Origin of the sequence: Ornithinibacillus xuwenensis (assembly GCF_039614845.1) — a bacterium.
GTDB lineage: Bacteria > Bacillota > Bacilli > Bacillales > Amphibacillaceae > Ornithinibacillus > Ornithinibacillus xuwenensis.
This window is the reverse complement of record NZ_JBDIML010000002.1, coordinates 402,116-517,458: the sequence shown is the minus strand read 5'-3', so window position 1 is coordinate 517,458 and position 115,343 is coordinate 402,116. Positions and strand designations below refer to the sequence as shown.

The window sequence follows — 115,343 nt, the reverse complement described above, 5'->3', positions numbered from 1 at the left end:
TCTGGTCTTTTCTATTTATGGTTTTTATCGTCCTTTCACTTCGTAAATGGCCTGGCTTTATTCAAGAGCTTAAGCGTATTCTGAAGAATAAAAAGAAATTAATCAGTATTACACTTGCTTCGATTGTTATAAGCTTAAATTGGTTAACCTACATTTGGGCAGTAAATAGTGACCATGTCATTCAAGCAAGTCTTGGCTACTACATCAACCCTTTGGTCAGTATTTTATTAGCGATTATTGTATTAAAGGAAAAGCTCACGAAAAGCCAAACCATTTCCGTCGTCTTAGCAGGTATTGCAGTTTTTTACCTGACGATTAGCTATGGCGTATTTCCCTGGGTATCATTACTGTTAGCAGTCTCATTTGCACTATATGGTTTGTTTAAAAAAGTAGTAGATATCCCCGCCATGTACGGTTTAACAATCGAAACCATGATTATCACGCCCGTAGCACTAGTTTATGTATTGCTGTTACCAGAGGGGACTTTTTCGTTCCAACAGATTACTTCTTTTGAAAGCCTTATGTTAATTGGTGCGGGAATTGTTACTGCAGTCCCATTATTAATGTTTGCCAGTGGAGCGAAAAGAATTCCATTGGCGATGGTTGGGTTCCTACAATATATTGCGCCAACATTAATGCTTATTATTGGTGTATTTCTGTATCACGAGACCTTCTCGACTGAACATATGGTATCGTTTGGATTGATATGGTTAGCACTTCTTATTTATTTGGGATCTGTATATCGGTTCCCCGTTCGAAAAATGAAAACACATGAAAAATAATTTTTAAAAATATATTGACATGTAATTTGAACATAGCTAATATAATACTCAATAAATGAATAGTTAGTCTCTTATCAAGAGCGGTGGAGGGAATAGGCCCTATGAAGCCCGGCAACCTTAGGTGAAAGTTTTACTTTCCTTAAAAGGTGCTAAATCCTACAGGTCACAAGATCTGGAAGATAAGAGGAGGAACGGTTACATATACGCACCCTCTTCTTAGGAAGAGGGTTTTTTATTTCCCCCTCTCCCTCCAGTCTAAAACTAGTTAAGGAGGAATTTTTGATGACCAATTTTTATGTTGATCAACCCGAAACAATTTTACTTCACGGCGGACAGGTGCCTGATCCAACTACTGGTTCAAGAGCTGTACCTATCTACCAAACCACGTCCTATGTTTTCCGAGACACCGAGCATGCACAGAATTTATTTGGACTAAAAGAACCCGGTAATATTTATTCGCGGATTATGAATCCAACTGTTGATGCCTTTGAGCAGCGGGTTACACTTCTTGAGGATGGTGTAGCAGCAGTTGCAACTTCATCTGGTATGGCCGCAATTACGCTAGCGATTTTAAATATTGCTGGTGTTGGCGACGAAATTATTGCTGATAGTAATCTGTATGGTGGCACGTATAATCTTTTTGCCAAAACCTTACCAAAATACGGTATTAATGTCCTATTCGTAGATGGTACCAAGCCAGAGGAGATTAAAGATGCCATTTCCGATAAAACAAAAGCAGTATTTGGGGAAATTATTACAAATCCCAGCTTAAATGTATTTGATGTCGAGCAAGTCGCTTCCATCTGTCATGAGGCACATGTTCCGCTTATTATTGATAATACCTTTGGTACACCATTACTGTCGAAGCCGCTAACATGGGGAGCAGATGTTGTTGTACATTCTGCAACGAAATGGATTGGCGGCCATGGTACATCTATTGGTGGGATTGTCGTAGATGGTGGACGATTTGATTGGAATCATGAACGCTTCCCAGAATTTACAGAACCGGATGAAAGCTATCATGGGTTACGCTATGCTGATGTCGGTCCTGCAGCATACGCTACCAAGCTCCGCGTTCAGCTTTTACGTGATATCGGTGCTTGCTTAAGTCCACAAAATGCTTTCTTATTACTACAAGGCTTAGAAACATTACATTTACGAATCGAACGCCATACTGAAAATGCGAAGCTTGTTGCAGATTATCTACAGGACCACCCTGCCGTAGAATGGGTTAATTACCCGGGTCTTGAGAGTCACCCTTCTCATGAGCTTGCAAAAAAATACTTAAATGGTGGTTTTGGCTCCATGATAACGTTTGGGATTACTGGTGGAAGGGAAGCTGGTAGAAAAGTTATTGACTCAATTAAGCTGTGGTCACATGTAGCAAATGTTGGCGATGCGAAATCTCTGATTATACATCCTGCATCTACCACACATCAACAACTAGGTTCAGAGGACCTGAAAAAAAGCGGTGTGACAGAAGAACTGATACGGCTTTCTGTTGGAATTGAAGCTGCAGCGGATATCATCCAAGATTTAGAACAAGCGATTGTTAGTGCTACGAATATAGCCAGTCTTACAAACGAATCCAATAATTCCATCATCAAATGGGTTTTACATTCTCCTTTTGACAGAAGTAATGGATCTATCCGTCAGAAAGTAATCGCCGTTCTGGATGACACTAACAAGCAAGCGTTCAAAGAAACAATCAGTCATTTAAGACTAGTAGGCTACCACGTTATCGAAGCTAGTAAATCAAACCTTATCGCTATTCAGGATGAAGTTGATGTCGTTCTTGTTCATGAGCAAGCATTACCGCCTTCTGCAATTGAGGATTTTATTAATAAACAAGTTAAAATTCTGTGGGTCGAAAATCCCAGTCCATCTGATTCTGTATTACAAAATGCCGAAGCTGCTGGTATCACTGCAATCTCAAATAAATCTATTATCCAGGAACTTTTGAAACTTCGTGGAATTAATGAGCAGCCTGTCCATATTTCGTAAATGAATGAAGGAGTGGTACGATTGGTCAACACCTCGAACATCCTAACAAAAATCGGTGAAGTAAGTATTGGTCCACTCCAATTAGAATCTGGTCATTTTTTGCCTGAGGTATCCTTAACATATGAACGAGTAGGGCCACAGGACGCACCAATTATCCTAGTTTGCCACGCACTAACTGGGAACCATTTAACGGTCGGTTACCCGAAAAAACCAGGCTGGTGGAATGGACTTATTGGACCTAATCAATACATTGATACTGCAAAATATCAGGTTATTACCTTTAATGTTCTTGGTGGATGCAATGGATCTACAGGACCTCTATCAATTAATCCAATTACAGAGGAGCCTTATTGCGCTTCCTTCCCTACCATTACAATTCGGGATATGGTTCATGCACAATTTGCAGCATTGCAGCAATTAGATATAAAAGAAATCTATGCTGTTGTTGGTGGATCATTAGGTGGCATGCAGGCATTAGAATGGGGCCTGCTCTATCCAGATCTTTTAAACAAGCTAATTATACTTGCCGCTACTCCAACCCTATCCGACTATGGAATTGCGTATAACCATATAGCGAAACAAGCAATTACAAACGATCCCTTATGGCTGGATGGCTATTATCAATCTTCTAGTGAAATTCGTGGACTAGAGATTGCTAGAATGATTGGAATGGTAACCTATCGAAGCTCGGATTTATTTTCAGAGCGATTTAATCGCAAGGAAACAGAGAGTGGCTATTCCGTTACATCATACCTTGACTATCAAGGTGAAAAACTATCCAATCGTTTTGATGCGAATAGCTATCTTTGCTTATTAGAAGCGATGAACACCCATGATATAGGTAGGGAGCGTGGAGGATGGGAGGAGGCTTGTAAGCAATATACGTGCAGCATTTTGACACTAAGCTTTGAGCATGATTTAATTTATGAGCCAAAAATCATCAAGGACTTTTCCAGTCATCTATCCAACTGCTCATACCAGCATATGAAGACCCTGTTTGGGCATGATGGTTTTTTGACCGAATATCACAAATGGGGCTCCATCATAGAAGACTTTCTAATTAGTGAGAGAACTAAAACTGTACAGGGGTGATGAAGTGAATAAAATCCAAGTTGCCTTACTTGGACTAGGGACTGTGGGAAAAGGAGTGTATCATCATCTCCACACACATCAGCGTATTATTGAAAGGGAGTTAGGTGTATCCATAGAAATTGCCGTTATTGTTGTAAAGCATCCTGAAAAACATCATGATTTTGCTGGTGAGGCAATCCTTACATCGAATTTTCAAGTCGTGCTTGATAATCCAAAGATTGCTATTGTCTTTGAAGCAATCATTGGCAAGGAACCAGCATTCACCTACTTAACCAAAAGTATTCAAGCTGGTAAACATGTGATTACTGCCAATAAAGAGATGTTTGCCTATCATGGAAATGAGTTAGTCAAATTAGCAAATGCTAACCATGTTCGCGTTGGATATGAAGCAACAACTGCTGGTGGCATTCCGATTATCCAAACCTTAAAACAGCTCTTTCAGGTTAATCAGATTAGGAAAATAACGGGCATACTCAATGGAACATCTAATTATATTTTAACGGAAATGCGTGAGAATCGTCTTTCCCTTGACGAGGCCTTACAGCAAGCGCAATACCTAGGCTACGCAGAAGAAGACCCTACAAATGATATAGAAGGGTATGATGCATTTTATAAGCTCATGATTTTATGCCAATTACTTTACGATAGACAACCAGAATGGACTTCTGTGAAGCGAAGAGGCATATCTGCAATTACATTAGAAGATATTCTAGCACAGTACTCGCAAGGAAAACGGATTAAACATCTGGCATCCGTAGAGATTATTGATAATCAAATTGAAGCCAGCGTTGAGCCTGTCGCACTTGCAAGCAATCACCCACTATTTGCTATCGAGGGAGTCGATAATGCGATTGTATTGGAAGGAGATATCGTTGGAAAAGTTACCCTATCCGGACCAGGTGCAGGGTCATTTCCTACCGCTAGTGCCATGATAGAAGACTTAGCCATTATCATCCGCTCCTTGAAGGGCTCGAATGAAGCCTCTAGGTTAATTGAATCAGCTTCCAATTAAAAACGCCTTCTTAGGCGTTTTTAGTTTCCCTCCTATTCGCTCCTTATAAAAGATTAACAGAATTCTGCTCACTTACTTTTAAAATTCTTTAAAGTTGGGTATATATAATAAAATGAGTAGATATATGCATTCGATATTCATACACTAAAGTAACCGTTATATTCGCTTAAATTGCATTCTTTTTCGACATAAACAGAAATTATTTAGGTGTGATCTTATGAAAAAAACGACAACGATGATTATTATCATACTTTCATTTGTACTTTTAGGGATAGGCATCACGATGTCCAACCCACAACAAACAGCACCCTTATCACCTAAACAAACAGAAAATAGAATAGCAGATGAAAATGAAGAAGATACAAGTAGTGATGCTCCAGTAGAAGAATCGACTAATTCTGAAATAAAAACACCTGCAGATGAAATATCAAAGGAAATTGAAGAGGTAATTCAAAGCACCATCGAATTTTTTTCGGATAAGGAAACGAAAGTTGTCGCAATTGGTGATTCACTAACGCAAGGAGTTGGTGATCAATCTGAACAAGGTGGTTATGTTGGAATACTCGATGCGTATTTAAATCGTGAAAAACAGGTAGCTGTTTTTGAAAATTATGGAAAACGCGGAAATCGAACGGATCAACTAATTAGCCGATTGCAAGAGCCTGAAATAGAGCAATCAATTGAAAATGCTGACATTGTTTTAATAACGATAGGTGCCAATGATATTATGCAGGTCGCTAAAGAAAACTTTTTGGATATAAACTATGAAGTATTTGCTAAAGAGCGAGTACATTATGAAGAACGGATACGAAAAATATTCAGCTCACTAAAAGAAACGAATCCAGATGCAGCTATCTATCTTATTGGGTTCTATAATCCTTTCAAACAATACTTTGAGCATATTCAGGAGCTTGATATGATTGTAAACGATTGGAACTACATTGGTAAGAAGGTAGCAGAATCATACGGGGAAACTTTCATTCCAACAAAGGACTTATTTATGAGTGAGGAAGTAAACTTATTTGCGGAGGATCATTTCCATCCGAACGAAACCGGTTATCAACGTATTGCGGAAAGAATACTAAACTACTTGGTTGTAGAATAATTTTTAATTTGGAACTTATTTCATTTGTTAGTAGGTGTACAGGGTGAATCAGGAAACGAATAAAAACAAGAAGTGGAGAAAATATTTCATATCTTTACTCATTGTTAATATTGCTGTTGTAGCTGTCATTATTCTGCTAATCTTCTGGCCCGTTGAACGCAACGAAAGCCCATTAAAAGAAGAAGAAATGACACAGAGCAGCTCAGAATTTATTATTCGAACGACGAAGAACAATCTTAATGAATTAATTAATGCATACATGAATGAGTACTTGAAGGATTCCAAGCATAAGTATCGGATTTCATTAGAGGATGATGTCCATTTAGCTGGTGAGCTGCCTGTTTTCTCTACTACTGTTCCAATATCCATTCGTTTAGAGCCGCTCGTTCAAGATAATGGTGATGTCATATTAAAACAAAAATCAATTACGTTAGGGTTATTGGAGCTACCGAATAAAAAAATTATGGAATACATGGAAAAATATTTACCAATGCCAGATTGGGTAACCATTAATCCTGCTGAAGAAGAAATTTACGTCGCGGTAACCGAAATGGACATTAAAAGTAATTTTCAGGTTCGTGTCGAGCATATCGACTTAGAGACTAATAATCTAGCCTTTAAATTAAAAATACCATATGAATCGTTAGGAATAGATTCTGCCATGTTACAACAGCAATAACAAAAGCTTGAGGAAGTATATCCTCAAGCTTTCTCTAGTAAAAATATATAATAGCTCTTCCAATTATCGTAAAACAAATTGCTTCACTTTTTGAGAAACGGTATTAAATAATGATTGTTTCGGTCGATCAAGAAGCGCTTCTTCTGCTAGCTCATGCTTCGGATAATCTCCTAATCTACCTTGATATATTAACTGTAGTTCAGATTGTTCTCGGATGTCTGCTGCTGTAATAAAGTTGGTAGGTTTTGATAGTTTAATTGATTCAGCGTCCTGTAATACAGTTGCCACGAATTGGGAACAGAAGAATGCATTTTTTCTACGGATATTAATTTTCAATAGAATTCCAATTAATCCAATAAAATTATATTTATAATCGGCAGCACGTTTTTCTATCTCTTTGATATGATGACGAATGTTTATATATTCTTCTTCCGTTATATTAAGTGTATAGACTCCACAACTAGAGTTTTTCAAAAAGTCTCCTCTTATATCTTCACGAACAAATCCACCACTAAATGGATTCTTAGGATTAATTCTACCAAAACTATAAACCTCTTTTAATTCATGATCAAAACCGATTGATACATGATTTAATGGTTTATTTGTATAGAGATTTATTAGTCTTGAAAGGTATGTCCCTGTATCTGTAAAGACAAAGTAGATAGTCCTTTCTCTCATGTTTTCCCCTCCACTCAAACTTACACAACCCGAGTATTTCTCTTTCTACACTCAGAAAAATAAACTGATATACCAAAACTTTACCTAAAAAACAAGAAATATACAAGACTATTTTTAAATTATTTTTGTTAAATTGTCCAAAATACCGTTAAAATCAAGGTTTTACATTGACGAAAACCTTTAAATCCCTTAAGCTAACCTTGAAGTACTTATTTTGGAGGAAAACCATTACATGATTACAGTAACGAATGTAAGTTTACGATATGGCGATAAGAAATTATTTGAAGATGTTAATTTGAAATTCACCCCAGGAAATTGCTACGGAGTTATTGGTGCAAACGGTGCTGGGAAATCGACTTTCTTAAAAATCCTATCAGGTGAAATTGATCCACAAACTGGTAATGTATCCATGTCTCCTGGTGAGAGACTAGCTGTTTTAAAACAGGATCACTTTGCCTATGAAGAATACTCTGTCATTGAAACGGTATTAATGGGACATGAAAGACTATATGCTGTTAAACAAGAAAAAGACCAAATTTATATGAAGGCAGAATTCACAGAAGAAGATGGAATGCGTGCTGCTGAGCTTGAAGGTGAATTTGCTGAAATGAATGGTTGGGAAGCAGAATCAGATGCTGCTATCCTTTTAAAAGGTCTCGGTATTGAAGAAGATCTTCATTCCAAATTAATGTCCGAGCTGACTGCTGACCAAAAAGTGAAGGTACTACTAGCACAAGCATTATTTGGTAATCCTGATATTCTGTTACTAGATGAGCCTACAAACGGACTCGACATTCAAGCAATTCAATGGTTAGAAGAATTTTTAATCAACTTTGAGAACACCGTTATTGTTGTATCCCACGACCGTCACTTTTTAAATAAAGTATGTACTCACATAGCAGATGTTGACTATGGAAAGATACAAATTTATATCGGTAACTATGATTTCTGGTATGAGTCTAGTCAATTAGCTACCAAACTGGCTCAGGAAGCGAACAAGAAAAAGGAAGAAAAAGTTAAAGAATTGCAAGCGTTCATCGCACGATTCAGTGCAAATGCTTCAAAATCAAGGCAAGCTACATCACGTAAGAAATTATTAGAGAACATTACTCTTGATGATATTAAACCATCATCTAGAAAGTACCCATATATCGCGTTCACACCAGAACGTGAAATTGGTAATGATTTACTTCGTGTAGAAGGCCTGACGAAAACCATCGGTGGCGAAAAAGTTCTCGACAATGTTAGTTTCATTATGAATAAGGATGACAAAATTGCGTTTGTCGGAAAGAACGACATCGCCAAAACAACCTTATTTAAAATCCTTACGGGAGAAATGGAGCCTGATTCCGGTACGTATAAATGGGGTGTTACAACCTCTCAATCCTATTTTCCAAAGGATAATGGGAAGTACTTTGAAAATGGCGATTTAACACTGGTTGACTGGCTACGTCAATTCTCACCAGAGGATCAAACCGAGACCTTCTTACGTGGATTCCTAGGAAGAATGCTGTTTTCCGGGGAGGAAGCTCTCAAGAAAGCCAATGTATTATCTGGTGGTGAAAAAGTACGCTGCATGCTTTCTAAAATGATGTTAAGCAATGCGAATGTGCTATTATTAGATGAACCAACCAACCATCTTGACTTAGAATCTATTCAAGCATTAAACAATGGCTTAATTAAATTTAAAGGCTCTATGCTATTTACGTCACATGACCATCAATTTATCGAAAGTATTGCAAATCGCCTTATCGAAATAACACCTAAAGGTATCATTGATAAGGAAATGAGCTATGATGAATATGTTCGAGATAAAGCATTACAAAGCAAAATTAAAGAGATGTATGCCGTTTAATTTGTGATTAGCTCCCTTCTTAATTGTAAGGGAGCTTTTTTATCGTTGAAATGATAGCATCTATGTAACCAAGTAGATGCCCATTAATTCTTGGTTTTCCTATTTTTATCAGCGGCTGTTAACCAAATAAATAGCACCCTTCTTGGCTTTAAGCCTCTGTCTTGAAGACAAGTTAGCGAAGAAGGGTGCCATGGCATTATCTATTCTTTTCTTTAATCTTTTCTAGCATTTCCTTGGTCATACTATCAATATCAAAGTTAGCCTTGAAGCCCCATTCCGCTTCAGCAGCGGAACAATCAATGCAATTTGGCCAGCTGTCCGCTATTTTCTGACGGACTGGGTCTACATTAAATGACAATGTAAATTCTGGTATATGCTTTTGAATAGCCCTTGCAAAATCCATCGGTTCTGCTGAGATGGCTGCGATGTTAAAAGCATTTCGATGTATTAATTTGGAAGGATCTGCTTCCATTACCGATACGATTGCATCTAGGGCATCTGGCATGTACATCATATCCATGTATGTACCCGCTGCAATGTAAGAGGTGTAAGCTTTATTTTTCACGGCTTCATAATAAATTTCCACCGCATAATCGGTTGTACCGCCTCCTGGAGGTGTAATATATGATATTAGACCAGGAAAACGAACCCCACGTGTATCAACTCCGAAGCGATGATAGTAATAGTCACAAAGTAATTCCCCCGCTACTTTATTCACACCATACATGGTTGTTGGACGTTGTAAGGTGTCTTGTGGCGTCAAATCCTTCGGCGTGGATGGTCCAAATGCGCCAATAGAGCTTGGAGTAAAGAATTGTAGGTCTAGCTCACGTGCTACCTCGAGCGTATTCATGAGACCACCCATATTAATATCCCAAGCTTTCTTAGGCATTTTTTCAGCTGTAGCAGATAATAGAGCAGCTAAATGCATAATGGTATCAACCTGATAGTCCTTTGCCACTTGGTATATACGTTGTTCATCTGTAACATCAACTAGCTCAAATGGACCTTGTGCTGCCATCACTTCAGAATTTCGAATATCTGTTGCAATAATATTTTCGGCACCATAGGTATTTCTTAATTTTGTAACAAGCTCTGAGCCAATCTGCCCTAAAGCTCCAGTAACTAGTATTTTTTTCATTGTTATCCCCTCTATTTTGATGCTTCTATTTAGATTAAGCCCATTTCTTTTCCGACTTTCTCATAGGCAGCAATCGCTTCATCAAGCATTTCCTTGCTGTGTGCTGCTGTCGGCATATTTCTTACACGACCAGTCCCTTTTGGAACAGTTGGGAAAACAATTGACTTGGCATAGACCCCAGCATCAAACAAACGCTTGCTAAATTCTTGTGCGGCTTTCTCTTCTCCAATTACACACGGTGTAATTGGTGTTTCACTATCACCGATATCAAAGCCTAGCTTCTTCAAACCAGCTTTTAGATAGTTTCCATTTTCCCATAGTTTATCATGTAATTCCGTACTCTCCATTAGAATTTCAATCGCTCTTTTACTTGCCGCTGCATCTGCTGGAGATACAGCAGTAGAAAATAGGAATGGACGCGAGCGTACTTTTAACCAATCAATTAGGTTTGCTTTACCTGCAACATAGCCTCCAATAACACCGATTGCTTTAGATAGAGTACCCATTTGAAAATCAACTTTATCCTGTAATCCAAAGTGCTTAACAGTTCCTGCACCTTTCCCCAATACGCCTGAACCATGCGCATCGTCAACATAGGTGATTAAGTCAAATTCTTCTGCTATTTCAACGATTTCAGGAAGCTTTGCAACATCTCCATCCATTGAGAAAACGCCATCTGTAATCACCATAATTTTATTATAGAGTCCAGATTCTACTGCTTCCTTTGCTTTCAGACGTAAATCATCCATATCGGAGTGACCAAATCGAATGATTTTTGCCTTTGATAGGCGGCAACCATCAATAATAGATGCGTGGTTTAATTCATCTGATAGTATCGCATCGTTTTTATCCATAACAGCGGATATTGCAGCCATATTACAGTTAAATCCTGATTGATACGATATTACGGCTTCCGTGCCCTTAAATTCAGCTAGCTTTTTCTCTAGCTCAATATGTAAATTTAATGTTCCATTAATCGTACGAACAGCTCCTGCTCCAACACCATGCGAGTCGACAGCTTCTTTTGCTACTTTTTTTAATCGTTCATCCGTTGCAAGTCCTAAGTAATTATTGGATGAAAGGTTAATTAGAGATTTTCCGTTAATATTTATTTTAGGTCCGTTTGCACCTTGAACGGGATCGATTTCATTATATAATCCATGTGCTTTTAATTCTTCAAGGTTGTCATTTAAAAAGTTATCCAATGCTTTACTAGTCATATGATGACCTCCTATGTATATTTTTCCACAATTGTGAAAGCGTTGCCAAATAGCTAATCATATATAGTTTATCATAATCTAATCTAAATGTTTACTACCAGCTGGATACATTCGATCTATTAGCTTTCCTAGTTTAGAGTCATCGTCTATACTTGCTTCCTATTCATTCATCTATTTGTAAGATTTCCCTTATTTTTTTTCGGAAATCTTGTTGTCTAATCGCATGTACATCATTATACTATCAATTATGGGAAATTTTTTGGGGAGGAAGTTCTGATGCGAAAATTATTAATAGCTCTATTTCTCATGTTAGTGTTAGCGTTTGGTGCGATTGGCGTTTCAAAAGCTAACAATGGCTCTGGTGAAGTTATTACACCTACAGAACCTGATCAAGACTCCATTAACATTCAATTTTAATTCATATAAAATATGTATATAAAAAATGGAAGCATTCTTTTGAATGCCTCCATTTCCTTTACTCAATAACGGTAACTTTTACGTTTCTTACGCCCCAGTTAAGTGCTTCTTGTCTCGTTGGTACATGGATATCAATTCGATTTCCTTTTATGGCACCACCTATATCACCAGCTATAGCATATCCATAGCCTTCCACGTAAACCTTTGAACCAAGTGGAATGATGGATGGGTCAACTGCAATTACTTTGGCGTTTCGATCATTATTTAGATTGATTCCTGTATAAGTAATCCCAGAGCACCCTTCACAATCTGCTGTATATGCTGTTGCCACAACACTTATCGTTTCACCATCTGGTTGACTATCTTCTTTCTTACTAGCTGTACTAGATTTTACTTCAGTTGGTTTTGACGTACTTGCAGCAGCTACTGCTTTTTCTTTTGCTTCTTTGATGATGAGTTCTTGTCCAACGATAATCAAATCAGTTGTTAATTTATTCCATTCCTTTAATTCGTCTACTGTGACATCATGGTCTTTTGAGATACCATATAATGTATCTCCCTTTTCTACTAAATATTTTTTATAGACTGCAAGTTTCTGTTTTGGATATAGCATATCAGAGTTTAGGTCATTTATTTCAAGTAATGAATCTACAGTTGTATCAAACTCTTGTGCAATGTCCCAAAGAGTATCTCCTTTTTTAACTTCATACTCCTCTGCGGAAGCACTTAATACTGGGCTAGCAAGCATGATTCCCGTAGCAACTATTGCTACTAACTTCTTCATAGTAGTCCCTCCTTCATTAGTGGACAAAGCCTATCGTAACATAGGTTACTAGACTATGCCGTTACAAGACTTTTAAAAGTCTGTTACAAGGATTGCCAAAACTACTATGATTTATTACAAATTTCATAGATTTAGGAAAAAAGTAGGATATATGACAGCTATATTAGAGGATGATTACATTTATCTTGGATGATAACCAAAAAAAGAGGCCACATATCGTGACCTCTTGCTTGTATACTATTACTCAGCAACAACTGGCTCTTCTTCTGTAACACCAACTTGATATAATCGTAATGGATTATCTGCATCAAGTGTATAGTTTGTTACACGTTCGTTAACAGGTACAACGTTAAGAGCGTATAAAGTTGGGAATACAGGTACTTCGTCAATCATAAATTGTTGCCATTCTTTATATACTTCTTTACGGTGATCTACATCAAATGACTCTTGAGAGATACCTTCAGCAAGTAATTCAGAGTTCTTTTCACTTTCATAACGTGGGAAGTTGAATAATTGGTCTGGACCATATAAACCATAAGGGTTTACGTCAGATCCTACACCCCAAGCACCAGCGTATACGTCTACTGCTGGATCATCTTCACCCGCTTGACCTACACGATCATAGAATGTGTTGAACTCATGTAAACGTCCATCAAGTAATTGAACATTTAAGCCAACATTTTGCCAAGATTGGATGTAGTATTGTGCCATTGGTTCAGCAACATCACTACCACTCATCGCAGCATAGTTGATTACTAATTCTTCACCTTCTGGTGTTTCTACAAATCCATCACCATCTTTATCCACATATCCAGCATCTGCTAGAATTTGTTTTGATAATTCAGGATCGAATTCAAATCCAGGGTTCTCAGCATCATGATATTCAGGATGTGATGGTGGAATCAAAGTAGTCGCTTTCCAGCGAAGACCATGATAGAAGTTCTCACCAACTGCATTCGTATCAACCGCATGTGCCATTGCTTTACGAAGGTTTACATCAGCCATTTTTGCATTAGGATCCATTTTAACTTTTTCGTTTTCTGCATCCCAAGTACCAAGCTTAAATCCTACATATGCATAGTACATATCAATTTCACCTAAGAATTGAACGTTTGACATATCAGCATTGTCTACAAATTGATCTGTAGGGAAGCTGTCAACCATATCAACTCCGCCAGTTTCAAGCTCTTGAACAACAGTTTGTGGGCTAACTACTTTTAGAACAACCTCGTCTAAAGCAGGCTCTCCACGCCAGTAATCTTCGTTTTTCTTGTAAACTACAGACTCACCAGGTACGATACTATCCACTTTGTATGGTCCCATACCGATAGGGTTTTCACGTACTGCTGGAGATTCTGCCATTTCTGCAATCGGAATATCTTTGAAGATATGCTTTGGCATTGCATACGGCCAAATACCACCAGTTAGTAGAGATGGGTTAGATTCTTTATAGGTAACTCTTAATGTTTTCTCATCAACAACTTCAATACCTGAAATTGTATCTGCTTCACCTGCATGGTATTCATCCATACCAACAATATTTGAGAAGTCTACTCCGTAACGTACGCCAGTGTAATCTTTGTGGCCAATTACTTCATAAGACATTGCCCAGTCTTCTGCTTTTACAGGCTCTCCATCATGCCAATTTACATTGTCACGAATTTTGAACTCAATTGTAATACCATTCGGAAATTCATCTGTTTCATATGGTTCTGTTTCAAAGGTAGCTGCACCATCTTGTGTATACGTATAGTTAGCATCCATGTCTAATAATGATTCATCAAACCAGCTTAGTACGATTGAATCTGGGTTACCAGAATAGAAGTTCCAGTTCAATGTACCTTCAAATACAGTGTCAGACACTAAACCATAGTTAAGTGTTCCGCCTTCAATTGCATCACTAGTGTTCGTTGTATCTGTGGAGAAATCTTCAACTGAGTATAATCCATCATCCTCAGCTTCTTTCTCTCCATCACCTTCAGCTTTGTCTTCAGTCTTATCGCCTTCTTTTGGATCTTCACTTCCAGTGTCTTCACTACATGCAGCTACTACTAGTAATAGAGCTAGCATAAGTGCAAATAGCCATTTTGTTAGACTTGTCTTTCTCATGCTTAATACCCTCCCTTTTTTTATAAACCATTTGGTCTTGCTGTCGATAAGTCGACTTTTTATACTCAACATCACTTCTTTTGAAAATGATGCGGGTAACAATTTACAAATTTCTGACTTTTTTAGTTTCACATCACCTCCCTAAAAGAATGTTCATCGCTAGTCTTACGATTAGTAGATTGATATCGTTATTCCTTTAGAAAGATACTTTGCTCTAACCTCTACGTTGTCTAGCATCAGTTGCACGTTTTAATGCCTGACCTACATTATTAATGCATAGCATCATGAGTAGGATTAATATGGAAGCCGGTACCCAAATCCACCATCTATACTCAAGCGTTTGTGGATTTGTAGCATAGCTTAATAATGTACCAAGACTTGGCGTGTTTTCTGGAAAACCAAAGCCTAAGAATGATAGACCAGACTCTAACCCGATATTTGCAGCAAGATTTAATGTCATGGTTACAATAATGAGTGAGCTACAATTTGGTAAGAGATGTTTAAAAATAATTTTTATATTTGACGTTCCAAGTGTTTTAGATGCTTGAATGTAATCCAACTCTTTCTCCTGTAATGCCTTTGAGCGTATAAGCCGGGCTATCCCCATCCACAAAAATGCAGTCATAATCAGGGAAAAAGTTGTAATACTATATTTGGGAACGATCGCAACAAATGCGATAACAATCATTGTGAACGGTAATATTAGGAAGAAATCTAATATACGCATTAAAATATTATCGACATGGCCTCCAAAATATCCTGCTACTAAGCCAAATGATACCCCAATAATACCTGTCAGGATTGTTACAATTAATGCAATTGAAAGCGAATTTCTAGTTCCAATAATTAATTGTCCAAAAATATCACGGCCACCATAGTCCGTACCTAATATGAATTCCTCTGATGGTGGTTCATGTATGGAAAATAAGTCTACCTTTACAATTTCATCTTGATCTAACACAATTGAGACTCCATATACAAACACGGTAAGTAATACTAAGAAAATTAATGAGATTAACGCTAACTTATCTCGAACTAATTCACGCCAGATAATATTAAATCCGGATGGACTCTTTACGATATCCCTTGGTTGCGTTTCAACATTTGCTGTTTCCATTTTATTCACCTCACTGTTTACCTAATTTTATTTAATACGAATTCTCGGATCGATTAGACTTAAAATAATATCTGAGATTAGGGCTCCCATTACGGAAGCAACACCGAATAATAGAGTCGTTGCAGTAACAACGCTATAATCACGTAGTGTTATCGATTCTATTAATAATTGACCCATACCTGGATATCCAAAGATATTTTCAATAAAGATAGAGCCACCTATCAACGTCGTAATCTCAAATCCGAAAAAGGCTGCAATTGGTAATAGTGAGTTTCTTAAAATATGTCGATTGTAAACTCTTCTTTCTGATGCTCCTTTTGCCCGAGCAGTTAAGATAAAGTCGCTTTGTTTTGTATCAACAATTTCATTTCGCAAATACTGAATTGTACTATAGGTTGTAATAAGTGCCATTGAAATAGCCGGTAATAATAAATGATAAAACTTACTCATGACAAATTCGAATGTTCCTGGTGTCAATCCTGGTGTCACACTTCCACTTGTCGGGAACCACCCAAGCTTAAACCCGAATAGCCATAGCATGACAAGTGCAAAAATAAATAATGGGGTTGCAAATCCAACGTATGAATACCCTGTTATTAACTGATCTCTCAGCGTATCATTATAACGGCCACTCGTTATTCCTAATGGAATGGCTATTACGTATACTAGAATTAATGTTACAAGTGATAACCAGAATGAGTTTACAATTCGTTGTCCCATTATCTCTGTTACTGGCATTTTAAATCGAAATGAATCACCAAAGTCCCCTTGCATAACATTCCCTACCCATCTTGCATATTGTTCATGCCATGGGTCATACCAGCCTAATTTAATTCGTTGTTCCTCAATTACTGCTGGGTCAATATTCGGATCAATCTGCCCGGATAATGCATCTCCCGGCATCATTTTTGCAAGTACAAATATGAGAACACTTAATAGTATTAACTGAGGTATCATGATTAAAATACGACGTAAAGAAAATTTCCACATATTATCAACCTTTCTCTGGTAAAGCAACGAGATGGGTTTCTGTTACTCGTTTTAATTGGTATGCTAAACCATCATTATCAAAGTAATCATTGTAGGCTTGTTCATATTCTGCATTTACTTCTTCACGGAATCTCTTTAATTCATCACGTTTCGTAGGATCAATTTCTGGGATTGCTGCTACTAATCGCTTTGTATAGATGTGTTGTGGATTTTCAAAAATCTCATCTGAAGTTCCCTCTTCCACAAATCGACCTTTATACATAATGCCGATATTGTCACACATATGTTTAATAACACCAAGATCGTGACCAATAAATAAATACGTTAAATCCAATTCCTTTTGGATTTCTTTCATGAAGTTTAGCACCTGTGCCTGTACGGAAACATCTAGAGCCGATACCGGTTCATCCGCAATAATTAGCTTTGGTTTTAATGCTACAGCTCTAGCAATGCCAATACGCTGTCGTTGACCACCAGAGAATTCATGTGGATATTTCAAAATACTTTCGGGACTTAGTCCCACAAGTTCTAACAAATCCTGAACTCTTCTTTTTTCTTCTTTCCTCGATAGCCCTTCAAAATTCCTTAGAGGCTCAGCAACGATATCAAGCACCCGCTTCTTCGGGTTTAGTGATGAATATGGGTCTTGAAAAATCATTTGAATATCTTTTCGAACTTCTGATTTCGTACGGCGGATATTCGATATTTCTTTATCCTCAAATGTTATCTTTCCTGTAGTTATTTGATTTAGTCCAATAATCGCTCTACCCGTTGTTGACTTACCAGATCCTGATTCACCAACAAGACCGTATGTTTTCCCTTTTTCAAGTGAGAAGTTAACACCATCAACTGCCTTAACATATCCTACAGTTCTTCCAAAAAGGCCACCCTTAATGGGAAAATGTACTTTTAAATCCTCTACATTAAGAAACGCCATGTTGTTGTGCCTCCTTACTCTCTTCAGGGAAGTTGAAATGTTTATAGCAAGTACAACGAACGAAATGTCCTGGTTTAATCTCATGTAATTCTGGATGTTGTTCATGTGCAGATGCATCTACCCAAGGTATTCTTGAGGCAAATCGACAACCTTCGCGAGGAAGATTTTGTAGGGATGGAACAATCCCTTGAATTACATGTAATTTATCCTGCGCTTCTTTCGAATTTGGAACAGAATTAAATAATGATCTCGTATATGGATGTAACGGGCTATCGAACAATGTCGTTACATCAGCTACTTCAACAAGTTGCCCTGCATACATGACTGCTACTCTATCAGCCATTTCTGCTACGACTCCTAAATCATGTGTGATTAGCACAATACCGGAATCCATATCTCGTTTTAAATCTTTAATAAGGTCTAATATTTGCGACTGAATCGTAACGTCCAGTGCAGTGGTTGGTTCATCTGCAATTAATAGTTCTGGTTCGTTAGCAATTGCAGTAGCAATGACAACCCTCTGTCTCATACCACCTGACAGTTCATGTGGAAACTGTTCATATACGTGCTCCGGACGTGGTATACCAACTTTATCTAAAAGGTTAATTACTTTTTCTTTTCGCTTTGTTTTAGAAAGATCTTTATTGTGCAGTAATAATGCTTCACCAATTTGATCTCCAATGATCATAAGTGGATTAAGTGCAGTTAAAGGGTCTTGGAAAATCATCCCCATATTATTACCACGTAACTTATTCAGTTTTGATGGCGTAACGTTGGCAATATCCTCTCCTTTGAAGAAAATATTCCCTTCAATCTTTGCACGATTATGAAGTCCCATAATCGAAAATGCTAGTGCACTCTTCCCGCAACCTGATTCTCCTACGATTGCAAGTACTTCATTCTTGTTCACGGTAAGCGTCACATCATCAACTGCCGCGTAATAATCATCTCGAATACGAAATGATGTTTTTAGGTTTTTGATTTCCAATAACTTCTCTGCCAAAATAATCCCCCTAACTAAAAATTATGAAAATTCAATACATAATAGACTAGTCTCTCTTCAATCTATTTAGGAAAATAGTTTGAAACATATGAAAGAGCAGAATTTGTCGTGATGTCGTTTAGTTATGTGTCTGCCCCTACTATCCGCCTATTAGTTTGTAATTTTCAAATAATTAAAGTTTGAATATATTACATTTCTGAAGCTATTTTATATGTTCGTAACAATTTTGTAATATAGAATCAATTTTTTTAAAGTATATATTATTTTCAGACTTTTAACAAGGTTTTTTTTAATTTTTTATTAAAACTTTTTAGACTATTTAATAAATTATTTGAAGTAAATACTGGTTTAACACTTGCATTAGTAGGGAATTGATAGGTTTGTGAGGTTATATTTAATGAGGTTTGAAAAGACTAGTTATTTTTTCTTTTTGGTTAGAATTTGCCTAAGACTAAATATCCAAAAAAAAGAAGCTCCTAATAATAGGAGCTTCTTTCAGGTTTCATTATTCAACAACTGGTTCAGCTTGTGTTACACCAATTTGGTAACGACGAAGTTCTGAAGCAGGGTCAAGTGTGTAGTTAACTACACGATCGTTAACAGGAACGATAACAGAACGATATAATGTTGGGAACATTGGAATGTTATCCACCATTAATTGTTGCCATTGATCGTAAACTTCTTTACGATATTCAGTATCCATCGCTTTCATAGAAGCACCGTCAGCTAGTAACTGATCGTTTTCTTCATTTGTCCAACGTGGGTAGTTAGCAGGAGAATTACCAGCAAAAATACCAGCTGGGTTTACATCCGTACCAGTTCCCCAAGCACCTTGGAAGATGTCATATGCAGGATCATCTGCTTCAAGACGCTCATAGAAGCTGTTGAACTCTAATAGACGACCATCAACTAGTTGTACATTTAGACCAACATTACCCCATGCTTGAATGTAGTACTGTGCAATTGGTTCAGCAGTGTCTCCACCTGACATAGAAGCGAAGTTAATTACTAACTCTTCTCCTTCAGGGTTCTCACGGTAGCCATCACCATCAAGATCTTTATATCCAGCTTCATCAAGAATGCTTTTCGCTTCTTCTGGATCAAATGTTGGTGTTTCAATATCAGCATTATGATATTCTGGGAAGAATGGAATGATCAATGTAGAAGCACTCCAACGTAATCCATTGTAGAAATTATCTCCAACAGCATCGTTATCAACTGCATACCACATAGCTCTACGTAGATTTACATCCGCCATTTTAGCATTCGGATCTACAACTACTTCACTAGCTTCTGCATCCCATTTACCTAATTTAAATCCAATATAAGTGTACGCATTATCAACTTGTCCTAAGAATTCAACATTTTCCATATCTGCATTATCAACGAATTGGTCAGTTGGGAAGCTATCAACCATATCTACCCCACCAGTTTTTAATTCTTGAACAACTGTAGAAGGAGATACAACTTTTACAGTTACTTGGTCTAATGCAGGCTCACCACGCCAGTAGTCTTCATTCTTAGTAAGAACTACAGACTCACCAGGTACGATGCTTTCAACTTTATAAGGACCGAATCCGATTGGGTTTTTACGTACCGCATCAGATTCCATCATATTTGCAACTTCCATTTCACCAAAGATATGCTTCGGTAAAGCGTATGGCCAAATTCCTCCAGTAGTTAGAGAAGGGCCACCTTCTTTAAACGTGATTTGTAGTGTTTTTTCGTCAACAACTTCAATACCAGAAATTGTATCTGCTTCACCATCATGGTATTCTACCATACCTTCAATGTTTTCGAAGTCAGAACCATAACGGATTCCTACATAGTCAGGATGACCAATTACTTCATGAGCGAATAACCAGTCTTCTGCAGTTACAGGCTCTCCATCATGCCAGTTGACACCGTCTTTAATTTTTAGTGTATACACTTTACCAGACTCATCAACTTCCCAAGTAGCTGCACCATCTTGTGTGTATGCATAGTTAGCATCAGAATCGAAAAGTGGCTCATCGAACCAAGCAATTACTTCATAGTCAGGAGCACCTGAATAGAAGTTGAAGTTAAATGTTCCTTCGAATACAGTATCCGATACGATACCATATGTTAGAGTACCATCTTCAATTGGCTCTCCATCATTTGTAGCTGTCATACTGAAATCTTCAATATTGAACAGTCCATCTTCGCTTTGTGCTTTTTCGCCAGATTTATCGTCTGAATCCTTTTTATCATCAGATGAATCATCGCCGCCACAAGCAGCTAGCGCAAGCATTAATACTAGCATTAAAGCTAATAGCCATTTACTTAAGCTTGTCTTTCCCATCTTTGTTGCCTCCCTTTTTAATAAATATCTTTTTTGTTGGCCATCCAAATTTGCGTGGCCAAGTATATACTGAACATCTTCTTGATGTTAGTAACAATTTTTGTAATAGGACGGGTTTTTATCCCTAATTATTACCCTCTTCTTTGTCTTGCATCAGTCGCACGTTTTAATGCTTGACCAACGTTATTAATGGATAACATTAGAAGCAGGATTAAGATAGATGCAGGAACCCAAATCCACCATCTGAATTCTAAGGTTTGTGGGTTAGTTGCATAACTTAAAAGTGTACCTAGACTTGGTGTACTTTCCGGAAAACCGAATCCTAAGAAAGATAAACCAGACTCAAGACCAATGTTTGCAGCTAAATTTAATGTCATCGTTACGATAATTAGTGAGCTACAGTTTGGTAAAAGCTGCGTAAAAATAATCTTGAAGTTCGAACTACCAAGTGTTTTAGATGCTTGAATATAATCAAGCTCTTTCTCTTGTAATGCCTTTGATCTAATTAGACGGGCGATACCCATCCACAAGAAGGCAGTCATAATGAGCGAGAATGTCAAGACACTATATTTTGGAACGATTGCTACAAACGCAATTACAATCATTGTAAAAGGTAAAATTAAGAAGAAATCTAAAATACGCATCATTATGTTATCGATATGGCCACCAAAGTAACCTGCGATTAGACCGTATGCAATACCGATTAGTCCAGTCATTATTGTTACCAAAATTCCAATAGATAGTGAATTTCTTGTACCAATAATCAATTGACCAAAAATATCACGTCCACCATAATCCGTACCTAACAAGAACTCATCAGAAGGTGGTTCATGAATGGAGAACAGGTCTACCTTCACAATTTCCTCTTGGTCAAGGATGAGTGAAACTCCATATACAAATACAACGATTAGCACTAGGAATATTAACGATAATAGTGCTACTTTATCTCGAACAAGCTCACGCCAGATAATACTAATCCCAGAAGGACTTTTCATCGGAGCTTTCGGTTTTACTTCATCAGTCTTTGTTTGATTGTTTTCCATTTTTATCACCTCACTGTTTACCTATTTTTATTTAATTCGAATTCTCGGATCAACAAGACTTAAGATAATATCTGAGATTAGGGCACCTAGTATTGATGCAACACCAAATAATAATGTGGTAGCAGTTAACACTGTGTAATCACGTAATGTGATTGATTCTACCAATAGTTGTCCCATTCCAGGATAACCAAAGATGTTCTCTACGAAGATGGAACCACCAATCAATCCAGTAATCTCAAATCCAAAAAATGCTGCAATTGGTAAAAGTGAGTTACGTAAAATATGACGATTATAAACTCTAGACTCAGAAGCACCTTTTGCTCTTGCTGTTAAAATAAAGTCCTTTTGTTTTGTATCTACAATTTCATTTCGCAAGTATTGAATTGTACTAAAGGTTGTAATTAACGCCATTGATAAGGCCGGTAATAATAAATGATAGAGCTTACTCATAAAGTATTCAAATGTACCTGGTGATACTCCTGGTGTGACACTTCCACTCGTTGGGAACCAACCAAGCTTATAACCAAATAACCAAAGCATTACAAGGGCAAATATGAATAAAGGCGTTGCAAATCCGACATAGGTATATCCAGTAATTAGCTGGTCTTTCCAAGTATCGTTATAGCGTCCACTTGTTATCCCTAACGGAATGGCAATTATATACGTTAAAATTAATGTTACTACTGATAACCAGAACGTATTTGCAATACGTTCCTCAATTAATTCTGTAACAGGCATTTTAAAACGGAACGACTCTCCGAAGTCTCCCTTTAATACTCCACCCATCCATCTTGCATATTGTTCATGCCAAGGATCATTCCAACCCATTTCTTCACGAATTTCTTCTAATCTCTCTGGGTCTACATCAGGACCTACTTGTCCAGATAAAGCGTCCCCCGGCATTAATTGTGCAAGTACAAATATAAGGATACTTAGTACAATTAGCTGAGGAATCATGATTAATGAACGACGTACGGTAAATTTCCACATATTATCAACCTTTCTCCGGTAAAGCCACTAGATGAGTTTCAGAAACTGGCTGTAATTTATAGGCTAAACCTTCTTCATCAAAATAATCATTGAAGGACTGTTCATATTCCGTTTTAACTTCTTCACGGAAATTGCGTTTTTCTTCACGTTTGTTTGGATCAATATCTGGAATAGCAGCCACAAGACGTTTCGTATAAATATGTTGTGGGTCTGTAAAGATATCTTTCGCAGTTCCTTCTTCCACATAACGACCTTTGTACATAATCCCAATATGGTCACACATGTGTTTGATTACTCCTAAGTCATGACTGATAAATAGATATGTTAAGTCAAGTTCCTTCTGGATATCCTTCATGAAGTTAAGAACTTGAGCCTGTACAGATACATCCAATGCAGATACAGGCTCATCCGCAATAATCAACTTTGGCTTCAAAGCAATTGCTCTGGCAATGCCAATACGTTGTCTTTGTCCACCTGAAAATTCGTGAGGGTATTTCAGAATACTTTCTGGACTAAGTCCTACTAGCTCCATAAGCTCCTGAACTCTTTTGCGCTCTTCTTTTCTTGATAGTTTTTCAAAGTTTCTTAGCGGCTCTGCAACAATATCTGCCACACGTTTTTTAGGATTTAGAGAAGAATAAGGGTCCTGGAAAATCATTTGAATATCTTTGCGAACATCAGACTTTGATTTTCTTATATCGGTAATATCGTTACCATCAAATAGCACTTTTCCGGTCGTGATATCATTTAGACCAATAATTGCTCTTCCTGTTGTTGTCTTCCCAGATCCAGATTCTCCAACTAATCCGTATGTTTTACCTTTTTCAAGTGAGAACGTAACACCATCAACTGCCTTGACGTGTGATACTGTTCTTCCAAAGATACCGCCTTTGATCGGAAAGTGAACCTTTAAATCATTAACCTCAAGATAAGACATGTTGCTCCTCCTTGCTTTCATCAGGGAAACTAAAGTGCTTATAGCATGTACAACGCACGTGGTGCCCTGGCGCTACTTCATTTAATTCAGGATGCTCCGCATGTGCCGATTCATCTACCCAAGGGATTCTTGGGCTAAAACGGCAACCTTCTCTTGGTAGGTTTTGTAATGATGGAACAATACCTTGAATTACGTGTAATTTATCCTGCTCAACATTCGAATTCGGTACCGAATTCAATAATGATTTTGTATAAGGGTGTAAAGGATTTTCAAATAATGTTTTCACATCTGCAATTTCTACAATTTGTCCAGCATACATGACAGCCACACGGTCAGCCATCTCTGCCACAACACCCAGGTCATGTGTTATAAGAACAATTCCAGAGTCCATTTCATTTTTAAGCTTGTTAATGAGCTCAAGAATTTGAGATTGAATGGTAACATCAAGTGCTGTTGTTGGTTCGTCAGCAATAAGAATTTCAGGTTCGTTGGCGATCGCCATCGCAATCATGACACGCTGTCTCATACCACCAGAAAGCTCATGTGGGAATTGACCAATTACGTGATCAGCACGCGGAATTCCTACCTTGTTTAATAGGTCTAGAACCTTTTCATAGCGCTGTGATTTCGAAAGATTTTTATTGTGCAATAGTAGGGTCTCACCTATCTGTTCGCCTACTTCCATCAATGGATTTAAAGAAGTAAGTGGATCTTGGAAAATCATACCTAAGTCATTACCACGTACCTTGTTTAACTCAGAGGGTGACATTTTAGCAATGTTCTTATCTTTATACAGAATGTCTCCTTCTATTTTTGCACGGGTATGAAGACCCATAATGGAAAATGCAAGCGCACTCTTTCCACATCCAGATTCACCAACAATTGCTAATACTTCATTCTTATTAACTGTTAATGAAACATCATCAACTGCTGCGTAATAATCATCTCTTATACGAAATGATGTTTTTAGATTTTTGATTTCTAATAACTTCTCAGCCATTCTTAATCCCCCTATTTCTATATTGTCTTCCCAAGACATTATGTCTTCTTAGGGTCTGCTTATATATAGTATTTATGATACACGCTAACATTATTATTGTTTAAATTATTCTGACAATTTAGTGTTATTGAATTTACGTGGTGCAACCTATTATACTATTAAACTTTTAGGAATGCACCCTTATTTTAAAAAAATGTTAATTTTTTTAATCTAATCTGACAATTCCAATACCATTAAAATGCCCATAAACCGTTGATACATTAATGTTTTTTCATGATGTCGATTTTTGCAGATTTTTATTAAGTAATTTTATGTAAAAGGGTTTATATTTATACAGAGTTATACTATTCATAATTTTCTGTGTCGTTAAATAACTGTTTTTTATGACTTTTCTTATGATTTGTTCGTTTTTGAAAATTTACGAACAGAAAAAAAAGACCCATTCTATTGAATGAGTCTTTTCTATATCATCTGTTTTAGTTATTGATTTGGTTGGTCGAATAGGTGGCACGCTACCCAATGATCCGGTTTGTGCTCTATAAATTTCGGTTCGACCTTTGAACAAATTTCCATTGCCATTGGACATCTCGTACGGAAGCGACAACCACTAGGAGGGTTAATTGGGCTTGGAACATCTCCTTCGACAATTATCCTCTCTCTAGAACGCTCAACTTGCGGATCAGCAACTGGTATTGCACTTAATAATGCCTGTGTGTATGGATGGAGCGGATCTTCATATAGCTCATCACTTGTAGCAATTTCTACCATATTACCCAAGTACATAACACCAACACGGTCACTAATGTGTTTAACCATGGAAAGATCGTGCGCGATAAATAGATAGGTAAGTCCTCTTTCTTTCTGAAGCTTCTTTAATAAATTTACCACTTGCGCTTGAATCGATACGTCCAGTGCAGAGATTGGTTCATCTGCAACGATAAAATCTGGATCTACTGCAAGTGCACGCGCAATACCAATCCTTTGTCGTTGCCCACCACTAAATTCATGAGGATAACGGTTTCCGTGATCTGCATTTAAACCAACTGTTTCAAGTAATTCATTTACTCTGTCGGTGCGCTCTTTCTTCGTCTTCGCCAATCCGTGTATGTCAATTCCTTCAGCAATTATATCCTTTACTGTCATCCTAGGATTTAAGGAAGCATATGGATCCTGAAAAATCATTTGCATTCTTCGGGTTAAATCTTTTAGCTCCTTCTTAGACTTCTTAGCGTGTACACTAGCACCTTTGAAGCTCACTTCACCATCAGAGGCCTGATACAGTCCCATAATTGTACGACCAGCTGTCGACTTACCACAACCTGATTCACCAACAAGTCCAAAAGTTTCACCACTATATATACTAAAATCTAATCCGTCCACTGCTTTTAATACATTTTTGCGGTCCACTTTAAAATGTCTTTTCAAATTTTTTACTTCTATTAATTTCTCTTTTGTATTATCCATTTACCTTCGAACCTCCTACGTTAACAAATTCTGGCGGTTCTACTTTTGGCGCTCGCTCATCAAGTAGCCAGCAAGCAGTTTTTTGCGTACTAGATAGCTCATAATATTCTGGCATATGCGTTCCACATGCTTTCATCGCATAAGGACAACGAGCTGCAAAAGGGCATCCTTTTGGTGGATCTGCTAGATCTGGAGGTGAACCTGGTATGGCTTGTAAATCCTCATCGCTATTATCTAACTTAGGCATGGAGCCAAGTAATCCCCATGTATACGGGTGTTTTGGATTGTAGAATATTTCATCCACTGAGCCAGTTTCTACTACTTTGCCTCCATACATGACAGCTACTCGATGTGCTGAGTTGGCAACTACGCCAAGGTCATGTGTGATAAGAATGATAGCTGTTCCTGTCTCTTTTTGAAGTTCCTTCATCAAGTCTAGGATTTGTGCTTGAATTGTAACGTCTAATGCTGTTGTTGGTTCGTCAGCAATTAAGATCTTCGGATTACAAGCTAAAGCAATTGCAATCATCGCACGTTGTCGCATACCACCTGAATACTCATGTGGATATTGATTAATTCGCTTCTCAGGATTAGGAATTCCTACTAATTTTAATAATTCCACTCCGCGATTATGTGCTTCCTTCTTTGACATTTTTTGGTGCTTAATAAGTCCTTCTGAGATTTGTTTTCCAACTGTCATCGTAGGGTTTAAGGAAGTCATTGGATCCTGAAAGATCATACTAATATCTTTTCCTCGAATATTCTCCATTTGTTTTTCAGACTTCTGCGTCAGATCCTCGCCATTAAATTCAATGGATCCACCTACAAATTTTCCTGGGGGCATAGGAATTAGTCGCATAACCGATTGAGCAGTTACACTTTTCCCTGATCCGGATTCCCCAACAATTGCTAGTGTTTCCTGTTCATGTAAATCAAAAGAAACATCACGAACAGCTTTTACTTCTGCTTTATACGTGTCAAATGATACTGCAAGGTTTTTTACACTTAGTATTTTTTTCATTTCACATCTCCTCCTCCCTACTTGCGCTCTTTCGGATCGAGTGCGTCTCGCATACCATCACCAATTACGTTAAATGCTAGCATAGTCAAACAGATAAAAAACGCTGGGAAGAAAAGCTGGTATGGATAATATTGTAGTGCTCCTAGTGCTTCATCAGTCATGGTACCCCAGCTCGCAAGTGGCGCTGGTACCCCAAGTCCTAGGAAGCTTAAGAATGCTTCCGTAAAAATAGCAGTTGGCACTGTAAGTGTTAACGTAACAAGTATAGGACCTAGTGTATTCGGGACAAGATGTTTAAAGAGTAGTCTTGTTTTTCCTGCCCCAAGCGATCTTGAAGCTAGTACATACTCTTCAGAACGTAGCTGCATAACCTGTCCACGAACAATTCTGGCCATGTTTATCCAGCCTGTGATGACCATCGCAATTATCATCGTCCATAAACCTTGTCCCATTACAACCATTAGTAATATAACAACTAAGAGATATGGAACACCAGATAAAATGTCGGCGATACGCATCATATATTCATCTACCTTACCGCCAGAGAATCCAGCTATCGCTCCCCAAATTACACCAATTATTAAATCGAGAAAGGCAGCCATTAACCCGATGAACAAGGAAATCTTTGCACCTTCCCATGTTCTTGCAAAGATATCACGGCCAAGATTATCCGTTCCAAACCAATGGTCAGCTGAAGGTGATTGGTTAACACTCATTAAGTCCGTATCTTTATAATTCTCACCAGAGATTGGCGATCCGATAAAGGACATGATTCCCAATATGACAATGATTAGAATTCCAGCTAATGCTAGTTTATTTTTTCGAAAGCGTCGCCAAGCGTCCCTCCAATAAGAGGTGCTCTTTCCAACTATTTTCTCAGATTCAGAATGGTCAACCTGCAATGGTTCAAAATCCAGATTGGACAACTGTGATTGTGCCATTATCTCTCACCACCCTTTGTTGCTACCTTGATTCTTGGATCAACTAGTCCATAAATTAAATCAACAATTAATATCGTAACCAATAAGAGAATACTGTAGAATACGGTTGTACCCATAATTACGGTATAATCACGGTTTGTTATACTAACAACGAACTCACTTCCTAAACCTGGAATACCAAATATCTTCTCTATTACAAAACTTCCTGTTAAGATACCTGCCACTAATGGTCCCAAATACGAAATAACTGGTAACAAAGCATTTCGAAGGCCATGCTTATATGTAACAATACGCTGGCTCATTCCTTTTGACTTTGCAGTTTTGATATAGTCAGAATTTAAGACATCTAACATGCTCGACCGCATTAACCGTGCAATAAATGCGAGTGGAGTTGTCGCCAAAGCAACAGCAGGTAAAATCGTATCGGCAAACGATTCCATTCTCGCAACCGAGAACATTTCAAGTTTAATTGCAAATATATATTGTAGGATGGTTGCCATGATAAAGCTTGGCACCGAAATCCCAAGTACTGCAATTACCATAGCCGTATAATCACCGAATTTATTATGCTTTAACGCCGCAAAGACCCCTAATAATACGCCTACACCCAGCGCTATTAAAATGGCCTCTAGACCTAAAACTAGTGAGTATGGAAAGCTTCTTAAAATAATATCCATTACTTCTTGTCCTTCAAATTTAAAGGAAGGACCAAAGTCAAGTGTTAAAGCACTAACAAGGTAATCAACATATTGTACATAAATTGGGTCGTCCAACCCATATGCCTCATTCATTTGTGCTTCAAGTGCAGCTGGTAGTTTTCGTTCAGATGCGAATGGCCCACCCGGTGCTGCTTTCATTAAGAAGAATGTGATGGTGATAATTAAGAAAAGAGATAGAAGAATGTAAGCAATTCTTTTCAACAGATACTTTGCCAATACATACACCTCCAATTTACGTCAAATTAAAAAATAGGAGTGAAACGAGCCACCCCTATTTTATTCTCTTGCCCATTAAAACAAGAGAATAATAGCTGTTGAATATGCAAAGAAATACTTCTGTACTGTATTTCTAAAAAGGAGTTATAGTTTCTTTTTGCATGTTTCCTACTTATTAAATTGTTTGTTCTATAATTCCCATGAAAACAATATGACTTTTAAAGGAATCAACCAAGATAGGAAACACGATAATCACGCATCCCCTATCTTGGTTTTACCTCAAGTCTTTATTTAATAAACATCAGGATTATTCTGTAATGTAACCCCACTTGTACTGAACTCCACCAAGTGGTGAAACCTCAATACCTTTAACATAATCTTTGTTTATCCATACATTTGTATAGAAGTAAATTGGTGCAATTGGTAAATCTTCCATGAAGATTGCTTCCGCTTCACGTAAAATTTCTTTACGAGCAGCAGGATCTGTTTCTGTTCTAGACTGTGCTAACAACTCTTGGTACTCTGAATCTTCCCAATTTGTATAGTTGTTACCACCAATAGTGTTGAAGATTTCTAAGAAGTTGATTGCATCGTTAAAGTCTGCTAACCAACCCATACGTCCAACTTGGAAGTTCCCTGAACCCATTGTATCTAGGTATACATTCCACTCTTCATTAGCAAGTTCTACGTCAACACCTAGGTTTTGGCTCCACATATCCTGTACTGCTTGTGCAATAACAGCATGAGCTTCACTTGTGTTATAAGAAAGCTTAATTGGAGGCAGCTCTTCTAAGCCAAGCTCATCTAAACCAGCTTGTAAGTACTCTTTCGCTTTTTCTATATCATTATCTTTAAAGTAACCTTCTTTATTTTCTTCCCAAATTGATGGTGGTACTAATGCCATTGCAGGTTGTTGTTCAGCTTTTGTAATGTTATCCACAATACCTTGGCGGTTAATCGCTAATGCAAATGCTTTACGAATATTTACATTGTTAAATGGCTCTGCATCAATATTAAATGCATAATAGTAAACACCTGCAAGTGGAGAGATGTTTAATGTACCCTCTTCTTTTAATTGAGGAATAGCAGCTAAAGGAACTGAATCCGTCGGTGAACCAACCCAATCTAGTTCTCCAGCATTGTACATTTCAAGTGCCGTATTTTCATCATCAATCATAAACATATTAATCGTTTCAAGTTTAACAGTTTCTGCATCCCAGTAATCAGCGTTCTTCTTAAGTACGATTTCGTCCTTATGAGACCAACTATCAAGCGTAAACGGACCATTTGTCACATAATTCTCGCCAGCTTCAAGTGCCCATTCACTGTTACCTTCTGCAACATTTTTGTTAACTGGGTAATAAGTATAAAATGCCGTTAAATCTAAGAAATAAGGAGTTGGTTGTGCAAGTGTAACTTCTAATGTCTTTTCATCTAATGCTTTTACTCCTACTTCATCAAGTGACGCACCATCTTCTTTTGCAGCTTGCGCCCCTTTAATTACATATAATTGATACGCGTAATCTGTGTCAGCATTAGCTGGGTCTAATACCCACTTCCATGCGTATTCAAAATCTTGTGCTGTAACTGGATCACCATTGGACCAAACAGCATCATCACGAATTGTAAATGTATACGTTAACAAATCCTCAGAAATGTCAGGTTGATCAGCTGCCATTGCAGGCTCTATTTCACCCTCTTGGTTAATTCGCATTAACCCTTCAAATACTTGATCAAGTACTGCACCAGATGTTGTGTCAGAAGCAAGACCAGGATGTAATGAAGGCGGTTCTGATTTAATATTAATATTTAGTACTTGTTCTGCTGCCAGGGTTTCTTCTCCTGAATCACCAGATTCTCCATTTTCTCCATTTTCAGATGTTCCCGAATCGTTGCTTTTTCCACCAGTCTCATCGTCACCGCCACAAGCAGCTAGAATTAGACCCATCGCTAGAATGAGAACAAATAGTAATGACCATTTTTTCCACTTCATGTAAGTAGACCCTCCTATTTTTTAATGATTCAAACAATTCAAGACAGTCTAAATCTTGAACCTTGTTGTCAATTATACAACCTATTGATAATTTTTTCATCTATTTTTTTATAAAATTTAATATATTACTATTATTTTATGTTTTCTTATATGACTAAATAATCATTTTAAGCAAATTATCAGATAGTTAGTAATAGGACTAAAGTATGATTTTTTCTGCATGAAAAAAGCCTTGAGATTCTAGATAAAGTCTAGAATTTCAAGGCTCATTGATTCTATTATCCGAATAAGTTAGCGAAAAATTTCCCAATTGCTTCAAAAAGCTTCTGGAAAAAGTTACCGATACTATCCCAAAATCCTTCGTCTGCTATTAAATCCTCAATTTGTTCTTGTACTTTGGATGCAATGTCATTTAGTTGGTCTTTTACTTGGCTAAAATCGATATTCAAGTTTCGCATTTTATCAAATAAATTAATTAATAATTGACGATCCTCTTCACTTAATGAGATTTCTAATTTATCTAGTTGCTCCTGTACTATCCGCTCAATATCGTCAATTGATGCGGGGTTTTGTTCGGCAATATCTTGTTTTATCTGTGTAAGTAATTCACTGACCTGCTCCTGCGTAAGACCTGAATCCTTTACTAGATCAGTAGCCAAAGCTAGCTCTTCATTAGCAAGCTCCATTCTCTCTTTATCTAGCTCGACACCCTCAACATCATATGCCTTATAAATACCTGTTAGTGCCGAATGACCAGTAACTGCTACAGGAGAAGCAACTAAAACCGTAGCATTCTCTACTCCAGCGGTCAGTAAAGCATTCGCATACATTTCATTCGTTACTTCGGTTATATTATCAGGCGTTACAATGGATACATTTAGTCCAGTACCCTCTTCTTCCATGGTGATTTTTGCTGAAGAGAACATTCTGGCGTCTGGGTTTCCACCAATATATTTTGCTAAATCATCGCCTGTAACTGTATATTCATCGGCAACTTGTGTATCCGTTACATCCAACAATTCTTGTGTTTCGGTTTTTTGTTCATCTGATAAGTTACCACCATAAACAAGAATCGGCACTCCTAGTTTTTCATCAATTGCCTCTTCTGCCGAAACAGAAGTTACCATCAATGCTAGTAAACTCATTATTACTGTAAATAGAGCAATTATTTTCCTATAATTCTTCATCTTTTACAGCTCCTTTTCCTTTGTTACATATTGTTCTACTTAACTTTATGCATGTCCTACTAAAATAGTAGTAATCCTTATGATTATATCCGATATTACTATAATTGCACCAAATTATATGGCTAAAACACTTTTAAATTATTTCGGTTTCCGGTATATTTAGATTACCGAAATAATATACAGAAGGAAGGCATAATCAAATTAATACTGAAAACTTCAATGTTAAACGTAATTTAGTAATCATGTGGTTTGCTAACTTTTTTATTGCCGGAAGTGCCACAATGGTCATCCCATTCATGTCCTTATATATCGATTCATTCGGGGATTTTTCAGACGTATATGTCCAAAATTGGTCTGGTTGGGTATTCCTGGTTACTTTTATAGCGGCTTTTATTTTTGCTCCAATTTGGGGGAGAATCGGCGATAAATATGGTCGAAAAAAACTATTAATCTTCTTTGCTAGCGGCATTGGAGTATCTGTGTTTTTAATGGGATTTGCTACAAATGTTTGGCAGCTGTTTCTGCTTCGATTATTAATGGGTGTGTTTACAGGATTTATCCCAATGTCTCAAGCACTGATTGCAACTCAAACACCTAAACATGTAGCAGGCCGTGTTCTAGGAACCTTACAAACCGGAAGTATTACCGGATCATTAATGGGGCCATTATTAGGTGGCGTGTTAGCAGACCTCTTTGGGTACTCGACTACCTTTAAGTGGACATCTGTTGCGATTCTACTCTCTGCAGTAATTGTTTACTTTGGTGTAAAAGAACTTCGTTTGGAGGCTTCTGAAGATAAAGATTATAAATCGTACTCACGAAAGGAAGTAATTTTACACATTGTAAAGCACCCTGTGTTACTTGTTGTAATGATTATTTCAGCACTTGTGCAGATAGCTCACTTTAGTGTGCAACCAATACTTTCATTATATGTTGAGGATATACATGGTCCAAGTAGCATTGCTCTTTTTGCAGGAATAGCATTTTCTGCTGCTGGGGTTGGTAACTTATTGATGACACGTAATTGGGGAAAACTAGGAGACCGTATAGGGTATGTAAAAATACTAATTATCCTCTTATTTATGGCGGGAATTGTTTATATACCTGGTGCATTTGTTACCTCCATTTGGCAATTGGTTATCGTTCGATTTTTACTAGGTGTATCAATTGGTGGAATAATTCCTCTAAGAATTGCATACATTCGTCAGGAAGCACCATTATCAATGCAAGGAGAAGTCTTAGGATACAATACAAGCCTACGGTTTTTAGGAAATATCATTGGTCCTGCCTTAGGGGGCTTTATAGCTGGTTTTCATGGAATTTCATTTGTATTCTTTTTTACAAGTGCCCTGCTCCTATTAAGTGGCGTTTTTCTACTCATTGCATGGTATAAACATGAATATGCAGATCATAAAAGACATTCATTATCTTCGCATTAACAGTGCTATCAAAAGCTACGATACTAGTCATATAGTTTCGTAGTTTTTTCATGAATATGTAATTTAACACTTTTTATTTCTGCTAAATCATTGTAAACTATTGCTATTGTTTAATAGAAGGAAGGTTACATTTTGCGGAATCACAATACAAAGAATCTTACCTTATTTGCCATTACATGGCCGATATTTATTGAAATAATGCTCCATATGTTAATGGGGAATGCTGATACACTAATGCTGAGTCAGTACTCAGATAACGCCGTAGCAGCTGTTGGCGTGTCTAATCAAATTCTATCAGTCGTAATCGTCATGTTCGGCTTTGTTGCCCAAGGGGCGGCTGTCCTTATCGCCCAAAATATTGGCGCTGAAAAAAATTTAACGGCTGGAAAAGTTGCGCTTAATTCACTAAGTATGAACTTAGTATTTTCCTTATTCTTAAGCTTAATTTTATATATATGGGCAAAGCCTATATTAAATATGATGGATCTACCGCAGGAACTGATGGATGAAGGGCTCTCCTACATGCAAATTGTTGGAGGACTCATCTTTGTTCAAGCTTTAATTATGACAACCGGGGCTATTCTTAGAAGCTACGGTCATACGAAGGACACAATGGTTGTCACGATTGGCATGAATATTCTCAACGTAATCGGTAATTACTTTGTTATATTTGGACCTTTTGGATTTCCAGTTCTCGGTGTTGCAGGAGTTGCTTATTCAACTGCCATCAGTAGATTTATCGGCTTCATTGCATTAGTTCTTCTATTAATAAAGCGTACAAATGGCGAGCTTCAACTGAAGAACCTTTTCCGCTATGAGAAAAAACATGTTCAAAGCCTCCTTAAAATTGGAATTCCATCGGCAGGAGAACAATTATCGTATAATGCTAGTCAAATGGTTATTACGTATTTCGTTGCTCAGCTTGGTACTATTGCGATTACTACAAAAGTTTATACGCAGAATATTATGATGTTTATTTTCCTTTTCTCCATTGCAATTGGTCAAGGGACACAAATCCTAATCGGACACATGATAGGCGCAGGAAAAATCGAAGATGCGTATACGAGGGCACTGAAGAGTTTGCGTATTTCTATTTTCATCTCTCTAGCAGTTGCAGGAATTATTTATCTGGTTGCAGATCCTTTCTTAGGTATCTTCACCGATAATGCAACCATCATTGAGTCTGGCTCCATATTGTTACTGATGACAATCGCATTAGAGCCTGGTCGTGCCTTTAACCTAGTTATGATTAGCTCGTTACGAGCAGCTGGTGATGTTAAGTTTCCAGTATATATTGGGATTATTGTCATGTGGGGAGTCAGTGTAACATTTGCTTGGTTCTTCGGAATTTTTCTAGGACTTGGCTTAATCGGAATATGGATTGGCTTTATAGCGGATGAGTGGTTAAGAGGTGTTCTAATGCTCAGACGGTGGAAACAGCGTGAATGGGTTAATATGAGTTTTGTCGATAAGCAGGAAGCTAACCAGGAGGCATGAATATTGAATTGCTGAAACGGTAATGATATCATTATCATTCAAGTGATACCACTTTATAACGGTATATTTTTCTTGAAAGAAAGTGATCCAAGATGGGTATTGTCGTAGTTGAATTATGTGACAGTAATGCGATTACTACGTTAGATATAGAAGGAATTATCGAAAGCGAATTTCCAGAGGTGGCAGTTCTAACTAGTGATTGTTTATCATTTTGTGGATTATGCCGCGTAAAACCATTTGCAATTGTGAACAATCGCCGTATCTTTGGAAAGACACCAGAAGATTGTCTGGAGAAAATCAGAACAGCTATAAAAGAAGAACTAGCCATCTATCAATAAAGGCTAGTTCTTCTTTTTTTTCAAGCTATGTTTCGGTTGGATACGTTTTATTTTCTAATGTTATCAACTTACCGATTACTTTATTCTTCGTTATCGACATATTTTTATTTCCAGGGAAATATTTGTCGGAAAATAAGCTATTATAGACTTGCTCTAAAAATTGCAATTGAATCTTCTTTTGTTAATGACTTAAATGTACCATACTCTGGTCTTGCTACGACTGTTTTTTCTGCCATGATTTCTACAGAACTATCATCAATATTGTAATCAGCAAGTTTAGAAGGCGCACCAATACTGTTCCAGAAATCACGTAATTTCTTTATCCCCTCAACTGCCACTTCATTATCAGATTTCCCTTGCGAATCTACATGAAATACGTTTATCGCAAATTGTTTAAAGCGTGAAACGTTATTTTCATCTAATACATGCTTCATCCAATTTGGGAACAAGATCGCTAGGCCTCCACCATGTGGAATATCATGTACTGCGCTTACAGCATGTTCTAAATTATGAGTTGCCCAATCTCCTCGGAAGCCCATATTTAGCATATTGTTTAATGCTAATGTACCAGAAAGCATAATCGTTTCACGTAGTTCATAATTTTCTAGGTCTTCTAATAGCTTAGGAGCAGTTTCCATAACGGTTACAAGTATAGCTTCACAAAAACGATCCTGAACAGGTGTGTTGGTTTCCTGATGGAAATAATGTTCTAGCACATGAGACATCATATCAACAATACCATAGATAGTTTGATCTTTAGGGACCGAAAAAGTATGCGTAGGGTCTAAAATAGAGAATTTGGGATAGGTATACGGTGCAAGTCCCCAACCATGCTTCTCATTTGTCTCCCAGTTTGTAATAACGGAACCACTGTTCATTTCAGAACCTGTAGCAGAGAGTGTCAATACTGTACCAAATGGTAATGCTTCTGTTGCCCCAGCCTTTTTGGTGACGATTTCCCACATATCAACATCAGTTTTCGCACCGACTGCTATCGCTTTCGTACAATCAATCGTACTGCCTCCACCAACTGCAAGTAGAAAATCAATTCCTTCTCGCTTACAAATTTCAACACCTTTTCGTACCGTAGATATTCTTGGATTTGGTTCTACTCCAGGTAGTTCAAATACTTCTGCATTCATTTCAGCCAACTTCACCATGACTTCATCATAAATACCATTTCGCTTAATACTCCCTCCACCATATACAACAAGGACTCTTCTACCATATTGTTTCACTTGCTCTGGTAAAGCATTCAACTGATTCTGACCAAAGATTAACTTTGTTGGATTATAATATGTAAAATTATCCATACTAATTCTCCTCCTTAATTTTCCTTATGAACAATTGCGTCAATTTCAACGAGAACATCTTTTGGTAGTCTGCTTACTTCGACAGTGGCACGAGCAGGATATGGTTTCTCTAGATAACTACCATAAATCTCATTAACAATTGCAAAGCTTTCCATGGAAGCTAAATATATCGTAAATTTTGCGACTTGCGAAAAGCTAGCGCCAGCCTCTTCTAAAATAGCCGATAGGTTTTGCATGACCTGCTTCGTTTGCGCTTCAATACCAGGAGCAATTTCTCCATTTTCTGGATTTATCCCAATTTGACCGGAAACAAAAATCATATTTCCTGCTTCAATCGCTTGTGAATAAGGACCAATAGCAGCTGGAGCTTTGTCTGTGAAAATTTCCTTAACCATAATCAACCTCCGTTATTATTACTACATTTGTCTAAATAATAGCGTTTTTAATTCGTGATATCCACTATTACGATTACTGCTTCTCTGTGAGGCTATCCACATAATTCATGACAGAACGTACATAGTAGATGTCTCCATAGCATGCATTATATTGTTTCGCCTCTTCTCGAAGGCAACTATAGATAGACTGGTCAGGTGCATTTTCATACATTTCCTTTGAAAACGCAATGGCAATATCCTGTGTATAGTATCCACTTGTTTCCATCACATAATGAATAAAGCCTTTTCCGAAATTATACGACTGAATGGCTAGCTCAAGATCATAATTTGCCGCAGCTAATGTTTCTGAAAAATAATAAACGCCTTGTTTAATAGATAGCTCCGGATCATCGATACAACCGACTTCACCACAATAGCTTTCAGATGATTGCATCGGGTCATCCCCTCTACCACCTGATTCTTGCATCATCATTGCTAGTAATACATCTACATAATTTGCAACCTGATAATCCTCTGCGTATTTTTCAATAAGCGGCTTATATTGAAGAACTGCATCACTTACCATCGGTTCTCTTAACTGTTCTAACCTGTTATTCGCAACAAAGGATACGACAACGATAATCGCAATAAGAACAGTTGCTACTACAATCGTTTGTTTAATTGCCACTTTTGTTTTCTTCTTCATTCCCCATCAATCCATTAAACAAATTTTTTATCCACAGCATTTTTATCTCATAGAACAATATTTTGTATTCTCCTCTTCTTTCTCATACAAAATATTGGGCTTATCCTCAACTTATCCACATATTGTGCATAAGTTATCAGTTTGATTCTCGAAATAATACTTTTTGACGCCATTTTCCATATCGGAAGTATAGAAATGCAAATATACTACTGATAATAAAGCTTAGTCCCATTCCAATTGCTATTCCAATATTTCCATACATTTGTGAAAACAAGAATGTTAATGGATAGCGCAGCACCCAAAATGAGATGACGTTTAATGCTAGCACCTGATACATAGCTCCAGAAGCACGGACTACACCATTTAAAATAAAATTTATTCCTAAAAACGGATAACAAAGTGCAATAATCTGTAAGTACTTGGTTCCGAACTGAACTGCTTCTTCCTCTTGTATAAACATACGAACTGCATATTCTGCAAAAAGCACTACTAATAAACCGACGAATGCCATTACCAGGAAGTTATACAGCACACCATACTTTGCAATCTTATTGACACGCCCCCAATTACGAACACCAATATTCTGTCCTGCCATACTACCAACAGCTGTCCCAAGAGCATGAGCCGGTAGCATGATGATGCTGTCTAAGCGTCCTGCAGCTCCAAAACCACCTACAACTGATGAGCCAAATGTCGTGACGACACTCATAATTGCAGCAGACCCAGCGGAAATAACTGACATTTGTAATCCTGATGGAATTCCTAAATGCAAAATCAGTTTAATTTCATTTAAGCTTGGAGGTTTCGGGATGGAAAACGGAGCCAGTCTTTTATGTAGCACATGGAAGACTCCATAAAGAAAAGCAATTCCTTGAGAAATAATGGTAGCGTATGCTGCGCCATCTATGCCCATATCGAATACAGCTATAAATAGCGGATCCATTACTAGATTTAAGACGACTGCAACAAATACGAAACGAAGCGGTGTTTTACTATTGCCCAACGCTCGTAAAACCGTACTAATAAAGTTATACCCAAACAAGAATAACATTCCGAGGAAATTAATCTGCAAATAAGACTTCGCACTATCCATAATTGCCTCTGGGGTTCCTAGTAGCTGTAGCAGTTGCTCAGCAAAAATGAATCCAACTGCCCCCAAAGAAACCGACATGATAGACAAGAGTACTACAAAGGCGTTTAAGTATCTTTGTAGTCCTTCTTGGTTTTTCTTTCCTTTCTGTTGTGAGAGAATCGTTAATGCCGCATTATTTAATCCTATAATAAATGATAGAACCGTAAAGATGATTGAACCTGATATTGCAACCGCACCTAGTGCATCAGCGCCTAATAAGTTTCCAACCCACAAACTATCGATTAATTGATAGGATGTTTGAAGTAAATTTGCTAGCATTATCGGTCCAGAAAACATGATTAGCTGCTTAAAAATATTCCCCTGTGTAAAATCATGTTGCTTTCTCATAAAAAGCCAACCCTTCGTTAGTAATAATCCAATCTCATTTTATCATGAGAAAATAAAAAAGGCAGGTTTCTCGATTAGAGAACCCACCTCTTTATAGTTTACTGTCCTTCTGTTTGCGGCTGTGCCCCTGAACCTCGATCACCTTTAAAGATAAACTGGTATACAAGCATTGCAATAAACAGAGCGAGACCAATGATATCTGAATGTCCTTCAGGGTACATTAACAATAGACCCGTTGCTACCGAAATCACACGCTCAATCTTATTAAGCCTCTTATACCAAAAACCAATGAGGCCAGCACCAATGGCTATCATACCGGTAAATGCAGTAATTAATATCCAGATAACTCCCCAAATCGTCGTATCAATCATAAGCATTTCTGGGTTGAGCACAAACATATACGGGATAATGAAGGCAGCTATTGCTAGCCTTGAAGCATTGAATCCTGTTCGTATAGGCTCCCCACCCGATATTCCAGAAGCCGCAAATGCAGCTAAAGCAACAGGTGGTGTAATATCTGCAACAATACCAAAATAGAATACAAACATATGCGCAGCTAAAACTGGTATTGCAACATCAAGTTGTTCATTCAATGCGAGAATCGCAGGCAGCGCAATTGTTGACGTAATAATATAGTTAGCTGTAGTTGGCGATCCCATCCCTAAAATAATGGAGGCTATCATGGTAAAGAATAACGTCAGTAATAATTGAATGTTTACGTTAGAAGCTAATGCCCCCGCTATATCTACAATTCCATTACCCAATTTCAGACCTAATCCTGTTTTTGTCACGACACCTACAATAATACCTGCACTAGCAGTTGCAGCCGCAACACCTAACGCAGTTCGAGCACCAGAAGTGAGTGCGTCCACAAATTTTCTAGGCGTAATTCGAGTTTCTTTTAGGAAGAGACTGACAATAATTGCTGATAGAATTCCTAATAGTGCAGTTCTTTCTATACTATAGCCCATGAACAATAGCACAACGATTGCAAATATCGGAATAAGAAGATGGATCTTCTTTAGAACTTCTTTCTTTGGTGGTATCTCACTTTCTGGAAGTCCAGTTAAACCTGTTTTCTTTGCTTCTAAGTGTGTCATAATCCAGATACCTGAGAAGTATAATATTGCTGGAATTAATGCGGCTTTGGCAATTTCCCAGTAGGGTACACCGGCAAATTCTATCATTAAGAAGGCCGCTGCCCCCATAATCGGTGGCATAATTTGCCCACCTGTTGAAGATGCAGCTTCAACAGCACCCGCAAATTCTTTACGGTATCCAAGTCGTTTCATTAGTGGAATGGTATAGGACCCAGTTGTTACAGTATTAGCAACCGAGCTACCTGATATTGTTCCGTTTAATGCACTAGAGAAAATAGCAACCTTTGCAGGTCCACCTGTTCTTCTTCCAGCAATTGCAATTGCTAGGTCATTAAAGTACGTTCCAACACCTGTTTTTACTAGAAACGCACCAAATAATAGAAATAAGAATATATAGGTAGAGGAAACCTTCAATGGCGTACCTAAAATACCTTCTGTCGTAAAGAACATCGTATTAATTAATTGGTTTAGGCTTAAACCTCTATGTGCTAACATACCAGGCATATAAGCTCCTAGCAATGCATACAGCAGTGCCAAACCAGCTATTATTGTAATCGGAAGTCCAACTGCACGTCTTGTGGCCTCTAATACTAGTAAAATTGCAAGTCCACCAACAATCATTTGAGCAGTTGTAATGGCACCAATCTGCTGGACGATCGTATCATAGAATACTGGCCAATATAGACATACAACAAACGCGATTACTGCTAATAAGTAATCATACCAAGCTATTGTTCGCTTGTTTCCTTTCTTCTTCGATGGAAATAATAGAAAGATAAGTACTAAGGCGAAGCCTAAATGAATGGTACGTTGGATATAAGCCGTGTATGCTCCGAAATATCCAGTGTATAACTGAAATAATGAGAATGCTACTAACAGAACAAGAACAATAATAGCAGCAATACCAGTTAAATTACGCGTATTTGACTCTGTATCATATTTTTGCATCAATGCTTCTTGCTCTTCTGGTGTTAGGTCCAATTTTTCTTTGTTGTTATTCTCACTCATGGATTTTCACTCCTTTCAAATATTGCCATAATGATAGTTTATCAACCCGGATGGTAAATCTAGCACCTGGCTGAAAATAATCATTAAACCATACCATGTGCTCCGCTCGCTCCCCCCATACTAATCGGTGCCTTGGAACAGTTTTTCCATTTCGTAAATTTATATATGGAAATATTCGATTCATGTCTTTAATATGGTACTTCCCATCCTCATACACAAATGTACCACCTTCCGTATCATTAGCAGGCATACCAATCCCATAATGCTCATAAATTATTTCATTTTGTTTAATTGATTGATCTGACAATACTTCATATATTTCCGTAACATCAGTTAAATGAATGGAATGTGTAAATATAATTTGAAATGAGTCCCCTTCTTCAATCGGAAGGTATGCTTCAATATGGTTGGTATTCTCTTGGTAAAACACCAGAGCAGTTCGGAAAGGAAAAAATAGAATTATAGATAGGACAATCAGTAGAAGAATACTTATAATAAAACGTCGTTTCAAAAATCTTTGCATCGTTGTCACGCACCTAAAAGCTATTAAAAAATGGATAGACCGGCCACATAGCCTAAACTAGGCTGAAAGCCGGCCTTTCCTTTGTTTATATTACTTGGAATTATTCGGACAATAATCCTTCTTCTTTAAAGTATTTTTCTGCTCCTGGATGTAGATCAATTCCAATTCCATCAAGTGCAGAATCCTTTGATATCATTTTACCTTTTTCATGTGTAATTTCACCAGTATTTTCATATAATGCTTTTGTGATATCATAAACATCATCTTCAGATAGACTATCAGATACAGCTAGCATTGCTAATACAGCAACTGTTGTAACCTCTCCATCAATACCAGTATAGGTTCCAGATGGAATCGTATTAGCTGCATAGTAAGGAAATTCTTTAACTAGCTCATCAATTACATCCTGTGCAATTGGAACAATTGCAATATCAGTTGTAGCTGCTAAGCCTTCTACACTACCAGTTGGAGTACCTGCAGTAATGAATGCTGCATCAATATTTCCATCTTGAATACCACTAGTAGATTCATCAAAGCTTAGATTTTGTGCCTCAATATCATCTTCGATTGAAAGCCCGTGTGCTGCTAGAATTTGCTCAGCATTGACATACGTACCAGAACCTGGAGCACCAACAGATACTTTCTTACCTTCTAAGTCTTCTACAGATGTAATTCCAGAATCAGCTGTCGTTACAATTTGAATCGTTTCAGGATATAGTGAACCGATCGCTAGAACATTATCAACAGCTTTTCCTTCAAATGAATTGATACCTTCAGCCGCATTAGCCATAACGTCCGTTTGTGTAAATGCCAGATCAGCATCACCTGCAGCTAAATCTGCAACATTATCGGCAGAGGCATTAGAAGCAGACGGCGTTACTTCTAAACCAGTCTCATCTGAAATAATCTCCGCAATCTGTCCACCTAATGGATAGTATGTACCACCTGTACCACCAGTTAGCATGGAAAGTTGCTTACTGCCTCCGCAAGCAGCCAAAGCTAACGATAATACTAAAAGCATTGCAAAAGAAAGTATATAACGTTTCTTTTTCATAAAAAAATCTCCCCCTTGTTTTTTCCTAAGATATATTTTACTTTTAAAAACCTATCAATGTCAAACTATTGCTAAAACTCCAAAGGGCCTGAGCGACAAAAAAGCTTTAATAAAGCGGTTTCATATGCTTATTTTTAAATTTTAATTTTATTACAAATTATCAAAATAATATGATATTATGGATACAAGCAAATTCAAATATGTGAAGGAGAGATTTAATATGATGCAAGTTCCGTTAGCTGTTGGCTCATTAATGGAACATGCTGAAAGGTTTTTCCCTAAGAAAGAAGTCATTTCACAAACACATGATAAACTTCATCGGCTTCGTTATGGAGAAATCGGACAGCGTACAAGGCGATTAATGAGTATACTAAACGAACTGGGGATTCAACATGGTGATCGTGTCGGTACACTAGCATGGAATCATCACAGACATTTGGAAATATACTTTGCGGCTCCTGGTATGGGGGCTGTATTGCATACGATTAATATTCGACTATCTCCAGAAGACATCATATACATTATTAATCATGCAGAAGACAAGATCCTTTTTATTGACGAAGATATTCTACCACTCATTGAACACATTCACACTCATCTAAAGACTGTTGAAGCTTATGTTGTGATGACAGACAAAGCTGACCTCCCAGAAACTACTATAAAACCACTCTACTCTTATGAAGAACTGCTTTCTACTGGTGATCCAACCTATCATTTCAAAACGGATATGGATGAAAATGATGCTGCAGGGTTATGTTATACCTCCGCAACTACTGGAAAGCCAAAAGGTGTTGTTTACTCCCATCGTGCAATTGTGTTACATAGCTTAGCCTTAGGGCTTGCCGACACAGCGGCGATTTCCGAATCTGATGTTTCAATGCCAGTTGTTCCACAATTTCATGTAAATGCGTGGGGTACACCATTTGCATGTACATGGTTCGGTACAACGCAAGTATTGCCCGGACCGCGGTTTACTCCAAAGCGCCTAGCAGAATTTATTGAACGATTCAAAGTCACCATTACTGCAGGAGTGCCTACTATATGGCTTGGTCTATTACGTGAGTTAGAGCAAGGTAGTTACGATACCTCTAGTTTAAGAGCAGTATTATGTGGGGGTTCTGCAGCACCACTTGGCTTAATAAAAGCCTTTGAAGAAAAGCATAACATACCATTCTATCACGCTTATGGCGCTACCGAGACAACTCCACTTGTTACATTATCTAGATTAAAAAGCTATCAACAAAATCTATCAAAGGACGAAAAACTAAAAGAACGCGCAAGACAAGGTATTCTGGTTCCTGGCCTGCAGATGAAGGTTGTAGGGGATGATGGAGAAGTTGAATGGAACGGTAAAGAGATGGGTGAATTACTACTTCGAGGTCCGTGGATTGCAAGTGAATATTATAAAGATAATAGAAGTGCTGATACCTTTAAAGACGGTTGGTTCCACACAGGAGATGTTGTAACAGTTGATGAAGAGGGTACCATTAAAATAGTCGACCGCACCAAGGATTTAATTAAAAGTGGTGGAGAATGGATTTCTTCAGTTGAAATTGAAAACGCTATCATGGCGCATGATGCTGTTTTTGAAGCAAGTGTTGTAGCAATTTCTGATGATAAGTGGCAGGAACGCCCTATTGCATGTGTCGTTCTCCATGAGGGAATGGAAGAAAAATTAACAAAAGAAGACCTATTGGAATTTTTAAAACCACAGTTTCCAAAATGGTGGTTACCGGATGATGTTCTATTCATAACGGAGATCCCTAAGTCCTCAGTCGGTAAATTCCTGAAGAGAGAGCTACGTGAGCAAATAAAGTCCCAATTATCTACACAAGGTTAAGGAATATATGGGAGTCTTATTTCTTTATAGACTCCCATATATGAATTTGCGAATTAAATAGTTCAAATTAACTTGACAATTTTTAGAAAATTCTTTAGACTGAGATAAATTAACGAAGATGTCGCTTTTTAGGTCGTTATTTAACCTATCTCATACAATTAATTGACAGAATATTCTATACATACAAGTAATCGTTTACGTTTTAGCTATAATCTCTTAAATAGTGAAATTATCAACATTGATTATGAGGAGGAGAGATTGTTGAAAATAAAAGTTGCCGTATTTGGACGAAGAGAATTAGTCGATCGGTTTAATAGCTATATTACGAACAATGAAGAAATTGAAGCAATTCCTTTTATTTACACGAAAGCAAACGAGGCAGCACATCTCGTCGAAAAAGCTTTTATGTGTGATGTATATTTGTTTTTAGAATCTCTTCCATATTTACATGCCAAGAACAAGATCAAAAAGAAACGATTGCCATCCGTACAAGTTTCTTTCGACGAATTTATGATTCTAACGTCCTTTTATCATCTGAAAAATCACCATCACCAAAAGCTTAACCGCTTATCTATTGATGTTATTGAGGACAAACATGTTGATGAAGTTTTAGCTGAATTAAAACTAGATACAAACGATATTTATACTTATAGTTATGGGATGGATACTGATGTAGATATTGAGCAAATTACAAACCATCACCTTGAGCTTTGGGAGAATGGAAAGATTGATTACGTCCTTACTTCATTAAAAGAAGTAGAAGATTGTTTACATGAAAAAGGTGTGCCAACCTATCAAATGGTTTTACCAAAGATAAATATTGATAAGGCCATTGAAAAATGTAAATCAATTGCCATTTTAAACATGAGTAAAAGCGCTCAAATCGTTGCTGGTTATGTGCGAATTAAAAACTGGGAAAAGATTAAGGAAGAAAAAGGTGATTTACACTTACGTGAACTCCATATTAAGCTTTATCAGGTATTGCTGAAGTTTGGACACAAAACCTATGCATCTGTCCTCACCAATAACGATAACCAGTACGTGATTTTTGGTACACGAGGAGTCCTTGATCATATCACCAATCATTATCGAGATTTCCCTCTCATTAAAGAGATTGAAAGTGCATTAGACACAGCAATTGAAATTGGTTTTGGATTAGGCTTAACCGCAAAGCAGGCTGAAGATCATGCAAAGTATGCATTGGATGCATGCCTCCGAACAGAAAACAGCAGCTGTTACATTGTCAATGATCGGCAGGAAACCATTGGACCTCTTGGAGTGAAAAAGCATTTTGATACATCGAGACTGTATCAAGCACTCATTCATAAGGCAAAGCTAAACAATGAATTATCCTACAATTTTATTGACTTTGTACAGCTTCGTAACAACGAACCTTTTTCATCAAATGATATTGCTAACTACTATCGAGTAACCAAAAGAAGTGCTGAAAGGACCGTAAACAAGCTATTAACCGGAAATGTTATTAAGATTGTTGGAGAAGAAAAGCCATATATTAAAGGACGACCGAGAAAACTATTTCAAATAAATATGTAAAAAGGTGCCCACTGGGCACCTTTTTATATATTTAATAGCTCTCGGACATCGTCCTCACTAAGACTATTTAGCATTGTCTCTCCAGGCTGAATCACTTTGTCGATAAGCTCTCGTTTCTTTTGCTGCAACTCATATATTTTCTCTTCAATCGTTCCTTCCGTAATGAGACGAATAACTTGCACGACGTTTTTCTGGCCAAAACGGTGTGCACGACCTGTTGCTTGATCCTCAACCGCCGGATTCCACCATAAGTCATATAGGATAACTGTATCTGCTCCTGTTAAATTCAAACCAGTTCCGCCCGCCTTAAGCGAAATTAAAAACACATTTTTCTCACCATTATTGAATCGTTCACTCATCTCGACACGTTCATTAGATGGGGTTTGACCACTTAAATAGAAATAGTCTATCCCTTCATCCTGAAGCTTTTCCATAATGATTTCATGCATACTCGTAAACTGCGAGAAGATTAACATTCTTTTTCCATTGGCAATCGCAGTATTTACATTTTCCATCAATAAATCTAGCTTACCTGACTTTCCTTGGTAATTCTCAATAAATAAAGATGGATGGCAGCATATTTGCCTTAGACGTGTTAATCCAGCAAGGATTTTCATGCGATTATTCTGAAATCCACTTTCCTTTATCGACTGGACTGCTTCTTGTTGGACCTGCCTTAAATAACCCACATATAATTCCTTCTGCTGATCGGTTAATTCAGAAACACTAACCGTTTCAATCTTTTCCGGTAGCTCCTTTAACACGTCTTTTTTCAATCGACGTAATATAAACGGTCTGGTTATAGATGCTATTTTTTCATGAGAAAGCTGTTTAAATGCTTTTTGATTTGGCATTAGACCTGGTAAAACCACTTGGAAAATTGCCCATAACTCATCGATTGAATTTTCAATAGGTGTACCACTTAGTGCATATCTTCTACTCGCCTTAATATCTCGAATAGCTTTAGAAGTTTTAGTAGCATAGTTCTTAATAAACTGGGCCTCATCGAGAATTAATGTTTGAAAGTTTAATTCTCGGTACAATTCAATATCCTGTCTTAATGTTGCATAGGATGTAATCCATACATTCGCGTGTGCATTCAATTTAAACTTTTCATGTCGCTCTTGCGGCGCACCTGTCATAATGGCAACCGTAAGAGATGGAGTGAATTTTTCAAACTCATTCTTCCAATTATATACCACCGAAGATGGTGCAACGATAAGATGCGGGTATTCACTAGGCTCAGACGCTATATACGCTATACTCTGCAATGTTTTTCCAAGTCCCATATCATCCGCTAAAATTCCACCTAAATGGTAGTTGCTTAATGATTTAAACCAATTATATCCCGTCATTTGATAGGATCTTAACGATGCATTCAAACTAGTTGGTAATTCATAATGCTGCTCTTCTGGCTCTTTTAGCTGATGAAGTAATTGACGAAAGGCAGGATTATATTGTTTCTTCGTATCAATTAGCTCATCGATTTGAGTTCCACGATATACCGGCATATGAATTTTTCCATCCTGAAGGTCAGCTTTTTGAATGTCCATATCGTTAAAGAAGTTTTGAATGGAAGCATACTCTTCTCCTTCGAGGGAGAGCATCTCCCCACTTTGCAAACGATAATATCGCTTCTTTTCAATGACTGCATCTAATATTTTATTAATTTCAAGGTCATCTAGGCCTTCGATATCGAAGCCAATCTCTAGTAAATTATTTGCAGATTCCATTTGAACACTAGTTCTTGGTATTGGTTCATTCTCCATAATAAAGCCACGAACCTCAGAGGTTAAGAACAGCTCGACATATTCATCCAGTACCGGTAGTACTTTGTAAAGAAACTCATACAATTCTTCTTCGTCTGCATCAATAAATAATTCTCTTCCATTATAATGAAAATTTGCATGTTCAATTAACTGCATAATTCGCTTCTCTTTTTCGACCTCTCGAATGATAATGACATCATGCTCTTCTCTTCCACTAAATGGATCTATTATCTGTTCTCCGTACTGGTATTCAAGCCTTCCAACAATCCAGTCACCTTTCGCTTCTAAGTACAGCTTTGCACGTAAAGGTACTTGAATGATTTCAGAGGATACCGTCTCCGAAATTTCCACATTGCCCACTTTTTTTAGTGAAGGTAATACTTCAGATAAAAAGGCATCTGCCTGCTTCTTAGAAATCGGAAGCTGTTGGTCAACCTTACCAAATTGGCTAACAAGCTCGATAATTGGTATTTGTTCTTTTAATGGGAAATAAAACACCCCATTGTAGAAAACGAGCTCATAATTTTTAAAATAGACACTATCCTCAATTTCATGCATAGTTAATAAAAGGTCTTCCCGTTCATTCTTATTTAATGCGAAATGAAATGGTAAGCTCCCCTTTTCAATGGATGGGCTAGAATAAGACCTTGAATCTGCTTCAACCACAAAATCACGCTCTAATAATTTCTCAAGCAGCGGTTCGATGACAAGTGGAGGAATAATAATCGATCGCTTATCACTTACATTTCCTCGATAATGATAAAAATGGTATCCATCATAAATCTTTTCATTTTTTATAATGGATCCGAGAATTTCAAATATCTCCTTATCTTGAGGTAATAAATTGTGTTGGCTGGGGGAATATGAAAACATTTTGGTGAAGAAATGTTCGTTCCCTTGCAATACATCACGTAAAAACTGATGAACATCCTTTACAACATAATCTCGACTTTCTCCTGCCTTTAATTCAATTAATAGATTCTTATCATAGGACCATTTCATGATATATTCCACATGTAATGTTTTTTTCTGTCCCATTATTTCATCTATTTCAGCGGGCTGTTCGACATTGCTTAGTGCTCGTATAAAACGACTAGTCATTTCATAGTCATAATTAGCAAACTTTTCAATTTGTGGCGTATCTTTTTCGACTATACCAATTAGTGTCGCAACAATATGCTTACATGAACCATATGCATCAAATGCTGCACAATCACAGTATGTATCTACGGTGCCTTTTTCAAAATCTTTCATATTGATCTCAACAAAATAGTCTTCCGTTCCATGGACCGTCGCTGTCCACACGTTGTAATTGATATCATATGCTAAATCCGTTACACTACCGTTGTTATAATATTCTAAACCACGTTTATAGATTAAAGGTGGGAAGAGCTTTTGGATATTTATATCACTAAGTTTCTTCAAATTCTATTAACCTGCCTTTTTCACTACGCTTTTTCTTCTATTGTATATGAGAAATCTTGTTTTTTAAACCTAATAATCTGTTATTAGCATTGGATAAATGATACTAGAATATACCTTTCTTACAATAAAAAACGAAGCAACCAGCTGGGTTACTTCGCTTAAGCCTTAAGTTTGTTGTACTTTTTTCGTTCTCATTATTAAAACTATATAAACCATCATGGAAATGAGTATTGATCCTGCACCTGTTACATAAATCATACTATAGTTAAATAGAAAGGCGATTTGACCAAAAATCAACGCCCCTAATCCAATACCTAAATCAAAGCATGAAAAGAATGTTGCATTTGCCATACCCTTTCGATTAGCAGCAGCTTTTTCGACTGACCAAGCTTGCAAGGCCGGCTGCACACTTCCAAAGCCTAAACCATACAGTCCTGCAGCAAATAACAATATAAATGTATTGGGTAGCCATGACAACAGGAGCATCGCGACAAAAATCATAACCGTACCTGGTAGGAATACGTATAAATGACCTTTTTTATCATATATCTTTCCTGCGAAGGTACGAGAGATTAATAGAAATACTGCATAAACTAGAAAATAAGTTTCGATGCCAGCAACATTTTTCTCAATTGCATGTAATGGTAAAAACGTTGCAATCCCACCAAATGTGAATGTTATAAATAATACCAAAATGGAAGGCTGAAGCGCTGTTTTTTCAAAGATATCAAATTTAGGCGCAGCTGCTTTATCCGGCATTTGTTCTACTTTTTTATACTGAACCTTAGAAGACAATAAAAATGCTACTAGCCCACATGCGGAACAAATTAAAAATAAATAAGTAAATGAAATCTCACCTACAAGCGCCAATCCTAATCCAGGACCGAATGCAAGTGCGATATTCCCAGACAGCCCGAAGTAGCCTAATCCTTCTCCGCGACGACTTGCAGGAACAATATCTGTCGCAATTGTCCCAGTAGCAGTAGTAGATAATCCCCAGCCAATCCCTTGAACAACCCTCATTAGTAATAATAAACCAATACTTGCGATAAACGCATAAGAACCCATTGAAATCACAAAGATTGCTAAACCGGTCATATAAACGAATTGTCTTCCTTTTGTTTCTAACGCATGGCCAGAATACGGGCGCATAATTAATGCAGAAAACGTAAAGATTCCAACGATCACCCCTACCAATTGATCACTTCCACCCAATTCTTTAACAAACAATGGTAGTGTTGGCAAAGACATTTGGAATCCGAAAAATATAAAAAAATTGGCTAAGCATATTAGCACAAAGTCTCGTGTCCATATCTTTTCACGCATTTGTTCAGCTTGTTGTACTTGCAGTTGCGCGTCCATAGTAGTCTCCCTTCCTTCGATACTCGAAATATATTATACAGGAGTCTCCTCGGAATTGGAATGGGATAAAAGGATTTGTTAAATTTAGCTATAGGTTAAGGTGAAACATCGTTCATATTAATGCTTTCTAGATAATTCGACATGCCAAAATAGAGATAAAAATGTATAACCAATACACCATCTATGGTATAATATACTTATGTAAAAGAGAGTCCAGTTGTAGCTGGACTCAGGTGATAAGCGGTTCCCCCAGGGGGATCGGTCTTATAAAGCTGGATAGACCTTTCCTATAGACTTGTTAGGGCTAATAGGAAGGTCTATTTTAATTTCTATTGATCATGGATATGATCAACGCGAGTAGCGAAAGCAAGAGCGTACCGAAATTTCCTAGTACCATCATGACTTCGTATATCCTCAAAGGCATCACCCCCCATATTTTTTAAAGGGTTAGCCGACCTCCCTAAAAGAACATTATCTTGTCCTCGATTATAACATAGTCTTACCAAAAACACGAACGTATATTCGTGTTTTCGATAAGGTTTTTCATTAACTTTTGCTTTTTTTGCGCTTTCTTTAGCCTTTTGTTTTGAATTTTAGCCTTCTGCACGATCTTCAGCCTTTCCCCAGCTTTCCCATTCCACATAAAAAAAGAGCTCTGATTCATCATCAGAGCTCTTCTATTCAAATTAAAACATTCCTACTACAAAATCAGCTAATACTAACATTACTAGTGATACTGCCCATGCAATTGTTGTTGGAACAGACCAAACTAGAATTTGTTCTTTTACGTTTTTAATTCCAAGCATTCTGTTTACTACCCAGAATAAGCTGTCATTAAAGTAAGAGAATATCATGGCACCTAATGCAGCAGCTTGTGCAGCTAGAACTAAGTTTACATCAAGTGTCGCAACGATTGGTGCTGAAATTGATGCTGCTGTAATCATTGCAACTGTACCACTACCTTGTACTAAACGTACGAAGGTTGCAATGAAGAAAGGTACTAATATTGCAGGAATTGACCATGTAGCAATTTGTTCTGCAATAAAATCACCAGTTCCACTTACACGTAATACGTTACCTAATGCACCACCAGCACCTGTTACTAGCAAGATGATACCAGCAGTTTTAATTCCTTCTTCCATACGATCTAATGCCTCAGATTGGCGTAAGTTATTTGCCAATGTATAGATAGCTACAATCAAACCAAGTGCAACCGCAATTACAGGGTTACCAAAGAATTGAACATACGATAATACGGTGTCATTCATTGTTAGCACTCCTGCATTGTTCAATGCACCAAGTGTCGTGTTTAAGAAGATTAGAATGATCGGTAATAAGATTGGCATAATTGCCTTCATGAATGATGGAAGGTTTTTCTCTCTTTCATCTACTTCATTTAAGAATTCTTTATAAACTTGTTCTTCATCTAATCGAACAAATCCATCGCCATTTTCTTCTGGTACTTGATTGATTCGCTTCCCAATCCATTTTGCATATAGTACACCAACAATTATGATTGGAATTGAGAAACCTAGTCCTGCAATAATCATTAGTCCAACATCTGCTCCAAAGATTCCTGCAACACCTAATGGACCCGGAGTTGGTGGTACAGCGTGGTGAGTTGCTGCTAAACCAACAGCTAATGCTACACCTAGAGCAATAACAGATTTACCAGTTCTCCTTGATAGTGCTTTCACTAAAGGTTGAAGAATAACGAATGCTGAGTCAACAAAGATCGGGATAGCAACAATATAACCAGCTACAGCCATTGCCCATTCTTCTTTACGTTTACCTAGCTTTTTAACTAATGTGTATGCAAGCTTTTCAGCTGCTCCAGATACTTCTAAAATACGTCCCATCATAACACCTAAACCGATAATAATACCGATTGATGCTAACGTGTTTCCAAATCCACCTGTAATAGCGGTTACAACATCGGTCGGCTTCATTCCGCCAACAATACCTGTCACAGATGCCGCAATTAACAAAGCAATAAATGCATGAATTTTTGTTTTTAATACGAAGAATATCAATAATCCAATACCTAATACTAATCCAATAATCATTTGTGTTCCTGAAACTTCCATTTGTTTTCACCCTCTTGATGTAATGGCTTTCAACCAATTTTTTTATTTAACTGAGGATGACGAGGCATCCTCAGTTTTTGTATATTTGCCTATCTAACTATTTATGATTATTCCATTGTTTCTGCAGTGAAACGAGGTGCATATTGTGCAGCTAGTTTAATACATTCTTCCATGCTGACACTAGATGCGATGTTCTTACCAGCGATATCAAATGCAGTACCATGGTCAACAGATGTTCTTAAGAACGGCAAACCATTTGTAATAGAAATTGTTCTATGGAAATCTGTCATTTTAGCAGCAATATGTCCTTGATCATGATATAGAGATAATACTGCATCAAATTTTCCATTTAGTGCATGGTGGAATACTGAATCAGCAGGAACTGGTCCTAGCGCATCGATTCCATCCTCAATAGCGGCTTCAATACCAGGACGGATTTCTTCTACCTCTTCCATTCCAAATAGGCCACCTTCTCCACTATGCGGGTTTAAACCTGCTACTGCAATTTTGCGATCTTCTAGTCCTAGTCGTTGCATTGCTTTATCCACGCGATTTAAGTAGTCACGAACACGTTCTTTTGTCATTTGTGCAATAGCATCTTTTAATGATAAGTGACGAGTTAGGAAGAAAATACGCATGTTGCGAACTTCAAACATTGTTAGTGGATCTTTTGTATTTGTTAGTGATTCAAGCATCTCCGTGTGTCCAATATAAGGAACTCCTGCTGCTTTGAGCGATTCTTTATTAATTGGCGTTGTAGCTAAAGCTTTTACTTTACCATCTTTTGCTAGGTTTACAGATGTTTCAATATATTCAAATGCTGCTTTTCCACATTGCGCTTGAACAACACCATATTCTAATTCGTTTATATCAACGTTATTCAAATCAATTAAATCAACAGTTCCATACGCATATAATCCTTCTTCTGGTGAAGAAATAACATTTACTTTCAAATCTTTTTCTACTATTTCAATTGCTTTTGAAAATACAGCTGCATCCCCAACAACAAGCGGCATACACATGTCATATATTTCTTTATTTGCTAATGCTTTCGCTGTTATTTCAGGACCAATTCCTGCTGGATCACCCATTGGGATTGCAATTCTCTCTCTTACGTTTGTCATCTTGCTGCACTCCTTTTTGTTTTTAGATATTTTACACTTGCATAGATAGATTTTTTATCCCCTACCATACCGCCTTTTGTAACAATCGGTAAACCTGGGAAATGTCCTCCAATTAAGGTTCCATATGCTGCTAGTGGTAAAACCTCGTCTTCTAACTTTATGCCAGATGCCATACTTAAGGCGCATAGTGAAGCCGTAACATCCCCACCACTTGTGAAGCACCCCTGTATGGGGTAATCGGTTTGTTCAATGAGAAGTCTTGTAATTTTGGCAAGACCATCTGTTATACGCTTGGCAAGAGCATCTTGTGTTGTATTTTCACGAGCTGCAATTGTTTTAAAGTCAATAAGTCCATTACCCTCTTTATGGGTTGTAATAATGAGAACATCATCTTCCTTAATTCTTTCCAGTGCAACATTAATCGCCCGGTCTACCTCTTCTTCCCAGCTATCTTTCATTGTTGCTAGCTTTTCAGCCGAAACATAAACCGGTGTTGAGTTCGTCTTATCTTTCAGATAACGAAGCTGGTGACCAGATAAACTAGTGACACTTCCAACCGTAACAATTACTTTACTTTGTTCTGTTCGTTGGTGTGTAAATGCCTTGGAGTAAGCTGCTGTTAGCGGACCTGGATCCACCGGAACTAGGCTAATATTCTGGATAAGCGCCATCGCTTCTGCAATTTCTTCAATATCTTCATCCGTTACGGCATCCACAACAATGATTCGCTTACCTTGGTTAATTTGCTCCTCAATTGCTACTTTCATTTTTTTCATATCAGAAAGAACTTTGTCTAACCCGATATGCCCAACTTCAAATTTACTTTGTTCCTCTATAATGGAAGGAACATAGGATTTTGTGATTGGCATTACAGGATCCTTCGCAACATCAGTCTCTTGAACCGGTATTCCCTCTACTAATAAATAGCCACCAGAGCAAACCCTTCCGGAATCAGGGAATGATGCCACAACAATTGCAACGCTGGTTTCGCCAACTTCCTCTAAAACCGTATCAATTTCAAGTCCAATTTTCCCTCGTACAGTGCTATCAATTCGCTTACATATTACTTTAGCACCCCAGTCACGGAATTTGCGCGTTGCATTTTTCACTCTATTCACAACAATATGATCTGAGGCATAGCGTGAATCTGTATCAATACAAACCGCATTTAATTCTTCCATATCAGGAATGTTGTCATTAAATACAACGGTTGCGGAAGTGAATCCTTGCTTACTTAGTCGGACACCAGTTGCATTTGCACCTGTTAAATCGTCTGCAACAACTCCAACCTTCATGATGTGTCACCTCTTCCAATTACAATATTTCGATTATGTCTTGTAACGTATTCCTTGCTTTATCTGAGAGATTATCGTCTGTAATAAATCCAGTTAGGTCTTTTAAATCACAAACCTTCGAGAATGCTCGCTCATTGATTTTACTTGAATCTGCAATGAGCCAAGTGCTTTCTGCTGCTCTAATCATCAATTGCTTCACTAAGGATTTTTCAAATGCTGGTGACGTAATACCAGCCTCCATGTCAATAGCATGCGCTCCTAAGAAGAACAAATCAACATGAATTTGTTTTAAGAAGCTATGGGTTTGTGGCCCAAATAGAGCACCTACGTCGTTCTGTAATTCTCCCCCAGTAACAATTACTTTCAACTTACTATCAACTAGCTCTGCAGCAATTTTGATATCATTTGTAATAATCGTTAGATTGCTTTTTCCTTTAAGTAGTTTTGCAAGCTCTAAAGTCGTTGTACCCGAGTCTAATAGAATGGTTTGACCCTCTTGAACTAAGGATAGTGCTTTATTTGCTATAAATCTCTTTTGCTCAATGTAGCGACTTTCCTTTGTTAAGAAAGGGGTTTCAGTAATAAGCGGCTTTGCTCCAACAGCACCACCATGTATACGTATCACATGACCTTCTTCTTCTAATTGATCAAGGTCTCTACGAATCGTCATTGGTGATACATCTAATTCAGTTGCCAGTTGGTCAATTTCGACCTTACCCTCTACCTGAATCTTCTCTAAAACCCAATTTCTCCGTTCTGATGGTTGCATAACATCAGTCCCTTTTACATGTTAATTTCAAACATATTTTGTTATTTACAATGTTTATTATGTTACTTTATCACAAAAATGTCAATAATAAATGTTAACTTTTTTCAAATAATGTTCATTTTTAACAAAACAATCCGTGTTTTACCCTTTAAACTATCCATTAGGATGCCAAAGAAAAAAGACCTCATACATGATAAGGTCTTTTCTGTGCCAATTATTCAGCTATTACACCACATGCAATACGATCTCCTGCATCACCAGAAGGTTGCGATTTATAGTCGTCAGCTTTAGAGTGAATCATTAGAGCTGTACCATTTTCTCCTAAAAGTGAATTTTCTTTTCCAGTTTCTAATGTCACCATTTCTGCGAGGACAGTAGTTGAAACTGTCCCATCCTCTTTTACTTCTATATTTGGTAGATCTCCTGCGTGTGGCCCTTCTGGGTGATTAAAACCATGCTTTGCATTTGTTGGATTAAAATGACTACCGGCTGATTCAAATGTAGGTGTTTCGCATAAGCCCTTTTCATGAATGTGAAAGCCATGGGTCCCCGGAGGAAGATCTGTTGCTTCTAAAGAAACCTCAACTCCACCTGATTTTTGTACAAGTTTAGCTTCGCCTATTTTTTCTCCATCTGTATCAGTCATGGTTACTAATAAGGATTCAGTTGATTCCCTTAGCATACCATTTGTTTCCACACTAGGGTTTTCTTCGCCATTACGTTTCTCACTTTCATCCTCACTATCAGCCGCTCCGCATGCACTTAAGAAGAACGTAATTAGCATTACTGCCATTAACCACTTTTTTTTCATATCTATTCCCTCCATTACTAGATGTAATCAATTTCATTGTTTACATGAAAGGGAAAGGATAAACATGGGGAATCATATAAGTGGTTTTCATAAAGAACTGGTCTCAGGTATGACTGAGACCAGTTCGATTGTTATTGCTTTCGTTATGCAACTGCCATTTTTTTCGTATGTTTTCCTTTTGGAGTATGGTTTTTAAGAAATGGCATAACCCATCTATCCAAGCCATATCTACCAGCATTGAATCCTGCAACGATAAGGAAGACTGTTAGTAATACCATTTGGGCATTGGTGCTCACTGTTCCACTAAACAAGAATGCGAAGTTCATTGTAACACCCATTAATGCTGCAAAATTGGTGAATATACCTAATATTAGCGCGATACCAACTAATATTTCTCCCCACATTACCATGAAGCTAAATAGATTTGCGTTTGGTAGAGCAACTGCTTCTAAGAATGCTGCCCACCAGCCTTGAACTGCTGGATGTTCTCCACCTGCACTAGCAATAGCACCTTGGATAAATCCACTTGCATCAAAACCACCACCTGTTAATTTACCAATCCCTGCTGTAACCCATGCATACCCAATATAAATACGAATTATCGCTAAGATACCTGCTGCAACTTTATTATGACGAATGAAGTCCATCATGGAAATCCATCTCCTTAATTTATGTTTTTTTAGTTTGTTCATCATTTCACAATATATTGTAAATGTATTTCTTATTACACTTAGATAATAACATGTGATTTAATAATCGTAAATAGTTTTTGTTCATTATTTCACAAATAGATTTAGTTTGTGGCGGAATTGTGAATACCTGCTTAAGCGATTCTTGTTATCCTCTCTTCACATCTCAAATAATGCATTAGTTTTACGCATAACACCTACCTTTAATGAACCCTTCCAAATTTATCCTTGACATGTTTTTCCATAAAACATATACTGTGTATATTGACATATACAGTATAACACTATATAAGGAGGGCTATTATGAAAAGGGGGAATGAAGCTGTTCGATTGGCAGCTTATGAGATAAGAAGATCTTACGTAACAATGATCATGACTTATTTGGTTGCTGCTATCTTTTTAGCAAACCTAATAATCCACTTTTCATCATACATGGAGAATGGTACGACACTTTATGATTTCCTATTTATTACTTTATTTGCTATCCAACCACTAGTGCCAAAGGCAAAAGGGTTTGAGATAGAGGTTTTGCAGGAAGGCTTTATGGCAGCTCCAATTGTTATGATGCAAAAACAACTTCCTATTCACCATGAGACGATTATCAAAAGTAGATTGTTTGTACATTTTTTCTATTCCTTCCCGATTCATTTGATCTTGCTAATTGCCCTATACCTAGCTACTTCATTACACGATATACTTTCAATTGGATCCTTTGTAGCCTTATGCACGATTTGGCTAAGCTATTCCATCTGTTGCGGCTTGATTATTCCTAGGATAAGTATTGGAATAAAGGGTTTTATCGCAACCAATTATGGAATCACAATTATTGTAATTATGTTAGCTCCGGTTTTATTGATGGGTTTAACGTTTGTACATGTGTTTTTTGATAACGGAATTGTATATTGGTCTTTCGTCTTAGCTGAACAGTGGCCAGTCTTATCAATTGTTCTATCCATTTTCATTGGAGCAATCGGCTATTTTTTCTGGATAAGAAAAATGCGTAAAGCCATACTTATACATCATGCTTAAGGGGGGATGGACATGCAGGTTTTCAAACAAGCTATTTGGCTTGCGAAATTCGAGCTGAAATTGTCCTGGGTTAGTTTTATTTTTCTATTCTTGTATTATTCATTGTTTACGTTACTTTTTGTACAAGGGTTTAATGTGACGGAGGAGCAATTTGTCGGCCTAGATATTTTTTTCTTACTACTATTTTTATTTAGCCCTACTTGGTTTCGACCAAAAGCTTTTCAATATCAACAAATAAGTGGGAGTTTATGGGCAGCTCCTGGGGCCATGATGGGATTATATCTTCCACTAAAGAAACAGGTAATCGTTCTGAAATCACTGATCGTGTATATGCTTTTATCCATACCATTTCAGTTATATACGTTTATCACGTTATATGTATTTAGTCCTGGCTTGCAGAAAGCAATGACATTAGATGCTTACATTGCGTTTGCTATTATTTGGATAGCTTTTGGTATCTATGTGGGATTTATGGCACCTGCCATCGACATTGGTACGAGGATCACATCTACCAGGCTTACGTTTCTACTATCAATACTTGTTCTTGCGATTATTATTCTACTCATTTTATTCTTTCCTTACTTTTTCAAGCATGGTGTTGTTGGGTGGACAATAATTTTGGCAACAAAGTGGCCCTTGCTTTCCATCATTGTCTCCATTGTCGTAGCAGTTATAGGGTTTAATTACTGGAGATCAAAAATGGCTAAAGTAATGAAGCAAATGGATTATCTCTAAGAAAGGAGTGTAGGCTTTGGAACTTCCAATCCGGCTTTCCAAGGATTCTAGGGAGCCAATTTATCATCAAATCGTGAATCAGTTAAAAGCACTGATTGCGGGTGGACATTTAGCGGCAGGAACTCCTCTACCATCCATACGATCGTTATCAAAGGACCTTGAAATAAGTATTATTACTACAAGAAGAGCCTATCAAGATTTAGAAGTTCAAGGCTTCATTAAAACACTTCAAGGTAAAGGAACATTTGTAGCCGAAATTGCTGAAGGATTGAAACAAGAAGTAAAAGTGTCTTCTGTCTATAAGATTATGGAAAATGCAATCGAAACCGCCATCAATTACGATTACAGTCTTGCTCAAGTCGAATCCATATTTCATGAAATCTTGAACAGACATAAGAAGGAGAAAGGAGATAGTTAATATGTGGCCACTACTTGATATTTCACAATTAGAGAAAAACATAGATGACTTTCATCTTGGACCAATAAATCTAACGATTAACAGTGGTACCATCACTGCATTAGTCGGAAACAACGGCTCTGGGAAAAGTACATTACTAAAGTTGATTATGAATCTTGCACAGCCTAAAATGGGTAATATAAAAATAAATAATACCTTTGTCCATGGTGATAATGAGAATTGGAAACAGCTCGTTGCCTACCAACCGCAAACAGTAATTGGTTGGAATCATTTTACCGGTAACATGCTGAAGAAGCTCATTTCACCCTTATATCCAAATTGGGATGATGTTTTATTCAATAGAATGGTAGCGTTATTTGATATTCCTCTTCATAAAAAATATGGTAAGCTATCACAGGGCGTGCAGCAAAAGCTAACATTAGCACTTACAATACCTAGGAATGCGCCTTTATTATTATTGGATGAGCCAACAGCTTTTATGGATATACCTTCTAAGAACCTACTAATCGACATATTAGTAGATTGGATGGAGCCAGGAGACAGATCCATCTTAATTGCCAGCCATCAAATTGACGATATTAAGAAACTTTCCGATTATATATACGTACTACATAATGGGAATGAAATTGGTCATTTTGAAAAAGAGGATTTAACTGAGCAATATGCACGCTATTGGTTAAGTGATGACCTACCGAAGGATTACATTAACGGTGAGGTTTGGCGTGAGAGGAATGTTCTAATTTCAGATAAACCAGAGGATACGGAAATCTATTTAAATGAAAATAACGTGAATTGGACCAATCGTAATTCTCTGGAAATGGAAGAAATTATTACCCTTTTATTACGTAGCAATAAAAAATAAACAATTATAGGAGGATTCATCCAAATGGAAGTTATGCTAACGGTTGAAGGACTAGAGAAATCCTTCAAAGACAAACAAGCTTTAAAAGGAATTTCATTTGAAGTTCGGAAAGGTGAAATTATGGCTATCCTGGGTCCAAATGGTGCAGGTAAGTCCACGACGATTCGAAACATTATGGGAATCATGTATCCAGACAATGGTTCGATTACATTCCACAACCATCAGGGAAATGAAATTCCTAGAAATAAAATCGGGTATTTACCTGAAGAACGAGGATTATACAAAAACGTAAAAGTAATGGATATTTTACTATATTTAGCAGACTTAAAGGATTATCCATTAGATAAAGCAAAAGAGCGCATTCTCATGTATTTAAAAAAGTTTGATTTAGAAGGAAAAGAAAAAGTAGCAATCGATGAGCTATCGAAGGGGATGGGACAGAAGGTACAATTTATTGGCTCTATCCTACATGAGCCTGAGCTATTAATCTTAGATGAGCCTTTCTCTGGCCTAGACCCTGTTAGTCAGGAATTATTTAAGGATGAGATTCGTAGTTTAGCAGATAAAGGAACAGCAATTCTGCTATCCTCGCACCAAATGAATCTTGTTGAAGAAATGTGTGACCGATTATTTATGATTCAAAACGGCCAGAAGGTAATCTACGGAACGATGAATGATGTCAAAACAAAGTATGCGAATTTCAAATGTACAATTCACGGAAGAAATAGCCTAGCTGTCTTGGAAAACATCCCGCAAGTTCAACGAGTGGAGCAAAAAGATGACACTTCGATTCTTTTTTTAGACAAAGACGTAGAGCCTAATTCTTGGCTAAAAACATTACCTGAAACCGTTCAAATTCATGAATTAAAGATAAATCGTATCTCATTACATGAAATCTTCATTGATATTGCAACAAACAAGAATTTAATTCAGGAAGCAGGTGATTTACATGCGTAATTCCATGAAAGTAGCAAAATGGGAAATAAGACGAAATCTCAAGAACAAGTCCTTTGTTATCGGGCTATTCCTTACCCCGATTTTAATTCTAGGATTTTCATTATTAGGTACGTTATTCGACGATTCAGAAGAACCAACCGAAACAACTGTCTTTGTAAATGATGAAATAGGTGTTTATGACTCCTTACAGGAAACGGTTGATCAATTTGACCTGAATTGGATATTACATCAAACGGATTTAGCTGAAAACGAGATAGATGCTGAATTGGAAAATGGGGAGAATGCTGCTTACATTTTTATTAACAATCAAGCATTTGAGAATGGTACCATTCCGGTCTATACGACAGATGAAATTGATTCTGATTTCAGCGCAAATGTGCAGCTGTTAGCTGGACCTTTGCAACAATTTAGAATTTCTCAATTGGATCTTACCGAGGAAGAAATAGCAGTTATCTCTGGTGATGTCGTATTTGATGAGACATCTGCCGAGGATTATCATGCAGGGGAAGAAGAATCTGTTGTAACAGAAAATCCAATGGAAAAACTAGTACCTGGTCTTTTTGCAGGCGTTATCTTATTCGCAATCGTTGTTACTGGTATGATGATTTTCCAAAGTGCCTCCCAAGAAAAGAAAGATAAAATTGCTGAAATTATTTTATCATCCGTAACACCAGGGGAGTTAATGCAAGGTAAAATTATCGGCTATTTTGTTCTTGGTATCATTCAAGTAGCGGTGCTTCTTGCGTTTGTTGTACCATTTGCCGTAACAAAAATAGATGAACCTGTACTAGAGTATCTATTTGTTCCAGAAACATTATTATTAGTATTAATTGCTGTTCTTGGTTACTTATTATTTGCATCTATCTTTGTAGGTATTGGTGCTACACTCGCAGATATGAGCACCAGTGGTAATTTCCAAGGAATGGTTATGATGCTTCCGTTCCTATCCTTTATTTTAATCAGCCCAGTTCTTAATGATCCAAATGGAATAATTGCCAAAGTTGGATCTTATATTCCATTTACTTCGCCAGGGGTACTTATCATGCGCTTAACAACCCTTGAGGAATGGCCATGGATAGAGATCATTATTGCACTTGTCGTATTAATAATTAGCATCTTCTTATTTATGAAGCTAGCAGGAAAAATCTTTAAAGTAGGTATATTAATGTATGGGAAAAACGCCACTCCAGGTGAAATTTGGAAGTGGATTCGCTCCTAATTAAAAGGGCTCTTTAGGAAATGATTTGGTATCGCATCACAGAAATTAGAGTTAATAATCTAACTTCTGGGGGGCGGTACCTTTCCTATATCTTTACTCATCCGAAATGTTTGACCTAAAACTGCTCGAAAACGCTTTGGTCTTGAAAAATCCTCGTTCATCTATATCCCCTACGACTTCAGCTATCATTTCATATCGTATTTGTTTCATCATTATTCGGATAATTTACGAAAAGAATATTCCCAGCACCTGCAAAATGATTACTCCTGTAAAAGAAGCCTATGCTCGCTTGCATAATGTAGAAGTTCAAAGTTTTCTTCTTCAATAGCCATCATTATAGCCTTTGCTTCATTCCAGGCTACATCATACAGATTTCTATCGATATCACCCGACAAAAGCGCATCTTCTAGTTCATCCTCATCTAGAAGAATGATTTCCCCTGTAGGCAACACGACAACATCTAAATATAAATCATCTAGGAATGGAACACCATTTTCCACACCATTTTGATAGCAAATATCAATATACCACTGAACTACTTTCCCCTTATCATCAAATATTGTTGTAATAGCAAAATGCTTTTTATCCGGCAATTGTTGAAGCCATGAATAGTGATGATTTAATATACATACTGAGATATTTCCATAATTTATTGTTAATGTATCGGATACATCTCCTACTTGATTCAGCACAGTAGTAGCCAGACGTGTAATCTCTCTTGCATTATTATACAGCATATTCTGCAATTCCCTGCACATTCTATAATCAAGACCTTTCACTGCCGTTCTAATTCCTCCTAGCTATTATAGTCCTATCACTATCTGAAACCCTAATCTTATACCACTTCGACAAGTACATACATTATCCTGCCACAATACGATATCAATAAATTTCGTTTAAAAAGTTGTATTTAAGGAAAATCTTATCAATGGGATAACTTTTATGTAAGGAGTATCTTATGACTTATTTTTATCGATTCACGTTAATCATTACCTTCCTCTTTTGCTTTCACATTGCTACAGTAACTGTACAAGCGAAGAATAACCAAACCTATGAAGTCAATACTGACTTATTAAACATGCGCTACTCGCCTTCTACTTCTAGTGATATTGCTGGCAAACTAAAGAAAGGCAATAAAGTAACGATATTCCAGGAAAGGTCTGGTTGGGTTCAAACTTACTATAATGGAAAAGAGGTTTGGGTTGCTTCAGAATACCTAAGTCCTGTGGATGAAACGGAAGTTTTTTTTCCAGAAGGATTACTATCTGGCTACACCATCGTAATTGACCCGGGGCACGGCGGAAAAGATCCAGGAGCAATTGGTCATAATGGTGTAATGGAGAAGGATCTCATCTTAGCAACCTCTAAAAGAATTGCAGCGCAATTACAAGAAGCTGGGGCAAATGTGATCTTAACCAGAACCGATGACTACTTTGTTTCTTTAAATGAACGGGTTCATATTAGTAACTCACACGAAGCAGATGCTTTTATCAGCATACACTTCAATGCATTTGACGCAAACTATGTCGGTGGTATTAATACCTATTACCATAAGAGTGGCTATAAACTTGCACATATTATACAGCATTCACTCTCAGAGGAGGTCGCCTTAAAAAACAGAGGCGTCATTCAGCACGATTACCGAGTTCTAAGGGATAATGAACAAGTTGCGATCTTAGTTGAATTAGGATTTATAACCAATACAACGGAGCTTAGCACACTTAAGACGGATGATTATCAGTCAAAAGTGGCCCGCGCCATTACAATTGGATTAATTGAATATTTTTGGGATTCTTAATTACAAAAGGGGCTGGGACAAAAGTATTTTTAGCAAGGAAAAAACGAACGATTATAGCTAGTGCATTTATCCCGATCCGGAAATATACTTCGCTTTCACTTCCAGTACAGGGGCGACAACTGTTCGTGAGCAACCTCACAGTGTCTACCTTGCCGCGGGCGGCTGGTGAGCCTCCTCGCGCTGACGCACTGCGGGGTCTCACCGATGCCTTTCCTCCCGCAGGAGTCTACGTATATTTCCGGATCTAGTTTAGTTTATCGTTCGGCTTTTCAGAATTCCCTTTTAGTTCTGTCCTAGCCTCTTTAAGCTATTCATATGTTTTCTTGGTATAAATCAATCCTAAGATATCATTAAACTGAAGCATCTCTACTGGAAGACCTTTGTTTCGTAACCACGTTACTAAAATCGATTTATCTCCGTAATATTCATCCTCAATCGCAGCTACGGCTATTTCATTTCCACTCTTTTTCAAGTCCCGCATGACACGCTCCCGATGAGCTTGATTTTCAAACATTAAGTCAGCAATACAGAGCTGGCCGCCTGGTTTTAATACACGAAGCATTTCTTCAAAGGCATGTAATTTTTCTTGATCGGTTAAATGATGTAATGCATAGCTTGAAACAATTGCATCAACAGAGCCATCCAGTAGCGGTAATGCTAAGAAATGTCCTTTTCGTGTTTCAATAGACGGATGCTTCTCCTGACATTTTGTTAGCATTTTTTCCGATTGATCAACACCAATTACTTTCACACCAGTTTGCAGGAATCTCGAACCTAAGTTACCTGTTCCAATACCAATATCCACACACACTTCTTCCGGTTGTAGTTGAACCATTTTTTCAACCATAACTAAGGCTTCATCATAGCCTTCATGAACATTAAAACGAAACCCTCCTTTTTTAATGTTTTCATCATAATCCGTAGCCTGCCCATCAAAATCCCAACGATCACGCCATTTACGACGTACTTCTTTTATGCTTTTCAAATGATTAGCAAGCTGATGTAACACCTCTTGTGAATGTAAATTTGGTTCTACTTGTTCAACCATTTGATCAATCGTTAAAATCATATCTCGCATTTCTATCCATTGCTCATAGAGAGCAGAGCGTTGGATATCTAAGTACTGTTTTATGCTCATGCTTTGTTTTTCTAATAACACTTTAATCTCTTTTACTGGAACCCCGATTTCACGCAACGCTAAAATCGTACTGACTCGATACAAATCACTCTCTGAGAAATAACGATATTGATTCGCGTCATCCTTCGAGGGTGCTATTAATCCTTTTTCTTCATAAAATCGTAGCGTTTTTGGCGTTGTATTTAAAAGCTTTGCAGCTTCTTTTATTTGCATTTCAACTACTCCTCTCTGTTGATTACTATAAACGTTACCCTAAGGGGAAAGTAAAGAACAAAAAATATTTTATTTTAACTTCGTTTGTTATAATATTAGCGAATCTTACGAAGAGAGGTAATCAAAATGAATGAAAACATACTTACTATCGCGGAGAATATTCAACAGGATTACGGATTAAATGACTATGTATTAAAGCGAAATACGATATATTCCGAAACAACATTAGCAAATCAAACAAGCTATATACTCTCTTTAGAATGGGTACCTTCCAGTCTTGTTGTAGAAGACGCTGATGATTATAATCCATCTGGCTCTGCTATTTTGGAGATTGATTTACATACTCAAGGCCTAAAGCGAATTAACTTTGTTCAGGATACGTCCTATGCCAATGAGGAAGTTTTTCCTTCACCTCAAATCGAGAATGTAATCGAATGGGTAGAAGAGAAAACTGGCATGATGTTTGGAAGACAGTTTAAACTTGTCCATGAAGATGGTAGAGACTTTAGCTTCCACGCAACGGTTGATAATATTGATGTCGCACCTTCTGGGAGCATTGATGTTACATTTAATGAAAACGAACAGCTCACAAGCTTTTCAATCGATGGCGTCTTTCCAACAGAAGACCAAATAAATTGGGAACCTCTTTCCATTACAAAAGAGGCTATAACAGACGAGCTTTTGAAGCATTTCACATTAGTTGAAACTCCTTACGAACATGAGGAAGCTTGGTTAAACCTTTGGCATATGAAACAATTTTACGTCTTAAACGATCTGTCCAGAACCATCTATCCAGAATCTGTTTTTCAGCTAGATACCTTTATCGATCTAGATGTCGTAATGGAATGGGAAACAGCCCAGAAAAAAGAATTCTATCCAGAAGAAGTCGATTTCTCTACTGATATTTCATATGAAGATGCAATTGCCAAGAAAACCGTAAAGTCACCTATTACAGATGAGGAATTGCAAACATCTATCGATGAAACAAGAAGCTTTTTAAGCTGTGTTTATACAGACGATTCCGGCAGGTGGCTTTTAACAGGAATGTATCCTGAAAAAGGGTTTATCATTGCCGAACTAACGAGCATTCAAGACAGTAAAAGAGCGCTTCAACGTAAAGTAAAGGTTATCATCAATCGAAATACTTATCGTGTGGCTAATTATTGGGACAGTAAAATCATACTTGATCGGTTTATGCGTTTTAAGGAAGCACAAGCTATTGACGTTAATCAAGAAACAGCCTTTAACATGATAAAGGATGCGATTACCATTACACCTGTCTATGTAAAGGAATCGAATTCTGACCGTTATCTATTATGTGGGAGAGTAGATTGTGATGACGTAATTGATGCTTCATCCGGTAATAAAATTCACCTTAACGACCTCTAGTTTAATTCCATAATTTACATGCCGTCGAAGGTGCTAAGTAGGTATAAAACATTTTGATAATACGACAATAATAACAGGTAAGGGCACTCACCCAGTGTTAAGGAAAAACATTGACATAAAAATTATTTAATGATTAAATAAACATGTAATTTCAAAGGGGAGTAGCTTTAACAGTTATGTCGTCAATTCAGAGTATCTTGAATACTCTCGGCCTAACTGGCAACTTACGGTGTTGTTAGCAAGACCTTTGCCGATATGGTAAAGGTCTATTCTTTTTTAGAGAGGCCTTTACCATGTTAAGTGGTGAAAGCCTCTATTTTTTCAGAACGGAAGGGAGAAAACGAAGTGGAATCAATATGGCTAGAATACGGTTGGACTTTATTAATATTAATAGGATTAGAAGGTATTTTATCTGCTGACAACGCACTTGTCTTAGCAGTAATCGCGAAGCATCTACCAGATGACGAGAAGAAACGAGCGATTAATTATGGGATTATTGGAGCATTTGTTTTCCGCTTTGCAGCTCTTTTTGCAATATCCTTTATCGCAAATGTGTGGCAGGTTCAAGCAATTGGTGCAGCTTATCTAATTTATTTAGGATTAAAGCATGTTATCCAAGATCATTTTGGGTCGCCTAAGGGTGATAAAGATGAACTAGAAGAAGAGGCAGCTGGAAAAGGATTCTGGCCAACCGTAGCCAAAATCGGACTAGCAGACCTCGCCTTTGCGATTGACTCTATTCTTGCAGCAGTTGCACTTGCAATTGTCTTGCCAGAAACCGGACTAGGTCACTTTGGTGGAATGGACGCTGGACAATTTATTATCGTTGTTTTAGCTGGTATTGCAGGATTAATTTTAATCAAGTTTGCTGCTAGTTGGTTTGTACAATTACTCGATAAAAGACCAGGTCTTGAAACAACTGCTTATCTTATTGTAGCTTGGGTAGGTGTCAAGCTTGCAGTTATTACGTTAAGCCACGATAAAGTAGGGGTTTTAGATCATCACTTCCCACATAGCACCTTGTGGACAATCATCTTCTGGGGAGTCCTACTTGCTATTGCAGTGATTGGTTGGTTTGCATCAGGTAAATCAGGCTCGAAGGATGAAGAAACCACTCGTGAAGGTTCTTCATCGTAATAACAAACAAAAAGGAGGTAGCCACCATGTGCTACCTCCTTTTTTGTTTGTTTACAAATCATCAAATCCATTTAAATCACTTGTTTTCGTGTACTGTCGTGATTTTTGCTCAAAGAAATCGGTTTTCGTCCCATCAAAATTATCCACATAAGCTCGTATCCATTTCATTGGATTTTCCGTATGATCCGGATATATTTCACTTAAACCAAGCATACGCAGCATTTTATTCGCTCTATATTTAATATATCCTTGCATCTCTTCTAAATCGATTCCGTCTACATCCTTTAGAACATAAGCGGACCATTCTGATTCGAGATCAACACTTAATCGAAATTCATGGTATACCCAATCGATAAATGCTTCCGTATTATATTCAGGATATTCCGCCAATGTTGCTCGAAATAGCTCCGATATAAATCTTCCATGCTCAAGCTCATCACGATTAATATAGCTGATCATTGTCGAGGTTCCAACCATTTTATGATCCCGAGCAAGGTTGTAAAAGAAGGCAAAGCCTGAATAGAAGAACAATCCTTCTAATAAAGAAGTGTATACTAGCGTCTTTAGAATATTTCCTACACTTGGATCCTCTACAAATTGATTATAACCCGCAATCAGTCTCTCATTCCGCTTTAGTAGAACCGAATCCTTTCTACCAAGCTGAAATGCTTCATCTTGTTCCTTTAGCGAAACAACGGATGAAAGTACATAGGAGTAGCTTTCATTATGAACAGCCTCCTGCTGAGCGATGACCGCCATAATGGATTGTACAGAAGGATCGGTTGCATAAAGAGAAAGCAGTAATGCTGTTCTTGTTTGGGGCGCATCCAGTGTCGATAGTAAACCAATAATCTTCAAATACGCATCTTGTTCCGCTTCCGTCAGCATCGGAAATTGTTTTACATCAGATGACATATTAATCTCATCTGCTTGCCAATAATTACCTACTAACCGTTTGTACATTTTATACCAGTGTGGATACTTAATATCATTCCAGTTCAATATTCCACTAGACTCTCCACCAAATACCTTAGAGGTTTGATTAGGAAAACGAGGTTCCATCGTTTTAGCCTTTTTAAGCAATGTGTCTTGCATGTTGTAAAACTCCTTTTAACCAATTATCAATTACATATTCTTGCGAGCCTCTTGGGGATTGTTCAATTTTTAAGCCGCCCCATTTACTTTCATAGAACGTTACGAGTTTATCGACTGCCTTGCAAAACAAATCGTCTCCACCAAATTGTGTATCACCGGTTCCAAATACCGCGACATTATCAGGCTTGTAGCCGATTTCCAACACAAAATCCTTCACCTCATCAGGTGTGCTACCATTCTCCCATGTAAATGTACCAAGAAACAGCACATCATATTGTGATGGATGAATCGGTTGGTCAATTCCAATCCGGTGCATATCGACTTGTATTCCTCTTGCATAGAGCTTTTGTTGAATGAGTTCTGCTGTTTCTTCCGTATTTCCGCTATAGGACACATATGCAATTGCTGTTCTCAACTTGCACACCACTCACATTCTTCTACTTCATTAGAGGTCGATCGAACATAATAGGTAGTCTTTAAACCCTCTTTCCAAGCTTGAAGGTGTAAATCTAACAGAACTGTAGCACGAATAGTATTTGGCACATAGATATTAAAAGAGATACTTTGGTCAATATGCTTCTGTCTAGCAGCGTTTTGTTTCACAGACCATCGTTGATCTAGGATATAGGCTGAACGACGATAAATATCATATGTTTGATGATCGATATCTGGTGCTGTAGTTGGTATCTTGAAGTCCTTCTTTTCCTCATGATAGAAAGGTTTAAATATCGGATCAATACTTGCGGTAGATCCAGCAATCATAGCAGTTGTAGAATTCGGCGCAACAGCCATCAAATAGCCATTACGAATACCATATTCCATCACATCCTGCTTTAATGCGTTCCATTTTTCATCAGAATAGCCTTTGTCATCAAAGTATGCACCTGTACTCCACTTACTTCCCGAGAATACGGAATAGCTTCCTTTCTCTTTACTTAATTCCATACTACTCTTAATAGTTAAATAAGCGATTTTTTCATATAACTCATCTGCGTACTGAACTGCTTCAGCCGACTCCCAGTATAAGTGTTTCTTTGCTAAAAGATGATGCCATCCAAACGTACCTAGACCGATTGCTCGATATTTCTGGTTTGTTAACTGCGTTTGAATAATTGGTAGCGTATTAATGTCAATGACATTATCAAGCATCCGTACCTGCACCTTTATTAAGCGTTCTAATATGTCATCTGGTACTGCCTTCCCTAGATTTATGGAGCTTAAATTACAAACAACATAATCACCAGTTTTATATTTTTTAATGACATAGCCATCCTCATCTGTAAATTCCTCTAAAAATTCAGTTGGCGATTGGTTTTGTGTAATCTCTGTACATAAATTGGAGCAGTAGATCATGCCATTGTGTTGGTTACTATTTTGTCTATTTACTTCATCCCGATAAAACATAAATGGCGTTCCTGATTCGAGTTGCGACTTCATGATTCGCTTCATGATATTAATCGCAGGCACTCGTTTTCTGGACAATTCTTCACAGTTAATACATTCCTCATACTTTGTTCGCCAAGTACCGCTTCCTTTTTGTTCATCATAAAAGTCTTCCAGTGAATAGCCCATGACCTCACGAACTTCATGTGGATCAAATAGATACCAGTCACCACGCGCCTCTACCTGCTCCATAAAGAAGTCTGGTAGACAGACACCAATAAAAATATCATGGGCGCGCATCCGGTCGTCTCCATTATTCAATCTCAAGTCCAGAAATGATTCAATGTCCATATGCCACGCATCTAAATAGACAGCAATAGCACCTTTTCGAGTTCCAAGCTGGTCAACACTTACGGCAGTATTATTTAACTGTTTAATCCAGGGAACAACACCACTTGACATTCCTTTAAAGCCTTTAATGGAACTACCTCTGGCACGTATTTTGCCCATGTATACGCCAATTCCACCACCGTTTTTAGATAGCTTTGCAATATCCGTATTGCTGTCATAAATAGATTGTAAGCTATCATCAACCGTATCAATAAAACAGCTTGATAACTGTCCATGTGTTTTTCCAGCGTTCGCTAATGTTGGTGTTGCAACTGTCATATATAGATTACTTAATGCCCAATACGCTTCTAAGACTAAATCCAAACGTTTTTCCGGATTTTCATCCTGCATCACATGCATGGCAATAATCATCCATCGTTCTTGTGGTAATTCATATGTATCCTTTTTATGATTGGTTGCTAGATATCGGTTTGCAAGCGTATATAAACCTAAATAAGTAAATAATAAATCCTTATCCGGATCAATGTTCTGCGCTAAGTAATCAATCTCTGATTTACTGTACTTTTCAAGCAGCTTTGATGTATAAATTCCTTCCTTCGTAAGAAAATCAATAAGTGCATAAAAATCCCCATATGGTTGGTTTACATCATGTTGACGATTGTTAGCTGCTTGATAATATAATGATTGTAACAGCAATCGACTCGCTACAAAGGTATAATCTGGTTTTGCTTCATCTATATTCTCTAATGCCTTTTTAACAAATAAATCAATTATTCTATCAACCGTTAAGTCCTCTTTCTCTCTTAACAATTCTATCGATTTCTCCATAAATTCATTAGACTCAATAGAGAGCCCTTGAAAGGCAAATCGAATCAGTTGTTCTCCCATCTCTTCTTTATTTACAGTAGCTGTTACCATCTCAAATACCTCCTTATGTAATGACAAGCAAAAAAACCGCTCACCCACGGGATGAACGGTTCATAAAAAACGACAGAAATTATCCTATTATGTATAACCCCATCGTCTCATATTCTTTCACCCCGAAGAAAATGAAACTGTGAGCTTTGGCAGGTCTCCTGGCTTGTGCTTCTCCCTACTAAAGTCCTTCCCATATCAAGATAGAAATAATGATACAGTGGAATTCTCGTTCGTCGACACATACAGTTGCGGGGACAGCTCCAGATTCTAACTGGATTCCCTATTCAGACATTAACATGTCACCATTGCTCACAACACTATATATAGTATTAAGTTTTAACACGAACACAATATATTGTATATAAATCCTATCATAGATTAATAGACTTTGCAACCATTGTTTTTTTATTCGTAAATAGAAATTCTATTATGTAAAATGGTACTAATAATTGTGAGGTGTATAACGAATGGACGAAATTATTAATTGGATTCAAGCATCTACCTATACGATCATCTTTACAGGAGCTGGCATGTCAACAGAAAGTGGTCTTCCAGATTTTCGTTCAAAAAATAGAGGGTTATGGGCAAAATTTAATCCAGATGAGCTAGCGAATGTTCACGCTCTAAACCATAATTTTGAAGAATTTACGAACTTTTATCAATATCGATTAAGAGAAATAGATAGTTATAAACCTCACCCTGGACATTTAATACTTGGAAGGTGGGAACAGAGCAGGACGATACATGGGGTTATTACACAAAATGTGGATGGCTTTCATCACGATGCCGGAAATAATAACGTCATGGAACTTCATGGTACATTTCGAAAATTTTATTGCAATGTTTGTAAAAAAGAGCAGGACCGAGAACGATACTTGAATGGGAGTAACTATTGTCATCATTGTGGGGGACCTGTTCGCCCGGGGATTGTTCTATTTGGCGAAATGCTACCTGAAGCCACATTTAACCAAGCAGAATTAGAAACATTTAAGGCAGAGCTGTTTATCGTACTTGGCTCTTCCCTAACAGTTTCTCCTGCTAACATGTTTCCAATGGTTGCAAAGGAGCATGGTGCCCGACTGGTCATTGTAAACCGCGAGGCGACTCCATTAGATCGTTTTGCCGATTCTATCATACAACATAAGAGCATTAAGGAATTCCTAATAGAAATCGATCAACAATTAAAATGAGACAGAAACATAATCTGTTCCTGTCTCCCGTAATTACCCTAATACTGCACGATCACTTTCAAATTGCTCTCCTCGAATTCGTTGAAATTCCTTGAGTAAATCTTCAATTGCAAGGCCCTGCTTCTTACTTTCATCGATATCCAAGATGATCTGTCCTTTATCCATCATAATTAACCTTGTTCCTAAATCCAGTGCCTGCTGCATATTATGCGTTACCATTAAAGTTGTTAAGCCATGTTCTGCTACTACTTCTTTGGTGAGCTTCGTAATTAACGCAGCCCTTGATGGGTCTAATGCTGCCGTATGCTCATCCAGGAGCAATATATTTGGCCTTGTAAATGTTGCCATCAGTAAGGATAATGCTTGTCGTTCTCCACCTGATAACAGGCCGACTTTTGCATTTAACCGATCCTCTAAACCTAAGTTGAGAGAACCCAAGTGGTCTCGGAATTCGACTTTACGTTGCTTCGTTACACCACGCGTTAATGTTCTTTTCCTTGTTCTAGAGTAGGCCATTGCGAGGTTTTCCTCAATTGTCATCGATGGTGCTGTACCTGCCATTGGATCTTGAAAGACACGTCCAACATAGGCAGATCGTTTATATTCAGGGAGATTGGTTACCGTCTTACCCCCTATCTGAACATCACCAACATCAGGTACCAGATTTCCCGAAATAATATTCATAAGCGTAGACTTTCCAGCTCCATTACTTCCGATTACAGTGACGAATTCCCCTTCTTTTAATTCTAAATTAATTCCTTGTAAGGCCTTCTTTTCATCTGGTGTATCTTCATTAAAGGTTAAGGAAACATCCTTGATGGTTAACATATTAGGCCCCCTTCCCTAGCCCGCCAAGTGTGGCACGCTTAGCGATTCGTCTTTTTTTCTCTTTTCGTGCTTGCACTATTTTCGGTGCAACCAGTGCAATTACTACTATAAATGCCGTAATTAACTTCATGTCACCAGCCTCCAAGAAATCAACTCGAAGCGCTAATGTTACCACGATGCGATATACAATAGCTCCACCAATTACTGCAATTGTTGCTATCGCAATTGTCTTTTTACCAAATAAGGCTTCTCCAATTATGACAGAGGCAAGACCGATTACTATCATCCCGATACCCATTTGCACATCGGCAAAACCATTAATTTGCGCAATTAAAGCACCACTGAGTGCAACCAAAGCATTGGATAGACCAACACCTAAAATAATCAAGCTATCTGTGTTAGCGGATAAGCTCCGAATCATTCGCTTGTTATCTCCGGTCGCTCGAAGCGCTAATCCAACTTCTGTTTTCAAGAAATAATCTGTCAAAAATTTAATAATCAACGTGACAATCAACATAAAAAATAAAATGACCCATGTCGCTGGAGCACGCTCTGCACCTAATGTTGTAAAAATCCCATTAAAGAAATCATCAATCCCAGCTGGCCATAGCCCTCTTAATTGTGAGAAAAGTGTTGAATCACTGTCTATTGGCACAGTCGGCTGGCCCATTATTCTTAGATTAATCGAATATAATGCAATCATCATTAGTATTCCGGATAACAAAGCATTTACCTTTCCTTTTGTATGCAGTAACCCGGTTATACTACCCGCAATGAATCCTGCAATAACTGCAAAAAGTGTAGCTATTAACGGGGATACACCGTGTGAAATTGATATTGCTGCGACACCTGCTCCTGTAACAAAGCTTCCATCTACCGTTAAATCGGGGAAATCCAATATTCGGAAGGTCAAATAAACCCCTAAAGCCATAATTGCGTATATTATTCCTGACTCAACAGCTCCAAATAAAGAAAAAAGCACTGTTTTTTACCTCCTTTTCCACACATAAAGGTGCAGAATATTACCAAGTTAGAATAGAGAAGCAGGCAATAGCCTGCTTCCTGAAAAGACTTATAGGGTGTTCATTTTCTACTCTTTTGCTGTTTCTACAAATTGAGCACTTTCATCCCACTCAGCGTTCCATTCAACGCCTTGTTCTTCTGCTGCTTCTTTATTTATAAACAGTTGAATTTCTGGTGGATATTCTACTGGAATGTCTTTTGTTGTTTTCTCTCCAGTTAGAATTTCTACAGCCATTTCTCCCGAGCGATACCCAATTGTGTAGTAATCAATACCAAATGTGATAAAGCCACCCTTGGCTAATGAATCTGGTTCTCCTACAACTAGTGGGATATCCTGTTCGTTTGCCACACCAACGACACTGTCTAGAGCTGAGACTACTGTGTTATCTGTCACAATATAGAATAGGTCTACTTCACTCACTAATGTGTTAGCTGCCTGTAACACCTCAGATGAGTTCGCAACCGTACGTTCCTCAAAGCTTAAGGTGGTACCTTCTCCAGCTGCTAGCACATTTTCAATTTGTGTTACAGAGTTTGATTCACCAGCATTATATATTAATCCAACTGTTGAATCTGGGAAATACGTATCTATGAATTTTACCGTTTCTTGAATTGCTTCAGGATGTAGATCCACAACTCCTGTGATATTCTCACCTGGCTGATCCATTGATTCTACTATTTCAGATGCCACAGCATCCGTAACAGAGGTAAAAACGATCGGAATATCCCTTGCATCCTTTGTTGCATCAAGCGCCGATAATGCAGCAGGTGTTGAATTTGCAAAAATCAAATCAACATTATCCGCTACAAATCCATCGGAAATCGGCTTCAAATTGTTTTGATCACCTTGAGCACTTTGGTAATCATACTCAACATCAAGTCCCGCTTCCTCTAAAGCAGCTTGAAATCCTTCATAAGCTCTGTCTAATGATGGATGCTCCACGATTTGAGATGCACCGATTTTATAGGTTGCATCGTCCCCACCAGCATCTTCTGTTCCACATGCAGCTAATACGACTACACTAATAATGACTAGAATGAGTAATTGAAGCCCTCTTTTCACTACGTACTCCCCCTTATTTTTCATAAGAATTTTAATCCACTTACTTTAAATAGTCCTTTTACAGATAACAAATATCGAAGTGACCTATTATCCGTCGAAATATATTTGAAAAATTATAACATACTGATATATTGAGTCAAGTATATTTTTTGACAATTCTTACTTTTTGGAAACGCTTACCTAGTAATTCCTTACTAGTAATCATCTATTAGAAAATATTTAATTTTTACGCTAGAATGTTAACACCTTTTGAATAGCCTTTAAAATCCGTTCTGGTGTAGGTAAATAGTGATTTTCGAGACTGAAGAATGGAACCGGCACATCAAAACCAGTTACCCGCTCGATTGGTGCTTTTAAATACAGAAATGACGTATCATTAATAAGCGATACAATGTCATTTCCTAGTCCTCCAGTTTTAGGTGCCTCATGAATCACAACAGCTCGACCTGTTTTTTGAACGGATTCAGCTATAATCGCTTGATCAATCGGATATAAGGTACGAAGGTCAATCACTTCACAGCTACTTCCGTTATTGTTTGCTTGGTTTGCTACTTTTTCAACAAGTGGAACCATTGCACCCCATGTAATTAAGGTCACGTCATTTCCTTCCACACGTTTTTTACCCTTCCCAATTTCAACTGTATACGATTTAACTGGAACTTCCTCTCGTGATGAACGATAATTGTGCATTGGCTCCATAAATAGCACGGGATCTGGATCTGCTACTGCCGCAATCAGTAATCCCTTTGCATCATATGGCGTTGCGGGACAAACCACTTTGATACCCGGCATATGCGTAAATAATGCTTCCACACTGTCCGAGTGAACTTCAGGGGCTCTTACGCCAGCACCGAATGGTGCACGGATAACCATGGGGACCGTGTAACGCCCCATCGTGCGCATTCGAATTCGTGAAACATGCGTCATAATCTGATCATATGCAGGATAGATGAAGCCCATAAACTGAATTTCCGCGATTGGTTTAAACCCATTTACTGCTAATCCGACTGAGGTCCCGATAATGCCCGATTCTGATAAAGGTGTGTCAATTACTCGGTCCTCACCGAACTTTGCAACAAGACCATCCGTCGCCCGGAATACACCTCCATTTTTTCCAACATCCTCCCCTAATATTAATGTCGTTTCATCCTGCTCAAGCACTGTTTTCATCGCATCATTTATTGCCTGAATCATCGTTAATGAATGTGTCGTATTATCCTGATGGGTCGATTGTGTTAATTCTGTTTTCACCTTACTCCCCCCTCAACAGCTGAAAATATGATTCTTTCTGCTCCTTTAATGGAGCCGGTAGCTCTGCAAAAACATGATTAAATAAATCATCAACATTTGCTTTTGGATAGGACTCCATTTCCTTGACAGCCGCTTCAACCTCTTCCTCTACACGATTGTGAATGGCTTCTATTTGATTTTCATCCCAATAGCCATAATTTTTCATAAATCGTTCAAAACGTATAATGGGATCAACAACCTTTGCTCCCTGTCCCTCTGGACGATATTTCGTTGGGTCATCCGCTGTTGTATGTGCACCTGTACGCCACGTTACTGCTTCAATTAATGTCGGGCCTCCTCCAGAGCGAGCTCGTTCAATAGCAATTTGCATTTCTAAAAACACAACCAAGAAGTCATTCCCGTCGATGCGCACACTAGGGATATCATAAGCAACCGCTTTTTGCGCCACCGTCTTTGAATGCATTTGTCGTTCAAATGGAACAGAAATTGCATAACCATTATTTTGGTTAAAGAAGATTGTAGGCGTCTGAAAAACGCTTGCGAAGTTTAGCCCTTCATGGAAATCACCTTCCGAAGTAGCCCCGTCACCAAAATAGGCAACTGCAATGTTCGTTGTTCCTTTCCTTTTTTCTGCCCAAGAGGCACCTACAGCATGCGGAAGCTGTGTTGCTATGGGAACTGCAGCAGGAAAAATTTTTTTTCCTGCTGGTGGCACACAGCCTTCAACTCTACCATTCCAATATAGAAATGTCCTGGTCATATCCGAGCCATGTGTCAGCATTGCACCATGATCACGGTATGTAGGAAATATCCAATCCTCTGCCCCTAATGCGAGTGCGCTTCCAACCTGAGCAGCCTCTTGTCCCTCAAAAGGAGGATAGGTGCCTATTCTCCCTTGCCGTTGTAAGCTTTTTGCCTTTTTATCAAACGTTCGTATTCGATACATATGGTAGTAACCATCGTGCACAATTTGCTGGTCAATCTTAGACTTATCATTTGCATCGATTAGATTTCCCTGCTCATCAATTATCCTTTTAATGGAATATGCCTCTCCCATTTAATAACCTCCAATATGGTTTTGTCCTGTATCGTTACGCTCTTAAACTGTTGTTATAGTTACTTTACGTTCCATTTCGGTCGAACAGAACGAGTAAAAAAGCTATTTCTTACCCCCTTTTCAGACATGATTTTTTCACATAAATGGTTTGCGGCATCACTAGTTGAAATCTGACGCTTTTCTGCCTCGTGATACACTTGTAGCATCACATGATATATCTCCTTCGTCTTCGCTAGTACTCTTTCTTTTGAAAAACCATATAATTCATCTGCAACCTGTATTAAGCCTCCAGAATTTGCGATGTAGTCAGGTGCATATAAGATGCCTTTTTCAAACAACTTTTGAGCATGTTCGTCAGACTGAAGCTGATTATTTGCTGAACCTACAATACCCCTTACTTGAAGCCTTTCAATTGTTTGATCATTAATAATTCCACCTACTGCACACGGAACAAAGACATCCACATCCTGATCATAAATCGCATCACTTTGAACAACTTTAAGTGAACCAGTAGTTAATTTCGCCTTTTCTTTTAGCTTATCAATTCTCTCTTGATTAAAATCCGAGACAACAATTTCGGCTCCATGTATCATCAGGTGCTCTGCAACCTTGTAGCCAACCTTACCAAGCCCTTGGATGGCATACGATACACCTTGTAACTGATCGCTCCCGAAAAGCATTTTATTGGTGGCCATGATTGCATAGATTACACCTTGTGAAGTGGGTATGGATGAATCGCCACCTCCACCATATGCTTCTGGAATTCCAACAATGTTATTTGTTTCGCGCTTTGCATGAATAAAATCATCCATTGTCGTGCCCATGTCTGTACCGGTGTAGAATCGGCCATTTAATGATTCCACAAACTGACCGAAAGCACGGAACATCGCTGGTGATTTATCCGTTTCTGGATTACCTATGATGACTGCTTTTCCGCCACCAAAATCTACATCAGCAGCGGCACACTTATAGGTCATTCCTTTTGAAAGCCTAAGCACATCATCCAAGGCTTCATCTAAGCTCATATATGGGTACATTCGACACCCGCCTAATGCTGGACCTAGTTTAGTTGAATGGATCGCTATAATTGCCTGTAAACCTGAATGAACATCATTACAAAAGACAACTTGCTCATGTTCGGACATTTTATCTAGTAATTCAAAATTTGTATTTTTCGATAGCCCTTCAACAAATTCCATATAAATCCTCCCATTACAGTAGCGTCATGAAATTAAACTTATAGTAAACGCTTACATTTTATGGTGATTTCCTCTTGATATGCCATGCGCAAAAACCTCTTTATTACCATTCCTCCAAAACAAGATACAATTTCAGCGGGCTTTATGCTTGATTAGGATTAAAATCTAGCAATTTAAGACTCTGTGTCATTTGCTTCTGAGCATCATACATCATGGTATCGATAAGGTCTTTAACGCTTGGAATATCGTTAATTAACCCTGCAACCTGACCACCATTGATGAAGCCATTATCCAAATCCCCTTGCAACGCACCAATTACATGCTGTGTTTCAGAGGTAAATCTTCCAAATTCCGCTATAGAAATACCATCCATTTCACGATTACGTAGATTTCTTATGTAGTTTGTATCAAGTACTCTTCTAATTCTTCCAATAGACCTTCCGATAATTACGGCGTCCTTGCCTTGAGCTTCGATTAATCGTTGCTTATAATTTTGATGGAATGGCGCTTCCTTTGTTGCGATAAACCTCGTTCCAACTTGTACTCCTTCGGCACCCAATGCAAAAGCTGCTGCTAATCCTTTTCCATTCCCAATTCCACCAGCAGCAACAACAGGCTTTTCTACTTTTTCAACAATCTGAGGAATTAGTGTAAAGGTTGTTAGCTCTAAATTAGAATTAATCCCTGCAGCTTCAAATCCTTCCGCAACCAGAATGTCTGCGCCAGCAGTCTCTGCTTTTTGTGCATGTGTAACAGAAGCGACAATCGCCAACACTATTTTTTTATGCTCATGGAGCTGTGGGATATAGGGAGAAGGATTCCCAGCTGAAAGCGATACAACTGGTATTTCATGTTTAATACTTAATGCAATTAGCTGCTCTGTATATGGTGTCACATTGATTGCAATGTTTAGAGCAAATGGCTTGTTGGTTAATTGTTTCGTTAGGAGGATTATTTCTTCTACTTGATTAACAGACATTGTCCCACAGCCAATCGTACCTAATCCCCCCGCCTCCGAAACCGCAGCAGTGAGTGCAGCGTTTGAGATATTTCCCATACCACCTTGAATGATGGGATATTTTATTTGTAGTATGTTGGTCACACGGTTCAAGTCTTATCCCCCTTTTTATCTCCCTTTAAAATCCGGACTTCTCTTTTCACTAAACGCTCGCAAAGCTTCCAGTCTATCTTCTGTTGGTATGGTAAGCTCGTATGCTTTTGCTTCTATCTCTAGCCCTGTATTCAAATCTGTATTCATCCCTCTTGTGATTGCATATTTTGCTTGTTTAACTGCAATTGGACCATTCCTCAATAGTTGATTAGCGAGCTGATGACAAGTATTCATCAGTGAATTTTTCTCTACTACTTGTAATACAGCACCCAATTCACAGGCTTCCTCTGACGTAATTCTCTTACCTGTTAAAATGAGTTCCTTCGCTCTCATCTCACCAATTAGCCTTGGTAATCGCTGTGTTCCACCTGCTCCTGGAATGATTGCCCAGCTTGTTTCTGTTAGTCCCATCTTGACATCACTAACCGCTATCACAAAATCACATGCGATCATGAGCTCAAAGCCGCCACCAAAGGCATATCCATTAATAGCTGCAATGGTTGGCTGTGGTAAATTAGCAATTTTGTCAAAAACATCACGTATCGCTTTTACATTTCTTCTTACCTCATGTTCCGTTAAAGCTTTTCTCTCCTTTAAATCCGCTCCAGCACTAAATGCCCTATCTCCAGAACCAGTAATAATCACGACGCTAATCTCGTGGTTAAGATGGATTTGATCAACTACCTCCTCTAGCTCAAGTAACATTGGATAGTTAAAGGCATTTAACGCTTCTGGTCGATGAAGGGTAATGTAGCCAATGTTGTTTTCAACTGTAAACAGTATGGTTTGCATTATGATTCTCCTTTTATATGGATGGATGACGATCGATCTCTAAGCAACGCTATCTTATCTGATAAATACCTATAGTCCTTCCACAATTACTGATATTCCCTGTCCAACGCCGACACACATGGTCGCTAATCCATACTGAACCTTACGCCTTTGCATTTCATGAATAAGTGTTGTTACTATTCTTGCACCACTTGCACCTAATGGATGGCCAAAAGCAATTGCTCCTCCATTTACATTCACAATCTCGGAATCTAAATCTAGTTGTCTAATACATTCCAAGGATTGTGAAGCAAATGCCTCATTTAATTCCACTAATCCAATCGTTGTTATCGATAATTTGGCACGTGCTAATGCCTTCTGAGATGCAAGAATAGGTCCTAGCCCCATAATGGATGGTTCTAAGCCTGCTGTTGCACCAGCTACATAACGTGCTAGCGGCTTTATTCCGAGCTCCTTGGCTTTCTCTTCACTCATCATTAATAGCGCAGATGCCCCATCATTTACGCCCGAGGCATTCCCTGCCGTAATGGTACCTTGTTCAAATAAGGGTCTTAATTTTGCTAGTTTTTCTAATGACGTATCTGGACGTGGATGTTCGTCTCTATCAATCTGAATCCTTTTCCCTTTTTTATCGTGATAGATTACGGGAATAATTTCACTAGAAAAACGACCTTCATTCATTGCTTTCTTTGCGCGTTGCTGACTTGTAAATGCAAATCTGTCTTGCTCTTCTCTACTAATGTTATAGCGTTTCGCAACATTCTCTGCTGTCTCGGGCATAGAGTCTGTTCCATACATTTCCGCTAACTTAGGATTAATGAATCTCCAGCCTATTGTCGTATCGTAGACCTCCATATTTCCTCTTGGAAAGTCTTTGTCTGGTTTAGCCATTACAAAAGGAGCACGTGTCATACTTTCAGTGCCTCCTGCAATAAATACATCCCCTTCTCCAACAGCAATAGAACGCGCTGCATACATTACGGCATCAAGACCAGATCCACAAAGCCGATTAATCGTTGTTCCGCCTACTGTTTCAGGTAATCCAGAAAGAAGCCCTGACATTCTAGCAACATTCCGATTATCCTCACCTGCTTGGTTCGCATTGCCAAATACTACTTCCTCAATTTGTTCTTTTGGTAATTCAGGATTTCGTTTCAGTAATGCCTCAATTACCATTGCACCTAAGTCATCAGGACGGATGTCCTTTAACACTCCTTTGTATCTCCCAATAGGTGTCCTGACAGCATCTACAATTACAGCATTTCTCATTTTTTAATCAACTCACCATCATTTGTATAATCATACACACCTCGCCCTGTTTTACGACCAAGTCTGCCAGCTTTTACATATTGCTCTAACAGCGGTGCCGGACGAAATTTTTCTCCAAGGGTTTCATGTAAATACTTTAGATTATTTAATCGTGTATCTAGTCCTACAAGATCTCCTAGTTCAAGAGGACCCATTGGGTAATTGAGTCCTAGTCGAATTGCTTTGTCAATGTCTTCTGCTGTGGCAATTCCCTCCTGTAGCATATAAAACGCTTCATTGCCGACCATGGCACTTATTCGGCTCGTAACAAAACCTGGGAATTCCTTTACCTCAACCGTCTCCTTGCCCATACGCTCTGCAACTGCACGAATAATAGACACCGTCTCATGACTCGTCTCCAAGCCTTTAACAATTTCTACTAAACCCATGCGATGAACCGGATTAAAGAAATGCATAGCAGCCACCTGTTGTGGCCGTTTCGTATAAGAGCCTAACTCAGTAGGACTTATCGTAGATGTGTTCGATGCTAGAATGATATGTTTTGGTGCATACCCGTCCACGGTTTCGAGAACATGACGTTTTAAATCTCGCTTTTCTGGAACTGCCTCAATCAAAAAATCTGTTTCTGCAACAGTTGTTTCTAAATTCATAGATGTATGGACATTATGTAATAAACGTTCCGCTTCATTGGCATCTATTTTCTTTCGTTGTATCGCCTTATTTGCAAGTTGACCAATTTGTTTCGTTGCGAGTTGAAGTTGTTCCTCCGAGACATCAACAATGGTCGTTTGAAAACCGGCAAGGGCCGAGACATAGGCTATGCCTCGCCCCATTACTCCAGCTCCAACGACGGTAACTTTTTCAATCGTCATTGGTAAGCATCCTCTCTAATGATTGATTAGCACTTTTAAACTCCAAATGGATTAATTGGCTTTGGTCCATAATAGGAAAGTACGCTTTTATCCTCCATATACAAATCAAGCGTTTCAACGGTTAGTTCTCTACCAAACCCAGATTGTTTATAACCACCAAATGGTGTACCTGGAAATGCTGAGAATGGACTATTAACCATGACAATACCTGCTTGTATTTGATGTGCAACTCGTGTTGCTCTTGCTTGATTAGTAGTCCAAACAGCCGAACCCAGCCCATACTCAGAGTCATTCGCTCGCTTAATAACATCTCGTTCATCCGTGAACTTTTCTACCACAACAACCGGTCCAAAAATCTCCTCTCGTACAACCTTCATATCAGGTGTTACATCGGCAATAATCGTCGGCTCATACCAATAGCCATTTTCAAACCCTTCTATTTTCACTTCATTCCCACCAGTTAAGATCGTAGCTCCATCGGCTATTGCCGACTGGACATAGCCATCGATTTTTTCAAGCTGGCTTCGACTTATAATAGAGCCTATATGTGTACCCTTATCAAAAGGATCACCTAATTGAAGCTTCTTGGTTTTACTCACAAACTGCTCCATAAATTCATCATAAATGGCATCATGTATAAATAAGCGCGAACGTGCCTCACAGGATTGACCGGTGTTAAAGAAGATTCCAAATAGGGAACCCGCTACCGCTGCTTCCAAATCCGCATCTTCAAAAACAATACTTGGCGATTTGCCACCTAGCTCAAGTGTTAATCGCTTCAATGTACCGGACGCCTTTTCCATAATATCTCTACCAGTAGGGGTAGACCCAGTAAAGGCGACCTTATTGATAGCTTTATGTGTGACCAAGTAGTCTCCTATCACTTGACCTGCTCCTGGAACTGTATTCACAACACCTTCAGGCACTCCTGCTTCATGACAAATCTCATTTAATACAATAGCCGTGATTGGGGTTAAACTAGCTGGCTTAATAATGACAGAACACCCCGCTGCGATTGCCGGAGCTATTTTCCATGCTGCCATCATCATTGGATAGTTCCAAGGTATAATTTGTGCACAAACACCAACGGGTTCTTTATGCGTATAATTAAAAAATCCATTAGGCATGTTGTTAACGGTTCCACGATGGCCAACAATGGCACCAGCATAAAATTCAAAGTCTTCGATAGCCTGACTAATTTGCACTTGTGCTGCCCCGATTGATTTACCACTATTTAATACTTCTAGCTCAACCAATTCATTAAACCGACCACGCATAATCGCTGCAATCTTATTTAAAACACGAGCTCTTTTTCCAATCGGATATTTTCGCCACTTCCCATTGTCAAATGAATTTCTAGCTGCTTGAACCGCTTTTTCCGCATCCTTTATGGATGCCTTTGCAATGGTTGCAATTGTTTCCCCCTTCGCTGGATCGTAGGTTTCAAATACTTCTCCAGTTTCACTTTCAACACGCTCTCCATTAATGATCATCGCATAGTGACTACGCTTCATTTCTCCAACTTCTGTAATTTTATCGGATACCGTTTGCTCCATACTTATCCTCCTTATTTTCCTGTATAATTCGGTTTTCTTTTTTCTACAAACGCCTTCAGTCCTTCTTGATGATCCTTTGACATACCAGCAATTCTTTGGGCAAAGGCTTCTTGCTCTAAAAATGTTTCATAATTCTCGTGCATGCCAGTTAGCATATAGCGTTTTATTAGAGAGAACGTTTTAGTAGGTAGCTCTGCAAGATAAGTAGAAAAATCCTTTACACGTTCATCCCATTCTGTTTCGTTATACACTTCTGTTACTAATCCCAAATCCTTGGCTTTTTCAGCAGTAATTGGATTACCAAGTGTTGCAACTTCCAATGCTTGCGCATAACCAATTATTTTTGGAAGCATATATAAAAAACCTGTATCCGGGACAAGTCCAACATTCATAAATGCACTAATCATGTTTGCACGACTCTTCATAACACGGAAGTCACAAGCAAGTGCAAGACTCATTCCTGCTCCAGCTGCGGTTCCATTAATTGCCGCTACGATAGGCTTCGGTGTTTGTCTGAGTGCTTGTAGCATCGGATGATACCTTTCTCGAAGGAATTCGGCATGATTCGTGCGCTCATCTACTTCAACTAAATCCTGACCGGAGCAAAATGCCTTTCCATTACCAGTAATGATGATACATCTAACCTCATCATCCTTCGTCGCTACTTTTAGTGCACTCATCACGTCGTTATTCATTTGCTCTGTAAATGCATTATAGGCAGATGGGCGATTCAACTTAATTTCGACTATCTTTCCTTTTTTCTCATATAAAATAGATTCATAGCTCATTTGCTTACACCCCCTTAAAGGTCGGTGGGCGCTTCTCTAAAAATGCATGCATTCCTTCTTTTTGGTCTGCTGAAGAAAACGCAAGATAAAAGTTTTTTCGCTCTACTTGTTTTCCTTCTTGTAATGAAGTATCCTCCGCCACATGCACCGCTTCTTTTATTAGCCTTAACGAAACAGGTGGAAGAGCTGCCAATTGCTGTGCTAGTCTCATCGTTTCTTCTTCTACTAGCTCTGGTGCCACAACCCGATTAATGACTCCATGACTTAGTGCCTCATTTGCTGACATCGATTCTCCAAGCCAAATCCATTCAAGCGCTTTTCTTCTTCCCATCGCTTTTGTTAAGAACTGGGTTCCCCCTGCACCTGGCATCACGCCTAATTTTACTTCTGGAAAGCCAAACTTAGCATCCTCCGCTGCTATAATCAGATCACAGTGAAGTGCTAATTCAAACCCGCCACCTAAAGCAAAGCCATTTACAGCAGCTAGAATCGGTTTTTTTATTAAGCTAATTTTGTCCCACACGGCAAATGGATTTAAGAGCTCTAATGTAAGTGGTGTTTCCTCTAGCATCTCTTCTATATCAGCACCTGCCGCAAATGCTCGATGGTTCCCTTTTACGACGATTATTCTAATAGATTCATTACGTTCAAAAGACTCTAGTTGCGCAACAATTTCCTCTACCATTTCTCGGTTTAGAGCGTTTAATACTTCTGGGCGATTCAACTGGACGACTCCCACATCATCTTCTGAGAACACTTGTATGAATTTACTCATCAAGCTCTTCACCAATCATAAGCGTGACAATATCTCCCGCAAATTTCATGACGTCTCTACCAGAAGCCTTCCCTTCATCCGTTTTCATTGCATTTTTTAACGATTCATGGCTATCGTAATACATCTCACATAATAGGTAATAATCACTTTCCCCCATTGGGGAACCTACTATTCTAGTTACCTCCATCTTTCGTAAGCCTGGGATTTTTTTGGTAATAGGCGCATGTGTATTAAAATAATGCTCATCAAACTTCTGCTTATCTTCTGGCTGTTTGTATAAAGCAATCAATTTAACCATATTCCATTCTCCTTTTCTCCTGTTTACTATTGTTCTACTACTGGCTTCATCGCTTCAAATGGATTCCTACAAGCGCTGCAATATAAAATACTACGGCAAGCTGTTGGTCCAAAAACATTCTCCATTGAAGTATAATCAGACTCACAATAAGGACAATTGACAGTCCATTCATCACCTGGACGATATTTTTCTGGTGGTGGTGCAATACCATGTTTTCTCAATTCCAATTTTCCCTTATCTGTAATAGCATCTGTTGACCATTGTCGTTCCATGGTGAACTGCACAAAGCAGCTTCCTACCCAATCTATTTTTTCAACTGCTTGTTTGACATTCATTTGGATAAAGTCTAAAGCAGGACAGCCTAAAAACGTAGGAACCATCTTAATATGAACATCCTCGGCAACAACACGTATTTCATAGACCATTCCTAAGTCATATACACTGACAGATGGGAGCTCTGGATCATCAACAGTTTTTAATACAGAACGAATGTCTTCTATTCGATTATTTTCGTCCATTGTTCTATTCGCTCCTTGCTAAATACATATTCACTGTGATAAAAATAAGACTGATAAATTACCAGACTGCTGTTTTATCACGGTTATATACTTCTGCTAGTGTTGAAAGAGCTTTCTTTAAATCATCGGTATGTTCTCCATTTCTACCATTTCCATATTTCTTTCCTAATGAATTGGATGGCACATCTAGCAATGTTTCCGAAACTCGTTCTAGCCATATTGCTTTTAGCTGCTCTTCATCACAGGTAATCAATTGATACTTCACCATATCCGAACCATGTAATCCTAGCTCTAATACGTCTTCAAATTCGTCCCAGGCTTGTAATACACGTTCTTTCATACGTTGCTTCGCCTCTTCAGACGATGCTTGAAGCTGTGACACCCAAAGCTTCCAGTGTGCCAGATGATAAGGCTGCTCCATTAAGACTTTTTTGGCCACATTAGCTAAAGGCTTATAGGAGCTTCCTGAAATCGCTTCCATTTTAATTTTTTTAAACGTTTCATAGAAGAAGCTTCGCACAACCGTTAATGCCCAGTCATAATATGGCTCCTCGAAATAGACACCTTCTCCATTTCGCTTTTCTAAATACGTACCGTTTCTTCTTTGTTCAGCATTCCGATCATGTGCAATGGAGTTCGCGTCACCTTCCCCAAGCTCTTCTAATAAGTCATAAAACATGGCTGCATGACCCATTGTGTTTTGTGTAATAGAGGAATACGCCACATCCTCTTCAATATGAGGCGCTAGCCCTAGCCACTCCGATCCCCTAAAAGAGGTTATAAAATCATCATCCGCAAGTTGAAGTAATAGCTCTTTTAATGCATTCAAATAATTATCATCTTGTTTTGCTTGTTCCGGTGACTCTACAATTGAATTCATTGCTTCTTCACCTCTTTCCAAGACATAATTTCCTTTTCATCGAGCATACCCTGTTCCTTGTCACGCCATTTTTTTCGTAAATAACCATACCCCTTTGTTGTACGATAATCCTTATTATCTAGACGGTTGGTCCAAGTCTGTCTTTCCTCACTTGTCATTTTCCGAATATCACTTTGTTTCACGACCCATACGTCAATTGAATCTTCGCGCCTCATAAAATTCTCTTGAGCCATTATCATGGCCATTTCTTTATTTGGAGCAAGTAAACTAAACTGATGCTGCATTGGTGCCTTTACTCCCCTTCGACTAAACACCTCATAAACCTGGTAAAAGTCGGACTCCTTAGTCATTCTTATTTCTCCTTTCCGTTAAACGCCAACAGTCTCTGTCGCTAAAGCCTGCCTCACCCATCGATTATTTTCATAAGCTATTTGACGTAAGCGAAGTCTTTCTTTGGAACGTGGTCCTTTGTTTCGAATAATCTGTTTAAATTCATCCCAATCCGGTTGCGCATATACCCATTTATCATTTGCTTCATCAAAGTGCACCGTTTCATCAGGTACCGTTAGTCCTAAAGAAAACACACGCGGTAAATACTTGGCTAAAAATGCTTGGCGAAGCTCTTCATTTGTACTTTTGCGAATGCGGTACTTAATCATAATATCCTGCTTGGATGAGCCTGTAGTTTCTGCACTACTTGGACCAAAGAACATAAGCAAAGCAGGCCACCAACGATTTAATGATTCCTGTAAAATCTCTCGCTGATAGTCATTTCCCTCTGCTAATGCCATGATAATTGCTTCTCCATGCTGCGCGTGAAATACCTCTTCCTGACAAATTCGTTGAAGTGCTCGTTGATAAGGTCCATAGGAAGCATCAAGCATATTCGTTTGTGACATAATTGCAGCACCATCAACTAGCCAACCGACCATACCAGCATCTGCCCAACTCTTGGTCGGCATATGGAAAACATTATGAAACTTCAAGTCTCCATTTAGTAGATCCTCCATTAAATCCTCTCGCGTTTTTCCGTATGGAGTCATCAAGTCTTCCGCAACACGTAATAAAAGCTGACCATGACCCATTTCATCCTGAACCTTCGCCATAATACCTAATTTCCTTTTTAAGGTTGGCGCCTTTGGTACCCACTCTTTTTCAGGTAGTGCGCCCATTATTTCACTAATACCGTGCATCGAAATAAGCTTTATTAAAGCCTGACGATAATCCTCCGGCATCCAGTCATCTGCTTCTATCTTCTCTCCTGATTCAATACGGGCCATAAATGCGTCATATTTAACCTGATCGCGTTCAACATATGCAGTTGTTTTGGAATCGCCGTCTTCCACATAGTTATACATGCCAGCACCTCTTTTATAACGTTTATTTAACGTAATCATATCAAACTGTTATATTAATGACAATAAGATTATTTTAAATTTTCGCAATTTAAGTCGACATTTTATGCTATAGTTAAGAAGAACGGCTACATAATGCGTTATGCAAGACTATTTTCATAACGATAATTATTCAATCGTAAATAAATAGGCATATATTATTCAGAGGTTTTTTCTATCATAAAATGACTGTTTTTAATTTGAATAGCTATTCAGAAGTAATTTATTCTGTTAAAATTTGAACTATTAATGTAAGAAATCATATTGCACGGTTTACAAGAGAGAGGAAGTTTTGATGGAAAAGCAATTTAATACAAGGTCCATGATTTTCACTTTATTTGGTGATTATATAAGACATCACGATAATGTAATTTGGATCGGCAGCCTGATTCGACTGCTGCAGGAATTTGGCCATAACGAGCAGTCTGTTCGTGCTGCTATATCGCGCATGAGTAAACAAGGCTGGGTGCAATCGAAAAAGATAGGAAATAAAAGCTATTACTCACTAACCGAACGAGGGCAAGCACGGATGGAGGAAGCATCAAAAAGAATTTATAAAACAGACCACCCTTCGTGGGACGGCCAATGGAGAATTCTTGTCTATACGATTCCCGAAAACAAGCGGCATCTTCGTGATGAATTGAGAAAAGAGCTTGTATGGAGTGGGTTCGGACTACTTTCGAACAGTTGCTGGATAACACCTAATCCATTAGAAGAACAAGTGAATCGATTAATTGAAAAGTATGATATTAACGAGTATGTTTCTTATTTCAACGCATCTTATGAGGGTATGAATAATCAATCCGATTTGGTTCAAAAGTGCTGGAATTTAGATGAAGTGAATGCGAAATACCAATCGTTTATTCAAGAATATAGTCAAAAGTATGTCATTGACAAAAATAGAATTGAAAAGGGAGAGTTGAGCAACGGAAGTTGTTTTGTGAAATCTGCCTTATTAGTACATCAATATCGGAAGTTCCTCTTCATTGATCCGAATCTCCCACAAGAGCTTTTGCCAAAGAGATGGCTAGGAGATTCTGCCGCGTCACTATTTAAAGATTATTACAATATGCTAATCGAACCCGCAAACACTTTCTTTAAAGAAGTCTTTGAAATGGGAGAAATAAATCAGATAAAAGAAGAATTAAAGAAGTAGCGAATGTCGTCGCTACTTCTTTTCTTTGTCACGATTAAGTTTATTGAATTAGCAAAGAGGAAACACATGTCGCAACTTTTTTCTCATTTTGCTTCAGCTCAGCTACTACATATGCTAATGTTCTACCCATTTTCTCAACACGAGCCACCACCTCTATTTCTCCTTCCATAGCGGGGCGATGGAACGTAGTATCTAGATCGATGGATACAAAACTCTGGTCATTCGCTAGCTTGGAAGAAATAGCATAGGCCATTAGAATATCTGCTGCTGAAGACAAAAAACCACCCATCACGACACCTAATCCGTTTATGTACTTATGATCCACATTCCAAACACCTTTTGCAATACCTTCTTCAGCGTAGTCAACTACTACTTGCATGGTCTTATCGCAAGGCGGTGGAGTCCGCCCTTCTGAAACAACCTGTTTCAAATCAGAAATCGTATACTTCATTTGCTATCCTCCTCATCATCATTTTGAATATATCGATTTTATAAATACCGTATTATTAACGTTATTTAAACTTTACATTTATTAATATTAAAAGTCAATATTATCTAAATTTATATTACTATCTTACAATTTAAAGTAAACGTTAATATGGAATTATCTTAACTAAAATCCACCTAAAATTGAATTTAATGAAGAATAATGTAGGAGTAACAGCAATTTTTGTTTAAATATTAAAAATTTATTGACTTGTGCGTATTATATTTTTATTATTTATATAACAATAATATTTGTATCGTTTTATTAACGTTATATTAATTTAAGTATGTGTATTTTTTCTCTCATACTTACTTTTTCACATACAGGAGCTTAACTTTAGAAGGGGGTTATCTAATGCGTAACGATCTTGTTGATATAGCCATTATTGGAGCAGGCCCAGTTGGGCTTTTTACAGCATTTTATGCTGGCATGAGGGAGGCATCTGTGAAGCTATTAGATAGTATGCCAGAAGTAGGAGGTCAATTAGCGGCATTATATCCGGATAAATATATATATGATGTTGCCGGATTCCCTGGAATAAAAGCAAAGGAATTGGTTGCTAAACTTCATCAACAAGCTAACACTTTTTCGCCAAGAATTTGTTTAAATGAACAAGTAGAAAATATAATAAAGTTAGAGAACGGCATCTTTGAAATCCATACATCTAAAGGAATTCATCTATCGAGAAGTGTCATCATTACGGCAGGAGCGGGAGCTTTTGAGCCACGAAAGCTTAAGCTAGAAAACGCAACAGAATACGAAAATACTGCCATCCATTATTTCGTGAAATCCTTAGAAAGTTTTAAAGATAAACGAGTACTTGTTTGTGGCGGTGGAGATTCTGCGGTTGACTGGGCACTTGCTTTACGTAATATTGCTAGAAGCGTTACACTCATACATCGACGTACAGCATTTCGGGCTCATGAACATAGCATTTCCGCCTTACAACAAGCATCCATTTCCATTAAAACCCCTTATGAATTAGTTGGTATCAGTGGGAATAAGGGTACAATAGAGGAAGTATTCATTCAAGAAGTAAAGGGAGATAAACAGGAACTATTTCCAGTTGATCATATCATTGTTAATTATGGATTCATGACCAATATTGGCCCGATAAAATTATGGGGGCTTCAAACCACCAAAAATGCCGTGATTGTAAATGGACGTATGGAAACAAATATTGATGGTATCTATGCAGCGGGGGATATTTGTTCTTATGACGGTAAACCAAAGTTAATCGCCACTGGCTTTGGAGAAGCTACCATTGCTGTTAACCATGCAAAAGCATTCCTCGATCCGAAGGCAAAGCTTAGCGTTCATAGTACACACCTATTCGAGAACTCGAAATAGGTAACGTATTACAATTAAGCAGTATTTGGCTTATGAGAGCTTCGTCACTCTAATCCATCTATAAAAAATCGCGGCAGGACTCTTTATTCACTAAGTCCTCCGCGATAATTGGGCTTGTTATCATCAATTGAAACGACGAGTGTCAACTTCATACCATTTTTTGGATGTATGCTCACAATCCTGCATCCTTTTAAATTTTGCTCTAGGTATTTTTATCTTAACATAATTTGCTTCTTCATCTGTTAGTCTTAATTCACGTATACTTCTACCATCCTTAAACGATTCGAGTAAGAATTCATCAAATGCTTGCTTGTTCATGAATCTCCCCCTCACTCAAAATTTGGGATTGCAACACGCTTTTTTAACATTTTTCCAGATAACAGAATTGCTTCATTTGCTAATACCTGCATTGCATCGACGCAATATGGAATTAGATGTTCACTAATTTCAATACAAGAAAGCTCGGTACATCCTAGAATAACACAGTCACAGCGCTCCATTTCAATCATGTTTGAAATGATGCGTTCAAATCCTAGTACATTAACTGGCTTATCTGCTTTAAAATCATAAATCGTCTGCATAACCTGCGCTTGAACATGCACATCTGGGATATGAGCCTTCATATTATACTTATGACACTCTTGTTGATATATACCTGTATTAATGGTTCCATCCGTTGCTAAAATTCCAACTTTAGCTGTCGGTCCATATTGCTGACGTATAAAGCGAACCGTTTCTTCGATCATATTAATAATGTTAATCGAGGTCATTTCTTGCATCTCGTCATAAAAGAAATGCGAAGTATTACAAGGAATGGCAATATTATGAACATCAGCTGCTTCAAATATTTGAAAATCCTTTTTCACTGCGTCTAAAAACAATTGCTTGTCATTTTCTAGAATAGCTTTTGTTCGATCAGGAATCGTTGCATGATTAAGAATAACCATGTCTAAATGCTCCTGATCCTTATTCGCTACCGTATTTTCAATAACCCTCTCAAAAAACAGTGAGGTAGCAGCAGGACCCATGCCACCTAATACACCGAGCTTTTTTTGTTCCAACCTATCCACCTGCTTTATCTGATGCTGTGCCAACTGCAATACATCTTATTTAACTTCAACATTTTCCTTATTCAACGATTCAAGCGCAATTCCAGCACCATAGTCCATGCCCTGGCAACCTGCTAGCAATATTAAATCACCTTTGCTTGCTTTGGATAACGAATCTTCAATAGCATCTGGCAATTCATTATATAAACGTACTTTGATATTTGCTTTTTCCATAACATCTAAAAATGCACGCACTTCATCATCTGTCACTTCATCTTTAGGAGTTGTGTGTGACACACTACGTGTTGCAATTAGTTCTGTAATACCTAATTTTTCTGCCCAATCGACAATAACCTCAGCATTTTCTCGGTTAATCGTTGCACCTCTTTGACCTCTTATTGCATATACGACATGGAGATTTTCATAATCCATAAAGTCTAATGTTTGTAGCGTTACATTGATATTGCCTGGATTAGCAAAATGGTCATCAACAACTTTAATAGCCTCTTCATAAATAAATTCAAATCTTCTAGGTACACCAGTAAATTCTTTTAGCGTTTTTTGAATAGTGGAGACAGATACACCACTAAGAAGTCCAATTATAATAGCGACCATTGAATTATAGACGGAGTGCAAGCCAGGAACGGCTAGTTCCACATCAAATTCACTCGGTTCAAACTTCAATCCATGGGCTTCAAAAGGCTTCAAAATTTCGACAGTAAATCTTCCTCGTCCAGTTGTTAAATCAAGGTTCTTACAATGAATGAAACCCTCTCGACTTTCAACACCAAATGAAATAACCTTCGCCTTTGTTTTATCAACTAAAGAAGAAGAATATGGATCGTCTAGATTTAATACCGCAAAGCTATTCTCAGATGCATTTCGAATTAAGCTCGATTTCACTTCAAAATATCTTTCGAAGGTTCCATGCATTTCCATATGCTCGCGACTCATATTATTTAATGAAACAATATCGTATTCAACGCCCTCCACACGATGTAGTTCAAGCGCTGCAGACGATACCTCCATCGTTACATGGCTCACATCATTTTGAACCATATCACTTAAATAGTGCTGTAGGTCTAGCGATTCAGGAGTCGTCAATTCAGCAGGAATCGATTCGTCACCATTTTTAACAATTACCGTTCCGATAAGACCTGTACGATGCCCTTCGTTTTCCAAGATAGCATTCGTCATGTAGGAGGTAGTTGTTTTTCCATTCGTTGCTGTAATTCCAATCATATTCATTTTCCTTGATGGATACTGATATAGATGAGCCCCTAACTTAGCAAGTGCAATCCTACTATTGTGAACGACATATTGTGGTATGTTTACATCCTCTTGATAGTCTTCAACTATCGCAGCTACCGCACCACGTTTGACTGCATCTGCAAGGTATTTGTGTCCATCAGTCTTGTAGCCTTTCACACAAACAAAGAGATGACCTTGCTCAACCTTCTGCGAATGATAGGAGACCTCTTTAATCTGTACCGCATCTACTTCCCTATCATTGATTACTTCGATTGCTTCTAGTAATTCTTTCAACTGCATTTCTACTACCTCCTTGCCTTTTTTCGGCCTCCAAATAATTTTCCTAATCTTGTCTTCATGAAAGCTACTGCTGGCTTCGGATCGCTAATGCTCCAAATCGCATAGGCTTTTGGTCGAAATAGCGATTTTACGACTTCTGATGTTTTAAGCTGTCCACTTTTAATATAATCCTTAACAGCAAGTGCATCCTCATAACCATACCAAAATGCTCGGTTTGTTGTTTCGGTTACGGATTTTGGTTCTAACGGGGCACCAATCATTTCTCTGTATGTAATATACGGGAAATTAAGACCCACCTTATAAAGTAAGTGGTTAAAGTTTGTGATCCTTGCATTAATCTCAATCAGATAGAATTCTCCAGTCTCTTCATCCTTCTTAAATTCGATTTCTGCAAATCCCTTATAACCAATACCTTCTAAAAACTTAGAACCAATATCAAATAACTCCGGCGTAAACTTTTGAATCGTATATACCGATGCCCCGAAATTAATCGGATATTGACGTAGCTTTTGACATGTCGTCCAATGTGTAATCTTGGATTCCTGATTTAAATAAGCATCAAAGGTATACATATGATCATCAAACCCTGGAATGATTCGCTGTACAAATACTTCTAAATCTGCATCCTTCGCCATTGCTAATGCTTCATCAAGCTCTTCTCTATTATGAACCTTAAAAATCTTCTTCCTAAATGTTGCTACAAAGCTAGGTGAATCAAATGGTTTTACTAAACAAGGATATTTTATTTCGTTCTCAACACGATCATGAAAGTTTGGTTCATGAATGCGAACCGTTTCCGGCACGCGTACACCATGTTCTGTTGCAAGCGCATGTAATGTATCTTTATTCATGACTCTAGTTGCTAAGCCCTGTTCGGTTTGTGGAATTAGATAATATTCTTTAATTTTATTTAAATGTGCATCAATTACCTCTAAATAGGTATCATGACAAGGTATGAGCACTGGTTTATCCGCTTGCTTCTTGGCATAATCGATTAATGCGTTAATGAAGCCTTCCGTATCCGTTTTATAATGTGGTACAAGAAGTGATTCCGAACAATACTTTGATGCAGCTCCATATCGGTCTTCTTCCGAATAATCCACTGCTACCGTATGTACACCTTCCGCTCCGAGACTTCTAATTGTACTAAGTCCTATATAATAATTATTGCCTAAAATGACAGCTTTATGATTCATCTCTCTACTCCTAAAGACGGATTCATTACTTGACCTATTCAAGTAAGTGTATCTTTATTATTTTTTTATCCTATACATAATCTCATTATACGCGTGTATTCGGTATTCTTCAATAAGTCAATATGAGGATGAAATCTATTGTATTTATCAATTTCATTCGTAAAATCACCTCAAAAATTTTTATGACTTTTTTGAAAAAATTTGTAAGATTCTATTCAAAATTGTGATATATTAAATCATATAGGAATTTTTACCCAATAAACTAGTTACTTAAGTACTAATAGATCGGAAGGGAGGGATATGCAGTCCATGCGTTTTGATAGAATTTTCATAATATTTATTTTTATCGCTTCTGTTATCGTTGCTGTTACTTCTGGACCTATAAAAGTAGATACAAAGGTTTACATATGGGCACTACTACTATTTTATCTTTTTTCTATTCTTTATTATCACCTCAAAGTAGCGGTGAGAAAAGGGAATCACAATATTGATTACGCCATTTCATACAGTCTATCGATGGCATTATTTGTAGGTCCTCTTGGAGCATTTATCTTTGAAGCCCTTTATATGTTTACATTATTTGTTTTCCGGAAAGCAACGAAGACTGCGGATGAAGAAGAATTCTTACACACATTCTACAACACTGGGTCTTTTGCACTAAATGGCGCGATTGCATATTACCTTTTCCAAGTCCTAATTCCAATTTTTGAAAGAGTTCCTTTTGGATTTTGGATACTTATCATTGCACTAGTCATTATCATGTCTCTACTATCTCACCTATACTTAACCATTATTTTCACGGCAACTGGAGATATTAAAACGGTGAAGGATGCTATTGCATTTATTAAAAGTAGAAGCATTCTCGATATGGGAAAGATTGCATTTTCTAATGCTTTTCTATTTATTTTCCTACAGGACGAGCAATGGGAAATGATTATCGGCTTATTCCTTTTGAATTACCTCGTAAGCCGTTCCAATATCGCTATTAATCAAACATTACAGCATAAGATGGAACGAGATAAATTTGAGCAAATGGCTTATACAGATTTTCTTACTGAAATTTATAACCGTACCTTTATGGATAAGAAAATGAGTGAATTAAATAGTTCTGGAGAACAATTAGGGATTATTGTAACGGACATAGATTCCTTTAAGCGAATTAATGATTCCTATAATCATGCAGTAGGTGATCGAGCAATCCAGCATTTTGCATCTGTATTGCAAAGCTTTTTAACGGAAGAAGATTTTCTTTTTAGAAGTGGTGGCGAGGAATTCACGATATTCCTACGAAACAGGAGTTACGAGGAATGTCTAGCGCTAGTAGAGGAGTTGCGAGATGGTGTTAAAGATACACCTGCTGTCGCAGAATATCAGGATGAAACCATTCACATTTCCCTTACGGCTTCGTTCGGGTTATATTACTATAAAGCAGATGAAACCTTAGATATTAAAAATGCCTATATTAACGCTGATCAGCTTCTAATAAAATCAAAAGATCTCGGTAAGAACCGAATTTCTGCGAAGGATGGATTGATCGATACTCCATTATCCGTAAGATATACTGACTAATAAAAGAAAGAGGATGGGACAAAACTATAAGGTAATTCTAAAAAGCCGAACGAAAGCTAAACTAGATCCGGAAATATACGTAGACTCCTGCGGGAGGGAAGGCATCGGTGAGACCCCGCAGTGCGCTAGCGCGAGGAGGCTCACTAGCCGCCCGCGGCAAGGTAGACACTGTGAGGTTGCTCACGAACAGTTGTCGCCCCTGTACTGGAAGTGAAAGCGAAGTATATTTCCGGATCGGAATATATGCACAAGCCATAATCGTTCGTTTTTTCCTTGCTAAAAATACTTTTGTCCCAGCCTCTTTTAGATTTCTTCCTTACTGTAAATGCTTTGGAACTTGTTTATCATGCCCGTGATTGGCAACCTCAGTAAACATATTATCCCCAAGCTTTTGTTGTTCTAATTGCTTCTTTATGTTACGAATCTCTTGATTTAGCTGGACTATATTTTCATTCAAAGTACCCGTTTGCTTGATAACATCAAGAAGCTGTTGAAACTCTTTTTTTGTTACTGGTTGTGCTTCTTGTTTTAAAATATACCCAAGCTGCCCATTCGGCTCTAGTGTTGCATACTGGACATCACTAATATTGGATATGTTTTGCTGTCTTAGAATCATTTCTAATTGATCGACCGTAAGTCGAACTTTTTTCAAATTCTGTTCATGTATAGTGCCATTTTCAATTATTGTTTTCGAATTACCAGTAAATAATTTCTCGAATACATCCCCTTTTATTTGAGCATATTCCATAATGATAAGTGTCAATACTAGAATTGCACCTACACCGATTGTAACCCAGATATTTTTACCCGCTAATGGCTGAATTAATAGAGAGCCAATTCCTATCATGATGACGGTTTGTGGCAATGTCATTTGAGAGATTGACTTTCTACCAGCAATCCGTAATAATACTGTACCAGCTATAACGATTAAGACCGACTTCCATATCCAATCCATACAATCTCCCTCTCACATACTTTTATATAAAAGTTTTTGTAATTGAGAGCGTAATATACAATTTTAATTACTTTCCTCTATAAAAATTCTATGCCAAAGCATAAACATCAGCACGGTCCAAATTTTTCGTGCGTTGTCACGATTGTGGTGAACATGTTCAACTAACAAATTGAAACAATAGGATTTATTCACAATATCATCCGTTTGACTTTGCTGAATCAGTTCCTTCGCCCATTCATATAACTCATTCCGAAGCCAACTGCTGATTGGAACTGGAAAACCGAGTTTTTTGCGATTTACTACATGCTCTGGAACAAAATCACTAGCAGCTTTTCGCAATATTGCTTTTGTTGTCTTATCGCAAATTTTATATTCAATCGGGATTTTTCTGGCTACTTCAAACACCTCTTTATCCAGGAATGGTGTACGCAACTCGATGGAGTGTGCCATTGTCATTCGATCAGCCTTTAATAAGATATCCCCTGGGAGCCATGTATGGATGTCAATGTATTGCATTTGATTCGTAGGATGTTCTTCACCAATTCGCTGATATAGGGGTTCTGTAATTTTTCGAAAGTCATTTGAATCTTGATAGGATAGTAGGAGTGCTTGTTTTTCTTTCTCTTCAAACATTTTAGCATTACCAATATACCTATCCTTCAATGGCGTTGTTCCACGTTCAATAAAGCTTCTACCAGCAATGCCCTTTGGAATGATTCGCGCTAGTTTTTGCAGCCACTTCAAACTAATAGTCGGTAGTCTATTAAATAGTTTAAGTGACTCGAATTCACGATATATGTTGTAACCACCAAATAGTTCATCTGCCCCTTCACCAGATAGCACTACTTTCATGTGATTACTTGCCTCTCTTGCAGCAAAATATAGCGGAACACAAGAGGGGTCTGCCAATGGATCATCCAGATACCGCATTATCTCCGGTAAGCTTTCTACATATTCTTGTGGACTTATAATATAGGAGATATTATCGACAGCAAGTTCCTGGGCTGTCTGCTCCGCTATGGGAATTTCAGAATATCCAGCTTCCGAGAATCCTACCGAGATGGTCTTTATGGATGGCTGAATTTGCTTTGCAATCCCTACTACAAGGCTTGAATCAATTCCCCCAGATAAGAACGCACCAACAGGCACATCACTTTGTAAATGTGCCGATACAGAATCAACCATAACCTCTTGAATTCTGTTAATAATTTGTTTTTCTTTTCCGTCAACGGGTTGAAATGTTGCGTGAAAATATCGTTTCTTTTTGATTGGATTTTGTGCGGTCTTCACAAAATAATGCCCTGGCTCAAGCGACCATATTTCCTCTGTTAATGTCATAGGGGATGGAACATATTGAAAGGAAAGGTAGTGTTGTAATGCTTGTTTGTTTAGTGGTAGGTTTGAGGTTAGGTTTATAATGGCCTTTTTCTCTGATGCAAACAGAAATTCACCTTCGTTTTCATAATAATAAAATGGCTTAATACCAAAGGGATCTCTAGCACCATACAAGATTTCTTCTTCTCTATCCCAAATCGCAATGGCATACATTCCTCTTAGTTCTCTAAAGGCTTCCACACCAAATTCTAAAAACATCGTCGCAACAACTTCCGTATCAGAAGCTGTTTCAAAGGAATGTCCCTTTTTTTCAAGCCTTGTTCGTAGCGATTTGTAATTATAGACTTCCCCATTAAACACCAGAATGAATCGATCGGCTCCAAAGAGAAATGGTTGACTTCCTCCTACCAAATCAATGATACTTAGTCGAACAAACTCTAGTTGAATACTTTTATCCATAAACGTCCCATTTTCATCTGGTCCTCTATGCTTCAAGTGTTTACTTGCATTCATTATTTGATTTCGATATTCTTCCGTAAATTGGTGTTCATCATCACGAAGTACACCAACGAATCCACACATACTAATTACCCCTTTTTACCGCTTTATACAGTTATATCTCAATAGTATATTCAAACTAAAAAAGACTGACTCAATTTTTTGAGTCAGTCTCGTTTCCGTTATCCTTAAACAATTTTTTGTTTTTTGATTTGCTTACTTCTTAACTGTCCGCAGGCAGCGTCGATATCTGCACCATTTTCCCAACGAACGCCACAGTTAATTCCATTATTCTTCAAGGTTTCATAAAAAGCCTGAATAGAAGCTGTATTACTTCTTTGATATTGATTATGCTCTTCAACAGCATTATAAGGAATTAAATTCACATATGATAAATGACGCTTCTTCCCTAATAGCTTCGCCAGCTGTAAGGCTTCTTCTTGGTGATCATTAACATCCTTAAGCATAATATACTCATACGTGATACGACGATTAGACTTCTCTAAGTAATAATCAACAGCTTGCATTAATTTTTCAATCGGAAATGCGCGGTTAATTTTCATAATACTTGTTCTTAGTTCGTTGTTTGGTGCGTGTAAGGAAATCGCTAAATTAACCTGTAACCCAGTATCAGCAAACTCGTATATTTTATGTGCCAGACCGCTTGTAGACACCGTAATATGACGTTGACCAATTTTTAGACCTTTCTCATCATTGACAACCTTAATAAAATCTACAAGGTTATTAAAGTTATCGAATGGTTCTCCGATACCCATCACTACGATATGACTAACTCGTTCATCTTTTCCTTGTTCATCTAAATGTTTTTGCACGTTCATTATTTGCTCTACAATTTCCCCACTTGATAAATCGCGACTTTTACGCAATAAACCACTCGCACAAAATGTACAACCAATATTACAGCCTACCTGTGTTGTTACACAAACAGACAGTCCATAATTAAATCGCATTAATACCGTTTCGATTAAGTTTCCATCAGACAATTTAAATAGAAATTTGACCGTTCCATCTTTCGAAACCTGTTTAATTTCTTCTTCCAAAGTTTCTAGAACAAAATGTTCTTCTAACAATGCGATTGTTTCTTTATTGACATTCTTCATATCCGAGAATTGCTTTACGCGTTTTTTGTAGAGCCAATCCCAAACCTGTTCAGCCCGAAAACGTTTCTGCCCGTTTTCCACTAGCCACGCTGTTAATTGCTCCATTGTTAATCCGTAAATGGATTGTTTTGCCATTATTAAACCTCTTTTCTCCAAAATGCTATAAGTTCAAACTGGAAAGTTCCAGTATATATCCTATCTAAATTACTTTACTATCATACTTGATGTCTGTATTCTAAGCAAATTAATTTTCATAAAAAAGAGACTCGCAATCAACGAGTCTCTAATTACGGAAGATCCGTTTCCTCCATTAAGAATCGATCACATTCTCTAGCAACCTCTCTTCCTTCATGGATTGCCCAAACGATTAAACTTTGTCCCCTACGCATATCTCCTGCTGCAAATATACCATCAACATTGGTAGTGTAACGTCCATATTCTGCTTTTACAGTTGTGTTTGCATTTCTTTCTATTGATAACTGTTCTAGCACACTCTGTTCTGGCCCTTGGAAACCAATAGCGATAAGAACAAGGTCTGCTGGCCAAACTTTTTCCGTACCAGGGATTTCCTCCCGGATTTTCTTTCCGTTTTCATAACGTGTTTTTACATTTATGGTGTGAACTTCTTTAATATGCCCATTATTATCCCCAACAAATTTTTTCGTTGCGACAGCATAAGCACGTGGATCATCTCCATGTTTATTTACTGCTTCCTTATGCCCATATTCTTCTCGATGGATTATTGGGTATTGCGGCCATGGGTTTGTATCCCAATCTCGCTCTAATCCTTTCTTTTCATAGATATCAAATTGCGTTAGGCTCTTACAATTGTGACGGACTGCTGTTGCTAAACAATCTGTACCCGTATCACCACCACCAATCACGATAACATTCTTATCGGTTGCTGCTATATAATTACCGTCTTGAAGATTAGAATCTAGTAAACTCTTGGTATTGGTATGCAAGAAATCCATGGCAGGGTGTACACCCTTCAAGCTATTCCCCTCAACCTCGATATGACGGTGTACGGTAGCACCACCTGTTAAAATGATCGCATCGAACTCCTCCTGGAGCTTTTTAACCGGATAGTCCTTGCCTACTTCCGTGTTTGCTTGAAACTTGATACCTTCACGTTCTAGTAATCTTATACGTCTTTCAACAATTTCATAGGGTAGCTTCATTTCTGGAATACCATAGGTAAGTAATCCACCTAAACGGTCATCACGTTCAAATACTGTAACCGAATGACCTGCCTTATTTAATTGTGCTGCAGCTGCAAGTCCAGCCGGACCTGAACCAACTACTGCAACCTTTTTACCGGTACGTCTTACAGGAGGGTTTGGCGTTATCCACCCTTCTTCAAATCCCTTTTCTACAATTGCTCGTTCAATTGATTTGATTGCGACTGCGGGCTCATTAATACCTAACACACATGCTCCTTCACAAGGCGCGGGACAAGCAATACCTGTGAATTCCGGAAAGTTATTTTTTTCATGTGCACGTTCAAGTGCTTCCTTCCATTTACCTTCATATACAAGTTGATTCCACTCCGGTATGAGATGATTTAGTGGGCAGCCAGTTGTGATGCCATTTATCTCCATTCCAACATGACAGGTAGGGACACCACATCCCATACATCTTGCACCCTGTCGTTGTACTTCAGAATCATTCATTGGAATCGTGTAATCATTCCAATCTTTTATTCGAATAGAAGGATTCCTTTCACTTCTTGTCTTTCGATCATACTCCATAAAACCAGTCTGTTTTCCCATTTTTTACCTCCTCTCTACGTTTTAACGGTCATCTACTCGTTATTTTTTCAGCTACCGTATCTCGTTTGATTACTTGTTTAGTTGTCTTTTCCTTTTTCTTCTTATCAGTAGGTTGGTGCATCTCTTCAAAAGCCTTCATTTCTGCCTCAAATTTAGTAAGCCCACTAGAGCGAAGTATTTTTATTCGATCTTGAATTTGGGCATATGTTTTCGGAATGACCCGAACAAATTTATCCGCATTTCTTTCCCAATAGGATAAGATTCTCTCTGCATAGGTACTATTTGTATAGCGAACATGATTTTCAATTAGTCCGTATACTTCATCTACTTCTGACAGGTCTTGTAGACCTTGAACATGTACCATCTCTGGGTTTACCTTTTCTCGGAAGCTTCCATCCTCATCAAACACATAGGCAATACCACCAGACATACCAGCAGCAAAATTTTTGCCTGTTTCGCCTAATACAACAACTCGGCCACCTGTCATATATTCACATCCATGATCGCCGACTCCTTCCACAACTACTTTTGCACCACTGTTCCGTACACAAAAGCGTTCGCCTGCAATACCTCGAATATACGCCTCGCCAGATGTTGCACCATAGAAAGCAACATTACCAACAATAATATTCTTCTCCGGCTGAAACGTAACAACTGGATCTGGATAAACGATTATTTTCCCGCCTGATAAACCTTTCCCAACAAAGTCATTCGCATCACCGATTAGCTTTAATGTGATACCACTTGGAATATAAGCGCCAAAGCTTTGCCCTGCTGAACCATTAAAATTTAATTGAATCGTATCATCTGGTAAACCTTTCTCACCATATTTCTTCGATATTTTACTTCCTAGTAGAGTACCAGTAGCTCGGTGAATATTCCGAATTGCAGTCGTAAATGTAATTGGCTGTTTCTCTTTAAATGCTCTTTTACAATTCGGTATTAGCTCTTGGAAATCAAGTGTTTTATCTATTCCATGGTCCTGCTCTACTATTTTAAACCTACCAGCATTGCTAATTTGTTCTGGTTGATAAAGTAAAGCTGACAGGTCAATACCTTTTGCTTTCCAATGATCAATTTCTGTATTTGCTTCCAGTATATCTGTACGACCTACCATTTCTTCAATCGATCTAAAGCCTAACTCCGCCATAATTTCACGAGTTTCCATGGCAATAAAGCGCATGAAGTTCACGACGTGCTCTGGATCACCTGAAAATTTCTTCCGCAGCTCTGGATTTTGCGTTGCAATTCCTACTGGACAGGTATCCAAATGGCAAACGCGCATCATCACGCATCCTAATGCTACTAATGGCGCTGTTGAAAACCCAAACTCTTCAGCACCTAGTAATGTAGCAATGACAACATCACGACCTGTCATCATTTTCCCATCTGCTTCAACCGCAATTCGATCCCTTAGACCATTTAATAGCAATGTTTGATGTGTTTCCGCTAAACCTATCTCCCAAGGTAATCCGGCATGCTTCAAGCTTGTATTTGGCGCTGCGCCAGTACCACCATCATACCCACTTATCAGCACATGATCTGCACGTCCCTTCGCAACACCTGCAGCAATCGTCCCTACACCAACTGCTGAAACTAGCTTCACACTTATTCTCGCTTCAGGATTTGTATTTTTCAAATTGAATATCAACTCTGCTAAATCCTCAATAGAGTATATATCGTGGTGAGGTGGTGGTGATATCAATTCAACACCAGGCGTTGATCCACGAACCTCTGCCACCCATGGATACACCTTTTTCCCTGGCAAATGTCCTCCTTCTCCGGGTTTTGCACCTTGTGCTACTTTTATTTGTATTTCATCTGCATTAACCAGATAATTACTCGTTACACCAAACCTTCCAGAGGCAACCTGTTTAATGGCACTCCTTCTCAAGTCTCCATTATCGTCCGGAGTAAACCGATCAATCGACTCTCCACCTTCACCCGAATTACTTTTTCCGCCAATACGATTCATTGCTACCGCAAGTGCTTCATGAGCTTCCTTACTAATTGCCCCAAAGGACATAGCTCCTGTTTTAAAGCGTGCACATATTATTTCAACAGACTCCACCTCTTCAATCGGAATAGCCTCTCGCTGCTTAAACTTAACTAATCCTCTTAATGACTGGAGATTTTGCTTCTCATCAATTAGCATTCTGGAATATGTTTTAAATAACTCGTAATTACCAGTTCGCACAGAATGCTGAAGGGTAAAGATTGTTTTCGGATTGTATTGATGATCTTCACCATTCGCACGAAATTGATAATCATCTCCTTCTTCCAGTGATGAATGACCACCTCGTTTTTCGTTAAAGGCCTTTTCATGACGCATAATTGTTTCCTTTTGAATCATGTCTATTTCAATACCACCTAATCGGGAGGCAGTACCGGTGAAATACTTATCGATTACATTACTAGCAATACCGATTGCTTCAAAAATTTGCGCTCCACGATAGCTTTGAATGGTGGAAATACCCATTTTGGATAAGATTTTTACAATGCCATCTGTAACCGAAGCAATGTAACTTTCAACTGCTTTTTCTGTCGTTAATGTTTCTAGCTCCTCCTTCTCAACTAAGGATTGAATCGTATCAAAAGCGATGTATGGTGTTATTCCTTCTGCCCCATATCCAATTAATGTTGCAAAATGATGAACTTCTCTTGGTTCACCTGATTCTATTAAAATACTTACTTTCGTACGAACTCCTTTACGAATAAGGTGATGATGTAGTCCAGAAACAGCTAATAAAGATGGGATTGCCGCCTGTTTTTTATTCATTCCGCGATCAGATAAGATTAAGAAAGTAACTCCACGTTCGATTGCTTCATCTGCTTTTACAAACATTTCATCCATGGCGTCTTCCATATTGGAATTGATAGGGAATAAGGTCGATATCGTAGCAGAGCGATAGCCATGTACCCTTTTCCTACGTAACCTTTCTAATTGTTCTTTGGTAAGTAATGGTGTGTCTAGACGAATCTGCTTACAGCTATCTGGACCCGGTTCTAACAGATTCCCCTCTGGCCCAATTGTCGTTGTGGTCATCGTAATTAGTTTTTCACGTATGGCATCAATTGGTGGATTGGTCACCTGAGCAAATAATTGCTTGAAATAGTTAAATAACAGCTGAGGCTTTTTCGATAACACTGCAAGTGGAGCATCATAGCCCATCGACCCTATTGGATCCTTGCCTTCCATAACCAATGGTTTCATTATCTTCTCAAGCTCCTCACGGGTGTATCCGAAGGCAATCTGTTGCTCCAATAATGTGTGCCCCCGATAGGTAGGCTTTTGACTCTTCGGATTTGGGATATCTTGAATATCCTTTAATTCCATCAACCACTCTTTATAGGGCTTTCGAGATGCTACTTGTAATTTAATCGTTTCATCTGGAATAATAATCCCTTTTTCCAAATCAACTAGCAGCATTTTTCCTGGCTGCAAACGACTTTTGTATAAGATATCATCGGCAAAAATATCTAATGCCCCGACTTCCGAGCCAAGCACAATCATGCCATCCTTCGTCACATAATATCGTGCTGGTCTTAGGCCATTTCGATCCAAACAAGCACCAATTTGATTTCCATCTGTATAGACGACGGCACTAGGTCCATCCCACGGCTCCATTAATGTACTATGAAACTCATAAAAATCTCTTTTTTCTTCTTTCATGATCGGATCGTTTGCCCATGGCTCTGGGATCATCATCATTGCTGTATGTGCTAAGGAGTAGCCAGATAAATGTAAAAACTCAAATGTATTGTCAAAAATAGAGGAGTCACTTCCATCAGCATCTATCACGGGAAGAATCTTTGCTAAATCTTCTTCATCAAAATAACTAGAAGTGCATAGTTTTTCTCTAGCCCGCATCCAATTCACATTTCCACGTATCGTATTGAATTCTCCATTATGAATGGTATACCGATTTGGATGTGATCGTTTCCAGCTAGGAAATGTGTTCGTGCTAAACCTGGAATGTACTAAAGCTAAAGCGGATTTAAAATCAGGGTGGTTCAGGTCAATGTAGAAGGAATCTAATTGCTCTGGAATCAGCATTCCTTTATAAACAATTGTTCTAGATGATAAACTGCATATATACGTTTCATGATAAGAGGCATTTTGTTTCATTACTTGTTCAATGCGTTTGCGGATGATAAATAATTTTCTTTCAAAGTCAATTTGTTCTTGCACTTCAGGAGACTTTTGAATAAATGCTTGCCGAATCATTGGTTTGCTTTTAGCCGCAACATTCCCAATGAAGGATTCATTTAAGGGTACTGGCCTCCAACCAAGAAATGACTGTCCTTCTTCCTCAACAATTTCTTCAATAATCTGTTTGCACGCAATTCTTGTATCAAGATCATTCGGAAGAAAAATCATCCCAATTGCGTAATCACCTGCATTCGGAAGTTCAATCCCTTCTTTTGCACACTGCTTATGAAAGAATCGATTTGGTATTTGTGTTAGAATTCCGGCACCATCACCAGTGCTTGTATCTGCCGATTGTCCTCCCCGATGTTCTAAATTACACAACATATTAATGGCATTTTGTACGATGCTATGAGATTTTCTTCCATTGATATTAGCAATCATTCCAATTCCGCATGCCTCGTGTTCAAAATCTGGACGATATAATCCCTGTTGTTCAGGGTATCCGTTTCGCGTCATCACAACAGCTCCTTTCTGAGATTGGAAAAATAGAAGGCTTATGCTAAAAATCAGCCATAAGCCATCAATATCACATTCATTTATTGGTAATTAAAATCAATTGGAGGTTGGGCTAAAAAAGCAGGTTGGCTTCATTATAGCATATATACCGCCAATACACAATATTCAGAAATTTATATTTATACAACCCCTTTAATAACGGTATTTGAAAACGCTAACATTTATTTGAATAACGCTAATTTTTATTCAATAATTATGTATAAGCGTATAATTGGACGCAAACCTTAAAAAAAATTATCATTTCTTACGAAGGGTTAGTTTAAAAGGAGAGAATCCAAATGATTTCAGATAAAGCGAAAATGTTTAAGAATATACCACTATCCGTTCTGGACCTCGCACCGATAAATGAAGGTAGTGATGCTAGTCAATCCTTTCAAAACAGTGTTGATTTGGCAAAGCATGTCGAGGGCTGGGGGTTTAATCGCTACTGGCTTGCCGAGCATCACAATATGCCAGGTATCGCTAGCTCCGCTACAGCCGTCATGATAGGTCATATCGCTGGTGCAACGAATCACATTCGAGTTGGCGCAGGTGGTATTATGCTACCAAATCATGCAACATTAGTAATTGCTGAACAATTCGGCACACTCGAATCACTATTTCCAGGCAGAATCGACCTTGGTTTAGGTCGGGCACCCGGAAGCGACCAAGCAACTGCATATGCGCTTCGCCGAACATTAAACATGAGCGTAGAGGATTTTCCAATGCAGGTAAATGAGCTACAAGATTATTTTTCAGATGAACCAATTTCTCGAGTTAAAGCAGTGCCTGGTCAAGGCTTGAACGTACCGATTTGGTTACTAGGCTCTAGTGGCTTTAGTGCCCAGCTAGCAGCTCAAAAAGGACTACCTTTTTCATTTGCTAGTCATTTTGCTCCAGCATATCTATTTGAAGCGTTACGTTTATATCGCGATAATTTTCAAGCATCGGAAGTATTAGATAAACCATATGTTATGTTAGGAATTAACATCATTGCTGCGGATACAAATGAAAAAGCAAAACGAATCGCAACATCACAGCAGCAACAATTTCTCAGCTTACGGAAGGGGAACCCAACAAAATTACAACCGCCAGTTGATAATTTAGAAACCCATTACTCCCCAGCAGAGATTGCAGCTGTGAGCCAATCGCTAGATCCAAGAACAACGATTGTTGGCGATCCTGCAACCGTTAAAGAAGGACTAGAACGCTTTATTGAAGAAACGAACGCAGATGAATTAATTATCGGGTCACAAGTTTTTCATCACGAGGATCGACTTCGATCTTATGAAATTGTCGCAAAAATGATGTCTTAAGCATAGAAAAAATCAGTCGGTAGCTTATCGGCTGATTTTCTTACTTTCATTATTATGCTATATAACTAAGTAGCAGCTTTTTTAGGTTGTTTTTCTTTGAACTCATTGATTACAATCCAGCTTCCCATATATAAGAAGAATCCCTCTAGTAACCTGTTAATCTATATTTCCTCAACACACTAGTTAAAATCTCAACTAGTATTTATTAAACTAAATCGTAACGTAATGTCGACTTTTTCAATGCTTCCTTTTATGAACGGAAATGATTTATTCTATAAAATAACCTCAAACAAGGAATATTTTCTTAAAACTCGTATTAAATTTCAAATTAAATTCTTATATAAACATCAAATTGGAAAGTTTGAAAAATTTTATATTCCACCATTTTGTATAGCAATATAGGCGGAATATTCTTATAATTAAGTGGAGGAGGTTGATTAGATAGTTGAATAATATTGGATTTAAAATAAAGTACTATCGAACCAAACTTGGTATGACACAATCCGAATTAGCAAGTGGGATCATTTCTGCTTCTTATTTATCAAAAATAGAGAATGGAAATACAGAAGCAGATCCAGAAGTAATTGGACTATTATGTAAACGATTAAATATTAGTCCACATCTAACTGAATTTGAGTCCGATACAGAGATTTGCCAAAGCTGGTTTAAAACTTTATTAGATGGAAACAGAGAGAAAGCAACACAGCAATTTGATGAATTAACGACTAGTGCGAGTGTATTTTCAAATGATAGCCTAGTTAATTTAATTGATATTAATAAGCTACGATACTACATTCTCATAAATGAAAAATTCAGGGCATCTAGACAATTAGCTGTACTGGAACGTCGTTCTAAGAAGTTTGAGCTGCGAGAAGAATACTATTGGACGAAATTTAAGGGAGAATATTATTTCTCTATATTTGCATATGGTGAGGCTCTTCAGCTTTTTCAAGCAGCAGAAAGGCTTAACGCAAATAACTTATTCTTTAAAGAACAAGAAGAAGCCGACCTATCCTATTTAATGGCGCTAGCAGCTAGTAAAATGCGTCAAACACATTTAGCTTTGTTTCATGCCTCGAAATCACTAAATTATTATCAGAGTACATACAACTTGTATAAATGTGCTCAATGCCACATATTGCTAGGCATTGCCTATAGACGTATTGAGGATTTAGAAAATGCGAAACAAAGCTATGAGATGGCCAGGACAATAGCTAAATCCATATCGAATACAACGATTCTCTCTCAATGCAACCAAAATATGGGCGCGCTTTACGCATCTATTGGAGAACCTCCGAAAGCTATTGAATACTTTATAGCAAGCTATGAGTCTCGCATCGGCCAAGAGCCACTAAAATTACTAGTGCCGATATCCAGTTTAATGAAGGAGTACTATAAAGTAGAGGATTTTCCAAATGCAAGGCTATGGTTAAACAAAGGGTTAGAAATAACGAAATCAATACATGAAGAGGAATCCATTCACGTATTAGAATTTAAGGTTTATCAGGAATTGTTATCGAATGAAAACAGTCCAGCATTGGAACAAATTATATTAAATGAAGTGTTCCCATTTCTGGATAAGAAGAATCTATTTTATTTAAAACAAATCTATCAAGAAACATTAGCAAATTATTATTATCGAATTAGAAAATATAAATCAGCAGCAGATTATTATATTAAAGCCAATCAAACATTAACCACAATCTATAATAAATAAGGAGGTTTCTAGTATGAAAAAGGTACTCAGCATTATTTCGTTATCCTTTTTGCTCCTATTTCTAACACCACATGTGAGTATTACCGACTCCTTGTACGAATCGGCGAATGAAGATGAACAGGTTAATCCTGACAATGAACATGAAGAAGAACCCGATCCATATCCAACTTGATAAAAGTAAAGAAAGCTGTGCCTCTGCACAGCTTTCTTTTATTGTACTATTCTTCTTTTATGTGCAAGCCTAACAGCCTCGCAAACCCAAGTGCCTGTTCCGTTGATACGATACAGCCCTGCATGCTTTCAAGTGAGACCTGAAGCTTATCAAACGTGCAGCTTGTTAAATCTACCCCAATTAATTTCGTATTAGAAAAATTAGCCTCATCGATATCACATTTCTTGTAATCTACCTTTTGGAACTTACACTCATAAAAGTCACTGTTTTTCAATAAACATTCTGAAAACCTGACTTGTTTTAGCTTGGAATAACCAAAGGAGCTTAAGTTTATTTGACAATTATCGAAAAAGACATTTCCGAAGCTCGTTTCAGACATATATATTCCAACTAGCTTACAATTCTTGAATTCAACCCTATGGATACTAGCCCCTGTAAAGTCGGCATTGGATAAATCACAATGATTGAAGACACAATCCGTAAGCTCGATACTCGTAAAATCGATTCCTTCAAATGTGACGTGATCAAAAATCACTTGATCAAAGGCAATCCTTTCCATATCCTCTCTTGTAATCACACAATCTTTAAATGTGCAATTATCATAGTATCCTCCTTCAATTGGATGATAGGAGGTGACCGGTAATTCATTCGGTAGCTTGGGTACATCAATTTTAAATGTCTTTGCCATTATTCTCCTCCTTTCGCTGTTAGGATTTATTTTGAATTAGCTTCTTTATTTCCTCTAATTCCTTTTGCATCTCGGCCAGCTTCATGTCAGTTGGAGACGGTGTCTCTTCTCGTGATGCTTCTTCCACATTATTTACTATAACACCTACAAATAAGTTAATAATAACAAAAGCTCCAATTAGTATAAACGTAACAAAATACCACCAAGACGTTGGGTCTTCTGCTAGAATCGGTCTCATAACACCGCTCGCCCAGGATTCAAGTGTAATGACTTGAAATAATGTTAGCAGAGAATCGTGTAAGGTACCAAAATATTCTGGCGCAATTGCACTAAAGAGCATTGTTCCAATGACTGCGAATATATAAAAGAATATCCCAAGCAATAGTAAAATAGTTCCCATTGACGGAATCGTTAATATTAGCGCATTTACCATCTTACGTAGTGATGGAATAACAGAAACTGCTCGAAGTACCCGTAATACTCTTACGATTCGAAGAACAGTCACATAGTGGCTTCCAACTAACAAGTGCCCTAATGAAATGATAACAATATCAAAAATATTCCAAGGGTCTTTTAAAAATTCAATAGTAGATTTTCTGCCAATTATTCGTATGATTATTTCGATGGTAAAAATCCAAAGTAATAGTTTATCTCCAAAAGCAATTAATCCTGCATACTGACTAGCGAATGTCGTGTAAGTTTCTAATCCTACCAATAAAGCATTCAATACGATTAACAATATGATTGTATTTGTAAAGATAGGATGCTCTGAAATTCTTGCACATGTCTGTCTCATATGGGTCATTTATTATTCGTCCTCCCCCCGCTTTTATTTTACGTTTAGCTTTATCATCTGTCATCTATTCTCTCTATGGAAGGACAATATTTTTTCATAAAAAAAGGACATTAGGAAAACCTCTCCTAATCTCCTCGTAAATGATTAGCTACCTACAATTTTCTTCGCAATCTCCACCGTTCGTTTAGCTTGATGCTTTACGGCCGCTTCGACATCTTCGACCATTTTACCATCCTGGCCTTGGGAAACGCTCGTACCGTATGGGTTACCACCTGCACCAAATAGCACTTGATCTGTGTATCCTGGTGGAACTAGAATTGCTCCCCAATGCATCATTGACGTATAAAGTGCAAGAATTGTTGCCTCCTGACCACCATGTGCATTTTGGGCTGAGGTCATGGCACTAACAACCTTGTTGACCGTCTTGCCGGACGCCCATAATCCTCCTTGCATATCAATAAATTGTTTCATTTGAGATGGAAGATTCCCAAAGCGTGTTGGCACACTAAAAATGATGGCATCCGCCCATTCAATATCATCTGATGCTGCTTCAGGCACATCCTTTGTTTCTTCAACGTGCGCCTTCCATGCTGGATTGGATTCAATTGCCGATTCTGGTGCAAGCTCTGGTACTTTAACTACCTTTACTTCTGCTCCAGCATCCTTAGCTGCTTCCTCTGCCCATTTTGATAGTTGATAATTTGTTCCGGTTGAGCTATAGTAAATCACTGCTAATTTAACCATGTCCATTCTCCTTGTCTAAAATTTCCTGATTTTCATATACGCTTCTATTATCTGTAAAACTTTTTCCTTTATAACAAGAAAATGAAGGAGCCTATAATCATCATTGCTTCACATCAATTTTTCCTATTAAAAAAGGTTGCAGTTTACTATATCCTGTTACCCAATCCTTTAAGGAATAAACAACTGGAGTAAAATCTCCACCGATTCCAACTATGATTTCTAGTGTTTCAGGAAGATACACGACTGTATGCATGGTTCCAAAATAGTGGTGGTAATCTTTAAAAAACAAAGGAGAGTTTTCAGCATTGAATTTAGCATACATTTCTTTTGGAGTAAGAGAT

At 38.0% G+C, this 115,343-nt stretch carries 102 protein-coding genes and 2 riboswitches (2 of these 104 running past the window's edge); of the genes, 29 read left to right on the top strand and 73 right to left on the bottom strand.

From position 1 onward, the window contains the following. The 6 genes from rarD to ABC228_RS08375 all read left to right on the top strand — a co-directional run. Positions 1 to 782, top strand: partial view of an EamA family transporter RarD gene (gene rarD / locus ABC228_RS08400; protein WP_345824668.1) — the 3' portion only. The gene continues 130 nt to the left of window position 1, outside the view; the window shows 782 of its 912 coding nt (coding positions 131-912); its start codon lies off the left edge, out of view; the stop codon is at positions 780 to 782. A gap of 68 nt (positions 783 to 850) precedes the next feature. Next, a riboswitch (SAM riboswitch) is annotated at positions 851 to 968 on the top strand. A 96-nt stretch (positions 969 to 1,064) separates the two neighbouring features. After that, complete coding sequence (locus ABC228_RS08395) at positions 1,065 to 2,786, top strand: PLP-dependent aspartate aminotransferase family protein (protein WP_345824667.1); 1,722 nt, start codon at positions 1,065 to 1,067, stop codon at positions 2,784 to 2,786. Between the two features lie 21 nt (positions 2,787 to 2,807). Beyond that, entirely contained in the window at positions 2,808 to 3,878 is a 1,071-nt protein-coding gene (gene metX / locus ABC228_RS08390) for a homoserine O-acetyltransferase MetX (protein ID WP_345824666.1), read from the top strand. A gap of 4 nt (positions 3,879 to 3,882) precedes the next feature. Then, the gene (locus ABC228_RS08385; protein WP_345824665.1) at positions 3,883 to 4,890 is read left to right on the top strand and encodes a homoserine dehydrogenase; all 1,008 of its coding nucleotides are present in this window, start codon (positions 3,883 to 3,885) and stop codon (positions 4,888 to 4,890) included. Positions 4,891 to 5,107: 217 nt separating this feature from the next. After that, positions 5,108 to 5,995, top strand: coding sequence for an SGNH/GDSL hydrolase family protein (locus tag ABC228_RS08380; protein WP_345824664.1), 888 nt, complete (start codon positions 5,108 to 5,110; stop codon positions 5,993 to 5,995). Positions 5,996 to 6,038: 43 nt separating this feature from the next. Continuing rightward, positions 6,039 to 6,674 (top strand): YpmS family protein, encoded by a 636-nt coding sequence (locus ABC228_RS08375; protein WP_345824663.1) that lies wholly within the window; start codon positions 6,039 to 6,041, stop codon positions 6,672 to 6,674. A 63-nt stretch (positions 6,675 to 6,737) separates the two neighbouring features. Here the strand turns inward: ABC228_RS08375 and ABC228_RS08370 are convergent, their stop codons facing one another. Beyond that, the gene (locus ABC228_RS08370; RefSeq protein WP_345824662.1) at positions 6,738 to 7,352 is read right to left on the bottom strand and encodes a hypothetical protein; all 615 of its coding nucleotides are present in this window, start codon (positions 7,350 to 7,352) and stop codon (positions 6,738 to 6,740) included. A 232-nt stretch (positions 7,353 to 7,584) separates the two neighbouring features. On the opposite strand from ABC228_RS08370, the gene ABC228_RS08365 reads away from it, so the two are divergent. Beyond that, positions 7,585 to 9,207, top strand: a complete 1,623-nt coding sequence (locus ABC228_RS08365) for an ABC-F family ATP-binding cassette domain-containing protein (protein ID WP_345824661.1) — start codon at positions 7,585 to 7,587, stop codon at positions 9,205 to 9,207. Between the two features lie 196 nt (positions 9,208 to 9,403). Here ABC228_RS08365 and ABC228_RS08360 read toward each other — a convergent pair whose 3' ends face one another. Beyond that, a complete protein-coding gene (locus tag ABC228_RS08360; protein WP_345824660.1) occupies positions 9,404 to 10,348 on the bottom strand; it encodes an NAD-dependent epimerase/dehydratase family protein in 945 nt (314 codons plus the stop codon). A gap of 29 nt (positions 10,349 to 10,377) precedes the next feature. Continuing rightward, positions 10,378 to 11,568 (bottom strand): glycine C-acetyltransferase, encoded by a 1,191-nt coding sequence (locus tag ABC228_RS08355; protein WP_345824659.1) that lies wholly within the window; start codon positions 11,566 to 11,568, stop codon positions 10,378 to 10,380. A 276-nt stretch (positions 11,569 to 11,844) separates the two neighbouring features. Between ABC228_RS08355 and ABC228_RS08350 the strand changes: the two genes are divergently transcribed. Then, on the top strand, positions 11,845 to 11,985 hold the full coding sequence (locus tag ABC228_RS08350) for a hypothetical protein (RefSeq protein ID WP_345824658.1): 141 nt from the start codon (positions 11,845 to 11,847) through the stop codon (positions 11,983 to 11,985). Positions 11,986 to 12,043: 58 nt separating this feature from the next. Here the strand turns inward: ABC228_RS08350 and ABC228_RS08345 are convergent, their stop codons facing one another. The 17 genes from ABC228_RS08345 to ABC228_RS08265 form a co-directional block, all read right to left on the bottom strand. Then, a complete protein-coding gene (locus ABC228_RS08345; protein ID WP_345824657.1) occupies positions 12,044 to 12,769 on the bottom strand; it encodes a 3D domain-containing protein in 726 nt (241 codons plus the stop codon). Positions 12,770 to 13,009: 240 nt separating this feature from the next. After that, positions 13,010 to 14,878 (bottom strand): oligopeptide ABC transporter substrate-binding protein, encoded by a 1,869-nt coding sequence (gene opp4A, locus ABC228_RS08340; RefSeq protein WP_345824656.1) that lies wholly within the window; start codon positions 14,876 to 14,878, stop codon positions 13,010 to 13,012. 214 nt (positions 14,879 to 15,092) lie between these two features. Beyond that, positions 15,093 to 15,995, bottom strand: a complete 903-nt coding sequence (locus ABC228_RS08335) for an ABC transporter permease (RefSeq protein WP_345824655.1) — start codon at positions 15,993 to 15,995, stop codon at positions 15,093 to 15,095. A gap of 27 nt (positions 15,996 to 16,022) precedes the next feature. After that, positions 16,023 to 16,985, bottom strand: coding sequence for an oligopeptide ABC transporter permease (gene opp4B / locus ABC228_RS08330; RefSeq protein WP_345824654.1), 963 nt, complete (start codon positions 16,983 to 16,985; stop codon positions 16,023 to 16,025). 4 nt (positions 16,986 to 16,989) lie between these two features. Further along, the gene (locus tag ABC228_RS08325; RefSeq protein ID WP_345824653.1) at positions 16,990 to 17,922 is read right to left on the bottom strand and encodes an ABC transporter ATP-binding protein; all 933 of its coding nucleotides are present in this window, start codon (positions 17,920 to 17,922) and stop codon (positions 16,990 to 16,992) included. Next, complete coding sequence (locus ABC228_RS08320; protein WP_345824652.1) at positions 17,909 to 18,925, bottom strand: ABC transporter ATP-binding protein; 1,017 nt, start codon at positions 18,923 to 18,925, stop codon at positions 17,909 to 17,911. Before ABC228_RS08320 ends, ABC228_RS08325 begins: the two co-directional genes overlap by 14 nt. Positions 18,926 to 19,430: 505 nt before the next feature. Then, complete coding sequence (gene opp4A / locus ABC228_RS08315; RefSeq protein WP_345824651.1) at positions 19,431 to 21,248, bottom strand: oligopeptide ABC transporter substrate-binding protein; 1,818 nt, start codon at positions 21,246 to 21,248, stop codon at positions 19,431 to 19,433. A 131-nt stretch (positions 21,249 to 21,379) separates the two neighbouring features. After that, on the bottom strand, positions 21,380 to 22,291 hold the full coding sequence (locus tag ABC228_RS08310) for an ABC transporter permease (protein ID WP_345824650.1): 912 nt from the start codon (positions 22,289 to 22,291) through the stop codon (positions 21,380 to 21,382). A gap of 27 nt (positions 22,292 to 22,318) precedes the next feature. Continuing rightward, positions 22,319 to 23,281: an oligopeptide ABC transporter permease gene (gene opp4B / locus ABC228_RS08305; RefSeq protein WP_345824649.1), complete on the bottom strand. Its 963-nt coding sequence runs from the start codon at positions 23,279 to 23,281 to the stop codon at positions 22,319 to 22,321. Positions 23,282 to 23,285: 4 nt separating this feature from the next. Then, positions 23,286 to 24,218, bottom strand: coding sequence for an ABC transporter ATP-binding protein (locus tag ABC228_RS08300; protein WP_345824648.1), 933 nt, complete (start codon positions 24,216 to 24,218; stop codon positions 23,286 to 23,288). Further along, complete coding sequence (locus ABC228_RS08295; protein ID WP_345824647.1) at positions 24,205 to 25,218, bottom strand: ABC transporter ATP-binding protein; 1,014 nt, start codon at positions 25,216 to 25,218, stop codon at positions 24,205 to 24,207. Before ABC228_RS08295 ends, ABC228_RS08300 begins: the two co-directional genes overlap by 14 nt. A gap of 480 nt (positions 25,219 to 25,698) precedes the next feature. Beyond that, a complete protein-coding gene (locus ABC228_RS08290; RefSeq protein WP_345824646.1) occupies positions 25,699 to 26,682 on the bottom strand; it encodes an ABC transporter ATP-binding protein in 984 nt (327 codons plus the stop codon). Next, the gene (locus tag ABC228_RS08285; RefSeq protein WP_345824645.1) at positions 26,675 to 27,703 is read right to left on the bottom strand and encodes an ABC transporter ATP-binding protein; all 1,029 of its coding nucleotides are present in this window, start codon (positions 27,701 to 27,703) and stop codon (positions 26,675 to 26,677) included. Before ABC228_RS08285 ends, ABC228_RS08290 begins: the two co-directional genes overlap by 8 nt. Before the next feature lie 17 nt (positions 27,704 to 27,720). Next, positions 27,721 to 28,644, bottom strand: coding sequence for an ABC transporter permease (locus ABC228_RS08280; protein WP_345824644.1), 924 nt, complete (start codon positions 28,642 to 28,644; stop codon positions 27,721 to 27,723). Continuing rightward, positions 28,644 to 29,579, bottom strand: a complete 936-nt coding sequence (locus ABC228_RS08275) for an ABC transporter permease (RefSeq protein ID WP_345824643.1) — start codon at positions 29,577 to 29,579, stop codon at positions 28,644 to 28,646. The genes ABC228_RS08280 and ABC228_RS08275 overlap by 1 nt, the downstream gene beginning before the upstream one ends. A gap of 307 nt (positions 29,580 to 29,886) precedes the next feature. Further along, positions 29,887 to 31,572 carry a peptide ABC transporter substrate-binding protein gene (locus ABC228_RS08270; RefSeq protein WP_345824642.1) on the bottom strand — a complete coding sequence of 562 codons (1,686 nt, stop codon included), beginning with the start codon at positions 31,570 to 31,572 and terminating at the stop codon, positions 29,887 to 29,889. A gap of 278 nt (positions 31,573 to 31,850) precedes the next feature. Further along, positions 31,851 to 32,759: a DUF1002 domain-containing protein gene (locus ABC228_RS08265; protein ID WP_345824641.1), complete on the bottom strand. Its 909-nt coding sequence runs from the start codon at positions 32,757 to 32,759 to the stop codon at positions 31,851 to 31,853. Positions 32,760 to 33,001: 242 nt separating this feature from the next. Between ABC228_RS08265 and ABC228_RS08260 the strand changes: the two genes are divergently transcribed. The 3 genes from ABC228_RS08260 (at position 33,002) to ABC228_RS08250 (ending at position 36,033) form a co-directional block, all read left to right on the top strand. Continuing rightward, on the top strand, positions 33,002 to 34,198 hold the full coding sequence (locus ABC228_RS08260) for an MFS transporter (RefSeq protein ID WP_345824640.1): 1,197 nt from the start codon (positions 33,002 to 33,004) through the stop codon (positions 34,196 to 34,198). Positions 34,199 to 34,330: 132 nt separating this feature from the next. Then, positions 34,331 to 35,695, top strand: coding sequence for an MATE family efflux transporter (locus tag ABC228_RS08255; protein WP_345824639.1), 1,365 nt, complete (start codon positions 34,331 to 34,333; stop codon positions 35,693 to 35,695). Between the two features lie 92 nt (positions 35,696 to 35,787). Continuing rightward, positions 35,788 to 36,033: a YuzB family protein gene (locus ABC228_RS08250; RefSeq protein ID WP_345824638.1), complete on the top strand. Its 246-nt coding sequence runs from the start codon at positions 35,788 to 35,790 to the stop codon at positions 36,031 to 36,033. Positions 36,034 to 36,173: 140 nt separating this feature from the next. Here the strand turns inward: ABC228_RS08250 and ABC228_RS08245 are convergent, their stop codons facing one another. The 7 genes from ABC228_RS08245 to ABC228_RS08215 all read right to left on the bottom strand — a co-directional run bounded on the left by ABC228_RS08245 (position 36,174) and on the right by ABC228_RS08215 (position 43,591). Then, positions 36,174 to 37,346, bottom strand: coding sequence for an iron-containing alcohol dehydrogenase (locus tag ABC228_RS08245; protein ID WP_345824637.1), 1,173 nt, complete (start codon positions 37,344 to 37,346; stop codon positions 36,174 to 36,176). Between the two features lie 14 nt (positions 37,347 to 37,360). Continuing rightward, complete coding sequence (locus ABC228_RS08240) at positions 37,361 to 37,741, bottom strand: RidA family protein (protein ID WP_345824636.1); 381 nt, start codon at positions 37,739 to 37,741, stop codon at positions 37,361 to 37,363. A 73-nt stretch (positions 37,742 to 37,814) separates the two neighbouring features. After that, positions 37,815 to 38,426, bottom strand: coding sequence for a lysozyme family protein (locus ABC228_RS08235; RefSeq protein WP_345824635.1), 612 nt, complete (start codon positions 38,424 to 38,426; stop codon positions 37,815 to 37,817). A gap of 136 nt (positions 38,427 to 38,562) precedes the next feature. Then, the gene (locus ABC228_RS08230; RefSeq protein ID WP_345824634.1) at positions 38,563 to 39,906 is read right to left on the bottom strand and encodes an MATE family efflux transporter; all 1,344 of its coding nucleotides are present in this window, start codon (positions 39,904 to 39,906) and stop codon (positions 38,563 to 38,565) included. A gap of 98 nt (positions 39,907 to 40,004) precedes the next feature. Then, the gene (locus tag ABC228_RS08225; protein WP_345824633.1) at positions 40,005 to 42,014 is read right to left on the bottom strand and encodes a TRAP transporter permease; all 2,010 of its coding nucleotides are present in this window, start codon (positions 42,012 to 42,014) and stop codon (positions 40,005 to 40,007) included. Beyond that, positions 42,007 to 42,537 carry a DUF1850 domain-containing protein gene (locus tag ABC228_RS08220; protein WP_345824632.1) on the bottom strand — a complete coding sequence of 177 codons (531 nt, stop codon included), beginning with the start codon at positions 42,535 to 42,537 and terminating at the stop codon, positions 42,007 to 42,009. Before ABC228_RS08220 ends, ABC228_RS08225 begins: the two co-directional genes overlap by 8 nt. Before the next feature lie 100 nt (positions 42,538 to 42,637). Continuing rightward, positions 42,638 to 43,591, bottom strand: coding sequence for a TAXI family TRAP transporter solute-binding subunit (locus tag ABC228_RS08215; RefSeq protein WP_345824631.1), 954 nt, complete (start codon positions 43,589 to 43,591; stop codon positions 42,638 to 42,640). Between the two features lie 220 nt (positions 43,592 to 43,811). Between ABC228_RS08215 and ABC228_RS08210 the strand changes: the two genes are divergently transcribed. Together ABC228_RS08210 and ABC228_RS08205 are read left to right on the top strand one after the other, a co-directional pair. Beyond that, positions 43,812 to 45,431 carry a long-chain fatty acid--CoA ligase gene (locus ABC228_RS08210; RefSeq protein ID WP_345824629.1) on the top strand — a complete coding sequence of 540 codons (1,620 nt, stop codon included), beginning with the start codon at positions 43,812 to 43,814 and terminating at the stop codon, positions 45,429 to 45,431. A gap of 261 nt (positions 45,432 to 45,692) precedes the next feature. Further along, the gene (locus ABC228_RS08205) at positions 45,693 to 46,985 is read left to right on the top strand and encodes a hypothetical protein (RefSeq protein WP_345824628.1); all 1,293 of its coding nucleotides are present in this window, start codon (positions 45,693 to 45,695) and stop codon (positions 46,983 to 46,985) included. A gap of 23 nt (positions 46,986 to 47,008) precedes the next feature. On the opposite strand, the gene ABC228_RS08200 is transcribed toward ABC228_RS08205, so the two are convergent. The 9 genes from ABC228_RS08200 to ABC228_RS08160 form a co-directional block, all read right to left on the bottom strand. Beyond that, positions 47,009 to 50,179: a DEAD/DEAH box helicase gene (locus ABC228_RS08200; RefSeq protein WP_345824626.1), complete on the bottom strand. Its 3,171-nt coding sequence runs from the start codon at positions 50,177 to 50,179 to the stop codon at positions 47,009 to 47,011. Positions 50,180 to 50,344: 165 nt separating this feature from the next. Further along, entirely contained in the window at positions 50,345 to 51,541 is a 1,197-nt protein-coding gene (locus tag ABC228_RS08195; protein ID WP_345824625.1) for an MFS transporter, read from the bottom strand. 322 nt (positions 51,542 to 51,863) lie between these two features. Next, positions 51,864 to 51,941, bottom strand: a complete 78-nt coding sequence (locus ABC228_RS08190) for a hypothetical protein (RefSeq protein WP_345824850.1) — start codon at positions 51,939 to 51,941, stop codon at positions 51,864 to 51,866. 286 nt (positions 51,942 to 52,227) lie between these two features. Further along, entirely contained in the window at positions 52,228 to 53,628 is a 1,401-nt protein-coding gene (locus ABC228_RS08185) for a GntP family permease (RefSeq protein ID WP_345824624.1), read from the bottom strand. A gap of 107 nt (positions 53,629 to 53,735) precedes the next feature. After that, positions 53,736 to 54,752 (bottom strand): 4-hydroxythreonine-4-phosphate dehydrogenase PdxA, encoded by a 1,017-nt coding sequence (gene pdxA / locus ABC228_RS08180; protein ID WP_345824623.1) that lies wholly within the window; start codon positions 54,750 to 54,752, stop codon positions 53,736 to 53,738. Then, complete coding sequence (locus ABC228_RS08175) at positions 54,749 to 56,047, bottom strand: four-carbon acid sugar kinase family protein (RefSeq protein WP_345824622.1); 1,299 nt, start codon at positions 56,045 to 56,047, stop codon at positions 54,749 to 54,751. The genes pdxA and ABC228_RS08175 overlap by 4 nt, the downstream gene beginning before the upstream one ends. A gap of 19 nt (positions 56,048 to 56,066) precedes the next feature. Further along, positions 56,067 to 56,816 carry a DeoR/GlpR family DNA-binding transcription regulator gene (locus ABC228_RS08170; RefSeq protein ID WP_345824621.1) on the bottom strand — a complete coding sequence of 250 codons (750 nt, stop codon included), beginning with the start codon at positions 56,814 to 56,816 and terminating at the stop codon, positions 56,067 to 56,069. Positions 56,817 to 57,030: 214 nt separating this feature from the next. Continuing rightward, positions 57,031 to 57,627, bottom strand: a complete 597-nt coding sequence (locus ABC228_RS08165; protein WP_345824620.1) for a superoxide dismutase family protein — start codon at positions 57,625 to 57,627, stop codon at positions 57,031 to 57,033. A gap of 143 nt (positions 57,628 to 57,770) precedes the next feature. Further along, positions 57,771 to 58,277, bottom strand: a complete 507-nt coding sequence (locus ABC228_RS08160) for a DoxX family protein (RefSeq protein ID WP_345824619.1) — start codon at positions 58,275 to 58,277, stop codon at positions 57,771 to 57,773. Between the two features lie 342 nt (positions 58,278 to 58,619). Here ABC228_RS08160 and ABC228_RS08155 point away from each other — a divergent pair, with 342 nt between their 5' ends. Genes ABC228_RS08155 through ABC228_RS08130 form a run of 6 tightly spaced genes read left to right on the top strand, consistent with a single transcriptional unit; the run spans position 58,620 to position 63,536 of the window. Further along, the gene (locus tag ABC228_RS08155) at positions 58,620 to 59,345 is read left to right on the top strand and encodes a hypothetical protein (RefSeq protein WP_345824618.1); all 726 of its coding nucleotides are present in this window, start codon (positions 58,620 to 58,622) and stop codon (positions 59,343 to 59,345) included. Positions 59,346 to 59,357: 12 nt separating this feature from the next. Then, positions 59,358 to 60,080: a hypothetical protein gene (locus ABC228_RS08150; RefSeq protein ID WP_345824617.1), complete on the top strand. Its 723-nt coding sequence runs from the start codon at positions 59,358 to 59,360 to the stop codon at positions 60,078 to 60,080. A gap of 16 nt (positions 60,081 to 60,096) precedes the next feature. Then, entirely contained in the window at positions 60,097 to 60,498 is a 402-nt protein-coding gene (locus ABC228_RS08145; RefSeq protein ID WP_345824616.1) for a GntR family transcriptional regulator, read from the top strand. A gap of 1 nt (position 60,499) precedes the next feature. Beyond that, entirely contained in the window at positions 60,500 to 61,360 is an 861-nt protein-coding gene (locus ABC228_RS08140) for an ATP-binding cassette domain-containing protein (RefSeq protein ID WP_345824614.1), read from the top strand. A gap of 24 nt (positions 61,361 to 61,384) precedes the next feature. Continuing rightward, positions 61,385 to 62,317 carry an ABC transporter ATP-binding protein gene (locus ABC228_RS08135; protein WP_345824613.1) on the top strand — a complete coding sequence of 311 codons (933 nt, stop codon included), beginning with the start codon at positions 61,385 to 61,387 and terminating at the stop codon, positions 62,315 to 62,317. Beyond that, positions 62,310 to 63,536, top strand: a complete 1,227-nt coding sequence (locus ABC228_RS08130) for an ABC transporter permease (protein WP_345824612.1) — start codon at positions 62,310 to 62,312, stop codon at positions 63,534 to 63,536. Before ABC228_RS08135 ends, ABC228_RS08130 begins: the two co-directional genes overlap by 8 nt. Before the next feature lie 260 nt (positions 63,537 to 63,796). On the opposite strand, the gene ABC228_RS08125 is transcribed toward ABC228_RS08130, so the two are convergent. Further along, a complete protein-coding gene (locus tag ABC228_RS08125; RefSeq protein ID WP_345824611.1) occupies positions 63,797 to 64,273 on the bottom strand; it encodes a ribonuclease FAU-1 family protein in 477 nt (158 codons plus the stop codon). A 221-nt stretch (positions 64,274 to 64,494) separates the two neighbouring features. Here ABC228_RS08125 and ABC228_RS08120 point away from each other — a divergent pair, with 221 nt between their 5' ends. Further along, complete coding sequence (locus tag ABC228_RS08120; protein ID WP_345824610.1) at positions 64,495 to 65,334, top strand: N-acetylmuramoyl-L-alanine amidase family protein; 840 nt, start codon at positions 64,495 to 64,497, stop codon at positions 65,332 to 65,334. Positions 65,335 to 65,641: 307 nt separating this feature from the next. Here the strand turns inward: ABC228_RS08120 and ABC228_RS08115 are convergent, their stop codons facing one another. Then, positions 65,642 to 66,685 (bottom strand): MerR family transcriptional regulator, encoded by a 1,044-nt coding sequence (locus ABC228_RS08115; RefSeq protein WP_345824609.1) that lies wholly within the window; start codon positions 66,683 to 66,685, stop codon positions 65,642 to 65,644. 126 nt (positions 66,686 to 66,811) lie between these two features. Here ABC228_RS08115 and ABC228_RS08110 point away from each other — a divergent pair, with 126 nt between their 5' ends. Together ABC228_RS08110 and ABC228_RS08105 are read left to right on the top strand one after the other, a co-directional pair. After that, positions 66,812 to 68,074 carry a hypothetical protein gene (locus ABC228_RS08110; RefSeq protein WP_345824608.1) on the top strand — a complete coding sequence of 421 codons (1,263 nt, stop codon included), beginning with the start codon at positions 66,812 to 66,814 and terminating at the stop codon, positions 68,072 to 68,074. A 345-nt stretch (positions 68,075 to 68,419) separates the two neighbouring features. Further along, the gene (locus tag ABC228_RS08105) at positions 68,420 to 69,211 is read left to right on the top strand and encodes a TerC family protein (RefSeq protein WP_345824607.1); all 792 of its coding nucleotides are present in this window, start codon (positions 68,420 to 68,422) and stop codon (positions 69,209 to 69,211) included. Between the two features lie 51 nt (positions 69,212 to 69,262). Here the strand turns inward: ABC228_RS08105 and ABC228_RS08100 are convergent, their stop codons facing one another. The 3 genes from ABC228_RS08100 to ABC228_RS08090 are packed head-to-tail and all read right to left on the bottom strand — an operon-like array spanning position 69,263 to position 72,958. Further along, positions 69,263 to 70,306, bottom strand: a complete 1,044-nt coding sequence (locus tag ABC228_RS08100; RefSeq protein WP_345824606.1) for a ribonucleotide-diphosphate reductase subunit beta — start codon at positions 70,304 to 70,306, stop codon at positions 69,263 to 69,265. Continuing rightward, the gene (locus ABC228_RS08095) at positions 70,287 to 70,721 is read right to left on the bottom strand and encodes a flavodoxin (protein WP_345824604.1); all 435 of its coding nucleotides are present in this window, start codon (positions 70,719 to 70,721) and stop codon (positions 70,287 to 70,289) included. The genes ABC228_RS08100 and ABC228_RS08095 overlap by 20 nt, the downstream gene beginning before the upstream one ends. Next, entirely contained in the window at positions 70,718 to 72,958 is a 2,241-nt protein-coding gene (locus tag ABC228_RS08090) for a ribonucleoside-diphosphate reductase subunit alpha (protein ID WP_345824603.1), read from the bottom strand. Before ABC228_RS08090 ends, ABC228_RS08095 begins: the two co-directional genes overlap by 4 nt. Before the next feature lie 131 nt (positions 72,959 to 73,089). Continuing rightward, positions 73,090 to 73,280: riboswitch (cobalamin riboswitch) on the bottom strand. A 145-nt stretch (positions 73,281 to 73,425) separates the two neighbouring features. On the opposite strand from ABC228_RS08090, the gene ABC228_RS08085 reads away from it, so the two are divergent. Further along, positions 73,426 to 74,148, top strand: coding sequence for an NAD-dependent deacylase (locus ABC228_RS08085; RefSeq protein ID WP_345824602.1), 723 nt, complete (start codon positions 73,426 to 73,428; stop codon positions 74,146 to 74,148). Between the two features lie 33 nt (positions 74,149 to 74,181). Here ABC228_RS08085 and ABC228_RS08080 read toward each other — a convergent pair whose 3' ends face one another. The 18 genes from ABC228_RS08080 to paaA all read right to left on the bottom strand — a co-directional run bounded on the left by ABC228_RS08080 (position 74,182) and on the right by paaA (position 90,786). Further along, positions 74,182 to 74,976 (bottom strand): ABC transporter ATP-binding protein, encoded by a 795-nt coding sequence (locus tag ABC228_RS08080; RefSeq protein ID WP_345824601.1) that lies wholly within the window; start codon positions 74,974 to 74,976, stop codon positions 74,182 to 74,184. A 1-nt stretch (position 74,977) separates the two neighbouring features. Then, positions 74,978 to 75,958: an ABC transporter permease gene (locus ABC228_RS08075; RefSeq protein WP_345824600.1), complete on the bottom strand. Its 981-nt coding sequence runs from the start codon at positions 75,956 to 75,958 to the stop codon at positions 74,978 to 74,980. Between the two features lie 108 nt (positions 75,959 to 76,066). Then, entirely contained in the window at positions 76,067 to 77,062 is a 996-nt protein-coding gene (locus ABC228_RS08070) for an ABC transporter substrate-binding protein (RefSeq protein WP_345824599.1), read from the bottom strand. A 231-nt stretch (positions 77,063 to 77,293) separates the two neighbouring features. Beyond that, a complete protein-coding gene (locus tag ABC228_RS08065; protein WP_345824849.1) occupies positions 77,294 to 78,256 on the bottom strand; it encodes an alpha-ketoacid dehydrogenase subunit beta in 963 nt (320 codons plus the stop codon). Positions 78,257 to 78,314: 58 nt separating this feature from the next. Next, entirely contained in the window at positions 78,315 to 79,370 is a 1,056-nt protein-coding gene (gene pdhA, locus ABC228_RS08060) for a pyruvate dehydrogenase (acetyl-transferring) E1 component subunit alpha (protein ID WP_345824598.1), read from the bottom strand. A gap of 59 nt (positions 79,371 to 79,429) precedes the next feature. Further along, a complete protein-coding gene (locus ABC228_RS08055) occupies positions 79,430 to 80,569 on the bottom strand; it encodes a Leu/Phe/Val dehydrogenase (RefSeq protein ID WP_345824597.1) in 1,140 nt (379 codons plus the stop codon). 142 nt (positions 80,570 to 80,711) lie between these two features. After that, positions 80,712 to 81,680, bottom strand: a complete 969-nt coding sequence (locus ABC228_RS08050; RefSeq protein ID WP_345824596.1) for an NAD(P)H-dependent flavin oxidoreductase — start codon at positions 81,678 to 81,680, stop codon at positions 80,712 to 80,714. Positions 81,681 to 81,695: 15 nt separating this feature from the next. Beyond that, positions 81,696 to 82,472 carry an enoyl-CoA hydratase-related protein gene (locus tag ABC228_RS08045; RefSeq protein ID WP_345824595.1) on the bottom strand — a complete coding sequence of 259 codons (777 nt, stop codon included), beginning with the start codon at positions 82,470 to 82,472 and terminating at the stop codon, positions 81,696 to 81,698. A gap of 69 nt (positions 82,473 to 82,541) precedes the next feature. After that, entirely contained in the window at positions 82,542 to 83,741 is a 1,200-nt protein-coding gene (locus tag ABC228_RS08040; RefSeq protein ID WP_345824594.1) for an acetyl-CoA C-acyltransferase, read from the bottom strand. Continuing rightward, on the bottom strand, positions 83,738 to 84,613 hold the full coding sequence (locus ABC228_RS08035; RefSeq protein ID WP_345824593.1) for a 3-hydroxyacyl-CoA dehydrogenase: 876 nt from the start codon (positions 84,611 to 84,613) through the stop codon (positions 83,738 to 83,740). The genes ABC228_RS08040 and ABC228_RS08035 overlap by 4 nt, the downstream gene beginning before the upstream one ends. 35 nt (positions 84,614 to 84,648) lie before the next feature. Beyond that, complete coding sequence (locus ABC228_RS08030) at positions 84,649 to 86,169, bottom strand: aldehyde dehydrogenase family protein (protein WP_345824592.1); 1,521 nt, start codon at positions 86,167 to 86,169, stop codon at positions 84,649 to 84,651. Between the two features lie 11 nt (positions 86,170 to 86,180). Further along, positions 86,181 to 86,957, bottom strand: a complete 777-nt coding sequence (locus ABC228_RS08025) for an enoyl-CoA hydratase/isomerase family protein (RefSeq protein ID WP_345824591.1) — start codon at positions 86,955 to 86,957, stop codon at positions 86,181 to 86,183. A 4-nt stretch (positions 86,958 to 86,961) separates the two neighbouring features. After that, entirely contained in the window at positions 86,962 to 87,732 is a 771-nt protein-coding gene (locus ABC228_RS08020; protein WP_345824590.1) for an enoyl-CoA hydratase/isomerase family protein, read from the bottom strand. After that, a complete protein-coding gene (locus ABC228_RS08015; RefSeq protein ID WP_345824589.1) occupies positions 87,725 to 88,030 on the bottom strand; it encodes an EthD family reductase in 306 nt (101 codons plus the stop codon). Before ABC228_RS08015 ends, ABC228_RS08020 begins: the two co-directional genes overlap by 8 nt. A 26-nt stretch (positions 88,031 to 88,056) precedes the next feature. Then, positions 88,057 to 88,548 (bottom strand): 1,2-phenylacetyl-CoA epoxidase subunit PaaD, encoded by a 492-nt coding sequence (paaD, locus tag ABC228_RS08010; RefSeq protein ID WP_345824588.1) that lies wholly within the window; start codon positions 88,546 to 88,548, stop codon positions 88,057 to 88,059. 58 nt (positions 88,549 to 88,606) lie between these two features. Next, the gene (gene paaC / locus ABC228_RS08005) at positions 88,607 to 89,428 is read right to left on the bottom strand and encodes a 1,2-phenylacetyl-CoA epoxidase subunit PaaC (RefSeq protein ID WP_345824587.1); all 822 of its coding nucleotides are present in this window, start codon (positions 89,426 to 89,428) and stop codon (positions 88,607 to 88,609) included. After that, positions 89,425 to 89,778: a 1,2-phenylacetyl-CoA epoxidase subunit PaaB gene (paaB, locus tag ABC228_RS08000; RefSeq protein WP_345824586.1), complete on the bottom strand. Its 354-nt coding sequence runs from the start codon at positions 89,776 to 89,778 to the stop codon at positions 89,425 to 89,427. Before paaB ends, paaC begins: the two co-directional genes overlap by 4 nt. A gap of 18 nt (positions 89,779 to 89,796) precedes the next feature. Continuing rightward, positions 89,797 to 90,786 carry a 1,2-phenylacetyl-CoA epoxidase subunit PaaA gene (gene paaA, locus ABC228_RS07995; RefSeq protein WP_345824585.1) on the bottom strand — a complete coding sequence of 330 codons (990 nt, stop codon included), beginning with the start codon at positions 90,784 to 90,786 and terminating at the stop codon, positions 89,797 to 89,799. 331 nt (positions 90,787 to 91,117) lie between these two features. Between paaA and paaX the strand changes: the two genes are divergently transcribed. Further along, positions 91,118 to 91,978 (top strand): phenylacetic acid degradation operon negative regulatory protein PaaX, encoded by an 861-nt coding sequence (paaX, locus tag ABC228_RS07990; protein WP_345824584.1) that lies wholly within the window; start codon positions 91,118 to 91,120, stop codon positions 91,976 to 91,978. A 40-nt stretch (positions 91,979 to 92,018) separates the two neighbouring features. On the opposite strand, the gene ABC228_RS07985 is transcribed toward paaX, so the two are convergent. Continuing rightward, positions 92,019 to 92,429 carry a PaaI family thioesterase gene (locus tag ABC228_RS07985; RefSeq protein WP_345824583.1) on the bottom strand — a complete coding sequence of 137 codons (411 nt, stop codon included), beginning with the start codon at positions 92,427 to 92,429 and terminating at the stop codon, positions 92,019 to 92,021. A gap of 390 nt (positions 92,430 to 92,819) precedes the next feature. On the opposite strand from ABC228_RS07985, the gene ABC228_RS07980 reads away from it, so the two are divergent. After that, a complete protein-coding gene (locus ABC228_RS07980) occupies positions 92,820 to 93,815 on the top strand; it encodes an NAD(P)/FAD-dependent oxidoreductase (protein ID WP_345824582.1) in 996 nt (331 codons plus the stop codon). Positions 93,816 to 93,938: 123 nt separating this feature from the next. Here the strand turns inward: ABC228_RS07980 and ABC228_RS07975 are convergent, their stop codons facing one another. Genes ABC228_RS07975 through ABC228_RS07960 form a run of 4 tightly spaced genes read right to left on the bottom strand, consistent with a single transcriptional unit; the run spans position 93,939 to position 97,611 of the window. Then, a complete protein-coding gene (locus ABC228_RS07975; protein WP_345824581.1) occupies positions 93,939 to 94,133 on the bottom strand; it encodes a hypothetical protein in 195 nt (64 codons plus the stop codon). Positions 94,134 to 94,144: 11 nt separating this feature from the next. Beyond that, positions 94,145 to 94,876: an aspartate/glutamate racemase family protein gene (locus ABC228_RS07970; protein ID WP_345824579.1), complete on the bottom strand. Its 732-nt coding sequence runs from the start codon at positions 94,874 to 94,876 to the stop codon at positions 94,145 to 94,147. A gap of 45 nt (positions 94,877 to 94,921) precedes the next feature. Next, complete coding sequence (locus tag ABC228_RS07965; protein WP_345824578.1) at positions 94,922 to 96,415, bottom strand: Mur ligase family protein; 1,494 nt, start codon at positions 96,413 to 96,415, stop codon at positions 94,922 to 94,924. A 5-nt stretch (positions 96,416 to 96,420) separates the two neighbouring features. Next, on the bottom strand, positions 96,421 to 97,611 hold the full coding sequence (locus tag ABC228_RS07960; protein ID WP_345824577.1) for a carboxylate--amine ligase: 1,191 nt from the start codon (positions 97,609 to 97,611) through the stop codon (positions 96,421 to 96,423). Positions 97,612 to 97,920: 309 nt separating this feature from the next. On the opposite strand from ABC228_RS07960, the gene ABC228_RS07955 reads away from it, so the two are divergent. After that, positions 97,921 to 99,180 carry a GGDEF domain-containing protein gene (locus ABC228_RS07955; protein ID WP_345824576.1) on the top strand — a complete coding sequence of 420 codons (1,260 nt, stop codon included), beginning with the start codon at positions 97,921 to 97,923 and terminating at the stop codon, positions 99,178 to 99,180. Positions 99,181 to 99,496: 316 nt separating this feature from the next. Here the strand turns inward: ABC228_RS07955 and ABC228_RS07950 are convergent, their stop codons facing one another. The 5 genes from ABC228_RS07950 to gltB all read right to left on the bottom strand — a co-directional run bounded on the left by ABC228_RS07950 (position 99,497) and on the right by gltB (position 109,530). Next, a complete protein-coding gene (locus tag ABC228_RS07950; protein ID WP_345824575.1) occupies positions 99,497 to 100,135 on the bottom strand; it encodes a DUF421 domain-containing protein in 639 nt (212 codons plus the stop codon). Between the two features lie 63 nt (positions 100,136 to 100,198). Then, positions 100,199 to 102,052 (bottom strand): asparagine synthase (glutamine-hydrolyzing), encoded by a 1,854-nt coding sequence (gene asnB, locus ABC228_RS07945; protein WP_345824574.1) that lies wholly within the window; start codon positions 102,050 to 102,052, stop codon positions 100,199 to 100,201. 104 nt (positions 102,053 to 102,156) lie between these two features. Next, positions 102,157 to 103,224, bottom strand: a complete 1,068-nt coding sequence (gene rlmN / locus ABC228_RS07940; protein WP_345824573.1) for a dual-specificity RNA methyltransferase RlmN — start codon at positions 103,222 to 103,224, stop codon at positions 102,157 to 102,159. A 152-nt stretch (positions 103,225 to 103,376) separates the two neighbouring features. Beyond that, positions 103,377 to 104,861: a glutamate synthase subunit beta gene (locus ABC228_RS07935; protein WP_345824572.1), complete on the bottom strand. Its 1,485-nt coding sequence runs from the start codon at positions 104,859 to 104,861 to the stop codon at positions 103,377 to 103,379. Between the two features lie 28 nt (positions 104,862 to 104,889). Then, positions 104,890 to 109,530 carry a glutamate synthase large subunit gene (gltB, locus tag ABC228_RS07930; RefSeq protein WP_345824571.1) on the bottom strand — a complete coding sequence of 1,547 codons (4,641 nt, stop codon included), beginning with the start codon at positions 109,528 to 109,530 and terminating at the stop codon, positions 104,890 to 104,892. Positions 109,531 to 109,868: 338 nt separating this feature from the next. Here gltB and ABC228_RS07925 point away from each other — a divergent pair, with 338 nt between their 5' ends. The 3 genes from ABC228_RS07925 (at position 109,869) to ABC228_RS07915 (ending at position 112,774) form a co-directional block, all read left to right on the top strand. Next, a complete protein-coding gene (locus tag ABC228_RS07925; protein ID WP_345824570.1) occupies positions 109,869 to 110,885 on the top strand; it encodes an LLM class flavin-dependent oxidoreductase in 1,017 nt (338 codons plus the stop codon). A gap of 445 nt (positions 110,886 to 111,330) precedes the next feature. Beyond that, positions 111,331 to 112,602 (top strand): helix-turn-helix domain-containing protein, encoded by a 1,272-nt coding sequence (locus ABC228_RS07920; protein WP_345824569.1) that lies wholly within the window; start codon positions 111,331 to 111,333, stop codon positions 112,600 to 112,602. A 13-nt stretch (positions 112,603 to 112,615) separates the two neighbouring features. Continuing rightward, positions 112,616 to 112,774, top strand: coding sequence for a hypothetical protein (locus ABC228_RS07915; protein ID WP_345824568.1), 159 nt, complete (start codon positions 112,616 to 112,618; stop codon positions 112,772 to 112,774). A 46-nt stretch (positions 112,775 to 112,820) separates the two neighbouring features. On the opposite strand, the gene ABC228_RS07910 is transcribed toward ABC228_RS07915, so the two are convergent. From ABC228_RS07910 to ABC228_RS07895, 4 genes are all read right to left on the bottom strand, one after another. After that, entirely contained in the window at positions 112,821 to 113,462 is a 642-nt protein-coding gene (locus ABC228_RS07910) for a pentapeptide repeat-containing protein (protein ID WP_345824567.1), read from the bottom strand. Between the two features lie 19 nt (positions 113,463 to 113,481). Next, the gene (locus ABC228_RS07905) at positions 113,482 to 114,267 is read right to left on the bottom strand and encodes an ion transporter (RefSeq protein ID WP_345824566.1); all 786 of its coding nucleotides are present in this window, start codon (positions 114,265 to 114,267) and stop codon (positions 113,482 to 113,484) included. Positions 114,268 to 114,402: 135 nt separating this feature from the next. Beyond that, positions 114,403 to 115,008, bottom strand: a complete 606-nt coding sequence (wrbA, locus tag ABC228_RS07900) for an NAD(P)H:quinone oxidoreductase (RefSeq protein ID WP_345824565.1) — start codon at positions 115,006 to 115,008, stop codon at positions 114,403 to 114,405. Positions 115,009 to 115,102: 94 nt separating this feature from the next. After that, positions 115,103 to 115,343 carry the end of a C45 family autoproteolytic acyltransferase/hydrolase gene (locus tag ABC228_RS07895; RefSeq protein WP_345824564.1) on the bottom strand. The gene runs 776 nt beyond the window's last position, so the window shows 241 of its 1,017 coding nt (coding positions 777-1,017); its start codon lies off the right edge, out of view; its stop codon occupies positions 115,103 to 115,105.

Coding starts and splice junctions, on each gene's coding strand:
- ABC228_RS08395 (WP_345824667.1), top strand. CDS start 1,065: ATGACCAATTTTTATGTTGATCAACCCGAAACAATTTTACTTCACGGC.
- ABC228_RS08380 (WP_345824664.1), top strand. CDS start 5,108: ATGAAAAAAACGACAACGATGATTATTATCATACTTTCATTTGTACTT.
- ABC228_RS08370 (WP_345824662.1), bottom strand. CDS start 7,352: ATGAGAGAAAGGACTATCTACTTTGTCTTTACAGATACAGGGACATAC.
- ABC228_RS08365 (WP_345824661.1), top strand. CDS start 7,585: ATGATTACAGTAACGAATGTAAGTTTACGATATGGCGATAAGAAATTA.
- ABC228_RS08360 (WP_345824660.1), bottom strand. CDS start 10,348: ATGAAAAAAATACTAGTTACTGGAGCTTTAGGGCAGATTGGCTCAGAG.
- ABC228_RS08355 (WP_345824659.1), bottom strand. CDS start 11,568: ATGACTAGTAAAGCATTGGATAACTTTTTAAATGACAACCTTGAAGAA.
- ABC228_RS08350 (WP_345824658.1), top strand. CDS start 11,845: ATGCGAAAATTATTAATAGCTCTATTTCTCATGTTAGTGTTAGCGTTT.
- ABC228_RS08345 (WP_345824657.1), bottom strand. CDS start 12,769: ATGAAGAAGTTAGTAGCAATAGTTGCTACGGGAATCATGCTTGCTAGC.
- opp4A (WP_345824656.1), bottom strand. CDS start 14,878: ATGAGAAAGACAAGTCTAACAAAATGGCTATTTGCACTTATGCTAGCT.
- ABC228_RS08335 (WP_345824655.1), bottom strand. CDS start 15,995: ATGGAAACAGCAAATGTTGAAACGCAACCAAGGGATATCGTAAAGAGT.
- opp4B (WP_345824654.1), bottom strand. CDS start 16,985: ATGTGGAAATTTTCTTTACGTCGTATTTTAATCATGATACCTCAGTTA.
- ABC228_RS08325 (WP_345824653.1), bottom strand. CDS start 17,922: ATGGCGTTTCTTAATGTAGAGGATTTAAAAGTACATTTTCCCATTAAG.
- opp4A (WP_345824651.1), bottom strand. CDS start 21,248: ATGGGAAAGACAAGCTTAAGTAAATGGCTATTAGCTTTAATGCTAGTA.
- ABC228_RS08310 (WP_345824650.1), bottom strand. CDS start 22,291: ATGGAAAACAATCAAACAAAGACTGATGAAGTAAAACCGAAAGCTCCG.
- opp4B (WP_345824649.1), bottom strand. CDS start 23,281: ATGTGGAAATTTACCGTACGTCGTTCATTAATCATGATTCCTCAGCTA.
- ABC228_RS08300 (WP_345824648.1), bottom strand. CDS start 24,218: ATGTCTTATCTTGAGGTTAATGATTTAAAGGTTCACTTTCCGATCAAA.
- ABC228_RS08295 (WP_345824647.1), bottom strand. CDS start 25,218: ATGGCTGAGAAGTTATTAGAAATCAAAAATCTAAAAACATCATTTCGT.
- ABC228_RS08290 (WP_345824646.1), bottom strand. CDS start 26,682: ATGGATAATACAAAAGAGAAATTAATAGAAGTAAAAAATTTGAAAAGA.
- ABC228_RS08285 (WP_345824645.1), bottom strand. CDS start 27,703: ATGAAAAAAATACTAAGTGTAAAAAACCTTGCAGTATCATTTGACACG.
- ABC228_RS08280 (WP_345824644.1), bottom strand. CDS start 28,644: ATGGCACAATCACAGTTGTCCAATCTGGATTTTGAACCATTGCAGGTT.
- ABC228_RS08270 (WP_345824642.1), bottom strand. CDS start 31,572: ATGAAGTGGAAAAAATGGTCATTACTATTTGTTCTCATTCTAGCGATG.
- ABC228_RS08265 (WP_345824641.1), bottom strand. CDS start 32,759: ATGAAGAATTATAGGAAAATAATTGCTCTATTTACAGTAATAATGAGT.
- ABC228_RS08260 (WP_345824640.1), top strand. CDS start 33,002: ATGTGGTTTGCTAACTTTTTTATTGCCGGAAGTGCCACAATGGTCATC.
- ABC228_RS08250 (WP_345824638.1), top strand. CDS start 35,788: ATGGGTATTGTCGTAGTTGAATTATGTGACAGTAATGCGATTACTACG.
- ABC228_RS08245 (WP_345824637.1), bottom strand. CDS start 37,346: ATGGATAATTTTACATATTATAATCCAACAAAGTTAATCTTTGGTCAG.
- ABC228_RS08240 (WP_345824636.1), bottom strand. CDS start 37,741: ATGGTTAAGGAAATTTTCACAGACAAAGCTCCAGCTGCTATTGGTCCT.
- ABC228_RS08235 (WP_345824635.1), bottom strand. CDS start 38,426: ATGAAGAAGAAAACAAAAGTGGCAATTAAACAAACGATTGTAGTAGCA.
- ABC228_RS08230 (WP_345824634.1), bottom strand. CDS start 39,906: ATGAGAAAGCAACATGATTTTACACAGGGGAATATTTTTAAGCAGCTA.
- ABC228_RS08225 (WP_345824633.1), bottom strand. CDS start 42,014: ATGAGTGAGAATAACAACAAAGAAAAATTGGACCTAACACCAGAAGAG.
- ABC228_RS08220 (WP_345824632.1), bottom strand. CDS start 42,537: ATGCAAAGATTTTTGAAACGACGTTTTATTATAAGTATTCTTCTACTG.
- ABC228_RS08215 (WP_345824631.1), bottom strand. CDS start 43,591: ATGAAAAAGAAACGTTATATACTTTCTTTTGCAATGCTTTTAGTATTA.
- ABC228_RS08210 (WP_345824629.1), top strand. CDS start 43,812: ATGATGCAAGTTCCGTTAGCTGTTGGCTCATTAATGGAACATGCTGAA.
- ABC228_RS08195 (WP_345824625.1), bottom strand. CDS start 51,541: ATGGACGCGCAACTGCAAGTACAACAAGCTGAACAAATGCGTGAAAAG.
- ABC228_RS08190 (WP_345824850.1), bottom strand. CDS start 51,941: ATGATGGTACTAGGAAATTTCGGTACGCTCTTGCTTTCGCTACTCGCG.
- ABC228_RS08185 (WP_345824624.1), bottom strand. CDS start 53,628: ATGGAAGTTTCAGGAACACAAATGATTATTGGATTAGTATTAGGTATT.
- pdxA (WP_345824623.1), bottom strand. CDS start 54,752: ATGACAAACGTAAGAGAGAGAATTGCAATCCCAATGGGTGATCCAGCA.
- ABC228_RS08175 (WP_345824622.1), bottom strand. CDS start 56,047: ATGAAGGTTGGAGTTGTTGCAGACGATTTAACAGGTGCAAATGCAACT.
- ABC228_RS08170 (WP_345824621.1), bottom strand. CDS start 56,816: ATGCAACCATCAGAACGGAGAAATTGGGTTTTAGAGAAGATTCAGGTA.
- ABC228_RS08165 (WP_345824620.1), bottom strand. CDS start 57,627: ATGAAAAAAAAGTGGTTAATGGCAGTAATGCTAATTACGTTCTTCTTA.
- ABC228_RS08160 (WP_345824619.1), bottom strand. CDS start 58,277: ATGATGGACTTCATTCGTCATAATAAAGTTGCAGCAGGTATCTTAGCG.
- ABC228_RS08155 (WP_345824618.1), top strand. CDS start 58,620: ATGAAAAGGGGGAATGAAGCTGTTCGATTGGCAGCTTATGAGATAAGA.
- ABC228_RS08150 (WP_345824617.1), top strand. CDS start 59,358: ATGCAGGTTTTCAAACAAGCTATTTGGCTTGCGAAATTCGAGCTGAAA.
- ABC228_RS08140 (WP_345824614.1), top strand. CDS start 60,500: ATGTGGCCACTACTTGATATTTCACAATTAGAGAAAAACATAGATGAC.
- ABC228_RS08135 (WP_345824613.1), top strand. CDS start 61,385: ATGGAAGTTATGCTAACGGTTGAAGGACTAGAGAAATCCTTCAAAGAC.
- ABC228_RS08130 (WP_345824612.1), top strand. CDS start 62,310: ATGCGTAATTCCATGAAAGTAGCAAAATGGGAAATAAGACGAAATCTC.
- ABC228_RS08125 (WP_345824611.1), bottom strand. CDS start 64,273: ATGCTGTATAATAATGCAAGAGAGATTACACGTCTGGCTACTACTGTG.
- ABC228_RS08120 (WP_345824610.1), top strand. CDS start 64,495: ATGACTTATTTTTATCGATTCACGTTAATCATTACCTTCCTCTTTTGC.
- ABC228_RS08115 (WP_345824609.1), bottom strand. CDS start 66,685: ATGCAAATAAAAGAAGCTGCAAAGCTTTTAAATACAACGCCAAAAACG.
- ABC228_RS08110 (WP_345824608.1), top strand. CDS start 66,812: ATGAATGAAAACATACTTACTATCGCGGAGAATATTCAACAGGATTAC.
- ABC228_RS08100 (WP_345824606.1), bottom strand. CDS start 70,306: ATGCAAGACACATTGCTTAAAAAGGCTAAAACGATGGAACCTCGTTTT.
- ABC228_RS08090 (WP_345824603.1), bottom strand. CDS start 72,958: ATGGTAACAGCTACTGTAAATAAAGAAGAGATGGGAGAACAACTGATT.
- ABC228_RS08085 (WP_345824602.1), top strand. CDS start 73,426: ATGGACGAAATTATTAATTGGATTCAAGCATCTACCTATACGATCATC.
- ABC228_RS08080 (WP_345824601.1), bottom strand. CDS start 74,976: ATGTTAACCATCAAGGATGTTTCCTTAACCTTTAATGAAGATACACCA.
- ABC228_RS08065 (WP_345824849.1), bottom strand. CDS start 78,256: ATGATTCAGGCAATAAATGATGCGATGAAAACAGTGCTTGAGCAGGAT.
- pdhA (WP_345824598.1), bottom strand. CDS start 79,370: ATGGGAGAGGCATATTCCATTAAAAGGATAATTGATGAGCAGGGAAAT.
- ABC228_RS08055 (WP_345824597.1), bottom strand. CDS start 80,569: ATGGAATTTGTTGAAGGGCTATCGAAAAATACAAATTTTGAATTACTA.
- ABC228_RS08045 (WP_345824595.1), bottom strand. CDS start 82,472: ATGCAAACCATACTGTTTACAGTTGAAAACAACATTGGCTACATTACC.
- ABC228_RS08040 (WP_345824594.1), bottom strand. CDS start 83,741: ATGAGAAATGCTGTAATTGTAGATGCTGTCAGGACACCTATTGGGAGA.
- ABC228_RS08035 (WP_345824593.1), bottom strand. CDS start 84,613: ATGACGATTGAAAAAGTTACCGTCGTTGGAGCTGGAGTAATGGGGCGA.
- ABC228_RS08030 (WP_345824592.1), bottom strand. CDS start 86,169: ATGGAGCAAACGGTATCCGATAAAATTACAGAAGTTGGAGAAATGAAG.
- ABC228_RS08025 (WP_345824591.1), bottom strand. CDS start 86,957: ATGAGCTATGAATCTATTTTATATGAGAAAAAAGGAAAGATAGTCGAA.
- ABC228_RS08020 (WP_345824590.1), bottom strand. CDS start 87,732: ATGAGTAAATTCATACAAGTGTTCTCAGAAGATGATGTGGGAGTCGTC.
- ABC228_RS08015 (WP_345824589.1), bottom strand. CDS start 88,030: ATGGTTAAATTGATTGCTTTATACAAACAGCCAGAAGATAAGCAGAAG.
- paaD (WP_345824588.1), bottom strand. CDS start 88,548: ATGGACGAAAATAATCGAATAGAAGACATTCGTTCTGTATTAAAAACT.
- paaC (WP_345824587.1), bottom strand. CDS start 89,428: ATGAATTCAATTGTAGAGTCACCGGAACAAGCAAAACAAGATGATAAT.
- paaB (WP_345824586.1), bottom strand. CDS start 89,778: ATGACTAAGGAGTCCGACTTTTACCAGGTTTATGAGGTGTTTAGTCGA.
- paaA (WP_345824585.1), bottom strand. CDS start 90,786: ATGTATAACTATGTGGAAGACGGCGATTCCAAAACAACTGCATATGTT.
- paaX (WP_345824584.1), top strand. CDS start 91,118: ATGGAAAAGCAATTTAATACAAGGTCCATGATTTTCACTTTATTTGGT.
- ABC228_RS07985 (WP_345824583.1), bottom strand. CDS start 92,429: ATGAAGTATACGATTTCTGATTTGAAACAGGTTGTTTCAGAAGGGCGG.
- ABC228_RS07980 (WP_345824582.1), top strand. CDS start 92,820: ATGCGTAACGATCTTGTTGATATAGCCATTATTGGAGCAGGCCCAGTT.
- ABC228_RS07975 (WP_345824581.1), bottom strand. CDS start 94,133: ATGAACAAGCAAGCATTTGATGAATTCTTACTCGAATCGTTTAAGGAT.
- ABC228_RS07965 (WP_345824578.1), bottom strand. CDS start 96,415: ATGCAGTTGAAAGAATTACTAGAAGCAATCGAAGTAATCAATGATAGG.
- ABC228_RS07960 (WP_345824577.1), bottom strand. CDS start 97,611: ATGAATCATAAAGCTGTCATTTTAGGCAATAATTATTATATAGGACTT.
- ABC228_RS07955 (WP_345824576.1), top strand. CDS start 97,921: ATGCGTTTTGATAGAATTTTCATAATATTTATTTTTATCGCTTCTGTT.
- ABC228_RS07950 (WP_345824575.1), bottom strand. CDS start 100,135: ATGGATTGGATATGGAAGTCGGTCTTAATCGTTATAGCTGGTACAGTA.
- asnB (WP_345824574.1), bottom strand. CDS start 102,052: ATGTGTGGATTCGTTGGTGTACTTCGTGATGATGAACACCAATTTACG.
- rlmN (WP_345824573.1), bottom strand. CDS start 103,224: ATGGCAAAACAATCCATTTACGGATTAACAATGGAGCAATTAACAGCG.
- ABC228_RS07935 (WP_345824572.1), bottom strand. CDS start 104,861: ATGGGAAAACAGACTGGTTTTATGGAGTATGATCGAAAGACAAGAAGT.
- gltB (WP_345824571.1), bottom strand. CDS start 109,530: ATGACGCGAAACGGATACCCTGAACAACAGGGATTATATCGTCCAGAT.
- ABC228_RS07925 (WP_345824570.1), top strand. CDS start 109,869: ATGATTTCAGATAAAGCGAAAATGTTTAAGAATATACCACTATCCGTT.
- ABC228_RS07915 (WP_345824568.1), top strand. CDS start 112,616: ATGAAAAAGGTACTCAGCATTATTTCGTTATCCTTTTTGCTCCTATTT.
- ABC228_RS07910 (WP_345824567.1), bottom strand. CDS start 113,462: ATGGCAAAGACATTTAAAATTGATGTACCCAAGCTACCGAATGAATTA.
- ABC228_RS07905 (WP_345824566.1), bottom strand. CDS start 114,267: ATGACCCATATGAGACAGACATGTGCAAGAATTTCAGAGCATCCTATC.
- wrbA (WP_345824565.1), bottom strand. CDS start 115,008: ATGGACATGGTTAAATTAGCAGTGATTTACTATAGCTCAACCGGAACA.